At 72.2% G+C, this 114065-nt stretch carries 99 protein-coding genes (2 of these 99 only partly in view); 60 read left to right on the top strand and 39 right to left on the bottom strand.

Annotated features, from left to right (window positions below; genetic code table 11):
- From CFK38_RS16615 to CFK38_RS16600, 4 genes are all read left to right on the top strand, one after another.
- On the top strand, positions 1 to 280 hold the 3' portion of the coding sequence (locus CFK38_RS16615) for an aliphatic sulfonate ABC transporter substrate-binding protein (protein ID WP_096804071.1). Its footprint begins 713 nt before the window's first position; 280 of the gene's 993 nt are visible here — the last part of the coding sequence; its start codon lies beyond the left edge, outside the window; the stop codon is at positions 278 to 280.
- Complete coding sequence (locus CFK38_RS16610; RefSeq protein WP_245851148.1) at positions 277 to 1884, top strand: sulfatase family protein; 1608 nt, start codon at positions 277 to 279, stop codon at positions 1882 to 1884. Before CFK38_RS16615 ends, CFK38_RS16610 begins: the two co-directional genes overlap by 4 nt.
- Before the next feature lie 5 nt (positions 1885 to 1889).
- A complete protein-coding gene (locus CFK38_RS16605; protein ID WP_338025011.1) occupies positions 1890 to 3392 on the top strand; it encodes a sulfatase family protein in 1503 nt (500 codons plus the stop codon).
- Positions 3393 to 3481: 89 nt separating this feature from the next.
- Positions 3482 to 4564, top strand: a complete 1083-nt coding sequence (locus tag CFK38_RS16600) for a PQQ-dependent sugar dehydrogenase (RefSeq protein WP_096804068.1) — start codon at positions 3482 to 3484, stop codon at positions 4562 to 4564.
- Between the two features lie 249 nt (positions 4565 to 4813).
- On the opposite strand, the gene CFK38_RS16595 is transcribed toward CFK38_RS16600, so the two are convergent.
- From CFK38_RS16595 to CFK38_RS16555, 9 genes are all read right to left on the bottom strand, one after another.
- Entirely contained in the window at positions 4814 to 5458 is a 645-nt protein-coding gene (locus tag CFK38_RS16595) for a dihydrofolate reductase family protein (protein ID WP_096804067.1), read from the bottom strand.
- Positions 5459 to 5633: 175 nt separating this feature from the next.
- A complete protein-coding gene (locus CFK38_RS16590; RefSeq protein WP_096804066.1) occupies positions 5634 to 5852 on the bottom strand; it encodes a CsbD family protein in 219 nt (72 codons plus the stop codon).
- Positions 5853 to 5962: 110 nt separating this feature from the next.
- Positions 5963 to 6646, bottom strand: a complete 684-nt coding sequence (locus CFK38_RS16585) for an N-acetylmannosamine-6-phosphate 2-epimerase (protein WP_096804065.1) — start codon at positions 6644 to 6646, stop codon at positions 5963 to 5965.
- Entirely contained in the window at positions 6643 to 7533 is an 891-nt protein-coding gene (locus CFK38_RS16580; RefSeq protein WP_096804064.1) for a PRD domain-containing protein, read from the bottom strand. The genes CFK38_RS16585 and CFK38_RS16580 overlap by 4 nt, the downstream gene beginning before the upstream one ends.
- On the bottom strand, positions 7530 to 8015 hold the full coding sequence (locus CFK38_RS16575; RefSeq protein ID WP_096804063.1) for a PTS sugar transporter subunit IIA: 486 nt from the start codon (positions 8013 to 8015) through the stop codon (positions 7530 to 7532). Before CFK38_RS16575 ends, CFK38_RS16580 begins: the two co-directional genes overlap by 4 nt.
- Before the next feature lie 82 nt (positions 8016 to 8097).
- Positions 8098 to 9711, bottom strand: a complete 1614-nt coding sequence (locus CFK38_RS16570) for a PTS transporter subunit EIIC (protein ID WP_096804062.1) — start codon at positions 9709 to 9711, stop codon at positions 8098 to 8100.
- 139 nt (positions 9712 to 9850) lie between these two features.
- Positions 9851 to 11875, bottom strand: a complete 2025-nt coding sequence (locus CFK38_RS16565; protein ID WP_096804061.1) for a CocE/NonD family hydrolase — start codon at positions 11873 to 11875, stop codon at positions 9851 to 9853.
- Entirely contained in the window at positions 11872 to 13155 is a 1284-nt protein-coding gene (locus CFK38_RS16560) for an ATP-grasp domain-containing protein (protein WP_096804060.1), read from the bottom strand. The genes CFK38_RS16565 and CFK38_RS16560 overlap by 4 nt, the downstream gene beginning before the upstream one ends.
- Before the next feature lie 124 nt (positions 13156 to 13279).
- On the bottom strand, positions 13280 to 15223 hold the full coding sequence (locus CFK38_RS16555; protein ID WP_096804059.1) for an aconitate hydratase: 1944 nt from the start codon (positions 15221 to 15223) through the stop codon (positions 13280 to 13282).
- A 362-nt stretch (positions 15224 to 15585) separates the two neighbouring features.
- On the opposite strand from CFK38_RS16555, the gene CFK38_RS16550 reads away from it, so the two are divergent.
- Complete coding sequence (locus CFK38_RS16550) at positions 15586 to 16662, top strand: 3-deoxy-7-phosphoheptulonate synthase (RefSeq protein WP_096804058.1); 1077 nt, start codon at positions 15586 to 15588, stop codon at positions 16660 to 16662.
- A gap of 5 nt (positions 16663 to 16667) precedes the next feature.
- Here the strand turns inward: CFK38_RS16550 and CFK38_RS16545 are convergent, their stop codons facing one another.
- Positions 16668 to 17564 carry a phosphotransferase gene (locus CFK38_RS16545; RefSeq protein WP_096804057.1) on the bottom strand — a complete coding sequence of 299 codons (897 nt, stop codon included), beginning with the start codon at positions 17562 to 17564 and terminating at the stop codon, positions 16668 to 16670.
- A 71-nt stretch (positions 17565 to 17635) separates the two neighbouring features.
- On the opposite strand from CFK38_RS16545, the gene CFK38_RS16540 reads away from it, so the two are divergent.
- Entirely contained in the window at positions 17636 to 18481 is an 846-nt protein-coding gene (locus CFK38_RS16540) for a DUF6226 family protein (protein WP_096804056.1), read from the top strand.
- 113 nt (positions 18482 to 18594) lie between these two features.
- Positions 18595 to 20031 carry a sulfatase family protein gene (locus CFK38_RS16535; protein WP_096804055.1) on the top strand — a complete coding sequence of 479 codons (1437 nt, stop codon included), beginning with the start codon at positions 18595 to 18597 and terminating at the stop codon, positions 20029 to 20031.
- 15 nt (positions 20032 to 20046) lie between these two features.
- Here the strand turns inward: CFK38_RS16535 and CFK38_RS16530 are convergent, their stop codons facing one another.
- From CFK38_RS16530 to CFK38_RS16520, 3 genes are all read right to left on the bottom strand, one after another.
- Positions 20047 to 21555, bottom strand: a complete 1509-nt coding sequence (locus CFK38_RS16530; protein ID WP_096804054.1) for a DHA2 family efflux MFS transporter permease subunit — start codon at positions 21553 to 21555, stop codon at positions 20047 to 20049.
- 186 nt (positions 21556 to 21741) lie between these two features.
- Positions 21742 to 22443, bottom strand: coding sequence for a response regulator (locus CFK38_RS16525; protein ID WP_096804053.1), 702 nt, complete (start codon positions 22441 to 22443; stop codon positions 21742 to 21744).
- A complete protein-coding gene (locus CFK38_RS16520) occupies positions 22440 to 23693 on the bottom strand; it encodes a sensor histidine kinase (protein ID WP_096804052.1) in 1254 nt (417 codons plus the stop codon). Before CFK38_RS16520 ends, CFK38_RS16525 begins: the two co-directional genes overlap by 4 nt.
- A gap of 102 nt (positions 23694 to 23795) precedes the next feature.
- On the opposite strand from CFK38_RS16520, the gene CFK38_RS16515 reads away from it, so the two are divergent.
- From CFK38_RS16515 to CFK38_RS16505, 3 genes are all read left to right on the top strand, one after another.
- Positions 23796 to 24545, top strand: coding sequence for a GAP family protein (locus CFK38_RS16515; RefSeq protein ID WP_096804430.1), 750 nt, complete (start codon positions 23796 to 23798; stop codon positions 24543 to 24545).
- A gap of 103 nt (positions 24546 to 24648) precedes the next feature.
- The gene (locus CFK38_RS16510) at positions 24649 to 25725 is read left to right on the top strand and encodes a LacI family DNA-binding transcriptional regulator (protein WP_096804051.1); all 1077 of its coding nucleotides are present in this window, start codon (positions 24649 to 24651) and stop codon (positions 25723 to 25725) included.
- Positions 25722 to 27020 (top strand): alpha/beta fold hydrolase, encoded by a 1299-nt coding sequence (locus CFK38_RS16505; RefSeq protein WP_218192319.1) that lies wholly within the window; start codon positions 25722 to 25724, stop codon positions 27018 to 27020. The genes CFK38_RS16510 and CFK38_RS16505 overlap by 4 nt, the downstream gene beginning before the upstream one ends.
- Positions 27021 to 27024: 4 nt before the next feature.
- On the opposite strand, the gene CFK38_RS16500 is transcribed toward CFK38_RS16505, so the two are convergent.
- Positions 27025 to 27996 (bottom strand): formylglycine-generating enzyme family protein, encoded by a 972-nt coding sequence (locus CFK38_RS16500; protein ID WP_172895823.1) that lies wholly within the window; start codon positions 27994 to 27996, stop codon positions 27025 to 27027.
- A 196-nt stretch (positions 27997 to 28192) separates the two neighbouring features.
- On the opposite strand from CFK38_RS16500, the gene CFK38_RS16495 reads away from it, so the two are divergent.
- Both CFK38_RS16495 and CFK38_RS16490 read left to right on the top strand, forming a co-directional pair.
- A complete protein-coding gene (locus CFK38_RS16495; protein WP_096804050.1) occupies positions 28193 to 29572 on the top strand; it encodes an exo-beta-N-acetylmuramidase NamZ family protein in 1380 nt (459 codons plus the stop codon).
- Positions 29573 to 29585: 13 nt separating this feature from the next.
- Complete coding sequence (locus CFK38_RS16490; protein ID WP_096804049.1) at positions 29586 to 31358, top strand: glycoside hydrolase family 3 protein; 1773 nt, start codon at positions 29586 to 29588, stop codon at positions 31356 to 31358.
- 21 nt (positions 31359 to 31379) lie between these two features.
- Here the strand turns inward: CFK38_RS16490 and CFK38_RS16485 are convergent, their stop codons facing one another.
- Positions 31380 to 32639 carry an MFS transporter gene (locus tag CFK38_RS16485; RefSeq protein ID WP_096804048.1) on the bottom strand — a complete coding sequence of 420 codons (1260 nt, stop codon included), beginning with the start codon at positions 32637 to 32639 and terminating at the stop codon, positions 31380 to 31382.
- A gap of 159 nt (positions 32640 to 32798) precedes the next feature.
- Here CFK38_RS16485 and CFK38_RS16480 point away from each other — a divergent pair, with 159 nt between their 5' ends.
- The 4 genes from CFK38_RS16480 to CFK38_RS16465 all read left to right on the top strand — a co-directional run bounded on the left by CFK38_RS16480 (position 32799) and on the right by CFK38_RS16465 (position 34861).
- Positions 32799 to 33419: a helix-turn-helix domain-containing protein gene (locus CFK38_RS16480; protein WP_096804047.1), complete on the top strand. Its 621-nt coding sequence runs from the start codon at positions 32799 to 32801 to the stop codon at positions 33417 to 33419.
- Entirely contained in the window at positions 33412 to 33627 is a 216-nt protein-coding gene (locus tag CFK38_RS16475; RefSeq protein WP_096804046.1) for a hypervirulence associated TUDOR domain-containing protein, read from the top strand. Before CFK38_RS16480 ends, CFK38_RS16475 begins: the two co-directional genes overlap by 8 nt.
- A gap of 69 nt (positions 33628 to 33696) precedes the next feature.
- Positions 33697 to 34104, top strand: a complete 408-nt coding sequence (locus CFK38_RS16470; RefSeq protein ID WP_096804045.1) for a GNAT family N-acetyltransferase — start codon at positions 33697 to 33699, stop codon at positions 34102 to 34104.
- A 259-nt stretch (positions 34105 to 34363) separates the two neighbouring features.
- Complete coding sequence (locus CFK38_RS16465; RefSeq protein WP_096804044.1) at positions 34364 to 34861, top strand: FBP domain-containing protein; 498 nt, start codon at positions 34364 to 34366, stop codon at positions 34859 to 34861.
- Here the strand turns inward: CFK38_RS16465 and CFK38_RS16460 are convergent.
- The 7 genes from CFK38_RS16460 to CFK38_RS16430 all read right to left on the bottom strand — a co-directional run bounded on the left by CFK38_RS16460 (position 34848) and on the right by CFK38_RS16430 (position 46588).
- Entirely contained in the window at positions 34848 to 35507 is a 660-nt protein-coding gene (locus CFK38_RS16460; RefSeq protein WP_096804043.1) for a nucleoside/nucleotide kinase family protein, read from the bottom strand. The two genes, CFK38_RS16465 and CFK38_RS16460, sit on opposite strands and share 14 nt — an antisense overlap.
- Positions 35497 to 38769: a UvrD-helicase domain-containing protein gene (locus CFK38_RS16455; protein ID WP_096804042.1), complete on the bottom strand. Its 3273-nt coding sequence runs from the start codon at positions 38767 to 38769 to the stop codon at positions 35497 to 35499. The genes CFK38_RS16460 and CFK38_RS16455 overlap by 11 nt, the downstream gene beginning before the upstream one ends.
- A complete protein-coding gene (locus CFK38_RS16450; protein WP_096804041.1) occupies positions 38766 to 41525 on the bottom strand; it encodes a PD-(D/E)XK nuclease family protein in 2760 nt (919 codons plus the stop codon). Before CFK38_RS16450 ends, CFK38_RS16455 begins: the two co-directional genes overlap by 4 nt.
- A gap of 141 nt (positions 41526 to 41666) precedes the next feature.
- Entirely contained in the window at positions 41667 to 43154 is a 1488-nt protein-coding gene (locus tag CFK38_RS16445) for an arylsulfatase (protein ID WP_245851147.1), read from the bottom strand.
- Between the two features lie 8 nt (positions 43155 to 43162).
- On the bottom strand, positions 43163 to 44077 hold the full coding sequence (locus CFK38_RS16440; RefSeq protein ID WP_245851146.1) for a carbohydrate ABC transporter permease: 915 nt from the start codon (positions 44075 to 44077) through the stop codon (positions 43163 to 43165).
- Positions 44074 to 45048: a carbohydrate ABC transporter permease gene (locus tag CFK38_RS16435; protein WP_096804039.1), complete on the bottom strand. Its 975-nt coding sequence runs from the start codon at positions 45046 to 45048 to the stop codon at positions 44074 to 44076. The genes CFK38_RS16440 and CFK38_RS16435 overlap by 4 nt, the downstream gene beginning before the upstream one ends.
- A gap of 1 nt (position 45049) precedes the next feature.
- Positions 45050 to 46588 (bottom strand): ABC transporter substrate-binding protein, encoded by a 1539-nt coding sequence (locus tag CFK38_RS16430; protein ID WP_096804038.1) that lies wholly within the window; start codon positions 46586 to 46588, stop codon positions 45050 to 45052.
- 85 nt (positions 46589 to 46673) lie between these two features.
- On the opposite strand from CFK38_RS16430, the gene CFK38_RS16425 reads away from it, so the two are divergent.
- Positions 46674 to 47759, top strand: a complete 1086-nt coding sequence (locus CFK38_RS16425; protein WP_172895821.1) for a LacI family DNA-binding transcriptional regulator — start codon at positions 46674 to 46676, stop codon at positions 47757 to 47759.
- Between the two features lie 48 nt (positions 47760 to 47807).
- On the opposite strand, the gene CFK38_RS16420 is transcribed toward CFK38_RS16425, so the two are convergent.
- The 3 genes from CFK38_RS16420 to CFK38_RS16410 all read right to left on the bottom strand — a co-directional run bounded on the left by CFK38_RS16420 (position 47808) and on the right by CFK38_RS16410 (position 50493).
- Entirely contained in the window at positions 47808 to 48929 is a 1122-nt protein-coding gene (locus CFK38_RS16420) for an SPFH domain-containing protein (RefSeq protein WP_096804036.1), read from the bottom strand.
- 65 nt (positions 48930 to 48994) lie between these two features.
- Positions 48995 to 49483: a glutathione peroxidase gene (locus CFK38_RS16415; protein ID WP_096804426.1), complete on the bottom strand. Its 489-nt coding sequence runs from the start codon at positions 49481 to 49483 to the stop codon at positions 48995 to 48997.
- A 98-nt stretch (positions 49484 to 49581) separates the two neighbouring features.
- On the bottom strand, positions 49582 to 50493 hold the full coding sequence (locus tag CFK38_RS16410) for a PfkB family carbohydrate kinase (RefSeq protein ID WP_096804035.1): 912 nt from the start codon (positions 50491 to 50493) through the stop codon (positions 49582 to 49584).
- Between the two features lie 30 nt (positions 50494 to 50523).
- On the opposite strand from CFK38_RS16410, the gene CFK38_RS16405 reads away from it, so the two are divergent.
- Positions 50524 to 52416 carry a penicillin-binding transpeptidase domain-containing protein gene (locus CFK38_RS16405; protein ID WP_096804034.1) on the top strand — a complete coding sequence of 631 codons (1893 nt, stop codon included), beginning with the start codon at positions 50524 to 50526 and terminating at the stop codon, positions 52414 to 52416.
- A 17-nt stretch (positions 52417 to 52433) separates the two neighbouring features.
- Here the strand turns inward: CFK38_RS16405 and CFK38_RS16400 are convergent, their stop codons facing one another.
- The gene (locus CFK38_RS16400; RefSeq protein WP_096804033.1) at positions 52434 to 52910 is read right to left on the bottom strand and encodes a nucleoside deaminase; all 477 of its coding nucleotides are present in this window, start codon (positions 52908 to 52910) and stop codon (positions 52434 to 52436) included.
- A 48-nt stretch (positions 52911 to 52958) separates the two neighbouring features.
- Positions 52959 to 55022, bottom strand: a complete 2064-nt coding sequence (locus CFK38_RS16395) for an NADPH-dependent 2,4-dienoyl-CoA reductase (RefSeq protein ID WP_096804032.1) — start codon at positions 55020 to 55022, stop codon at positions 52959 to 52961.
- Positions 55023 to 55139: 117 nt separating this feature from the next.
- Between CFK38_RS16395 and CFK38_RS17835 the strand changes: the two genes are divergently transcribed.
- Positions 55140 to 55292 carry a cysteine hydrolase family protein gene (locus tag CFK38_RS17835; RefSeq protein ID WP_338025010.1) on the top strand — a complete coding sequence of 51 codons (153 nt, stop codon included), beginning with the start codon at positions 55140 to 55142 and terminating at the stop codon, positions 55290 to 55292.
- A gap of 42 nt (positions 55293 to 55334) precedes the next feature.
- Complete coding sequence (locus CFK38_RS16390) at positions 55335 to 55742, top strand: isochorismatase family protein (protein ID WP_338025009.1); 408 nt, start codon at positions 55335 to 55337, stop codon at positions 55740 to 55742.
- A gap of 45 nt (positions 55743 to 55787) precedes the next feature.
- Here CFK38_RS16390 and CFK38_RS16385 read toward each other — a convergent pair whose 3' ends face one another.
- A complete protein-coding gene (locus tag CFK38_RS16385; protein WP_245851145.1) occupies positions 55788 to 57452 on the bottom strand; it encodes an HNH endonuclease signature motif containing protein in 1665 nt (554 codons plus the stop codon).
- 499 nt (positions 57453 to 57951) lie between these two features.
- On the opposite strand from CFK38_RS16385, the gene CFK38_RS16380 reads away from it, so the two are divergent.
- Entirely contained in the window at positions 57952 to 59202 is a 1251-nt protein-coding gene (locus tag CFK38_RS16380; RefSeq protein WP_096804031.1) for an ATP-binding protein, read from the top strand.
- A gap of 44 nt (positions 59203 to 59246) precedes the next feature.
- Entirely contained in the window at positions 59247 to 59744 is a 498-nt protein-coding gene (locus CFK38_RS16375; RefSeq protein ID WP_245851144.1) for a DUF1648 domain-containing protein, read from the top strand.
- 20 nt (positions 59745 to 59764) lie between these two features.
- On the opposite strand, the gene CFK38_RS16370 is transcribed toward CFK38_RS16375, so the two are convergent.
- Positions 59765 to 60838 carry a MerR family transcriptional regulator gene (locus CFK38_RS16370; RefSeq protein ID WP_096804029.1) on the bottom strand — a complete coding sequence of 358 codons (1074 nt, stop codon included), beginning with the start codon at positions 60836 to 60838 and terminating at the stop codon, positions 59765 to 59767.
- A 148-nt stretch (positions 60839 to 60986) separates the two neighbouring features.
- On the opposite strand from CFK38_RS16370, the gene CFK38_RS16365 reads away from it, so the two are divergent.
- The 10 genes from CFK38_RS16365 to CFK38_RS16320 all read left to right on the top strand — a co-directional run bounded on the left by CFK38_RS16365 (position 60987) and on the right by CFK38_RS16320 (position 69732).
- A complete protein-coding gene (locus CFK38_RS16365) occupies positions 60987 to 62027 on the top strand; it encodes a GNAT family N-acetyltransferase (protein ID WP_096804028.1) in 1041 nt (346 codons plus the stop codon).
- A 77-nt stretch (positions 62028 to 62104) separates the two neighbouring features.
- Positions 62105 to 63322 (top strand): beta-propeller fold lactonase family protein, encoded by a 1218-nt coding sequence (locus tag CFK38_RS16360; RefSeq protein ID WP_096804027.1) that lies wholly within the window; start codon positions 62105 to 62107, stop codon positions 63320 to 63322.
- Complete coding sequence (locus CFK38_RS16355; protein WP_096804026.1) at positions 63319 to 63786, top strand: SRPBCC family protein; 468 nt, start codon at positions 63319 to 63321, stop codon at positions 63784 to 63786. Before CFK38_RS16360 ends, CFK38_RS16355 begins: the two co-directional genes overlap by 4 nt.
- Before the next feature lie 53 nt (positions 63787 to 63839).
- Positions 63840 to 64319: a DnaJ family domain-containing protein gene (locus CFK38_RS16350; protein ID WP_096804025.1), complete on the top strand. Its 480-nt coding sequence runs from the start codon at positions 63840 to 63842 to the stop codon at positions 64317 to 64319.
- Positions 64320 to 64424: 105 nt separating this feature from the next.
- Positions 64425 to 65156, top strand: a complete 732-nt coding sequence (locus tag CFK38_RS16345) for a VOC family protein (RefSeq protein WP_096804024.1) — start codon at positions 64425 to 64427, stop codon at positions 65154 to 65156.
- Positions 65153 to 65515 (top strand): DoxX family protein, encoded by a 363-nt coding sequence (locus CFK38_RS16340; protein ID WP_096804023.1) that lies wholly within the window; start codon positions 65153 to 65155, stop codon positions 65513 to 65515. The genes CFK38_RS16345 and CFK38_RS16340 overlap by 4 nt, the downstream gene beginning before the upstream one ends.
- Positions 65512 to 66756: an MFS transporter gene (locus CFK38_RS16335; RefSeq protein WP_096804022.1), complete on the top strand. Its 1245-nt coding sequence runs from the start codon at positions 65512 to 65514 to the stop codon at positions 66754 to 66756. Before CFK38_RS16340 ends, CFK38_RS16335 begins: the two co-directional genes overlap by 4 nt.
- A gap of 102 nt (positions 66757 to 66858) precedes the next feature.
- Positions 66859 to 67638, top strand: coding sequence for a DsbA family protein (locus CFK38_RS16330; protein WP_096804021.1), 780 nt, complete (start codon positions 66859 to 66861; stop codon positions 67636 to 67638).
- Between the two features lies 1 nt (position 67639).
- Complete coding sequence (locus CFK38_RS16325; protein ID WP_096804020.1) at positions 67640 to 68518, top strand: cytochrome c biogenesis CcdA family protein; 879 nt, start codon at positions 67640 to 67642, stop codon at positions 68516 to 68518.
- Positions 68515 to 69732, top strand: coding sequence for an outer membrane protein assembly factor BamB family protein (locus CFK38_RS16320; RefSeq protein ID WP_096804019.1), 1218 nt, complete (start codon positions 68515 to 68517; stop codon positions 69730 to 69732). Before CFK38_RS16325 ends, CFK38_RS16320 begins: the two co-directional genes overlap by 4 nt.
- 28 nt (positions 69733 to 69760) lie before the next feature.
- On the opposite strand, the gene CFK38_RS16315 is transcribed toward CFK38_RS16320, so the two are convergent.
- The 4 genes from CFK38_RS16315 to CFK38_RS16300 all read right to left on the bottom strand — a co-directional run bounded on the left by CFK38_RS16315 (position 69761) and on the right by CFK38_RS16300 (position 72946).
- Entirely contained in the window at positions 69761 to 70771 is a 1011-nt protein-coding gene (locus CFK38_RS16315) for a M56 family metallopeptidase (protein WP_096804018.1), read from the bottom strand.
- On the bottom strand, positions 70768 to 71181 hold the full coding sequence (locus tag CFK38_RS16310) for a BlaI/MecI/CopY family transcriptional regulator (protein WP_096804017.1): 414 nt from the start codon (positions 71179 to 71181) through the stop codon (positions 70768 to 70770). The genes CFK38_RS16315 and CFK38_RS16310 overlap by 4 nt, the downstream gene beginning before the upstream one ends.
- A complete protein-coding gene (locus tag CFK38_RS16305; RefSeq protein WP_096804016.1) occupies positions 71178 to 71357 on the bottom strand; it encodes a hypothetical protein in 180 nt (59 codons plus the stop codon). Before CFK38_RS16305 ends, CFK38_RS16310 begins: the two co-directional genes overlap by 4 nt.
- A 77-nt stretch (positions 71358 to 71434) precedes the next feature.
- Entirely contained in the window at positions 71435 to 72946 is a 1512-nt protein-coding gene (locus CFK38_RS16300) for an amidohydrolase (protein ID WP_096804015.1), read from the bottom strand.
- 113 nt (positions 72947 to 73059) lie between these two features.
- Between CFK38_RS16300 and CFK38_RS16295 the strand changes: the two genes are divergently transcribed.
- The 6 genes from CFK38_RS16295 (at position 73060) to CFK38_RS16270 (ending at position 79601) form a co-directional block, all read left to right on the top strand.
- The gene (locus tag CFK38_RS16295; RefSeq protein ID WP_096804014.1) at positions 73060 to 74031 is read left to right on the top strand and encodes an ABC transporter ATP-binding protein; all 972 of its coding nucleotides are present in this window, start codon (positions 73060 to 73062) and stop codon (positions 74029 to 74031) included.
- Complete coding sequence (locus CFK38_RS16290) at positions 74028 to 74894, top strand: ABC transporter permease (RefSeq protein WP_245851143.1); 867 nt, start codon at positions 74028 to 74030, stop codon at positions 74892 to 74894. The genes CFK38_RS16295 and CFK38_RS16290 overlap by 4 nt, the downstream gene beginning before the upstream one ends.
- A gap of 13 nt (positions 74895 to 74907) precedes the next feature.
- A complete protein-coding gene (locus CFK38_RS16285; RefSeq protein WP_245851141.1) occupies positions 74908 to 76059 on the top strand; it encodes a sensor histidine kinase in 1152 nt (383 codons plus the stop codon).
- A complete protein-coding gene (locus tag CFK38_RS16280) occupies positions 76056 to 76691 on the top strand; it encodes a response regulator transcription factor (protein WP_096804012.1) in 636 nt (211 codons plus the stop codon). Before CFK38_RS16285 ends, CFK38_RS16280 begins: the two co-directional genes overlap by 4 nt.
- A gap of 32 nt (positions 76692 to 76723) precedes the next feature.
- Positions 76724 to 77662: a bile acid:sodium symporter family protein gene (locus CFK38_RS16275; RefSeq protein WP_096804011.1), complete on the top strand. Its 939-nt coding sequence runs from the start codon at positions 76724 to 76726 to the stop codon at positions 77660 to 77662.
- A 61-nt stretch (positions 77663 to 77723) separates the two neighbouring features.
- Complete coding sequence (locus CFK38_RS16270; protein ID WP_096804010.1) at positions 77724 to 79601, top strand: ABC transporter ATP-binding protein; 1878 nt, start codon at positions 77724 to 77726, stop codon at positions 79599 to 79601.
- Here the strand turns inward: CFK38_RS16270 and CFK38_RS16265 are convergent.
- Positions 79591 to 80526: a bile acid:sodium symporter gene (locus CFK38_RS16265; protein WP_096804009.1), complete on the bottom strand. Its 936-nt coding sequence runs from the start codon at positions 80524 to 80526 to the stop codon at positions 79591 to 79593. The two genes, CFK38_RS16270 and CFK38_RS16265, sit on opposite strands and share 11 nt — an antisense overlap.
- 97 nt (positions 80527 to 80623) lie before the next feature.
- On the opposite strand from CFK38_RS16265, the gene CFK38_RS16260 reads away from it, so the two are divergent.
- From CFK38_RS16260 to CFK38_RS16210, 11 genes are all read left to right on the top strand, one after another.
- On the top strand, positions 80624 to 81835 hold the full coding sequence (locus CFK38_RS16260; protein WP_096804008.1) for an SPFH domain-containing protein: 1212 nt from the start codon (positions 80624 to 80626) through the stop codon (positions 81833 to 81835).
- 19 nt (positions 81836 to 81854) lie between these two features.
- Entirely contained in the window at positions 81855 to 83183 is a 1329-nt protein-coding gene (locus CFK38_RS16255) for a TFIIB-type zinc ribbon-containing protein (protein ID WP_245851139.1), read from the top strand.
- 46 nt (positions 83184 to 83229) lie between these two features.
- On the top strand, positions 83230 to 83550 hold the full coding sequence (locus tag CFK38_RS16250) for a hypothetical protein (RefSeq protein ID WP_096804007.1): 321 nt from the start codon (positions 83230 to 83232) through the stop codon (positions 83548 to 83550).
- Position 83551: 1 nt separating this feature from the next.
- The gene (locus CFK38_RS16245) at positions 83552 to 85291 is read left to right on the top strand and encodes an FAD-binding dehydrogenase (RefSeq protein WP_096804006.1); all 1740 of its coding nucleotides are present in this window, start codon (positions 83552 to 83554) and stop codon (positions 85289 to 85291) included.
- A 387-nt stretch (positions 85292 to 85678) separates the two neighbouring features.
- Positions 85679 to 87178: a xanthine dehydrogenase small subunit gene (locus CFK38_RS16240; RefSeq protein WP_096804005.1), complete on the top strand. Its 1500-nt coding sequence runs from the start codon at positions 85679 to 85681 to the stop codon at positions 87176 to 87178.
- Complete coding sequence (xdhB, locus tag CFK38_RS16235) at positions 87175 to 89655, top strand: xanthine dehydrogenase molybdopterin binding subunit (protein ID WP_096804004.1); 2481 nt, start codon at positions 87175 to 87177, stop codon at positions 89653 to 89655. Before CFK38_RS16240 ends, xdhB begins: the two co-directional genes overlap by 4 nt.
- 1 nt (position 89656) lies before the next feature.
- Positions 89657 to 90478: a xanthine dehydrogenase accessory protein XdhC gene (gene xdhC / locus CFK38_RS16230; RefSeq protein ID WP_096804003.1), complete on the top strand. Its 822-nt coding sequence runs from the start codon at positions 89657 to 89659 to the stop codon at positions 90476 to 90478.
- A gap of 103 nt (positions 90479 to 90581) precedes the next feature.
- On the top strand, positions 90582 to 91928 hold the full coding sequence (gene guaD / locus CFK38_RS16225) for a guanine deaminase (RefSeq protein WP_096804002.1): 1347 nt from the start codon (positions 90582 to 90584) through the stop codon (positions 91926 to 91928).
- Positions 91925 to 93367 carry an NCS2 family permease gene (locus CFK38_RS16220; RefSeq protein ID WP_096804001.1) on the top strand — a complete coding sequence of 481 codons (1443 nt, stop codon included), beginning with the start codon at positions 91925 to 91927 and terminating at the stop codon, positions 93365 to 93367. The genes guaD and CFK38_RS16220 overlap by 4 nt, the downstream gene beginning before the upstream one ends.
- A 59-nt stretch (positions 93368 to 93426) precedes the next feature.
- A complete protein-coding gene (locus tag CFK38_RS16215) occupies positions 93427 to 94665 on the top strand; it encodes an endonuclease/exonuclease/phosphatase family protein (RefSeq protein WP_157773518.1) in 1239 nt (412 codons plus the stop codon).
- 45 nt (positions 94666 to 94710) lie between these two features.
- The gene (locus CFK38_RS16210) at positions 94711 to 95577 is read left to right on the top strand and encodes a sulfurtransferase (protein WP_096804000.1); all 867 of its coding nucleotides are present in this window, start codon (positions 94711 to 94713) and stop codon (positions 95575 to 95577) included.
- Between the two features lie 3 nt (positions 95578 to 95580).
- Here CFK38_RS16210 and CFK38_RS16205 read toward each other — a convergent pair whose 3' ends face one another.
- Positions 95581 to 97374, bottom strand: coding sequence for an alpha/beta hydrolase (locus CFK38_RS16205; RefSeq protein WP_157773517.1), 1794 nt, complete (start codon positions 97372 to 97374; stop codon positions 95581 to 95583).
- A 133-nt stretch (positions 97375 to 97507) separates the two neighbouring features.
- Between CFK38_RS16205 and CFK38_RS16200 the strand changes: the two genes are divergently transcribed.
- Positions 97508 to 98449: an NAD(P)-dependent oxidoreductase gene (locus CFK38_RS16200; protein ID WP_096803999.1), complete on the top strand. Its 942-nt coding sequence runs from the start codon at positions 97508 to 97510 to the stop codon at positions 98447 to 98449.
- A 10-nt stretch (positions 98450 to 98459) separates the two neighbouring features.
- Here the strand turns inward: CFK38_RS16200 and mtnN are convergent, their stop codons facing one another.
- Positions 98460 to 99248: a 5'-methylthioadenosine/S-adenosylhomocysteine nucleosidase gene (gene mtnN, locus CFK38_RS16195; RefSeq protein WP_096803998.1), complete on the bottom strand. Its 789-nt coding sequence runs from the start codon at positions 99246 to 99248 to the stop codon at positions 98460 to 98462.
- A gap of 117 nt (positions 99249 to 99365) precedes the next feature.
- Here mtnN and CFK38_RS16190 point away from each other — a divergent pair, with 117 nt between their 5' ends.
- Positions 99366 to 100268: an alpha/beta hydrolase fold domain-containing protein gene (locus CFK38_RS16190; RefSeq protein ID WP_096803997.1), complete on the top strand. Its 903-nt coding sequence runs from the start codon at positions 99366 to 99368 to the stop codon at positions 100266 to 100268.
- Between the two features lie 3 nt (positions 100269 to 100271).
- On the opposite strand, the gene CFK38_RS16185 is transcribed toward CFK38_RS16190, so the two are convergent.
- On the bottom strand, positions 100272 to 100979 hold the full coding sequence (locus CFK38_RS16185; RefSeq protein WP_096803996.1) for a lysoplasmalogenase family protein: 708 nt from the start codon (positions 100977 to 100979) through the stop codon (positions 100272 to 100274).
- A gap of 173 nt (positions 100980 to 101152) precedes the next feature.
- Positions 101153 to 102928: an arginine--tRNA ligase gene (gene argS, locus CFK38_RS16180; protein WP_096803995.1), complete on the bottom strand. Its 1776-nt coding sequence runs from the start codon at positions 102926 to 102928 to the stop codon at positions 101153 to 101155.
- A gap of 187 nt (positions 102929 to 103115) precedes the next feature.
- On the opposite strand from argS, the gene CFK38_RS16175 reads away from it, so the two are divergent.
- The 8 genes from CFK38_RS16175 to CFK38_RS16140 all read left to right on the top strand — a co-directional run bounded on the left by CFK38_RS16175 (position 103116) and on the right by CFK38_RS16140 (position 112554).
- Positions 103116 to 103535, top strand: a complete 420-nt coding sequence (locus CFK38_RS16175; RefSeq protein WP_096803994.1) for a YccF domain-containing protein — start codon at positions 103116 to 103118, stop codon at positions 103533 to 103535.
- Positions 103536 to 103538: 3 nt separating this feature from the next.
- Positions 103539 to 104054 (top strand): flavin reductase family protein, encoded by a 516-nt coding sequence (locus CFK38_RS16170; RefSeq protein ID WP_096803993.1) that lies wholly within the window; start codon positions 103539 to 103541, stop codon positions 104052 to 104054.
- A gap of 70 nt (positions 104055 to 104124) precedes the next feature.
- Positions 104125 to 105075 (top strand): alpha/beta hydrolase, encoded by a 951-nt coding sequence (locus CFK38_RS16165; protein ID WP_096803992.1) that lies wholly within the window; start codon positions 104125 to 104127, stop codon positions 105073 to 105075.
- On the top strand, positions 105072 to 106550 hold the full coding sequence (locus CFK38_RS16160; protein ID WP_096803991.1) for an alcohol acetyltransferase: 1479 nt from the start codon (positions 105072 to 105074) through the stop codon (positions 106548 to 106550). Before CFK38_RS16165 ends, CFK38_RS16160 begins: the two co-directional genes overlap by 4 nt.
- Positions 106547 to 107227 (top strand): DUF6320 domain-containing protein, encoded by a 681-nt coding sequence (locus CFK38_RS16155; RefSeq protein ID WP_096803990.1) that lies wholly within the window; start codon positions 106547 to 106549, stop codon positions 107225 to 107227. The genes CFK38_RS16160 and CFK38_RS16155 overlap by 4 nt, the downstream gene beginning before the upstream one ends.
- Before the next feature lie 145 nt (positions 107228 to 107372).
- Complete coding sequence (locus CFK38_RS16150) at positions 107373 to 109157, top strand: DUF7937 domain-containing protein (protein WP_096803989.1); 1785 nt, start codon at positions 107373 to 107375, stop codon at positions 109155 to 109157.
- Positions 109158 to 109252: 95 nt separating this feature from the next.
- Complete coding sequence (locus CFK38_RS16145; RefSeq protein ID WP_096803988.1) at positions 109253 to 110554, top strand: uracil-xanthine permease family protein; 1302 nt, start codon at positions 109253 to 109255, stop codon at positions 110552 to 110554.
- A 104-nt stretch (positions 110555 to 110658) separates the two neighbouring features.
- Complete coding sequence (locus CFK38_RS16140) at positions 110659 to 112554, top strand: BCCT family transporter (protein WP_096803987.1); 1896 nt, start codon at positions 110659 to 110661, stop codon at positions 112552 to 112554.
- 29 nt (positions 112555 to 112583) lie between these two features.
- Here the strand turns inward: CFK38_RS16140 and CFK38_RS16135 are convergent, their stop codons facing one another.
- Positions 112584 to 113612, bottom strand: a complete 1029-nt coding sequence (locus tag CFK38_RS16135) for an ornithine cyclodeaminase (RefSeq protein WP_096804421.1) — start codon at positions 113610 to 113612, stop codon at positions 112584 to 112586.
- 201 nt (positions 113613 to 113813) lie between these two features.
- Here CFK38_RS16135 and CFK38_RS16130 point away from each other — a divergent pair, with 201 nt between their 5' ends.
- Positions 113814 to 114065 carry the 5' portion of an ABC transporter ATP-binding protein gene (locus CFK38_RS16130; RefSeq protein WP_096803986.1) on the top strand. 591 nt of this gene lie beyond the right edge of the window, so 252 of the gene's 843 nt are visible here — the first part of the coding sequence; it begins with the start codon at positions 113814 to 113816; its stop codon lies off the right edge, out of view.

Genomic DNA, 114065 nt, shown 5'->3' with positions numbered 1-114065 from the left:
GCTGCGTGCGGCGATGGACTTCCGCGTCGAGAACCTTGACAAGACCATCGAGCTGACCGCGGCGATGACCGAGGCAGATCCCGAGGCGGCCGCGGTCGACGCCTCGAACGCGGAGTACTACACCGCCGCGGATCTGGACGCCCTGATCGAGAAGGGCACCATCGAGACCTGGCTGACCGCCATGAACGACTACTACAAGGAGAACGACAAGATCGAGGGCGAGCCCGTCGCACCGGCGGACTACTACCTCTTCGATCTGTTCACCAAGGCGGGGGAGTGACCCGACCCGATCCCGTGCAGGAGGCTGCGCGGCCCGGCACCACCGGGCCGCGCAACGTCCTGTTCCTGCTGACCGACCAGCACCGGGCCGACACCCTGGGCTGCTACGGCAACCCGCTGGCTCGCACCCCGCACCTGGATGCCCTGGCCGCCTCCGGCACCCGCTTCGAGCGCTGGTACACGCCGACGGCGATCTGCACCCCCGCCCGCGCCAGCGTGCTCACCGGCGCCGCGCCGTTCCGGCACCGCGTGCTGGCCAACTTCGAGCGCAACGTCGGCTACCAGGAGGACCTGCCCGAGGGCAGCTTCACCTTCTCCCGCGCCCTGCGCGAGGCCGGCTACCGGTGCGCGCTGCTGGGCAAATGGCATGCCGGCACCGAGAAGCTGCGGGCCGACTACGGTTTCGACGGCGCCGAGCTGCCGGGTTGGCACAACCCCGTCGACCACCCCGACTACCTCGCCTACCTCGAAGAGCGCGGCCTGCCGCCCTACGAGATCTCCGACCAGATGCGCGGCACCCTGCCCAACGGCGGGCCCGGCAACCTGCTCGCGGCGCGGCTGCATCAACCCCTCGAGGCGACCTTCGAGCACTACCTCGCCGACCGCGCGATCGAGCAGCTGCGCACCTATGCCTCGACGCAATCGGCCGACGGGACACCGTTCTACCTCGCCCTGCACTTCTTCGGCCCGCACCTGCCGTACGTCGTCCCCGACGAGTACTTCGACCTGGTCGACCCGGAGCAGATCGAGCTGCCCGCCTCGATCCAGGAGACCTTCGCCGGCAAACCGCCGGTGCAGGCGAACTACTCCGCGCACTGGACCTTCGACACCATGAGCGAGGCCGCCTCCCGCAAGCTCATCGCCGTCTACCAGGGGTACGTGACCCTGATCGACGAGCAGATCGGCCGGGTCCTCGCGGAGATGGAGGCGCTGGGCCTCACCGACTCCACGGCCGTCATGTTCAGCTCCGACCACGGCGAGTTCACCGGCTCCCACCGCCTGCACGACAAGGGCCCGGCGATGTACGAGGACATCTACCGCACCGCCGGGATCATCCGGGTGCCCGGCGCCCCTGCCGGGCAGGTGCGCAGCGAGTTCGTGAGCCTGCTGGACACCACCGCGACCGTGCTCGACTGGTGCGGGCTGGACCCCGCGCCCGCGGTGGATTCCCGCTCCCTGCTGCCGCTGGTGCGCGGCGAGGAGGTGGCCTGGGACGAGGCGATCGTGTGCGAGTTCCACGGCCACCACTTCCCCCACCCGCAGCGGATGCTGCGCACCGAGCGGTACAAGCTGGTGGTCAACCCCGAATCGGTCAACGAGCTCTACGACCTCGAGCTCGATCCCCACGAGCTGCACAACCGCTATGAGCACCCCGAGATGCGTGCCGTTCGCGAGCGGATGCTCCGCGACCTCTACCACCGCCTGCGGGACCGGGGCGACAACTTCTTCCACTGGATGACCTCGATGTACGACATCGGGCGGGTCGACTACGACCCCTCGATGAGCGGCCTGGACGAGGGCACGCATCGGGCGAGCGGCACCGACGCGGATCCAGCAGCACAGCCGCCGAGCCGGGGCCGCGCAGCCGACCCCGGGAAGGGATGACCGCCATGCGCCCCCATATCGTCTTCGTCCTCGCCGACGACCACGCCGCCCAGGCGATCTCCGCCTACGGCAGCTGCGTGAACTCCACCCCGCACCTGGACCGCGTCGCGGCCGAAGGGGCGCGGCTGGACTCCCTGTACTGCACGAACTCGATCTGCACCCCGTCCCGGGCCAGCATCCTCACCGGCACCTTTAGCCACGTCAACGGCGCCGCGACGATCTACACCGAGTTCGACCACCGGGTGCCCACCGTCCCCGAGGCGCTGCAGCAGGCCGGGTACCGCACCGGCCTGTTCGGCAAATGGCACCTGGGCGAGAGCGAGGCGGCGCTGCCCCGCGGCCTGGACGACTGGCGGATCTACCCCGGCCAGGGCACCTACTGGGATGCGGAGATGACCGGGCCGGACGGCAGCGCCGTGGTCCCCGGCTACGCGACCGACACGGTCACCGACCTGGCGCTCGACTGGCTCGAGGACCAGCGCTCCGAGCATCCCGAGCAGCCGCTGTGCCTGCTGCTGCACCACAAGGCCCCGCACCGGCCCTGGGTGCCGCATCCCCGGCACGCGGACCTGTACCCGCTGGGCTCGATCCCGGAACCGGACACCCTGCTGGAGGACCACTCCACCCGCTCCCGCGCGATCCAGGGGGTGCGCATGTCCATCGCGGACGATCTGACGACCGACGACCTCAAGGAGGAGCTGCCCCCACAGCTGCGCGGCCCGGAGCGACGGGACGAGCGCGCGCGCTGGAACTACCAGCGCTACATGCGTGACTACCTGCAGACGGTCCAGGCGATCGACGACAGCATGGGGCGGGTGCTCGAGCACCTCGAGACCCTCGGCATCGCTGAGGACACGATCGTGGTCTACACCTCCGATCAGGGGTTCTTCCTCGGCGATCACGGCTGGTTCGACAAGCGCCTGATGTATGACCAGTCCCTGCAGATGCCGATGATGGTGCGCTGGCCGCAGCAGATCCCGGCCGGTTCGCAGGTCAGCGAGATGCTCACCAACGTCGACATCGCCGCGACGCTGCTGGAGGCCGCCGGCCTCGACCCCGACCAGGCGCTGCCGGACCAGCAGGGCCGCAGCTTCCTGCCGCTGCTGCGCGGCGAGCAGGTCGAGGACTGGCCCCAGGCCGTCTACTACCGCTACTGGGAGCACGACGACCCCGAGCACCACGCCCCCGCCCACTACGGGATCCGCACCCCGCGGTGGAAGTACATCGACTACTACGGCGACGGGCTCGGCGCCCCGGGCGCCTCCGCGCGGATCTTCGAGCGCGAGTACGAGCTCTACGATCTGCAGGCCGACCCCGCCGAGCTGCACAACCTCGCCGGCGATCCCGCCCATGCGACGGTGCTCGAGGAACTGCGCGCCCAGCTCGCCGAGCTCCAGGCCCAGGTGGGGGATGCGCCGTACACCGGCCCCGACAGCCCGCGCCCCGCCTGGAACCTCGACGCCTTCCAGCAGCACTCCGGCCGGCAGGCGGAGCCCGCCGGCGGCTGAACCAGCTGCCCCGCTCGGGGCGCCGCCCTTCCGGGGTCCGTTCTCACCTGGAAGGATGGCAGCACCGCGCCGCCGACGGAGGGAGGGCCATGGCCACGTCTCGCCGTCTTCTCCTGAGCAGTGTCCCGCTCGTGGCCGTGGGGCTGCTGAGCGCCTGCACCGGCTCCTCGCGGTCCGCGCCGTCGGACCGCCCCGAGCCGGGTGCCGAGGCGGCACCCGCCGACACCGAGACCCTCACCTCCGGCCTGCAGGCCCCCTGGTCGATCGCCTTCCACGGGCAGACGTCGCTGCTCAGCGAGCGTGACACCGCCCGGGTCCTCGAGCTCACTACCGACGGCGCCACTCGTGAGGTCGGCGTGATCGACGGTGTCACCCCCGGCGGGGAGGGTGGCCTGCTGGGTCTGGCCGCGCACGAGGGGATGCTGTTCTCCTACGCCACCACCGACAGCGGCAACCGCATCGAGCGCCGCGCCCTCGCCGGGGCGCCCGGGCAGCTGGCGCTCGGTGCGCCCGAGGTGCTGCTCGACGGCATCCCGTCGGCCGCGAATCACAACGGCGGGCGTCTGAAGATCGGTCCGGGCGGGATGCTCTTCGCGACCACGGGCGATGCGGGGGACCGGCGCGCCGCCCAGGACCCCGACTCCCTCGCCGGCAAGATCCTGCGACTCACGCCCGACGGCGCCGTGCCCGAGGACAACCCCTTCCCCGGCTCGCCGGTGTTCAGCTACGGCCACCGCAACCCGCAGGGCCTCGCCTGGACCGCGGACGGGCAGCTGGTGGCCAGCGAATTCGGGCAGAACACCTGGGACGAGCTGAACCTCATCGAACCTGGTGCGAACTACGGCTGGCCCGACGTCGAGGGCATCGGCGGCCAGGAGGGGCTGACCGATCCGCTCCTGCAGTGGTCGCCGGCGGAGGCGAGCCCCAGCGGCATCGCGATCCAGGACGGCACCGTCTTCATCGCCTGCCTGCGCGGGCAGCGGCTGCGCGCAGTGCCGCTCGCGGATCCGCAGGCGCAGACCGAGCTGCTGGTGGAGGAGGTGGGACGCCTGCGCGACGCGGTGATCGCGCCCGACGGATCGCTGTGCGTGCTCACCAACACCACCGACGGCCGGGGCGACCCCGCGCCGAACGGGGACCGGGTGCTGCGGGTGGAGGTGACGGGCGGCTGACCCCGTGCCGCTCCGGCCACAGGGGCGCCACCGGGAATCTGACGAATACGAGCGTCCAAACGGCTGTGGAGCGTTCGACCCTCACCCGGGGCGGGATTCTGGTGGCGCGGGCCGGGTATCCGGCGGCGCAGGGGTGTCCGGTGACGCAGGGCGGGGTATCCGGCGGCGCAGGGCGGGGCGCTCGGTGACGCGCGCGGAGGGGCACCGGGGGAGTGGGGCGCCGCGGTCAGGCCGGGGCCGCCGCCGTCCTCACCGTCGCCAGAAGAAGCAGTGCTCGACGCCGCTCGGCGCGGTGATCCGCTCGAGGTGGAAGCGGTCCTCGAGCTCCTCGGGACGCTCCCACAGCCGCAGCCCGGTCCCGTACTCGAGCGGCGCGATCGCCACGTGCATCTCGTCGATGAGATCCGCCTCGAGGAACTCGCGCAGCGTGGTGACGCCGCCGCCGATGCGCACGTCCTTCCCGTCGGCGGCTGCCTTCGCCAGCGCCAGTGCCTCGGCCAGAGCGGCGTCCACGAAATGGAAGGTGGTCTCCCCGACGGTCAGCGGGGGCCGCGGGTGGTGGGTGAGCACGAACACCGGGGTGTGGAACGGCGGCTCCTCGCCCCACCAGCCCGTCCAGCCGTCATCCGGCCAGGGGCCGCGCTGCGGGCCGAACTTGTGCCGACCCATGATCTCGGCACCGATGCCCTGGGCGAAGTCACGGGTCAGCCGGTCCTCCACCCCTCGGCTGCCGCCCGGAGCCGTGCGACCGGGGAAGTGCGCGGTCTCGAAGGCCCAGGCCATCAGCTCTCCGGGGTCGACATGACCGAAGGGCCGCTGCCGGGTCTGCTCCTGGCCGGCGCCGATGCCGTCGCGGGAGACGCCGAAGCTCTGGACGCGCACGCGCTGCGTCATGACGGGATCCTCTCGCTGGTCCGGCCCCCATCGTGCTCCTCGCGGGCGGGGCTGTCACCCTGTCGCTGTCACGTCCTCGTGCCGCGCTCGGCCCCATCGGTACTCCGACGCACATGAGGGTGGGACGCCCATACGGCGCTCCACCCTCACATGCGGCAGGAATCTGGTGGCCGGGTCAGCCCCGCTTGTCCTTGTCCTTGTCGCCGAACATCCCCTCGGCCGCGCCCTTGACGGTGTCACGGGCGTCCTGGAGCTTGTCCTTGGCCTCGGCCTTGCCCTGCTGGGCCTGGCCCTCGGTCTCGGTCTCCTTGTCGCCGGAGACCTTGCCGAAGCCTTCCTTGGCCTGGCCGCCCAGCTTGTCCTTCGCGTTCTCGAACTTCTCGTCAGCGCTCATCGCCAACCTCCTGTATCGAGGGTGCGCGCCGGTGGCGCGCGGTGGTCCCGAGTGTAGGTCGGCAGCGTCCGATGCGCCTGACCTGCCGGTCGGAGCGGGGCCCAGCGTCCCTATGCTCCGGCGACAGCGTCCCGGAACCAGGTGGTGATCGTGCTGGGGTGCGTGATCGCGGTGCCGACGACCACGGCGAACGCGCCGGTCGACTTCGCCGCCGCAGCCTGGGCGGGGCTGTGCACGCGCCCCTCGGCGACCAGCACGCTGGTGGCCGGCAGCGTCCCGGCGAGCTCCGCCAGCAGCTCCAGGTCCGGACCGTCGGTCTTCTCCCGCGCCCCGGTGTACCCCGCGAGGGTGGTCCCGATGATCTCGACGCCCAGCTCCGCAGCGGCGAGCGCCGATTCCGCGCTGTCGCAGTCGGCCATCAGCGGACCGTCGAAGACCTCGCGCACACCTGCGACGGTCTCGGCGAGGCTGCGCCCGTCGGGACGGGGCCGCAGGGTGCCGTCCACGGCGAGGATGTCCGCCCCCGCCTCGATCACGGCGAGGCAGTGCTCGAGGGTGGGGGTGATGAACACGCCCTCGGCGCCGTCCTTCCAGATCCCGATGACCGGCACGTCCACTGCCGCCTTCACGGCGCGGATGTCCTCGAGGCCCTGGGCGCGCACCGCGGAGGCCCCTCCGGTCTGCACGGCGGAGGCGACCTGGGCCATGGTGCGCGGATCGCGCATCGCCTCACCGGGATAGGCCTGGCAGGAGACGATCAGGGAGCCTTCAAGGGCGGTGACCAGCGGGTTCATGCAGATGATCCTTCCGGGGACTGCGCATCGCCGGTCTCCGCGAGCAGACGATGGACGTGCAGGGCGATATAGGCGGTCTCGCTCGAGCTGAGCGGGTGTCCCCAGGACTCCTCGAGCTGGGCGGAGATCGCTCGGGCGAGGGTCATCGCCTCCGGCAGACCGTCCTCCAGGGCGTCGCGCAGCAGCTGCGGGGCATCGGCGACCTCACGGCCCTCGGCCAGCCGGGTGAAGAGGTAGCGCAGATGGGCGACGAAGCGGGCGGCTGCCGCGCCCTGCTGATCCAGCGGCTCGCCGCGGGAGGCGTCCACCAGGCCGAAGATGTCCGTCAGCGACTGCGTCATCAGCACCGTGCGGTCGATGGTCTGGTGGGAGAAGCTCACGCTCACGAAGTGCAGCGCGAAGGCGGTGGCCTCCTCCGGCGGCAGCTGCACCCCGAGCCGGTCGGTGACCAGAGCGAGCGTCTCCTGGCCGAGCCGGGTCTCGCGCGGGTAGAGGTTGCGCACCTCCCACACCAGCGGCATCTCGATCTCCACGCCCTGTGCGGCGCGGCGCAGCGCCTGGTGGAGGTGATCGGCCACCGGCACCAGCAGCGCATCCGAGCGAGGCCGCTCCATCGCCCGGTCGAAGGCGAGGACGATGGCGCGCGCCGTCTCCAGCACCTCGGCAGGGATCGCGGCCAGGGTGTCCGCGGCGACCTGCGCCCGTGCCGCGTTCTCCGGCACGTACACGTTCTCGACCTTCGCGGGATCCAGCACCCTGCCGCGGGCCATCCCGAAGCCGACGCCCGGTCCGGTGATCACGACCGAGCGCTCCCGGCCGTCCAGCGCGAGCACCACGTTGTTGTTGTGCACGCGCTGGACGACGAAGCGGCCGGTGCCCTCGCTCATGGCGCGGAGATCCTCAGGACCGTCTGCCCGAACACGGCGGACAGATCCGCCTCGGAGACCACCAGATCGCCGGCGTTGGTGACGATCACCGGAGTGACCAGCGAGGGGACCCGATCCCGGATCGCCTCGAGATCGACCTCGAGGAGCACGGCGCCGGCCTCGACGGAGTCGCCCTCGGCGCACCGGGCGGTGAAGCCCTCGCCCTTCAGGGTCACGGTGTCCACCCCGACATGGATCAGCAGCTCGGCACCGCCCGGGGTGCGCAGCCCGACGGCGTGCCGGGTGTCGGGGACGGTGACGATCGTGCCCGCCACCGGGGCCACGATCGTCCCGTCGGCCGGGTCCACGGCGAAGCCGGGGCCCAGCAGCCCGCCGGAGAACGCCGGATCGGGGACCTTCTCCATCGGCAGCAGGGTGCCGCGCACCGGCGCGGTGATCTGCTCCGCCGACGGGGCCTTCTTCTTGCGGTTCAGTCCGAACATGGGGCGGTTCCTCTCTCGATCAGACTCTGCATTTCTGGCTGGTCTCCTGCCGGCTCGTTCCTGGCCAGCACGTCGCCCAGCATCAGTCGTCGTGACCGATGATCTCGTTGATGTGGCTCTTGTAGATGACGGCCCTGCCGCCGTAGATGGCCTGGACGCCGCCGGCGACCTCGAGCACGTCGACCGCGCCGAGGTGCTTGAGCGCCTGCTTGTCGACCTTGTCCGGGTCGTGCACGGAGACGCGCAGACGGGTGATGCAGGCATCGACGTCCTCGAGGTTCTCCTGCCCCCCGAGCGCCTCGATGATCTGCAGCGAGGTGGCCCGGGCGGTGGCCTGCTTGTCGCCCGCCGGAGCGGCGGCTGCCGGGGCGGCGGTGCCGGAAGCGGCCCCGTCGGCCGCGGCCTCCGCGACCTCCTCATCCGTACGGCCCGGGGTCTTGAGGTTGAACTTGGTGATGAAGAAGCGGAACGAGACGTAGTACAGCCCGAACCAGATCAGACCCACCGGGATCACGTACAGCCAGTGCGTGCGGGCCTCGCCCTGGAACACACCGAACAGCAGGAAGTCGATCGCGCCGCCGGAGAAGGTGTTGCCGATGCGGATCTGCAGCAGGTCCGCGATGAGGAACGAGAAGCCGTCCAGGACCGCGTGGAACACGTACAGCAGCGGCGCCACGAACAGGAACATGTACTCGATCGGCTCGGTGATGCCGGTGATGAACGAGGTCAGGGCCACGCCGAGGAACAGACCCATGAGCTTCGCACGGCGTCCCTTGGGCACGCAGTGATACATCGCCAGGCAGGCGCCGGGCAGGCCGAACATCATCGTCGCGAAGCGGCCGGCGAAGTACTTCGTGCCCTCGGTGTACAGACCCGTGTGGCTCGGATCGGCGAGCTGGGCGAAGAAGATGTTCTGCGCCCCGGAGATGGTGGTGCCGGCGACGGTCTCGGTGCCTCCCAGAGGGGTGTACCAGAACATCGGGTAGATCATGTGGTGCAGGCCCACGGCCCCGGAGAGGCGCAGCAGGAAGCCGTAGAGGAAGGTGCCGAAGGGACCCAGTCCGGCGATGCCCTGACCAGCGCTGACCAGGGCCTCCTGCACCGGCGGCCAGATCAGGAAGAACAGCGCGCCCACGGGGATCGCGACCAGCGACACGATGATCGGGACGAAGCGGGAGCCGCCGAAGAAGCCCAGCACCTGGGGGAGCTGGATGTTGTGGTAGCGGTTGTGCAGCCACACGGCGAGGGCGCCGATCACCAGGGCGCCGACGATGCCGGTGTCGATCGCCGGCCCCTCGGGGTCGAAGATCTTCAACAGCGAGGCGGTGGAGCCGGTCATCACGAGATAGCCGACGATACCGGCCAGGGCGGCGGTGCCCTTGTCCCGCTTCGCCAGGCCGATGCACAGGCCGATCGAGAGCAGCAGGGCGAGGTTGCCGAAGACGACGGTGCCGGCGTCGGCCATGACGGTGAAGACGGCCTGCAGGATCGTGTGGTCGAGGATCGGGTAGGTGGCGACCGTGGTCGGGTTCGACAGGGCACCGCCCACGCCGAGCAGGAGACCGGCGGCGGGAAGGATGGCGATCGGCAGCATGAAGGCCTTGCCGACCTTCTGGGCCTGCTTGAAGGGGGAGCCGAGCCGGTCGCGCAGCGTGCGCGGAGCGTCGGCGGGGGCAGGAGGAGCAGTGGTGGACATGAGAAACCCCAGGGAAATGAGGGGTGGTCAGGTCTTGCCTCTGTAGAGTCACAATCCTGCGGTACCGGGAGTTTAGGACCGAGGCCAGGGGTCGGTCAATGGGGGCATCGAGCTCGCGGTTGTCATCCGGTTCAGTGACTCACACGTGGTCACGAGGGATCGAGGTGCTCCAGGTCTGCGAGTGCACGCGCTCGGTGCCCTCCCAGGCGTCCAGCTCGGCGTAGACGTGGAAATCGGTCGCCGTGGAGGTCAGCACGGTGCGGGTGGTGGCGTGCGCGGACCAGTCCCCCCGCGCGAAGCCCACCTCCCACAGCGTCTCCCCGCGCATGGAATGGACGTCCCGGGCGATGAAGCTGTAGGTCTCGCGGGCGCGGCGCCGCACCTCCAGGTCGATGTCCTCGAAGCGGACGGTCCCGAGATCCTTGACCACCTCGAGCCGGCCCGAGAGATCCACCATATTGCGGCTGACCTGCCAGTCCTGCGCGCCCATGGCCAGCTGCGTGGCGCGCAGCGGTGCCGCGCCCTCGGCCTCCTCGAACTCCGGGATGATCTCCTCGTCCGGGCGCTGACGCACCGGGAGCACCAGGGCGCTGCTCAGCGGATGGATGGTCATCCGCACGGGCTGCGGCGGGGGCCACACCACCGGCCAGTAGGAGGTCGAGACGGACAGCCGCAGCTGGTGACCGGGCGGGAACGACTGCGCCATGCCGTTCAGGGGCAGGCGGGCGACGTGGCGCTGTCCGGGGACCAGGTCCTCGGGGGCGTCCGAGCCGCGATGGTGCGTGAGGTTCAGGACGCCGTAACTGATGCGGGTGGCTTCTCCGTCCGGGCCGATATCCGACAGACGGACGATGAGCTGCGCGCAGGGCTGGTCGACCGACAGGTCCAGTTCGACCTCCGCGGCGCCCAGCAGCTCGAGGGTCTCGGTGAGCGGGCGGCTGGTGAACACGAGCGAGCCGCCGTCCTCCTCGCGCTGGTCGTAGGGCATGTCCGGGGGAGCGTTGTAGGAGCACCATTTGCCGGCGAACTGGCCCACCGACAGCGGGGAGCGGACCGAGCGCGGATCGCTGTGGCGCACCTCCTCGCCAGGAGCGTGGAGGGAGTAGAAGCCCAGCGGGAACCGCGTGGGCACGACGTTCTCGCTGGGCCAGGTCGGTTCCCCCACCCAGCGGCCGGGGCGCTGCTCGTAGGTGGTCGCGGGGGGAGCGGAGTCCTGCATCCAGATCGTCAGGGCCGGGCCGTCCATCGCCCCGTTGCGCCGATCGCCCTTGAGCCAGTGGTCCCACCAGCGGACCGCCTCCTGCAGGAACCCGATGGCGGGACCGGGCTCACCCAGGTGGGGGTATTTGTGGCTCCACGGGCCGATCAGCCCGCGCACGGGCGCGGAGAGGTTCTCCAGCAGGCGGAACACGGAGTTGGAGTACCCGTCGGCCCAGCCGCTGACGGCCATCACCGGCACCTCGATCGCGGAGTAGTCCTCGTTGACCGAGCCGTGCTTCCAGTAGTCGTCGCGACGCTGATGGCGCAGCCAGGTCTCCAGCCACAGTCCGCTGCCCTCGAGCCGGTCGCGCCACATCCCGCGCCACGCCTCGCCCACGATCGCGGGATCCGGGGGGCAGGCGTTGTAGGCGAACATCGTCGAGGCCCAGGAGAGGTTGTCGGTGAGCAGGCAGCCGCCCATGTAGTGCACGTCATCGGTGTACCGGTCGTCGGTGGAGCTGCAGCTGATGACCGCTCCCAGGCTCGGGGGCCGACGGGCCGCGACCTGCAGTGCGTTGAACCCGCCCCAGGAGATGCCCATCATCCCGGTGCGGCCGGAGCACCAGGGCTGGGCGGCCAGCCAGGCGAGGATCTCCTCGGCGTCGGTCAGCTCCTGGTCGAGATACTCGTCGGTCAGCACGCCCTCGGAGTTGCCGCTGCCGCGCAGGTCCACACGCAGACAGGCATAGCCGTGTCCCGCCAGGTACGGGTGATGGATCGAATCGCGCTGGGCCGTGAGATCCCGCTGCCGGTAGGGGATCAGCTCCAGCACCCCCGGGACCGGATCGGCATCGGAGGAGAACGGCCGCCACAGCCGCGCGGCGAGCCGGGTCCCGTCGGTCATCGGGATCCACAGGTGCTGGGTCTCCTGGACCGCGTGCGGGAAGGTCTCGAGCGTCCTCATGGGGTCCTCACCTCGTCGATCTCGAACGCCAGGGTCCCGACGCAGTGCTGGAAGGCCTGCGTGATCTGCTCCTCGGCGGCCCCGCCGGTGTGGATGGTGGCCAGGACGCTGCTGTAGCCGTCCTCGTACAGCCGCTCCGACAGCCGCTCGCCGGGGACGGCCGTGATCTCGACGCGGGTGCCCGGCAGCGTCCGCTCGAGCTCGGCGACCTGTTCGGCGGTGGGCACCGAGCGGACGATCCCGTCGCCGAAGCGGCGCAGGTACCACTTGGCGGCCACCGCGTGGTCACCGGCCCGATGGGACAGCTGCGGGGTGCGGCCGAAGGCGATGTCGATCATCACCTGGTGGTTGGAGACGCCGTCGACCATCTCGAACATCAGCGCATGGGACTGCGAGTGGCGGGCGTTGACCTCGAGCAGGTGCACCGCTCCGGTGGCCGGGTCCCAGAAGAACTCGATGTTGAAGGTGGATCGGGTCAGGCCCGCGGCCGCGATGACGCGGCGGGAGAGGTCGGCCAGGCGCTCCTGCACGGGCCACGGCACGCGCGAGGGGTACTGGTAGCGCAGGAAGCTCGAGCTGCCGGGGTAGTCGAAGGAGTCGACGGCGCCGTAGATCACCACCACCCCGTCGTGGCTGAAACCCTCGACGGTCATCTGGTGACCCGTCACGGCCTCCTCGACCAGGCACACCCGTTCACCGAGGCCCGCGATCTCCGCGGGGAGCTCCGCCATCTCCATCACCTCCTGGAACGGCCGGCCCAGGCGGTCGATCACGGCACGCACCTCGGGCAGGCGCCGGTGCAGGTCGCCGTCATCCGTGAGCAGGTACGCCCCCTCGGAGGAGGCGGAGTTGATGGGTTTGATCCACACCGGGTACCGCATCCCCTCCGGCAGCACCGGCCCGGGGACGTCGGGATCCAGCAGCCCGAAGGCGGGGACCTCGTCGATCGCACCGCGCTGGATGAGGCGGGACCAGTACTTGTGCTCGCAGCGCAGCACGGACTCCAGGGTGGGGGCGGGCAGACCCCGGCGCGCGCAGAGGATCGGCACCATGGTCACCATGGGGAAGTCCCAGAAGCTCACGATGGCGTCCACGGAGCCGTCGAAGGCGTCGAGCTCCGTCTCCGCCCGGTACAGCAGCTCCGGCACATCGATCACAGCGCCCTGCAGCTGCCGGCGGGGCAGCAGACCGTGGAAGGTGAGGTCGACGGCGCCGGGAAGACGGCGCAGGATCTCGAGGTTGTGCTGATCGAGTCCGAGGACGAAGACGTTGCGAGGCATGGAACGATCTCCTTCGACCGTCGGCGTGCCCACGGGACCGGACGGGCAGGACCCATCCTCCGCTCCTTCACGTGCCCCGTAAAGAGTCGTGACCGACCGGCCGGCTCGGTCCGACCCCCGCCCCTCACATCGCCTGCGCCGCCAGCGGGATCCGCCCTCCGGCGAGCACCATGTCCACCTGGCGCGGGGAGAGCCGGTGGGTCAGCGCCACCTCGCGCCCGCCGATCGTCCCGTGCAGCGCACCGCCCTCGCGCAGCGCCTCATGGATGCCCTCGAGCACCACCTCGTCGCCGGCGGAGGCCGCCTCGAGGTCGGCGGGGTCCTCGAACTCCAGCGGGATGATCCCGAAGTTGGCGAGGTTCTGCCAGTGGATCCGTGCGAAGCTCACCGCGATCACGGCGCGCAGCCCCAGGTAGCGCGGGGCGATCACCGCATGCTCGCGGGAGGAGCCCTGCCCGTAGTTCTTCCCGGCGAGCACCACGTGCCCGGTGCCTGCCTCGCGGGCCCGCTCGGGGTAGGTCTCGTCGATCCGGGTGAAGGAGAACTCGGCGATCTTGGGGATGTTGGAGCGGAAGGGCAGCACCCGGGAACCGGCCGGCATGATCTCGTCGGTGGAGACGTCATCACCCATCACCAGCAGGGCCGGCATCCGCAGATCGTCCTCGACGGGGGAGAAGTCCGGCAGGGTGGAGATGTTCGGCCCCTTGACCAGCTCCACCTCCGCGGCCTCCTCCGGCGGCAGCGGCGCCATCAGCATGCCGTCCACCGTCGAGTAGGACGCGGGCATCGCGGGGCGCGGACAGGCGAGGTCGTGGCTGTCCTCGAGGGTGCGCGGATCGGTGATCTTCCCGGTCAGGGCCGCGGCGGCGGCGGTCTCGGGGGAGCACAGCCAGACGGCGTCCTCCTCGGTGCCGGAGCGGCCGGGGAAGTTCCGCGGCATGGTGCGCAGGGAGTTGCGGCCGCTGGCGGGAGCCTGCCCCATCCCGATGCAGCCCATGCAGCCGGACTGGTGGATGCGGGCGCCCGCGCCGACCAGCGACCCCAGCCAGCCGCCGGAGATCAGGTCCGCGAGCACCTCCCGGGTGGTGGGGTTGATGTCCAGGGAGAGGCCGTGGGCGATCTGTCGTCCCCCGAGGATCTCGGCGACCACCGCGAAGTCCCGCAGCCCCGGGTTCGCCGAGGAGCCGACCACCACCTGGGAGACGTCCTCCCCGGCCACGGAGGCGACGGTGACCACGTTGCCGGGGGAGGAGGGCATCGCGATCAGCGGTTCCAGCCCGGAGAGGTCGATGTGCTCGGTGTGGTCGTACTCCGCGCCCTCGTCGGCCTCCCAGCGCTCGAACTGGTCGCCGCGGCCCACGGCCTCGAGATAGGAGCGGGCGGCGTCGTCGGCCGGGAAGACGGTCGCGGTCGCCCCCAGCTCGGCACCCATGTTGGCGATGACGTGGCGGTCCATCGCGGTGAGCTGTGCGAGGCCCTCGCCGTGGTACTCGATGATGCGGCCCACGCCGCCGCTGACCCCGTGGCGGCGCAGCATCTCCAGCACCACGTCCTTCGCGCTGACCCAGTCCGGCAGGGTGCCCGTCAGCTCCACGCCCCAGACCTCGGGCATGCTCACGTACAGCGGCTGCCCGGCCATCGCCATCGCGATCTCGAGCCCGCCCACGCCGATCGCCAGCATGCCCAGGGCCCCGGCGGCGCAGGTGTGGGAGTCCGAACCGATCAGCAGCGCGCCGGGCCGGCCGAAGTGCGCCTGGTGGACGGGATGGGAGACGCCGTTGCCGGCCTTCGAGAACCACAGCCCGAAGCGCTCCGCCGCGGACTGCAGGAACAGGTGGTCGTCGGGGTTCTTCTCATCCGTCTGCAGCAGGTTGTGGTCGACGTACTGCACCGACAGCTCGGTGCGGATCCGATCCAGGCCCATCGCCTCCAGCTCGAGCATCACCATGGTGCCGGTGGCGTCCTGGGTGAGGGTCTGGTCCACCCGCAGCCCGATCTCGGCGCCGGGCTCGGGCGTCCCCTCCACGAGATGAGCGGTGATGAGCTTCTGGGCGACGGTGCTGGGCATGACGCGATCCTCCTCGACGAGCGACCGCCGGCGGGGCTCGTCGGCGGACCTCCTCCCACCGTAGGCCCGTCCACCCGCGAAAGCCATGGGCCGACGCTCCGCCTGAGCAGGCACGGCGGGCGCCCGCTGCCCGCCACCCGGACCGCGCTTGCGTCCCGCGGGTCAGCGTGTACTGTCTCCGCCATGCAGAATCGTCGGTTCATCTATGCGAGGTCGGCTCCGGAGGGGCCGGCGACCGTATAGCGTCACCGACCCTCCAGAGCCGACCAGGGCAGAGCAGATGCTCTGCCCTTCGCCATTCCCCGGCGGGCTCTGCGCAGGTTCCGAGCATCGGGTCCGCCCCTCACCACAGGACAGGACCCATGACCGCTCTCGCCACCGCCCCCGCCGCTGACCGTCACATCGCGAGCTTCACCCCGCTGCCCACCCCGGCCGAGCTGCTCGCCGAGCTGCCGCTGGCCCCCGCCGCCGCCGCGCAGATCGCCCAGCATCGTGCACGGGTGCGCGAGGTGCTCGAGGGCACCGACGACCGCCTGCTCGTCGTCGTCGGCCCCTGCTCGATCCACGACCCCGAGGCCGGTCTGGACTACGCCCGCCGCCTCGCCGCGCTCCAGGCCGAGCTGGGGGAGGAGCTGCTGCTGGTGATGCGCACCTACTTCGAGAAGCCCCGCACCACCGTGGGCTGGAAGGGCCTGATCAACGACCCGCACCTGAACGGCAGCCACGACATCGCCACCGGACTGCGCCGCGCTCGCACCTTCCTGCACGACGTCACCGCGCTCGGCCTGCCCACCGCGACCGAGTTCCTCGAGCCGATCAGCCCGCAGTACATCGCGGACCTCATCAGCTGGGGTGCGATCGGCGCCCGCACCACCGAGTCCCAGATCCACCGCCAGCTCGCCTCCGGGCTGTCCATGCCGATCGGGTTCAAGAACGGCACCGACGGCGGGATCCAGAGCGCACTGGACGCGATCGCCGCGGCCTCCGCCCCGCAGTCCTTCCTCGGCATCGGGGCCGACGGGCTGGCGAATCTCGTCTCCACCACCGGGAACCCCGATGCCCACCTCATCCTGCGCGGCGGGGCCGACGGGCCGAACTGGGGCCCGGGCCCGGTGCGCACCGCGACCGAGCGCCTTGCGGCCAGCGACCTCCCGCAGCGCCTGCTCATCGACGCCAGCCATGGCAACTCCGGCAAGGACCACGTGCGCCAGGCCGAGGTCGCCACCCTGCTCGCCGCTCAGATCGCGGTCGACGGCGCGGCCGTGGCCGGGGTGATGCTCGAGAGCAACCTGGTCGCCGGTGCGCAGCGCCTCGACGTCGACGCGGGCCCCGCCGGCCTGGTGCGCGGGCAGTCCGTGACCGACAAGTGCATGGACTGGGAGCGCACCGAGGACGTGCTGCGCGCGCTCGCCGCAGGAGCGCATCGCCGCCGCGCCTGACGGCCTCAGCCGGCGCGCCGCAGGGTGGCTACGATCGTCTCGCGGACCCGGTCGGCCATCCCGGGGCCGTCGACGGGAGCGCGGCCGAGGACCTGGAACGGGATGAACTCGCGCCAGTGCGGGCCGAAGTTCAGCAGCCGCTCCATGTCGGAGGCCGGATCGATCCGCACCCCGGCGAGCTCCTCGTAGTCGGCGAGGAACCCCATCGCGGCCTCGGCGGAGAACAGCACGGCGAGGTTGAGCCGGCAATGGCCCACGTCCACGCCGCGGTCCGCGAGACCGACGGTGGGCCAGTCCACCACCGCCGAGATCTCCTCGTCGCGCCAGAGCACGTTGAAGTGCTGATAGTCGCCGTGGCTGAGCACTGCACGGTCGGGATCGGCGGGGCCGGCGGCGAGCTCGCGGGCGGCTCGGGCCAGTCCCGGGTCGCCGTCCTGCGCCAGCCAGGACAGCTCGGCGGGGTTCGCGGGCTCGCACGCGGCGAGCGCCGGCGGCGGCACCGCATGGATCTGTGCCAGCATCGCGGCGAGTCGGTGCACCCAGGCGCGCCGGTCCACAGGGGCGAGCTCCACCCTGCCGGGCAGGAAGCGCGTGAGCGTCGTCGGCCGGCCGGTGGCAGTGCCCTCGGGGTCGGCGGCCAGCAGCGTGGGGACCGGCAGGCCGACGTCGGCCAGGGCCTCCAGCCCGGCGACCTCGCGGCGCACCATCGCCTGGTCGCTGCCGCGTTCCCCCGGCCAGCGCCGCACGACGAGGTCGCCCTGAGCGTCGGCGCGCCGCAGCTGCAGCATCTGTCCCGTGATGCCGCCGGTCAGGGTCTGCACCAGTGAGACCTCGCCGACCACGGGGGAGAGCCAGGCGCGCAGCGCGGGGTCGAGGGCCGCCGCCTCGGGCGTCGCAGTCATGGGGGAGAGCCTGTCAGAGGCGCCGGACGTCTTCAATCACCGCCCGCACCGGACCCGGATACAGTCGGTCCATGGTCACGACGCCCGCTCCGACCTGGTGGGAGCAGCAGCATGCCCTGCTGTGCGAGCTCGCCCAGGACGGATCCGAGGCATGGGCCGATGCCGGCCCGCCGTTCTCCGACGCCCTCCTGCAGCTGCTCACCGAGGTGGAGGACGCCTTCGCGCAGACCGGCACCGACACCCCCGCCTGGGAGGACCCGCACCTGAGCGCCGGCGGCGAGCTGCGCGACAGCCGCGAGGAGGAGTACAGCCGCTGCCTGGACCCCGGCAAGTACCGGATCTTCTGGACCCGGGCCGAGGCCTGGACACGCGTGCTCACCGCCCGCGGCTGGGCCGACGTCGACGTCGACGACGGCGCCGGGATCGTCTGGGCCGTCAAGCCGTACGTCGACCGGTACCGCACCACCGTGCTGCGCCCCCGTCGGCCCGGCGCGCAGCCCCTGGTCCTCGCCCGCACCTCACCGGACGAAGCGACCGGCAGCGGCGACCTCACCGGCCCGGATGCCCTGATCATGGGCCTGGTCGTCGGCGTCGGCGAGCCGCCGGTCCCGGTGAGCACCACCCCGGACTGCGGCTGCGATGCCTGCGACTCGGGCTCCCGCGACCTGCTCGAGGAGCTGGACTGCTTGATCCTCTCGATCGTCGACGGCTCCTTCGAGGCCGTGCTGGCCCCCGGCTGGTCCAGCCACCGCACCTCCTTCTGCGCGGGCGGCGGCAGCGGTGACGAGGACGCCCACCTCGACGTGACGGTCACGGCGCAGCCCTGGGCCGAGGGCTGGACGCCTCGCCCGCTCTGCCCGGCGATCGACCCGGACGATTCCGCGCCCCCTGCACGCCGAGAGAGGGGATCTCTGTAGGCGCGATGTGCGATCCGCCGACGATTCCGGCCGTCGATCTGGACAGGACCGAATAATCATCGGGTGTTTCATCTAGAGTGGGTCGGACCTCACCGACCGGAAGAAGCAGCCCCATGAACGATGCCCCGAACATCCTGTTCATCCTGACCGACGACCAGGGACCCTGGGCACTGGGACGGGAGACCCCCGAGCTCCTCACCCCGACCCTGGACCGGCTCGCCGCCGAGGGCACCTACCTGGAGCGGTTCTTCTGCGCGTCCCCGGTGTGCTCCCCGGCCCGCGCCTCCCTGCTGACCGGCCGGATGCCGTCGGCCCACGGCGTGCATGACTGGCTGCGCCCGGAAGGGGTCGAGACCCCGGGACCGCAGAGTGCCTACATCGACGGCCTCCCCACTCTTCCCCAGGCGCTGGCGGCGGGTGGCTACCACTGCGGCCTGGCCGGGAAATGGCATGTGGGCAGCTCCCACGAACCCGCCGCCGGCTACGAGTACTGGTACCCGCACCGGCTCGGCGGCAGCTCCTACTACGACGCCCCGATCTGGGAGTTCGACGAGGAGACCGGCCGCACCACCGCCGAGCCGCGCGAGGCCGAGGAGCCGCGCTACTTCACGGACGCGGTCGGGGACCACGGGGTGGACTTCCTGCGCCGCCATGCCGCCGAGGGAGAGGGGAGACCGTTCTTCCTGCAGCTGGCCACCACGGCCCCGCACGCACCGTGGACGAACGGCAACCACCCCGACGAGCTCGTGGACCTGTACGCCGACACCGATTTCCCCTCGGTCCCGGCGCCTGCGCCGCATCCGTGGTCCAACGGCCGCGTCGTCGCGGATCCGGTCGAGCACCGCCACCGGAATCTGGCCGGCTACGCCGCCGCGGTCACCGGCATCGATCGGATGCTGGCCCGGGTCCTCGCCGAGGCGGAGGAGCAGGGGCTGCTGGAGAACACGATCGTGCTGTTCACCTCCGACAACGGCTTCTCCTGCGGGCACCATGGCATCTGGGGCAAGGGGAACGGCACCTTCCCCCTGAACTTCTGGGAGAACTCGATCCGGGTCCCGTTCATCGCCTGGGGGCCGGGTCGGATCGCGGCCGGGCGGGTGAGCGATCACCTGGTCAGCGCCACCAGCGTGTTCGAGACGGTGCTGGAGCTCGCCGGCGTCACCGCGCCGCCGGATCCGCTGCGCCTCGGGCGCAGCATCGCCGCTCTGCTCACCCCCGGCGAGCAGCCCGTCGAGCCCCTGCCGTCGGAGATCCTGGTCCTGGACGAGTACGGCGGCAACCGCATGCTCCGCACCGAGCGGTGGAAGTACGTCTCGCGCCACGAGGGGCCCGAGGAGCTGTACGACCTCGAGACCGATCCCGAGGAGGAGCACGACCTCTCCTCGGACCCGGCGGTCGCCGCGGTGCGGGACGATCTGGCCGCGCGCCTGCGCGAGCGGTTCGCCCGGTGCGGCGAACCCGAGCTGGACGGCTGGGAGCTGCCGGTCACCGGCAGGGGGCAGAACAGACCGCTGGGCAGCGAGGATCGACAGGGGTCCTTCGAGCAGTAGCGCTGCGCCGCCCGCTCAGGCGGCCGGCTCGTCCTCTGCCGCTGTGTTCCTGAGCGTCAGGGCGAGCACCGTCGCGGCAGTGGTCAGCACCCCGCCGAAGGCGAAGGCCCAGCCGGCGCCGCCGGCCTGGGCGGCGCTCGCGGAGGCCCCGGCCTCTGCCGCGACGGCGGAGCCGAGGGTGAGCAGCGCGATGAACACGGCCGTGCCCAGCGCCGCGGCGAGCTGCTGCAGGGTGTTGAGGATGGCGGAGCCGTGACCGTACAGCGACCGCGGCAGCGCCCCGAGGGACAGCGCCATCAGCGGGGTCATGACCATGGCCATGCCGATGCCGAGCGGGATGTTCAGCGCGATGATCAGGCCCTGGGTGGAGTCGCCGTCCAGCAGCAGCACCTCGAGCCAGCACGCCAGGGCCATCAGCGCGGCGCCGGGGACCACGAGCGGGCGCGGACCCACCCGGTCGAAGGCGGCGCCGACCAGCGGGCCCAGCACGCCGGAGGCGGCCGCGCCGGGGAGCATGGTCAGGCCCACCGTGAACGTGGACATGCCCAGCGCACCGGTCATGTACAGCGGCAGCGCCACGACGGTGCCGAGCATGGTGGCGAAGCTCAGCAGGATCACCAGCACCGACACCGAGAAGGTGCGGACCTTCAGCGGTCGCAGGTCCAGCAGCGGCTCCTGGCCGCGGGCCCGCCGGCGCACCTGGCGGGAGGTGAACAGCGCCAGCGACAGCGCGCCCACCGTGAGCACGATCAGGGGCATCACGCGGTTGCTGCCGTCGACGACGGCGCTGATCGAGGCCAGCGCGTAGATCATGCCGCCGAAGCCGATCGCGGACAGGACCACCGAGACGACGTCCAGTCCCACCTTCTCGGGATCGGTGTAGTTGCGCATGAACAGCAGGCCGATGACCAGGGCGACCACGATGATCGGCAGCATCATCACGAACAGGCGGTGCCAGGACCAGTGCTCGAGGATGAACCCGGAGATCGACGGGCCGAGCGCCGGCGCGGCGGAGATGACCACGCCCACCAGCCCCATCACCAGGCCGCGGGCGCGCAGCGGCACCAGCGCGAGGATCGTGGTCATCAGCAGCGGCAGCACCATCGCGGTGCCCGCGGCCTGCACCACGCGTGCGCCCAGCAGCACCGTGAAGGTGGGGGCCGCCGCGGCGACGAGGGTGCCGACCAGGAACAGCAGCATCGCGGTGGTGAACACGGTGCGGGTGGACAGCCGCTTCATGAGGAAGCCGGTGGTCGGGATGACCACCGCCATCGTCAGCATGAATCCGGTGGAGAGCCACTGCGCGGTGACCGCGGTGATCGTGAGGTCCGCCATCAGCACCGGCAGTGCGACCGACAGCATCGTCTCGTTGAGGATCATCACGAAGGCGGAGACCACCAGCACCGCGATGATCGGGGTGACGGTGACGCTCGCGGGCTCGTGGGCGTCGGCTCCCGAGGCGCGGGCGCCGGAGGATTCGAGGGCGGGGAACTCTCCAGTGGGGGTGGGCGTGTGCGTCGTCATGAGGGCAGACGTGCTTTCTTCATCGAGGTACCAGAGGGCCGGAACCCGCCCTGTCCGCGCGCGTCCGAGAGGGGGCGGAGCAGTCGGGTCACCATCCGGTGGGCCGACGGACACCGTCCGCGGCCACCGTGATCCTGTCACGGCGACCCACTTCTCGTCACCGTGATATGAGACGCGCCGCCGGGCTCACCTCCGGTGCTGCTGCCACCACAGCGCCGCCTGCACCCGGGACTCCAGCTGCAGCTTCACCAGCGCATGGGAGAGGTGCGACTTCACCGTGGTGACCTCGACGAACAGCTCGCTGGCGATCTGCTGGTTCGTCCTGCCCTGCGCGACCAGGGCGAGCACATCCTCCTCCCGGCGGGTGAAGCGGGGAGCGGGTCCGGGCGGGGCGGGCGGCTCCGCGGCCGAGGGCGCGTCCGTCTCCCGTCCCTGCAGCGCCTCGAGCACGGCTCGGGTCGCTCTCGCGGAGAGCACCGCATCACCGCGGTGCACGTCCCGCACCGCGGCGAGGATCCGCTGCGGGTCCTCGGTCTTCACCAGATACCCGTCGGCTCCGGCCCGGAGCGCGCCGAGCACGTAGTCGTCCAGGTCGAATCCGGAGATCACCAGCACGTTCGCGCCGGTCTCGCGCAGCTGCGGGGTGATCTCGATGCCGGTGGCTCCCGGCATGCGCACGTCGGTGAGGACCACGTCCGGCCGGTGCTCACGGGTGGCGGCCACCGCGGCGTCGCCGTCGGCCGCCTCGGCGACCACGGTGATGTCCGCGACGGAGCCCAGCAGCGCCACCAGGCCGGAGCGCACGGCCGGATGGTCCTCGGCCACCACCACCCGGATCGGCGGGGCCGGTGCCGCAGCGGCGCTGTCGTCGCGGGGCGGGCAGGTCATGGGCGGGGCTCCTCGGCGACACGGTCGGGATCAGGGCGGATGACGTCGCCATCGACCCGCAGCGGCAGCCGGGCGAGCACCTGCCAGGTGTCGGCCCCTGCGCCGTCGGTCGGCGTCGGGGTCGAGCTCGCGCTGCCACCCACCGCCGCGGCCCGGTGCGCGATCGCTCCGCGCCCCATCCCGGTGCCGGTCGTGCTCGGTGACGCTCGTCGATTGCGCAGCGAGAATCGCACCCCCGCCGGCTCCACCCGCGCCTCCATCGAGAGCGGTGCCCGGCCGTGGCGCACCGCGTTGGTGACGGCCTCGGCCCCGATCCTCAGCAGCGCGGCCGCCACCGCGGGCTCCACCTCCGCGGCATCGCTGAGGGCCGGGTCGATGCTGACCTGCGCCTCCGGGTCCCGGCCCCGCAGCCGTGAGGCGAGCGAGGACCAGTCGAGGGTCGCCGACGGCAGGGAGCCCTCCTCCTCGGTGGAGAGCACCCCGATCATCGAGCGCAGGTCGCGCAGCGCCGCATGCGCCGACTCCCGCGCGGTTCTCAGGGAGCCGTCTCGCGCGGCCGGGTCCTCGAGGGACGAGGCCAGGCTGGTGTGCAGGGACACGGCGCTGAGATGCCCGGCGATCACGTCGTGCAGGTCATGGGCGATGCTGCGCCGCTCGGCCTCCACCGCGCCGGCCGCCCGGGTGGCGGCGAGCTCGTGCTCGAGCCCGGCGAGATGCTCGGCGACCCGTCGGGCCTCGCGGTGGTGGCGCACCTCCCAGCCCCACAGCAGCGGGGTCGAGATCAGCAGCGCGGCCACCAGCAGGATCAGGAACACGACCTCGCCGGGCGCCCGGACGAGCAGCCCGGCCAGCACCGCGAGCACACCGACCGCGGACGCGAGCCAGGTGGTCACCCGGGCCAGGTGCCGGCTGCCGTGCATGACCGGGACGAACAGCGCCTCGAACAGCAGGAAGTACGCCGAGAGCTGCCCACCCGCGAGGATCTCGACGAGGCTGAGCGGACCGGCCACCGCGAGGGTGACCACCGGGCGCCGGCGCCGCCAGAGCAGGCTCAGGCAGGCGGCGAGCATCAGTGCCACCGAGACCTCGCGCGGCCAGGCGCCGCCCTGGAGCAGGACGCCGGAGTTCGCGACGCCGGAGACCGCGAGCACCAGCACCAGCAGCATGTACATGCCCACCACGAGCAGGTCCCGTCCCGCCGCGGGCGGGGTCGCCGGGCCGGGGCCAGGGGGAGCCGGTGCGCGGGACATGCTCCGAGCGTACGGCGGGAACGCCCTGCCGGCCCGGGGCGGCGCACACCTCCTCCCAAGGGAGGAGGCCCCGGTGGCCCGGCCGACGGGAGCATGGAGGACATGGAATCGTTGATGGACGCCGCCGGCCCGCTCGGCCTGGTCCTGCTCGCCCTGGTGGACTCCACCTCGATCGGCACCCTGGTGATCCCCGTGATCCTGCTCGTGGTGGGCCGGGGCGGGGCGCTGCGGGTGGCCGGCCGCACCCTGCTGTACCTGGCGGTGATCGGGGTGTTCTACCTGCTGCTGGGCATCGTGCTGCTGGCCGGGCTGCTGCCGCTGCTGGGCTCCGTCGCGCATCTGCTGGCCGCCCCGCAGGTGATGCTGGTGCTCGCCGTGGCCGGCGTGCTGCTGGTCATCTGGTCCTTCCGCCTGGATCCCAAGGCCATCGCCCGGCGAGGCGGCGACCCCGAGGCCGCGGCGCGCCGCTGGACCTCCCGTGCCCGCCGCGCCTCCGGCAGGCCCTCCCTCCTGATCGGCCTGGCCCTCACGGCGGGCGTCATCGAGGCGGCCTCGATGATCCCGTACCTCGCGGCGATGGGCATCCTCGCCGACATGGAGGTGGGCCTCGCCTCCGGCTCCCTGCTCCTGCTGGGCTACTGCGTCGTGATGGTGCTGCCCGCCGCGCTGCTGTGCGGGGTGCGGGCCCTGCTCGGCGGCCGGGCCGATGCCCTCCTCGACCGTGTCCACGAGTGGGCGGTGAAGAACGCCGCCGGCTCCCTCTCCTGGGTGGTGGGCATCATCGGGGTGCTCATCGCGCTGAACACCGTGGGGCCGGCGCTGGCCTGGCTCACCGGCGGCGCCTCGTCCTGACCGTCGGGGCGCTGGATCGAGCGCGGAGACCGGCCGGTAGACTCGGTCCCGTCGACCATTCGCCGTGCGACGCCGTGCGGCAGTTCTCGAGGGGGTTTCCACGATGCCGCGCACGGACCACGATCCCGGGCCCGCCGCTCCGGCGCCCTCGTCTCGTGGGACGGCGACCCTCGCCGACGTCGCCCGCGCCGCCGGGGTCTCCCTCGCCACCGCCTCCTTCGTGCTCTCCGGCCGCGGCGCCTCCCGCTCGGCGGGATCGGCCGCCACCAAGGAGAAGGTGCGCGCGGCCGCGGCCGAGCTGGGCTACGTCCCCAACCGTCACGCGCAGGCGATGCGCACGGGGCGGGGCGGCGGCATCGTGATGGCCCTGGGCACGCTGGACGACCCCTGGGGCGTGCAGCTCACCGCGAAGGTGCGCGACGTCGCGCTGCGCCACGACCTCTCCACGCTGGTCCTCGCCGATGAGCGCTGGTTCGAATACCTGGTGGGAGCCTCGGCGGACGCAGCCTTCATCACCAGCATCGACTTCGTCGAGCAGGGCCCGCAGCGGGTGCGGCGCCTCGCCGCCTCGACCCAGACCGGGATCGTCGCCTTCAGCGCCGAGATGGAGCCCGAGGACTTCGACGTGGTCGCCTCCACCCCGATCTCGGCGATCGGTCGTGCCTATGCCCAGCTCCGCGCGCGCCACGACCGGGTGCACTTGCTCGCACCGGACCTCTCGCGGCGGGTCGGCGGCACCTTGGCGCATCCGCGCACCCGCGCCTTCCTCGACGCGGCGCGCGGGCACGGTGATGGCCCCGCCGAGCAGCTGGTGCACATCGTCCCCGATGGCAGTCATGAGACCTTCGTCGCCGGGCTCGCATGGCTCTCCGGGCCGGACCGGCCCGAGGCCGTCCTCTGCTTTACCGGCTATCAGGCCGTCGCGCTGCAGGTCGCGGCCGAGCGGGTCGGGCTGCGGGTCCCGGACGATCTGGAGTTCCTCTCGATCGGTGACATCCCCGCGTCCACCGAGTTCTTCGGCCCCATCAGCTACTACGGCGTCGACGACGTGTTCGCCCGGCTCTCGGCGATCATCGTGGACCGGGCCGTGGACCGGGAGAGCCGGCCCGGCGCCCTGCACACCTTCGACTGGGAGTTCTTCCCCGGCACCACCACTCGCGAGACCGACGGAGAACGATGACGGCCACCCCGATGATCCAGCGCTGGACCCTGCCCGGACTGCAGCTGAGCGATGTCACCCTGCCGGTGCCGCTCGACCATGCGGCTCCCACGGGTGCGCAGCTCGAGCTGTTCGCCCGGGTCGTCACGGCCGACGGCGGCGAGGACCGCCCGTATCTCGTCTTCATGCAGGGCGGTCCCGGCTCCGAGGCCCCGCGCCCGCTCGAGGCGTCGTCGCCCGGGTGGCTCGCCCGTGCGCTGCGCGAGCACCGGGTGGTGATGCTCGACCAGCGCGGCACCGGCCGCTCCACCCCCGTCGGCCCCGACACCGCGCTGCCCGGGGGCGCGATCCCGGGCGCCGCGACCCTGCGCGAGGCGACCGCCTCGCAGCAGGCGCAGTACCTCACACACTTCCGGGCCGACGCGATCGTGCACGACGCTGAACTGCTGCGCGAGCACCTCGAGGTCGAGACCTGGTCGCTGCTGGGGCAGTCCTTCGGCGGCTTCACGGCCCTGCGCTACCTCAGCGCCGCCGCCGGGAGCGTGGAGAAGGCGCTGTTCACCGGCGGCCTGCCCACGGTCGGGCCCGGCATGGACGAGGTCTACCAGGCCACCTGGCAGGGCATGATCGGCCGCAGCGAGCGCTACTGGGCCCGCTTCCCGGGGGACCGCGACCGCTTCCGCCGCCTCGCCGACGCCGCGGACGCCGGTCGGCTGCGACTCCCGGAGGGTCAGCGGGTCGGGGTGGAGCGGCTGCGCCGCCTGGGCCACCTGCTGGGCGCCTCCCAGGGCGCCGAGCGTCTCCACTTCCTGCTGGACCTCGACCCCGCCGCGCCCGCCTTCGCCCATGACCTCGCCGCGGCGCTGCCCTTCGGCGGGCGCAATCCGCTGTACGCGGTGATCCACGAGAGCTGCTGGGCCGACGGCATCGCCACCCGCTGGGCGGGCGACCGCGCCCAGCCGGCCGCGGTGACGGAGGACCCGACGCTGCTGGCCGGGGAGCACATCCACCGCAGCCTCTTCGCCGAGGACCCGGAGCTGGAGGTCTGGGCCGAGGCCGCGGATCTGCTCGCCGCGCACGAATGGCCGGCGCTGTACGACGCCGAGGCGCTGCGTCGCTGCACCGTCCCCGGCGCCGCCGCGGTCTACTACGACGACGCCTACGTGCCGCGCGAGCATTCGATGGCCACCGCCGCGCTGCTGCCACGGATGCGTCCCTGGGTCACCAGCGAGTACGAGCACAACGGCCTGCGCGCCGGGGGACAGGGCGTCCTGGACCACCTCCTCGACCTCGCCGCCGGCCGCCGCGCCGCCTGAGCGTTCAGGCCTCGACCGCGAGGCGGAACCCCTTGTTCCCGCTGGCGTCCTCGGCGGCGGTGGAGGAGCGCGCCGCGACCCGGTAGCGGTTGCAGTACGAGTCATGGCACAGGTACGAGCCGCCGCGCATCACCCGCACATCTCCGGTGAGCGACTCCGAAGGCCCCGTGGTCCAGACGTCGCTGCACCACTCCCACACGTTGCCCGCCACCTCGTACAGCCCCAACGCGTTGGGCGGGAACGAGCGCACCGGCGCGGTGCCGAGGTGGCCGTCCTCGAGGGTGTTGCGCACCGGGAAGGCGCCCTGCCAGATGTTGCAGCGGTGCTCGCCGCCCGGGGTGAGCTCCTGGCCCCACGCGTAGCGGGCCTGGTCCAGGCCGCCACGGGCGGCCTTCTCCCACTCCGCCTCCCGCGGCAGCCGCATCCCGCACCAGTGCGCGAACGCCTCCGCATCCCGCAGCGACACGTGCACCACCGGATGCCCGCCGCGCCCGGCGAGGTCCGTTCCCGGACCCTCGGGCGCATCCCAGCGTGCTCCCTCGACGGCCCGCCACCAGGGCGTGCCCGGCGGTTTGCGGCTCGCCCGGCGCAGCTCCTTCTCCAGCAGGGCACCGAACACGAAAGACCAGCCGAACTCCTCGGCCTCGGTGACGTAGCCGGTCTCGGTCACGAACGCCGCGAACTCGGCGCCCGTCACGCAGGCGGCGTCGATCCGGAAGGCAGGCACCTCGACCGTGCGCACGGGGGACTCGCCGTCCCCGGGGTTGCGGTCCGCGTCCTCGGTGCCCATCCGGAAGGGTCCGGCCTCGATGAGCACGGTCCGCTGGGCACGGGATCGGACCTCGGCGACCGGAGCGGCGATGGTGGGGAGCGAGGGGTCCGCCGGGGCGTTCCGAGCGCTGCGGGCCTCCCCGTCGACGTCCGCCGGCTCCATGCCGGCCCGCCCGGCCGCGCAGCAGCTGCCCGTCTCTGCCATCAGCAGTCCTTCCTCGCGATGAGCGCGGGCGGCGGCGCCGCGCAGACCACACGGTAGCCCGGTTCGCCCCGGTTGCCGAAGGAGAGTCTCGGAACCGCCCGTGACGCAGAGCACATCCCGGTACGGTCGGTGATCGTGTGCTGTCCCGGAGCGCCCCTGCTCAGTGCACGAACCGACGACAACGACGGAGATCCCCATGAACCAGCCCGCATCCCGACCGACCGCCCGCCAGGACGACGGGGCCGCCCGCCCCGGACGCCGACGGCTCCTCGCCTCCCTCGGCGCCCTCCCGGCCGGCGCCGTCCTCGCCTCCGCCGGCGCCGCCACCGCCGCTCCTGGCGGCAACGGCAACGGCAAGGGCAAGGGCAGGGGCAAGGGCAGCACCACCCACGGCGACTTCCGCCTCGGTGTCGAGAACCTGCTGGAGCCGGAGACGCTCGAGACCCTGCGTGATGCGCGCGTCGGTCTGATCACCAACCCCACCGGCACCGACCGCGAGCTGCGCTCCACGATCGACCTGCTCGTCCAGGCGCAGGACACCGGCGGCTTCACGATGGTCGCCCTGTTCGGCCCCGAGCACGGGGTGCGCGGTGCGGAGCCGGCCGGCGGCTCCGTCGGCGACTACATCGACGAGAGGACCGGCCTGCCGGTCCGCTCCCTCTACGGCGACACCCAGAAGCCCACCCCGGAGATGATCGCGGACGTGGACGTGCTGGTCTTCGACATCCAGGACATCGGCACCCGCTTCTTTACCTACATCTGGACCATGTACTACGCGATGGAGGCCGCCGGCGAGAACGGGAAGCGGTTCCTCGTGCTGGACCGCCCGAACCCGCTGGGCGCCGACATCGAGGGATTCGTGCTCGAGCCGGAGCTGTCGAGCTTCGTGGGGCTGCGCGAGATCCCCCAGACCCACGGCCTCACCGTCGGCGAGCTCGCCCAGCTGTTCAACGGCGAATTCCTCGACGGCGCCGTCACCCTCGAGGTGATCGCGATGAGCGGCTACGACGCCGACGACCCCGCAGCGGCCGACCTGCCGTGGGTGCTGCCCTCCCCGAACATCCCCACCGCCGACACCGCCGTGGTCTACGCGGGCACGGGCCTGATCGAATCGCTGAACATCTCCGAGGGCCGCGGCACCACCACGCCCTTCCTCTGGTTCGGGGCGCCGTTCCTCACCGAGTCGCACGTCGCCGCGATCATCGCGGAGCTGCAGGCCGCGGAGCTGCCGGGCGTGCTGTACCGGCCCATGTCCGCCACCCCCGTCTCCTCCAAGCACGCCGGCGAGTTCTGCGGCGGCCTGCAGCTGCACGTCACCGATCCGATGGACTACGAGCCCGTGCGCACCGGCATCCACGTGCTCTCCGCGCTGCTGCGGACCGTCGAGGAGGTCGACTGGCGCGAGGGCGAGGACTGCCGCACCGAGGAGGACGTCTGCTGGATCGACAAGCTCTCCGGCACCAAGCGCACCCGCGCGATGCTCGAAGCCGGGGACAGCCCGGAAGCGATCGTCGCCGCCTGGGAACGCGAAGCTCAGCGCTTCTTCGCCACCACCCAGAGCTACCGCCTCTACTGAGCAGGAGCAGATCATGGCCCCTCGGCATCCCTCTCGCCGCCCCCTCTCCCGCCGTGCTCTCGGTGCGGCCGCCCTCACCGGAGCCGGCGCCGCCGTGGCGCTGCCCTCCGCCGCCCACGCCGACCCCGGCACCCCCGTCCACCCCGCGCGCATCGACGAGATCCTCGCCGACATGAGCATCGAGCAGAAGATCGGCCAGCTGTTCGTCGCCGTCGGCTACGGCTCCACGGCCGACGCACCGCACCCCTCGAACACCGCCACCACCGGGGTGGACACCATCGCCGACATCGTCCGCACCCACCACGTGGGCGGGTTGATCTACTTCGTGTGGAGCGACAACCTGCAGGACATCGAGCAGATCGCGACCCTCTCGAACGACATCCAGGACGCCGCCCTCGCGAGCGGCGGGATCCCGCTCGTGATCAGCGCAGACGAGGAGCGGGGCCTGGTCCACCGCCTGCCGGCCCCGGCGACCCCGCTGCCGGGCCAGATGGCCCTCGGCGCCACCGGCTCCTGGGCCCACGCCCGCAAGACGGGGGACCTCGTCGGCTCCGAGGTGCGGGCCGTCGGCCTCCACCAGACCTTCTCCCCGGTGGTGGACGTCAACGTCGAGGCGCGCAACCCGGTGATCGGGGTGCGCTCGCTGGGGGCGGACCCGCAGGCGGTCGCACTCCTGGCCGCCGCACAGATCCGCGGCATCCAGGGGGCGAACTGCTCGGCCGCGGCAAAGCACTTCCCCGGGCACGGCGACACCGCGACCGACTCCCACGTGGGGCTGCCCGTCATCGACCACACCCGCGAGGAGCTCGACGCCCTCGATCTGCCGCCCTTCATCGGCGCGATCGAGGAGGGCGTGGACACCATCATGACCGCGCACATCATGGTCCCGGCACTGGACGACTCCGGGGTGCCCGCCACCCTCTCGCACCCGATCCTCACCGGTCTGCTGCGCGAGGAGCTCGGTTTCGAGGGTGTGATCGTCACCGATTCCCTGCAGATGGAGGGCGTGCGCACCCTGTTCGGCGACGACCGTGTCCCGGTCGAGGCGATCCTCGCCGGCGCCGACCAGATGCTCATGCCGCCGGACCTCGTGGTCGCGATCGGCGGTGTGCGCGACGCGGTCGCCAGCGGCGAGATCACCGAGGAGCGGCTGGATCAGTCGGTGCGGCGCCTCCTCGCCCAGAAGATGCGCCGGGGTCTGTTCGATGCGGTGCACGTGGATCCCGCGACGGCGGCCGACGCGCTCGGCACCGATCGCTCGCTGCGCACCGCCCAGAAGATCGCCGACGACTCGATCACCCTGATCGCCGACGACGCGGACGTCGTGCCCCTGCCGGCAGGCACCTCGGTGCTGGTCACCGGCGACGGCTCCGCGGGCATGATGGACGTGGTCGCCGGGGCGCTCGCGGCGCACGGGCTGGAGGCGATCGTCCTCGCGGACGCGAGCCCGGAGCAGGCCGTCGCCGCGGCGGCCGCTGCGGACGTCTCGCTGGTGCTCACCCGGTCCTCCCGGTTCGAGACCTCCGCCGCCGAGGTCGCGATGGTCCGGGCGCTCGCCGCGACCGACACCCCTGTGGTCCACACCGCGCTGCGCAATCCCTACGACATCGTGCACGTGGGCCCGGTCGCAGCGTCGCTCGCCACCTACAGCACCACGGACTGCAGTCTCGAGGCGCTCGCCGGGGTGCTCGCCGGGGACGTGACCCTGCAGGGCACGCTGCCGGTCCCGATCCCCACGGCCGACGGGACGGGGGAGGCGTACCCGATGGGGCACGGTCTGCGCTGAAGCGGAGGCGCCGAGGACTCCTCAGGCGTGCGGCGCGGGCACGGAGATGGAGGCCTCGCGCGCCCGCCGCTCGGCCGCCTCCCGGGCGAGGCGCTGCCGCCGGGCCTTCACCCAGGCCGCGGTGAAGACCACCCCGGCCACCAGCAGCACCGCCGTCATCAGCGTCAGCACCACCAGATACGTCACCTGCAGGCTGGCCAGCGACAGCAGTGCGCTGGAGGTGATGATGCCCAGGGCGTTCGCGGTGCGCAGCTGGGCGAAGACCTCCGCGCGATGCTCGGGCGCGACCAGCGTGTCCAGCACCAGCGAGTAGAAGGTGGACAGCGGCGCCAGCACGGCACCGACCAGCAGGGCGCCGATCACGGTGGCGGTCACGGAGTGGCCGAAACCCACCGCCGCCACGCCGAGCGCGGTCACCGCGAGCCAGGCCAGCACGGTGCGGCGGCGCGGCATCCGGTTGTGGACGCTCACCCAGACCCCGCCGAGGATCGAGGTCACGCAGAGCGCGACGGGGAACAGCACACCCCAGGTGGCCGGCAGGCCGAAGCCCACAGCGAGGGAGACGGCACCGATCTCGATGGCGGCGATCGAGCCGGCGCTCGCCCCGCCGCACACCAGCCACAGCAGGATCATCGGGGTCAGCCGCAGGTGGCTGCGGCGCTGCGCCGGGCCCGGTGCGGTGGCGGTCGCGATCCGTGGCAGCAGCAGCATCGGGCCCATCCCCAGCACCGCCATCGCCCAGGCCGCGGCCTGCGGCGAGAGGCTGCCCAGCGCCGCGGCGAGCACGGGGGCGCTGACGAAGATGACCTCGTTGACCGTGGCGGCGACCCCGAGGGCCCGCGGCAGTCGCGCCGCGGCCACCAAGTGGTTCAGCACCGCGCGCAGGGTCCCGTAGGCGGCGCCGTTGACCAGCCCCGCGAGCGCGGCGCCGGCCACCACCAGCGGGAAGGGGGCGCCGAGGCCGGCGAGCACGGCGATCCCCACCAGTGCGAGCGTGCGCAGGCCGATCAGCACCCGCAGGAAGGGGACCGGCGAGAAGCGGCGCCCGAAGCGCGTGATCGGCACCGCACCGAGCACCTGCGCGATCGTCATCGCGAGCATCATCGCCGCACCGCTCGCGGCATCACCGGTCAGCGGCAGCGCGATCAGCGAGAACGCGATCGGCGCGGCGGCCTGCGGGAACGCGAAGGAGCCGTAGGAGGCGAACCAGCGCAGCAGAGGTCCGCCGGGCCGACGCACCGAGGTGTGCGCGGCGGGGGCGAGAGCGGTGTGTCCGGCCATGGGGGACCTCCTTCTATGGGTGGGGAGCAGGGACGATGCCACCACTGCGCAACATAGTGCGCAGGCGATGCCGTGCGCAATATAGTTCCCGTCACTCGCGCTAGGCTTCGGGGGACGGTCGGCAGCGAGGTGAGCGGCGAGGCGGGCAGGAGGTCCGGGATGAGCGGTGGGATGCGGCCCGCGGTGGTCGAGCAGCTCGGCGAGCGGATCCGCTCCGCCCGTCAGGAGCTGGACCTCAGCGTCGGCGCGCTCGCCGAGCTCAGCGAGGTCTCCCGCCGCATGCTCACCCAGATCGAGCTCGGTCAGGCGAACCCGTCGGTCGCGATCCTGGACCGCATCGCCGCGGGTCTGGGCACCACCTTCGCCGCCCTGATGGGGGTGGGGGCGGGGGATGCCCCCGAGGGCGTCGAGATCTGGTCCACCAGCACCGGGAGCTGGGCAGTGCTGCTGGACGCCGTGGACACCGAGACGCTCTCCGTGGAGACCTGGAAGTGGAAGCTGCTGGGGGAGGACGTCTACGAGGGCGGCGGGGGCATCCCGCTCCCGGGCCTCATGCATCACGTGGTCGAAGGGGCGCTCGAGATCGAGACCGCCGAGGCCGTGGAGGTCATCGAGGCCGGCGGCTCCGGACGGGTGACCACCGGCGGGTCCTATCGCTGCCGTGCACATCAGGGACAGGCGGCGGTGTACTTCAGCGTGGCCATGCTCGCCCGGCCGGCTCGGGATGGAGCCGGCGCTACGGTGGGGAGCACGACGATCGAGGAGGCACGTCATGAGTGAGAGGTTCTCCGTCGGCGACCATGTCGGCTGGAACTCCGAGGCCGGGCAGGTCTCCGGCACCATCACCGAGGTCCACACGACGGACTTCGAGTACAAGGGCCATACCCGCCGTGCGAGCGAGGACGAGCCCCAGTACGAGATCGCCAGCGACAAGACCGACCACATCGCCGCCCACAAGGGCTCAGCGCTCCACCTGCTCCGCAGCTAGGGGCACGGAGGTGCACCGATTCCCCGGAATCGCGGACGGGACAGGGCCGTTGCCTGCACACTTGGGCCCATGACGTCGAAGCCTGAGCACAGCACCGTGTGGCGCGGAGCGGTCACCGACCAGGAGGTCTCGGGCCTGCACGCCGCAGCCTTCGACCACGCCGAGGAGCTCGAGCCCTGGAGGGAGCGGCTCGAGCGCTACTCCCTCGGGTGGGTCACGGTGCGGCGCGGCGAGCTGCTGGTCGGCTTCTGCAACGTCATCACCGACGGCGGGCACCATGCCTTCCTGCTCGACGTCATCGTCCACCCCGACCACCAGGGCACCGGCGTCGGCAAGGAGCTCGTCCACCGCACGATCGAGGAATGCCGCACCTCCTCGGTCGACTGGCTCCACGTCGACTTCGAGGCCGATCTGGGACCCTTCGCCATGACCGAGGGACTGTTCCGCCGCAGCAGCGCCGGGATCCTGCGGGTCTGAACTGCACCAGATCGTCATCCGTGCATCGGCAGAATCCGCTGGCGCACTCCAGGTGGCAGGCGTACCGTGGCCTGCTCCATGACGGGAGAGGGAGACAGCATGCGCATCACGCCTGCAGGAAGCGGGGCGGCCCACGTGGCCTGCTCGGTGTGAGCCCGGCGTGCCCGGCACGCCGTCACGACCGATGCCAGAACTCTCTCCCGCGCGCAGCGTGCCGGTCCCCGGTGGGTCGCTGCTGTGCGCCCCTCGTGAGGACCCCATGATCCCCTTGACCCAGTCCCAGATCCGCCACTCCTTCGTCAACGCCAGCAAGGGCGATGCGGGACGCGCCCAGCTGCCGGACCTCGACGCCATCGCCTGGGAGCGCCTGGACCTGCTGGGCTGGCAGGACGCCAGACGCCCGAAGCTCCACTACGTGAGCCTCGAGCTCGACGACGAGATCGCCACCATCATGCTGCGCGGCACCGAGCGGCCACCGGTGAAGAAGCTGCTGTGCTCCTGGTGCCAGGACATCGTCGACGGCATCCGGGCGGCGAGCTTCGTGGCGCCGCTCGGTGGTGACTCCGGCCGACGGGGCAACACCATCGGCACCGCGATCTGCGCCGACCTGCGCTGCTCGCGCAATGTGCGCCGGGCGCCGTCGTCCTTCGAGCTGCGCTCCGAGGACCCGGCGCTGCTGGCCCACCATCGCGAGCAGAAGATCGCCGGTCTGCGCGAGCGGTCGGCGCGCTTCGTCCGTGCCGTCAGAGCAGGCTGAGCGGTTCGTCCGGCGCGAGATGCACGACGACGTCCGCCCGGTCGCGGGTCTGTGCGACCAGGCGGGCGTTGTCCTCATCGGTGCCCAGCGCCCAGTCCCGGGCCGCCTGCGGTGACTTCCCGAAGCGTTCGTGCCGCTCGATCAGCCGCCGGTGGCGCAGCTCCTCGGGCACCTCGACGAACCAGCTCGCATCCAGCAGCGCGCCGAGGTGCGCCCAGGGCCCCTGCTCGCACAGCAGATAGTTCCCCTCGGTGATGACCAGCGGCACCTCGGCGGGCACCTCGATCGCCCCGGCGAGGGGCTGTTCGAGGTCCCGCTCGAACTGCGGGGCCCACACCGGCGGATCCTGCGGCCCCGCCGAGCGCAGACGCTGCAGCAGCGCCACATAGCCCGCGGCGTCGAAGGTGTCCGGCGCGCCCTTGCGCTGCGCACGGCCCAGCCGCTGCAGCGCCGCGTCCGCGAGGTGGAAGCCGTCCATCGGCACCACCGCGCAGGAGCCCTCGGGCAGGCGCGCGGCCAGCAGCGCGGTGAGCGTCGACTTCCCGGCCCCGGGCGCGCCCGTGATCCCCAGCAGCCGCCGCCCGCCGCTGCGCCGCGCCTGGTCCAGCAGGGTCAGCGCGGCGGTGACCGCCTGCTCAGCGTGCATGCTCAGGCAGCTCCACCTCGACCACCTCACCGCGCAGCGGCAGGTGCAGCAGGATCCGCTCGGGGGCCCGCCCCGCCGCCGCCAGCGCGCGGGAGTAGGTCGCCATCTGCCCCAAGTACTCCTTCCGCACCTGCCCGACCGGATCGTCGCCCGGATACGACTTGTGGTCCACCAGCACGATCTGCCCCTCGGGCAGCCGCAGCAGGGTGTCGACCCAGCCCTCCATCACCTGGTCGTCCTCGTTCCACCAGGTGATCGGCTGCTCGGTGAGCTCCTCGGCGCCGGGGAAGGCGGCATCGACATGGTCCAGCCAGGCCTGTCCCGCTCCGATCAGCGCCTCGGCGCCGAGCGCCCGCTCCACGCTCCACCGCTGCACCAGTCGCCGTGCGGCCCGCTCCCGCTGCTCCGCGTCGAGGGCGCGCAGGGGCAGGGCGAGGTAGCCGTGCACGGCCTCGCCCACCCGCTCCCAGCCCTGACCGCCCGCCGGAACCAGCCGTGGCCCGATCCGCACCGGCTCCTGAACGGTGCCGAGCTCCTCCCGGGAACCGGCCCCCGAGGCCTGGAACCGAGCGGACGCGCCCCGCACGGTGGCGGGACGCTGCGGCGACAGATCGGTCGCGGCCAGCGGGCTGCGACCGGAGCGGTATCCGGGGGAGTCCTCGTCCACCTCGGTCGCCGTCGCCCGGACCACTGCGGGCAGCGACACGGCTCCGACCTGCAGCGCCTCGGTGCCGACCTCCCAGCCCACCAGGGGATCCGCTCCCGGCTCCGGCAGCAGCGCGTCCAGCACCGGTGCGGAGCCGTGGCCGCTGAGCACCGTCACATCCTTCGCCCGGGTGAGCGCGACGTACTGCAGGCGTCCGGCCTCGTCCCGCTCCGTCCCGGCACTGCGCAGCGCATGCGCGGACTCCGCGAGCCGCTCCTGCAGCGGGGCGAAGCGGGGAAGCACCGTCGGCCAGTAGCGCAGGGAGCGGCCGGCCAGCGGCTGCATCACGTCCAGCTCCGCGGCCGGGACCACGAACACCCCGCTGGTGGCGGAATGCTCCTTGACGTCCTGCTGCATGACCACCACCTGGGGCCACTCCAGGCCTTTCGCACCGTGGATCGTGCCCACCCAGACGGTGCCCGGGGTGCCGGTCAGGTCCGGTCCGCGATCGGTGTCCTCGAGCACCGCCCGCAGCCCGGTCAGCGTGATCGGGGCGGAGGCGGAGCGGGCCTGGTCGGCGTACTCCGCAGCGACCTTGCGCAGGGCATCCAGGGTGCGCAATCGCTGGTCCGGGGTGGACCAGGAGCGGATCAGCTCGGGCAGGTCGAGGGCGTCGGCCAGCGCAGTGATCATCTCGACGGGGGTGAGGGAGATGCACTCCTCGCGCAGACTCCGCAGCCCGGCGAGCACATCGGCCTGCCACCAGGAGCGGAAGACCTGCTGGCGGGCCTCGGCATCCGGTGCGGCGGTGAGCTGGGCGAACCAGCGGCCGTGCGCGGGATGGACGGTCAGCAGGTCCACCAGCTCGGTGAGGGCGAGGGTGTCGCTGCCGTCGAGGGTGACGGCGAGGGCGGCGCGCAGGATCCGACCCTCCCGGGAGGCGAGCAGGGGCACGCCCTCGCCGGAGGCGGGGATCCCCCGGGCGGTGAGCGCCTCGACCACCCCTGCGCCCTGGGCGTTGGAGCGGACCAGCACCGCGACGTCCTCGGGACCCACCCCGTCCTCGCCGAGCAGCGCGAGCACCCCGTCGGCGATGCCGCGGGCGTGCGCGGCCTGGGACCGGCGGCCGCTGTACTGCGGGGTCCAGGCCTCGAGCCGGCCCTGCGGGTGGCCGCGCTCGGCCCGACCGCGCGCCGCTGCGGGCGCCGCGGTCAGCACCACCTGTTCGCGGGGAAGCGTCGGAAAGATCCGGGGGAACACCTGGTTGACCAGTTCGAGCACCTGGTCCTGGGAGCGCCAGGAGTGTTCGAGATCGTCCACGGTGCCCGCGCCGAGCGCGGAGGAGCCGGAGCGGATCTCCTCCAGCACCCCGAGCATGAGGTCCGGATCCGCGTCGCGGAAGCTGTAGATCGCCTGCTTGGGATCGCCCACCCAGATCAGGTCCTCGACCAGTTCGCCGAGAGCCAGGAACAGGGCGAGCTGGATGGGGGAGGTGTCCTGGAACTCGTCGACCGCGAGCAGCCGGAACCGGGAACGGACGGCGGTGCGGGCCCGCTCGCTGTGGTGCAGCACCTCCAGGGCGAGGACCTCCTGATCGATGAAGTCCATCAGCCCCAGCTCGTCCTTGTACCGCGCGTAGGCGTCCAGGGAGGTGGCCGCGGTGGTCATGACGAGGGTGATCAGTGCCCGCACATCGGCCTGGAGCTGCGGGTTCGCCGGCAGCTCGGCCTCGATCTGCTGCGCGAGCCCCACCAGTGCGGTGTCGGTGTCCTTGCCGTAGACGTACCCCTTCTCGCCGCCGGCGGCCTTGGACGCGGTGACGGCGGCGAGCTTCGCCCACTGGGACCAGGGGGCCCGGTCGCGACGCTCCAGGGTGCGGCGCAGGGACTCCAGGGCGTCGATCCCCTTCCTCACCGCGTTCAGCGAGCCCTTGGCGATCGGCGGCTTCCCCGCTCCGGGGGCGGGATCCTCCGAGGCGGCGAGGTCCTCCTGCAGGCCACGGATCGCCGTGTCCAGGCCGCTGAGCCAGGCGGCCCGCCGGTCCGGTCCCTCCACCAGCTCCGCCGCCTCGCGGTACTCCTGCCAGGCGGCATCGGCCGCGTCCCGCAGCTGCTGGGCGCCGATGCCGTTGGTGCGGGCCTTCTCGGCGAGAGCGCGCACATGGGCCCGCCAGGACGGAGAACTGCCATAGGTGAAGGTGGGATCCTCCTCGCCGTCGTGCTCGGTGCGGGCCAGCAGATCGCTGGCGCGGGATCCCGCCTCGGCGGCGGCCTCGTCGATCGCGGAGGAGAACGCGGCCTTCTGCCGGGCCTCGTCGAGCTCCTGCACGTCGGGGGAGATCCCGAGATCCAGGGCGAACTCGCGCACCAGGCGCCCCGCCACCGAGTTGACGGTGCCGATCAGGGCGCTGCCGACGCCCTGGGCATCGTCGAAGCGGTGCTGCTCCAGCAGCGTGCGGTGCACGCGGTCCACCAGCTCGGAGGCCGCCTTGCGGGTGAAGGTGGTCGCGATCAGCTGCGAGGGGTGCAGGCCCTCCCCGATGCGGTCGGCGATCTCGTGGGTGAGCCGGTGGGTCTTGCCGGACCCCGCCGAGGCGTTGATCAGGGTGAAGCTCATCGTCCGTCTCCGATCAGCCCGCACAGCTGGGCGTAGTCTCCGATGCCGCAGTGGTCCTCGACCAGCACTCGTCCCCGCCCGCGGGCGGCCTCGCGCGCCTTCCCGATCGCGGTGCGGCGCTTGGCATAGGTCGCATCGGCCTCCAGGCCGGCCTGGTCGAGCAGGCTCCGGCAGCCGAGCCGCACCTGCCCCGCGGCGATCTCGTCGAGCGCCTCGGAGGCGCTGGCGAGCATCCGCTGCCAGGCGTCGTCGACGTCCATCGGCGGGCGGCGGTGCGGATCCAGGGCCGGATCCGCGGCGACGAACTCCCCGCTGCGCAGCAGGAAGTAGCCCACCCCAGCAGGCTCAGCAGGTTCAGCCGGTCCCGCCTCCTCCTGGGCGAGGGACCACGCGTAGGTGGCGAGCTGGATCGCGTCCCCGCTGTCGAAGAGATCCGCGTAGCGGCGCAGGCTGCTGGTCCATTTCAGGTCCAGGATCAGCGGTCTCCCGGCGGCGTCGAGAGCATCGACGTCCCGCGAGCCGGCGAGGAGGACCGGATGCGGCCCGGTGGCCAGCGGCAGCTCCAGCGGCAGCTCGAAGCGGGTCTCGGTGCCGGTGATCTGCAGGCCCGCCGCGGCGGTGCGCCCGAACAGCTCGGTGAGGGAGCGGCGGGCCCGGCTGCGGATCTCGGCGCGCTCGGCGGCGCGACCGGGGAGGTCCAGCTCGGAGGCGAGCTGCGGGACGAGCTGGTCGAAGACCTCGCCGATGCGCTCGGCCGACGGCGGCGTCAGCGATCGGCCGCGCTCCTGCACCAGAGTCTCCACGACCGCGTGCACCAGGGTGCCGATCATCCGCGGCCCGGTGGGCAGGGCGGCGACGGAGGCCGGGCGGATCCCCAGCGCGTACTGCAGCACCCAGTGGTGCGGGCAGGCGATGAGCGTGTCGAGCTGGCTGTACGAGACGCGGCTGGGCAGCAGGTGCGTGAGGTTCCCCGTCGTGCGCGACGCGGAGGTGTCGGGGGAGGGATGCTCCTCGGCGGGCCTGCGCACCTCCAGGCTGCGGCCGGCGAGGGACCAGCGGTCGCCGTCCAGCAGCGACTCCGGGGTGAGCCGGTCCTGCTCCGAGCGCCCGGCATCGGTCTCGAGGCGGGCGAGCAGGCTGCTGGGCCGTGCGGCATCCTCGAGCCGCCGCCCCGGCAGCACCGCGATCACGGTCTCCGCCCCGGCCAGCCCTGCGATCCCGGCCTCGACCCGCAGGGAGGCGAGGATCTCGGGCTCCAGCAGGTGGGCTCCGCCCGCGGTCAGCGCCGCCGCCTCGCCCCGGTCCCAGTCCATGGGAGGTGAGACCTCATCGGCCTCCGGACCCCACCACAGCACGGTGCCGCCGGTCGCGGACAGCTGGGCGGGGCGCGTGGTCACGGTCCATCCCGCGACCTCCGCGCGCGCGAGGGCCGAGCCGCCTTCGCCGCCGCAGGCGTCGATGACCTGCTGCAGCGTGCGGCGGCTGAGCGGGGTCGTGGGGTCGAGCATCCCGAGCACCTGGCGCAGCGTCTGCACCTGGGTGAGGCTCGCCCGCAGGTCGCCGTCGCGGTGGCCGACGGCGCGCAGCCGGTCCGCGAGCCAGCCCAGGCGGGTGGACAGCGCCTCCGGGACCAGGGCATCGGCCGGGAGCGGGTCGGTCACCAGGCGATCGATCTCGCGGGCGGAGACCATCACCCTCGCCGCGTCCTCACGCTCCTCGAGCCGGGTGAGGGCCTGGCGCCAGGCCGGTCCGCCCACCCCGGGCTCGCTCGCCAGGGCGCGCAGCAGGGCCCTGCGCACCGGGGCGGGGACCAGCCCGACCGGATCCCCCTCCGGCTCGAACGCGGGCAGCACCCGCAGATCCAGCAGCGCGGCGAGCTGGTGCACGTCCACCGGGGCGGTCGCGACATCGAGATACAGCCCCAGCACCTGGTGGGAGGCGCGATCGGTGGATCCTTGCACAGCACCCACGGCGGGCAGGCCCCGGCGGTGCAGGGCGGCGTCGAGCACGGCGGTGTCCGTGGTGGCCAGCAGGTGCAGCCCCTCGGGGGGCCCCGCGGAGAGGTAGCGGGTGGCGACATCCGCCGCGGTCCACTCATCACGGCACTGGACCACGACCACCTCTGGCCGAGCTCCGTCCCGGTCCTCCGCCCGCGTGACCACGACCCCGGCCTCGCCCAGCAGCGTCAGCAGGCGCGGCCACAGCCCGGGCAGGCTCGCCGGATCCTCCGCCGCGACCAGGCGGTCGATCCCGAGCGGCCAGCCGGTCTCCTCGCGCTCGAGCTCGGCGACCACCTCGGCGAGGTCGTCCGCCGCCCCCGGAGTGAGCGTCGCGGGATTCCCGTCGGCGTCGACCGTGCCGAGCATCCCCACCACCGCGCCGCGCTCCACCGCGGCCAGAGCGGCGAGCCGTGGCGGCAGGTCTGCACCCTCCGCACCCGCCTCCGCGCCCGCACCCGGGCGCCAGCCGGCCTCCACCGCGGCGTCGCGCCAGCGGAGCAGCTGCCGGGCGGTGCTCCACGGATCGAGCGCGAAGGATCGTGCGGGCCAGAACCCGTCCTCGCCGCACTGCTCGATGAGCCGCAGGTACTGGGCGACGCGGAGAGCCGGATCCACGGCCGGCCGGGTCAGCCCCAGCCGGGTCTGCAGCAGACCGAGGAGCCCGCGCGGGCCCATCCGCACCTGCCCGGCCGCCCCGCCGGAGGCGGCGTCGGCCCAGGAGGCGCCGTCGAGGGACCAGCCGAACTCGATCCGCATGCAGGTGCTCCTCCGTCGCAGGTCGCGGGCCCTGGCGAGGACCGCGGTCCCACCCTAGGGGAGACGGCCGACGTCCGTGCTCCGTGACGCAGTCGCCGCGAGCACGGAGATCAGGAGACCGCCGATGCGGGTCCGGTCCGGTCAGAGCCGCGCGAACTCCCGCACCCACGCCGCCTCGGACTGCACCGGCCGTCCCGATACCAGCGCGCCGTCGGCCACGAAGCCCTCCTCGCGCCCCGTCAGCGCCTCGACGAGCAGCGCGCGATGACGTGCCAGCTCCTCCGCATGCTCCGCCGAGTCGGCCAGGTCCCGCTCCTCGCACGGATCGGTCTCGAGATCGAAGAGCTGCTCGTGCCCGTCACCGGAGAACCACACGTACTTGAAGCGCTCGGACCGGATCCACTGCATCGAGTGCCGCCCCAGCGAGCCGATCAGATGCTCACCGTGCAGATGGTCGCGCACCGTGCCGCCGGCTGTGGCCGCGCGCAGATCGCTGCCGTCCAGACCGTTCGGCACCTCGACGCCGGCCAGCCCCAGCATCGTCGGCATCAGGTCCCGCAGCTCGGCGATCCCGGCGACCTCTCCCGGTGCTCCCCAGCCCTCGCGCCAGCGCGGCGGGACATGCATCACCAGCGGCACCCGGGAGGAGCCCTCGTAGCCCACGGACTTCCGGTACATGTCGTGGTCGCCCATCATGTCGCCGTGATCGGAGACGAACACGATCACGGTGTCCTCGAGCAGGCCCTGATCCGAGAGCGTCTCCTTCAGCCGGTTCAGCTGCAGGTCGATGAATTCGATCGAGCCGTAGTAGCCGGCCCGCACCTGCTGGTGGGTGCTCTCCTTCTGCGCCCCGAACTCGGACTCGGAGCCGAAATCTCGGCGATGCTCATCGAAGCGGGAGACCCACTCACCGACAGGACGAGGCGGGAACTGCCGGCCGCGGTACTTGTCCCAGAGCCACTGCGGGGGATCGAACGGCGCATGCGGCCGATGGAAGGACATGTAGAGGAAGAACGGCCGGGTGGGATCGCGCCGCTCGAGGAAGCGGAAGGACTCATCGGCCACCCAGCGGGTGGGATGCAGCCGCTCCTGACGCTCCCAGGGTCGGGCCGTCATCGCATTGCACCCGATCCCGGTCTCCTGGTAATCGGCACGCGGATCACCGCTCTCGCGACGCAGGAACTCCACGTAGTCGTCGATCCGGGCCGACGGGCCGCGGCTGAGCCGCCGTGAGGTGTGCAGGAACCCGTCGTGCAGCAGCACCTCGTCGAAGCCGCACCGCGCCCGGTCGGGGAACACATGCATCTTCCCCACGCCGAAGGTCTGGTAGCCGGCCTCCCCCAGCGTGGACTGCAGCGTCACCGGATACGCGTCGGGGAAGGAGATCCCCTCCCGGTAGCCGTAGCGGCCGTGCAGGGCGGGGGACCTCCCGGTGAACATCGCGACGCGCGCGGGCACGCATGTGGGGGTGGCGGAATAGGCCCGCGTGAACCGGTACCCGCCCCGCGCCATGTCGTCGAGGTTCGGGGTGTCGATGTGGTCGTTGCCGGCGACGCCCATCGCATCGGCGCGCATCTCGTCGACGCAGACCAGGATGATGTGGGGCCGTTCGGGGGAGGGGGTGGTCACGGCAGGGGTCAACCTTTCACTGCGCCGGAGAAGGACTCGATGAAATACTTCTGGAGGACGATGAACACGATGATGATCGGCAGCAGGGCGATCGTCGACGCGGCCGACATCATGCCCCAGTCGCTGAAGTACTGGTTCTGGAGGCTGTAGATGCCCACCGCGAGCGTACGCAGATCCGGCTGGGAGAGCGTGAGCACCAGGGGGAGCAGGAAGTCGTTCCAGGCGTGCATGAACTGCAGGATGACCGCCGTGGCGAGGACGGGCTTCGCCAGCGGGAGATAGACCTGCGCGAAGATGCGGAGGAACCCCGCCCCGTCCATGGTCGCCGCCTCCTCGAGCTCCTTGGGGAGCTGCGCGAAGTAGCCGGCGAAGAGGAGCACGACGATCACGCTCACGCCGCCTGCCTCGGCGAGCGTGATGCCCCAGAGGCTGCCCGAGAGTCCCAGGCTGTCGATCAGGTCGAAGATCGGGATCACGGTGTATCCCTGCGGGAGGAACACGACCAGTGCGAGCAGCCCGTAGATGACCTTCTTCCCCGGGAAGGTGTAGCGGCCCAGGACATATCCGAGCAGGGCGTTCACCGTCACGGAGATCACGATCGACATCCCGGTCACGAAGATCGTGTTCAGGAGGTAGCGGCCCATGTCGGCCTCGCGCCAGGCGCGGACGTAGTTGTCCAGGTGGAGGGTCGAGGTGAACGGGTTCAAGGACCCGAAGATCTCCGAGTTCGACTTCAACGAGCTGGAGAACACCCAGATGAAGGGGTAGACCCAGACCAGCGCGATCGGCAGCAGGATGAACACGCCGACGATCAGCGCGAGCCGTTCGGAGCGCTTGAGGCGCCGTCGGCGGGGCGGGGGCTGCGGCGACTCCTCGATCGTGGCGACTGTCGCGTCCGGCATCGCGGTGGTGTTCAGGCTCATCGGTCGAGCCTCGCTCTCTGATCGGCGACGAGTTTCAGCGCCCAGGCCTGCAGCAGGGCGATCAGCAGGGTGGCGAGTCCGAAGAAGCAGCCTGCTGCCGAGGCATAGCCGAGGCGGGGCACTCCTCCGGCGGCGTCCGGCGCGAAGGCGGTGCGGAAGATGTACACCTCCACGACCTCCGAGGAGTAGTACGGACCGCCACCGGTCAGCGCCTGGATCAGTGCGAAGGCGTGCAGGTTCTCGTTCGCGGTGAGGATCACGATGATCACCGCGAAGGGGATCAGGATCGGCAGGGTGATCTTGATGAGCTGCTGGACGGCTCCCGCTCCGTCGACCTCGGCCGCCTCGTAGTACTCCGACGGCACGGTCTGCAGCGCGGCGAGCCAGTAGATGAGCGTCATCCCGAAGTTCTTCCAGGTATGGAGCAGCAGTGCGCTCCACAGCGCCAGCTGCGGATCCGAGAGGAACTCGACCGGGGCATCGGTGAGCCCCGTGGACTCGAGGAAGACGGCGATCGGGCCGTTGCTGGGGGAGAGGACGAAGGTGAGCACGACGCCGATGACCGAGGCGGCCGCCATCACCGGCAGGAAGAACACCGTGCGGAAGAAGGTCGAGAGCCGGCCGCGGATGATGTTGTTCAGGACGATCGCGAGGACCAGTGCGAGCGCGACGCGCAGCGGGACGCCGATGAGCACGAAGACCATCGAGCGGCCGAAGGAACCCCAGAACATCCCGTCGCCGAGGAGCTCGCGGTAGTTGGCCAGGCCCACGAAGCTCTTGGCATCGCTGAACCCGTTCCACTGCGTGAGGGAGAAGTACCAGGAGGCCCCCATGGGGTAGAAGACGAACATCGCGGTCAGCACCATGCCGGGGACGATGAAGAGATAGATCCAGAACAGATCACCGCGGCGCGCGCGCACCCGCCGGGCGGGCGCGCGCCGGCGAGGCGGCGAGATATCGGTCGCGGTCATCTCAGCCTTCGAGCTCGGCGTAGTCCTGTGCCGTGTAGTCGCGGCTCGGGTCCCAGTTCGGGAACTGCAGCTGGGAGATGTCGACCTCCGCGCCCTCGGCCTGCGCGGCGTCGAAGGCCTTCTCCATCGCTTCGTCGAGACGCGCATCCAGGTCGGACAGCGCGGCCTCCGCATCGCTGATCTGACCCGTCAGGATCCCCTCGATGGTCCCCGAGATGCCGGGGTCGGTGGCCTGGAGATTGAGCTTGACGACGCCGGCGTGCTCGCTGCGGATCTCGAACTGCGGGCAGGCGCGCATGGAGGCCGCCGCGAGATCCGCGACCAGCTTGGCCCTCGGGTTGAGCGCGGAGGTGTCCGCGGAGGAGTTCGCCTCCTCGATCGTGGACAGGAAGAAGCCCTCGGTGAGCTCCACCATCGCCCGCTGTCCCTCGAGCGACCCCATGAACTTGATGACGGCGGCGGCAGCATCCACGTTCGTGCTGTCGGCGTACAGCCAGGACATGTTCGCGCCAGTCTCCCGGAACGGGATGGTGTACTCGCCCCCGTCGGGGGAGGGCAGCGGGAGGATCGTGTACTCGAAGTCGGGGTAGTCCTTCGCCCACTGCGAGATGTCCCAGGGCCCGTTGAGGGAGATCCCCGCCAGGCCGGAGGGGAACTGGGCACGGGCATCCGCGTCCTTCAGCGTGAGGTAGCCGGGGACGAAGGAGCCGTCGTCGATCATCGAGCGCACGAAGTCCAGGGCCTCGAGGAACTCCGGTGCGGAGTACTCGTACTTCCCGGTGCGCATGTTCATGCCCTCGGAGTTGCCCAGCCAGCCGGCGGTGTTCGCGAGGTTCGCGATCACGATGTTCAGGTGATCGGAGGTCGAGAGGATCCCCGGGGTGCCCGCGGCGGTGATCTCCTTGGCCAGGGAGCGGAGGTCGTCCCAGGTGGACACCGACTCGACGGGGGTCGACACGCCGGCGGCCTCGGCCGCCTCGTGGGAGATGTACTGGGTGATGTCCAGGCGCCGGGTCGAGTTCATCGGCCAGCTGAAGACCTTGCCGTCGAAGACGTGCACGCCGTTGATCAGGGCGGTGTCGGGGAATCCCGCCTTCCACTCCGCGAAGCCGGGGATCACGTCGTCGAGCGGCTGGACCCAGCCCTCGCTGATCGCCGACTCGGCCGGGACGTTCTGCGGCAGCGCGAAGACGTCCGGCGCCGAGCCGTTCCTGATCCCCAGCGGCACCACCTGGTTGACCTGGTCCCATCCCGAGCCGTCGTACTGGACCTGGATCTTGGGGAACTGCTCGCCGAAGCTGGTGATCACCGGGTCGATGAACAGCGCCTTGAGGTCGCCGGAGTCCATCCAGCTCAGCGCCGTGGACTGCGAGGCGTCCGGGTCGAAGTCGAAGGTGAAGCTCTCGGATCGGGCGGCGGCGGACTCCTCGGCCCCGCTGCCGGATCCGGTCTCGACGGAGCACGCGCTCAGACCGGCCGCGAGCGCTGCTGCGCCGCCGATCAGGGAGCGGCGGCGGAATCGGGGGGTGGTGACGGTCATGGATGCCTCCTTGCATCGCCGTGCGGCCCGAGCCGGTCACGGACGTCCGTGGTATTTCGATTAACCATGACCTACGATGTGTGACGTGGACGACTCTGTCAAGACCGTTTCGAGCGGCACTCAGAAAGGTTCGGCCCGACGGCCGACCCAGGCGGACGTCGCGCGCCTGGCCGGGGTGTCCACCGCGACCGTCTCCCACGTGCTGAGCGGCCGCGCCGATCGCACGGGGGCGGGGAACGCGCAGACGCGGGCCAGGGTCGAGCGGGCGATGAAGCAGCTGGACTACCGCCCGAACTGGGCAGGGCGCGCACTGCGCCGGCAGCGCACCGGCCTCGTCGGCGCGCTCGTCTCAGCGGGCGGCAACCCATGGCGGGACAGCTTGATCACCGTGGCGAAGCGGGAGCTCGCGAAGCGGTCTCTCGACCTCGTCGTCTTCCCCGACGTCGGGGCCGACGAAGCGGCCGACAGGCTCGCGGACCTCCTGGACCGCGGCGCGGTGGACGCCTGCTTCATGGTGCATCTGGAGGAGACGGGTGACGTGGCGGAGCGCCTGGCGCGCAGTCCGATCCCGAGCGTGGCCTTCGCCGAAGGGGACGCCGCCGGCCTCCCGACCGTGCGGCACGGCTATGCGGAGGCCGCGGCGGAGGCCGCCGCTCGACTGCGCGAGCGAGGAGTGCGGCGATTCATGATCGCCACCGAGTCGATGGGGCCGGGGCACAGTCTCTGGCGCGACGTCGTCGACCCTATCCGCACGGCTCTCGCCGAGGGTGCTGCCGACGGCGTGAGTGCCGAGCACATCGAGATCGACTACCGGATCAGCGCCGACCTCGGCCCTCTGGACTGGGCGTCCCTCGAGGCCGCCGGACCGGAGGACCCGATCGTGCTGCTGTGCTCGAGCGACCGGTTGGCGATCCAGATCGCGGCCGAATGCGAACGGCGGTCGATCGACGTCGGACGGGCCGTCGGGGTGGTGGGCCGCGGCGATATCGCCGAGGCCGCGGAGCGACGCCTCCCGCTGAGCACGCTGGGCACGTCGGCGACCCGGTACGAGGACGTCTTCGCCGCTCTCGCAGCCTCGGCCGAGAGCGGCGAGAAGCTCGACGCGGGCTGGGAGTTCCCCTGGCACGTGATCGAGCGGGCGTCCACTGCCGCGATCGGGCGGCGGACATGAGCGAGGGCCCGACGCATCCGCTGCGTCGGGCCCTCGATCGGGACGGGATCAGAACTGGTCGGCAGATCCCGGGTGCGCCCACGGCGGCTGCTGCGACGACTGAGCCTGCTGCCGTGCCTCGCGGGCCTGCTGCTCGGCCTGCTGCCGGGCCTGGTCGGCCCGATCCTGAGCCTGCTCGCGCTGCTGATCCGCGGACGCGCGACGACGGTCCTCGGCGGCGTCGGCATCGCCGTCCTTGCTCGCCTCGGCCGCGGCCTGCGCCTGCAGCATCGCGGTGCGGATCTCGTCGCCCATGGAGGCGACGGCGCCCGGGTTCGAGGGCAGGTACAGCACGTTGGAGCGGGAGTTCCGGGCCACGTCCTGCATGGTGTCGAAGTACTGCGTCATCAGCAGCAGCTGCTCGGCGGAGTTCTCGATGCCGACCTTGCGCAGCATCTCGTACTGCTCGGCGATGCCCAGTGCGATCGCCTTCCGCTGCGCGGCGACGCCCTCACCCTGGAGGCGCTTGGACTCGGCCTCGGCCTCGGCCTGGGTGACGCGCTTGATCTTGTCCGCCTCGGCGAGCGACTGGGCCGCGACCCGGTCGCGCTGGGCGGCGTTGATGGAGTTCATCGAGTCGCGCACCCGCTGGTCCGGGGAGATGTCCTGGACCAAGGTGTTGATGATGTAGAAGCCGAACTCCTGCATGCGCTCCGAGAGCGTCGTCTCGACGCTGCGGGCGATGTCGTCCTTCGACTCGAAGGCCTGGTCCAGCTCGAGGCCGGACAGCGCCGAGCGCACGGTGTCGAACACGTAGGAGCGGATCTGCGCCTCGGGGTTCGACAGCTTGTAGTACGCGTCCACGACCTGCTCGTCGCGGATCTTGTACTGGACCGCGACCGGCACGTTGACGAACACGTTGTCCTTGGTCTTGGACTCGATGTTCACCTCGAGCTGCTGCACGCGCAGCGAGACCGGGCGGGTGGTGTTGTCGATGAACGGGGTCTTGAAGTTCAGCCCGGCCTGCGCGACCCGCTTGAACTTGCCGAACCTCTCGACGATGATCGCTTCCTGGGTGTGCACCGTGAACATCAGCGAGGTGCGCAGCCCGCCGAACAGCAGCGCCGCGACGATCGCGACGACTACCAGGATGGCCACGACCACGACCAGGACGATGATGACGCCTTCCATGTGTTCCCCCTCTTTCTCTAGTGGTGAAGTCTGTGACCCACGCTACCAACCGCGGTGGGTTCCGGTCACCGCAGATCGAGCTCGCTCTCGATCCGTCGGGCGATCCGTACGGGCGGGACCAGGGGGGCGTACCGCCGCAGCACCTTCCCCTCCCCGTCGATGAGGAACTTGGTGAAGTTCCAGGCGATGCGCCCCCCGATCACCCCGGCCTTCTGCGCGCACATCCACCTCCACAGCGGATGCGCGGTGGGCCCGTTGACGTCGATCTGCGAGAACAGCGGGAATCGGACGTCGTAGGTGGAGTTGCAGATCTCGTGCGTCTCCTCGTCGGTGCCGGGGTCCTGATGGAACTGGTCCGAGGGGAAGCCGAGCACCGTGAAGCCGTGCTCGGCGTAGCGGTCCGTCAGCTCCTGCAGGCTCGTCAGCTGCGGGGTGAAGGCGCACTCGGTGGCGATGTTGACGACGAGGACCAGACGCCCGCGGTACTCACTCATCTCCTGGCGCGCACCGTCGATGGTGAGCGCGGAGAAGTCGTGGAAGGTCGGCTCGGCCATGATCTCCTGACTCGGAACGAAGGTGACGTGCGCCTCCATCGTAGGGCTCGGTCCTGGACGCGAGCCGGGACCGCCGCTCGTCCCTCGCAGCTCGTCGCTCAGGAGAGGAACGCGTCGACCTCGGCGCGGGTGGGGGCGCTCTCGGTCCCGCGCCGGGTCACCACGATCGCCGCCGCAGCGTTCGCCCGGGTGGCGGCGGATTCCCAGTCCGCACCGAGCGCCCGCTCGGCCAGCAGCACCCCGGTGTGGGTGTCGCCGGCGCCGTTGGTGTCCACGGGCGTCATCGGGAACGCGGGGATCTCGGTGCCGCGACCGTGATGGAACACCAGGCAGCCGCGGTCGCCGTCGCGCACGATCACGACCGCCCCGGGACGCAGGCGGCGACGGAGCGCCTCCGGGGTGTCCTGGAGCGCATCGAGGTCGGTGAGCGCCCGCGCCTCGTCGGCGTTCGATGTCCACACCGTGGTGCGGGCCAGCACCCGCTCCTGGACCTCGCGCGGGAAGTCCGCGAAGGGGTCACCGGGATCGAGCACCACGTCCACGCCCGCGGGCAGCGCCTCGAGGAACTCCAGCAGCGGCTCCCGGGTGGGCTCGAACAGGCTGTACCCGGAGACGCACACCAGGTCCCCGACCTGCGGGTCGAGGCTCGCGAGCGAGGCGGCGGTGATCTGCCGCTCCGCCCCGTACACGGTGAGGAAGGTCCGTTCGGCCGACGGCTCCAGCAGCACCGTGCAGTACCCGGTGTCGGCGTCGGGCCGGGGCGCGTCGGAGAGGGCCACCCCGTCCCGGGCCAGCGCCTCCCGGATCAGGTCGCCGTACGGGCCGGTGCCGTGCGCCCCGCCGTGCACCGCCACCGCTCCCGTGCGCGCGGCGGCGAGCAGTGTGGTGACGGCGCCGCCGGCGTACTTCTGCTCGCGGCGCACGTTGGCATTGCCACCGCGCGGCGGGAGGTCATCGATCTCGAGGATGACGTCGACGAGCGCCTGGGCGGTGTGGAGCACGCGGGACATGCGCCCGAGTCTAGGTGGGAGCATGGGGCGATGACCCCCGCCTCCGCCGCGCCGCGCCGCCGCGGCGCACTCCTCGCACTGCTCGCCCTGCTCGCGATCGCGGCCCTCGTGGTCGGGTCGCTGCTGTGGCGCGACCGCTTCGGCTCCGGTGAGCAGGAGGCCGCGGAGCTGGCCGCCGCGCTCTCGACGGGCGAGGCCCCGGACCAGGCTGAGCACGACCGGATCCTCGGCCCGCTGCTCGAGGCCGGCGCCACGGCGCAGGTGGCCCTCGCCGATCCCGGCAGCGCCCAGGACGGCACCCGCACCGCCACCCTCGCCTGGACCTGGACCCTCCCGGACGAGGCCGGGACCTGGGAATACACCACGGACGCGACTCTGCGCCGCGGCGAGGACGGTTGGACGGCCGATCTCGACCCCGCGGCCTACGCCCCCGCTCTCACCGCGAGCGAGCACCTCGCGCTCACCACCCTCGACCCTGAGCTCGGCAGCATCACCGACCGTGAGGGCACAGTGCTGTTCAGCGAGCTGCCGGTGATCACACTGGGCCTGGACAAGACCCAGCTGGCCGCGGGCGAGCTGGACTCCGCCGCACGGGACCTCGCCGCACTGCTGGGCATCGACGCCGACCGTTACGCGCAGAGCGTCACGGACCACGGCCCGGAGGCCTTCGTCGCGGCGCTGACCATCCGCGAGGAGACCGCCGGTGACTACCCGCTGGACGAGGCCGCGCAGGTCACCGGGTACCTCGCCGTGGACGGGACCCGGCCCCTGGCCGTCGAGCGCGGTTACGCGCCGGGTGTGCTCGGCTCCCTGCGGGAGGCCAGTGCCGAGGACATCGAGGACTCCGACGGAGAGCTCGAGGCCGGGGACCTGGTCCCCAGCGGAGGTGTGATCGCCGCGGCCCGCGACGAGGTCCTCGGCACCCCCGGCCTCGAGGTCCGCGCGGTCGACGAGGACACCGGCACCTCCCGTTCCCTGCACCGGATCGAACCGGTCGGCGGCACCGCGGTGCGCACCACGCTGGACGACGACGTGCAGCGCCTGGCCACCGCCGCGATCGCCGACGAGGACTCGCCGTCGGCCGTGATCGTGCTGCAGCCCTCGACCGGGGACGTGCTCGCCTCGGCGCTCGGGCCGACCGGCCAGTCCTATCCGGTGGGGCTCGTCGGCCGGTACGCCCCGGGCTCGACCTTCAAGGCCGTCACCGCGCTGTCCCTGCTGCGCGCGGGACTCACCCCGGACACCGAGGTCCAGTGCCCCGAGACCGCGGTCGTCGCCGGGCGCAGCTTCAAGAACGCCGACTCGATGGACCCCTCCCTGTTCGGGTCGATGCCGCTGCGCTCCGCGATCGCCCACTCCTGCAACACCGCGATGCTGCTGCAGCACGAGACGGTGGACCAGCGCGCCCTCGCCGGTGCCGCGACCACGCTGGGCATCGGCCAGGAGCCGCCGGCGGGCCTCGAGGCCTTCATGGGCTCCGTGGACCCGGAGGACACCGGGGCCGAGCATGCCGCGGCGATGATGGGCCAGGGCCGCGTGCTCACCTCACCGCTGTCGATGGCGGTGGTGCTCGCGAGCGTCCAGCACGGGGAGACCGTCGCGCCGCGGATCCTCGCCGACCGGCAGCCGAGCACCCCCGAGGTGCCCACCCCGCTCACCGATCAGGAGGCCGCGCAGATGCAGGAGATGCTGCGCGGCGTGGTCACCGACGGCAGCCTCGACGAGTTCGCGGACCTGCCCGGCGAGCCCGTGATCGGCAAGACCGGCACCGCCGAGTGGGTGGACGAGGACGGAGAGCTGGCGCTCCACTCCTGGGTGATCGTGGCCCAGGGCGACCTGGTGGTGGTGGCGTTCGTCGAGGACGGCAGCTACGGCTCGGTCACCGCCGGGCCGATCGCCCGCGAGGTGCTCGAGGGGATCTGACCCGGAGCAGGACGGGCTCAGTACTCCATGCGGCCCTCGTACGCCCGCCACGCCTCGAACGGCGCGATCGCCTCCACATGACGGTGCTGCGCCGTGGGCAGCCTCCCGCGGTGGATCGGAGATTCGAAGAACTCGTAGATCATCGCGTCGTCGAAGCCCGCCCGTGTCGCATCGTCCCGCCCGGCGGCGAACACCACTCGCTCGATGCGCGCCCACAGCGCGGCGGCCAGGCACATCGGGCACGGCTCGCAGCTGGCATAGAGCACCGCGCCGCGCAGCTCATGGCCGCCGAGCTGCCGACAGGCCTCACGGATCGCCGCGACCTCGGCGTGCGCGGTCGGGTCGTGGTGCGCGGTGACCCGGTTGACGCCCTCGAACCGCCGGCCACCGGCCATGACGATGACCGCACCGAACGGGCCGCCCCCGGCATCGACGTTGGCGGTCGCCAGGTCGACGGCGTGCTGGAGCAGATCGGACTCGGCGGAGGAGCTCATGCCCCGTGATCCTTCCCCTCCGCCGGCGTCCTGTCCAGGGCGCGGGCCCTACAGCCCCGCCGCCACCTCGACCGCCTGACGGATCGCCCGCTCGGCGTCCAGCTCCGCGGCGACGTCGGCCCCGCCGATCACGTGCACCCGCGGGGTGCGGCCCTTGCGGGCGGCGCTCACCTGGTGGGCCAGCTCGTCCACGCTCACCTGCCCGGCGCAGACCACGATGGTGTCCACCGCGAGCACCGTCTCCTGCGCGTCCTCGGTGAGGTGCAGGCCGTGCTCGTCGACGTGGCGGTAGGTCACGCCGCGGTGCTGGATCACGCCGGCGTGGCGCAGCTCCGCCCGATGCACCCACCCGGTGGTGCGGCCGAGCCCCGCACCGATCCGGGTCTCCTTGCGCTGCAGCAGGTGGACCTCGCGCCGCGGCTCCTCGAGCGGACGCGAGGTGACGCCGCCGCGGTGCTCCGCATCGGCCGCGACGACGCCCCAGTGCTGCTTCCAGGCGGCGACGTCCAGGCTGGGGGAGGGGCGCGGGGCGCTGAGGAACTCGGCCACGTCCACCCCGATCCCGCCCGCGCCGATGATCGCCACCCGCGGCCCGGCCTCGGCCCGGCCCTCGAGCAGATCGGCGTAGCTGATCACCTGCGGCCCGCCGTCGGCCGGCAGCGTGATCTCGCGCGGGGTGACCCCGGTGGCGACGATGACGTCGTGGAAGCCGGCCAGGTCACCGGGCGTGGGCCGGGTCTCCAGGCGGATCCCGACGCCCGCGGCCGCCAGCCGCATCCGCCAGGACTGCAGCGCCTGGGCGTAGTCCTCCTTGCCGGGGATGCGGGCGGCCAGCCGCAGCTGCCCGCCGAGCTCGGCGGTGGCCTCGAAGAGGGTGACGATGTGGCCGCGCTCAGCGGCGGCGAGGGCCGCCTCGAGCCCGGCGGGTCCCGCACCGACGACGGCGACCTTGCGGGCCCGCCGCTCGATCACGGGCTTCAGCACCAGCTCCGTCTCGTACCCGGCGCGGGGGTTGACCAGGCAGCTGGCCCGCTTCCCGACGAACACCTTGTCCAGGCAGGCCTGGTTGCAGGAGATGCAGGCGACGACCTGCGCGGCACGGTCCTCGGCGAGCTTGCGGGGCAGGTGGGGGTCCGCGAGCAGCGGGCGGGCCATGGAGACCAGATCCGCCTGACCGCCGGCGAGGACCTCCTCGGCGACTGCGGGATCGTGGATCCGGTTCGAGGCGATGACCGGCACATCGACCAGTTCGCGCAGCGCCGCTGCGTTCTCGGCGAAGGCGGCGCGCGGCACGGAGGTGACGATCGTGGGGACCCGTGCCTCGTGCCAGCCGATGCCGGAGGAGAGCACATCCACACCGCGCTCGGTGAGGCCGTGCGCGAGAGCGGTGGTCTCCTCCCAGGTCTGACCGCCCGGGACCAGGTCCAGCAGGGAGATGCGGTAGCTGAGCAGGGCGTCCTCGCCGATCGCCTCGCGCACCGCGGCGGCCACGGCCAGCGGCAGCGCCCGCCGGCCCTCGGCCCCGCGCCCCCAGCGGTCCCGGCGCCGATTCGTGGCCGGGGCGAGGAACTGGTTGAGCAGATAGCCCTCGGAGCCCATGATCTCGACGCCGTCGTACCCGGCCTCGACCGCGAGGCGGGCCGCGTCGGCGAAGTGCCCGATGGTGCGGCCCACGCCGCGGCGGGTCATCCGTCGCGCGCGGAACGGAGAGAGCTTGGACTTCCCCGCGGCCGACGAGGCGGCCAGCGGATGGAAGGCATAGCGGCCCGCGTGCAGCAGCTGCAGCAGGATCCGACCGTCGGCCTCGTGGACCTCGCGGGTGATCACCCGGTGGCCGCGCAGGGTGCGAGCCTCGGCCTGGGCACCGCGCGGGGTGAGGCGACCGGTGCGGTCGGGGGAGAAGCCGCCGGTGACGATCAGCCCGACGCCGCCGCGGGCGCGCTCGCCGAGATAGGCGGCGAGCTTCTTCGTATCGGCCGGGCGGTCCTCGAGGCCCACGTGCATCGAGCCCATCACGATCCGGTTGCGCACCTCGAACCGTCCCAGGTCCAGCGGGGAGAGCAGCCGGGTGAAGGAGCGGCGCGCGGTCGGGTGGGGAAGCGGCACTGACATGCGGCCGATTCTGCCAGCAACCGCTGACGGAACTGCGGGAAGGCTCCGCGCGGGCGGGTCTCTCGGGCACTGCGTACCCTGGTGCGGAACCCCTGTCACCGGAGCGAGGAGCCCCCGTTGTCGTCGCGCATGCTGATCATCGTCGATGTCCAGAACGACTTCTGCGAGGGCGGCGCGCTCGGTGTCGAGGGCGGGGCCGGGGTCGCAGCCCGGATCGCCGCTCTCGTGCGAGCGCAGGGGGAGCGGTACGACCGCATCCTGGCCAGTTAGGACTGGCATCGCGGGGACACGGACAACGGCGGGCACTTCGCGGTGCCGCCCGCTGCACCGGACTTCGTCGACACCTGGCCGGTGCACTGCGTGGCGGAGACGCCCGGCGCGGCGCTGCACCCTGAGATGGCGGCGCTCGCCGAGGAGCTGGGGGAGCGGGTCGAGATCGTGCGGAAGGGCTATGGCATCCCGTCCTACAGCGTTCTCGAGGGCACGGTCGTCGCCACCGGTGAATCGGTGCAGGACCTCCTCGCCGCCGGCGACTGGGAACGGGTCGACGTGGTGGGTCTCGCCTATGACTTCTGTGTGCGGGCGACGGCGCTCGGCGCGGTGGCGGCCGGTGCACCGGTGCGCGTGCTCAGCGATCTGACCGCCGCCGTGCATGCGGCGGGGATCCCCGCGCTCGAGCAGGAGCTGGCGGTCGCGGGCGTGGAGGTCACCGCCTCCTGAGGCCGGCGTGCGGTGTGCGCTGCTGCACCGTCGTCCGTCGCCGGATCAGAAGGGAGGGTCGGTCTCCTCCGGGGTGGGCCCGGGAGGGATGATCCGGCGGGAGCGCCGGCTGGGGTAGGCGCGTCGGTAGGCGTCGGCGCGCTGCTCCGCGGCCCGGTCCTCGTGGGGTCGGGCCTTCTCCTCGGCGTGGAGACGCATTGCGTCCGCGTGGGCGCGTTGATGGACTCGCCAGGCACGTTCGAGTGCTTCGACGGTGTGTGGAGTGAGGAGATCCGTGTTCTCTCTGGTGCGGGTCCGGATCTCTCCGTCGAGGGTCCAGCTCGTCTCCCATGGCCCTGCGGTGGTGGAGCCGTCCCCGCTGCGGGGGTCGTCCTCCGGGTCGCGGGTGGGGTCGATCAGTCCGGCGGTCTTCAGCTTGTGGTGCAGCCAGCAGAGCCGGTGGAGGTTCCACAGGCTGGTCTGGCCGCCTCTGCCGGGGTGGTCATGGTCGTATTCGATGATGTGGTCATCCTCCGCCGCGATCACCGTGGCCCGAGTGCAGCCGGGCACGGCGCAGACGGGGTGGCGCAGCCGCAGCTGGAGCCGCATCTGCGTGGTCGGGTGGTAGGTGTCCGCGGTCACGGGGAGGTGGGCGCCGGTGAGGGGGTCGGTGAGGATCCGCTGCCAGGTCGACTCCCCAGCCGCGAGCTGCCTCGCCTGCTCCGCGGGAATCGGCGTCATCCCCTCCAGCATCGCGGGTGCATCCTCCACTCCCAGCAGGGTGGTCGCGGGGACGGTGACCAGGATCTTGTACGGGCTCGAGGTCTCCTGGACGGGGTCGATATCCAGGACCGAGTGGACCAGGATCGCGTACCGCAGCGTCCGCAATGAGAGGGCCCTGCCGCGGTCGTGGAGGTTCTCGTCGATGTCGAAGGGCAGTGGGCCCTCGGCTCCGTCCTCCAGGCCGGCACGTTGGGCCTTCTGCACGGTGCGGGAGGCGATGTCGAGCCGGTGGGCGAGGGCCTGGATCTCGGGGATCGGACCCGTCACGTACAGCGAGGCGGTGCCGGTCTCGGTGTTGACGTCCACGATCTCCACGTCCCGGGACTCCGAAGGCGGCGTCGGGACCGTGCCCGCCAAGGCGAGGGCGACGGCGAGGGTGACCTGCTTGTCGAAGGTCGCCTTCGACACCGACGGCAGCTCCACACCGGCCATATGGGCGTCGACCTGCCGGACCTGGTCCTCGGACAGGCGGCGGACGTGGCGGATCAGGGAGTGATGCCAGGCCTCCGGCAGATCTCCTGCCCGCAGGTGCTCGAACGTCAGCGGCATCCACTCCACGGCGGTGTGGGCGTCGGTGACCTGCGCCCGAGCATGGAAGTAGCTGCACCGCAGTCCGGTCGCGACCTTCAACGCCGTCACGTCCGCGTCATCCAGCAGCCCCTGCACGGCGGGGTCCTCACGGAAGAAGGTGGAGAGCTGACGGAGCTGATGGGCGTACAGCCGAGCCCTGGTCTTCATCGTCTGATGCATCGACAGCACCCGTGCCGCCTCGAGGCTGCCCGCCTCGACCTCCTCCAGGATGTACTCCTCGGACAGTACACGCCGCGCCCGCACCCGCCACGACGGCACCTCACCAGAGGCGTCGGCAGCGGGGCCGGCACCGACACGCCGGGAGGTCGCATCGGTCGCCCCCTTGCGACCGAACTCCTCGTCCTCGAACTCACCCATCACCTCCACCCCCTTCCCAGCGTCAGAACATTCCGCGAACTCCGCGAACATGGTGCGTCAACCCTATTCCGCACACCCCTGGCTACTGAAGGGTCAGCAGCAAATGGGGACGAATCTGTGGATAACCACTCTGTGTGGAGGAATGGTTCTGTGGACAACCCGTCTGTGTGGAGGAACCGTCGATGCTGACGCCTCATGGGGAGGAGTGTGGGCAGGTCGTAGGTGCCGTCCTCCGTGGAAGCGCATATCGTCTGTGCGGCCTGCCGCAACAGCGGTGGCCGCAGGGAATGCCCGACGTGCTGGGCGGCGAGAAAGGGGTTGCTCCATAACTCTTCAATGATTGCCGGGAGCGGGCTATGAATTGCAGATAAGGCACTTTGTGGAGGAAGAGAACCTCGGCTCCCTCGCGCGTCGACGCCCTGTCGCGCCGTCGCCCTTCCGCGGCAGCGCCCGCCCGCGCGGTCTGTACATACACCGACATACAGCGCACCATGGTTCCATGGCGACCTCTTCCTCGCACCGCACGCCCTCGAACCGCACGTCCTCGCACCGCACGCCCTCCGGCACCACCCGCGAAGCCAATCCCTTCACCCCCGGCTTCGGCCTCACCCCGATGATCCTCGCCGGGCGGGACGTGGCGATCGACGAGTTCACCGCGGCGCTGGCCGGGGACGTCCCCGAGGCGCGGGCGATCCTCATCTCCGGTGCTCGCGGCTCCGGCAAGACCGTGCTGCTGACCGAGTTCCGGGAGCTCGCCCTCGAGGCGGGCTGGACCGATCTGCGGATGCACACCTCCTCCACCTCGCTCACCGAGGAGCTGCGCAGCCAGGCCATCGCCCGCCTGCGGGAGATGGATCCGGAGGCCGAGACCTCCCGCCTCACCTCCGCACGGGCGTTCAACGTCAGTGCCTCCCGGGACATCGTCCAGCGCTACGAAGGGGAGGGGGAGGTGCTCACCACGGTGCTGGACCGCCTCGCCCAGCTCAGCGACGAGGACGGCGGCGGCCTGCTGATCACCCTCGACGAGCTGCAGTCGGTGGACCGCGACCAGCTGCACGCCCTCACGCAGCACGTGCAGGACCTCATCGGCTCCGGCCATGCGGTCGCGTTCGTCGCTGCCGGGGTGCGTCCCGGGGTCGACGCCCTGCTGGACCACGAGCGCACCACCTTCCTGCGCCGGGCGCACCGGATCGAGGTGGGCAGCGTGGACGTCGGCACCGCGGCGGAGGCGATCCGGATGACCATCGCCGACACCGCGCGGACGATCACCCCGGAGGCGGCGGTGCTGGCCGGAGAGATCTCGCGGGGCTATCCCTACCTGATCCAGCTCATCGGGTCGAAGGCCTGGCAGAACAGCGGAGACGCGGAGACCATCGAGATCGAGGACGTGCGCGGCGGGCGGGACGCCGTGATCGCCGCGATGCTCAAGAACGTCCATGGCCCGGCGCTGCGCGGGCTGAGCCCCCGCAAGCGCGAGTACCTCCACGCGATGCTCGAGGACGAGGGCCCCTCCGCCGTCGGCGACATCGCGCGCCGGATGGGCATCGACCCCCGCAACCAGTCCACCTACCGCGAGCGGCTCATCGAGGAGGAGCTGATCCGCCCGGCCGGGCGCGGCTTCGTCGAGTTCGCCCTGCCCTACCTCGGCGACGCGCTGCGGCACGAGGCACGGGAGGGGGTGGGGGCCGATGTCGAGCCCGACCAGGGGCTGCGCAGGTCCCACCGTGGGCGACGCAGTCCTCGACGATAGGAGGAACCGGGTGCGGCGCACGGATCAGTAGCGTGGTCGGCATCATGAGCACGATCCTCAGCAAGGCCCAGCGTCCCGCCCGCACGTACGCCACTGGCCCGATCACCCGGGGTCTGAGGTGGCTCTCCGTGCTCGCCTCGCTGGGGACCTCGGCATGGATCCTCGTGCGCTACCCGTCCCTGCCGGACACCGTCGCGACCCATTTCGCTGCGGGCGGGCAGGCCGACGACTGGGGCCCGAGATGGTCGGTCCTCGTGCTCGGCGCGATCATGCTGCTGCTCTCGCTCCTGCTCGCGGCGATGTCCACCCGCCCGCGCGGCTTCAACTACCCGGCCGAGGTTACCGAGGACAACGCCCAGGCCATCTACCGCGAAGGGGAGCGGATGCTGGTCTGGACGCTGCTCGGGATGCAGCCGATCTATCTCGGGATCGCGTGGGCGACGCTCGAGACCGGCGGCGCCCCGCTGCTCGCCGTCGGCCTCGTGGGACTGATCGGCGCCACGATCGTCGGGATCGCCCGCACGGTCCGCGCCGCGCGCTGATCCCGATGACCTGCGCGCTCTCAGGCGCGCGCGAGGGCGAGGGCGAGGTTGTCCGGGCCGCCGGCAGTCAGCGCCAGCTCCACGAGCGACCCCGCCAGGGTCTCGAGATCCTCCGTCCCGCCGGTCAGCGCCTCCGCGAGCACCGCGGGCTCCACCACGGCATGCAGCCCGTCGCTCGCCACCAGCACCAGATCCCCCGGGTCGAGGCGGCGCACCAGCAGATCCGGGGCGGTCGGGGCGCCGGCGGCCAGTGCGCGGTTCAGCACGGCGCGGTCCGGATGCGCGGCGACCTCCTCGGGGGAGAGCCGGCCCGCCTCGACCAGGGTGCGCAGGTGCGTATGGTCCTGGGTGACGTGCTCGATCTGCGCGCCGTGCACCCGCACCACACGGGTGTCCCCGAGGTGCGCGACGTGCAGCCGATCTCCGTCGAGCACCGCGGCGGTGAGGGTGGAGCCGGCGTCGCCGTCGGTCGGGACCAGCGCCTCGACCGCCGCCCAGGCGGTCTCCAGCGCGGTGAGCGGCGTGGCCGACGGGTCGGCTGCGAGCGTGTGCTCGAGCGCCGTCGCCAGCGCCGACAGGATCTGTGGTGCCAGCTCGTCCGCGCTGCCGAAACCGTCTGCGACGGCGAGCAGGGTGCGCCCGCCGGGAAGCTCGCGGATCAGCACGGCGTCCTGCTGGGCGGCGCGTTCGAGGCCGGGGTGCAGCGCCGAGGCGGTGCGGGGCGTGGTGGCGGATGCGGTCATGATGCCCTCCGAAGGGAGTTCCCCGAGGTCACGGGCGAGGGCGGTGACGGCGGCGGCGCGGGAGAGGGCGTCGGCCTCCTCCTGCCGCCACCAGGAGCGCAGCTCCGCGGCGGCGGCGCCGGCCTCCAGATCGCAGAGCACGCCGATGCGGGCCAGGCCCATCCCCACGCCGCGCAGTGCGGCGATGAGTCGGGCCCGCTGCACCTGGTCCGTCCCGTAGGAGCGGTAGCCGGTGAACGGGTCGACCCGGCGCGGTACCAGCAGCCCCGAGTCGGCGTAGAGGCGCAGCGCCTTCGGGCTCAGCCCGCTCGCGGCGGCCAGCTCCCCGATGCTCAGCAGCGTCTCGTCCATGCGATCCTCCGTCGTGCCTCGCCCGGTCTGTCGGGCACCGGGTCCGTCCCGGCGATGCCCACGCTCCGGGCTGCCCCGGGGGGAGAGTCGAGCGGCGCTCCAGAATAATCCGTCGACCTGCACCGAACCGTCGTGATCCACTGACCCCATGCACGTGACGATCCGTCCCCTGGACCCCACCTCCGAGAGTGAGCTCGACCAGTACCTCGCGCTCGAGACCGCCCTCGACGAGCACACCTACGGCGGCAGCGAGGCCCTGACCCGCGAGCAGCTGCGCGCGCAGCTCGCCGACTCGCCGTACTGGCAGGTGCAGCGCTGGGTCGCGCTCGTCGAGCCCATGGAGGGCGGACAGAGCCTCGTCGGCCGCGCGAGCACGTTCGTGCCGCTGCAGGAGAACCTCGAGACGATCTCCGTCGGCGTCTCCATCCATCCCGCCTTCCGCGGCCGCGGCCTCGGGACCGCGATGGTCCAGGAGGCGCTGATCCCCGCGATCCGCGACTCCGGCCGCACCCTGGTCGAGGCCTACGGCGAGATCCCGGCCGACGGCGATGCTGAGTCCCCCGAGCTGCCGGTGAACCGACTGGCCCGCCGACTCGGGATCACCCGCAAGAACCTCGCCGTCTGCCGCGCGCTGCCGCTGCCGCTGGAGGAGACGCTGCTGGAGGCGCTGCAGGCCGAGGCCGCTCAGGAGCTCGGCGAGTACCGCGTCGAGCTGTGGGACGGGGAGATCCCCGAGGAGCACCTGAGCGCCTACGGCCTGCTGCTGCGCCAGCTCGAGCTCGACGAGCCCGATGAGGACGTCGAGCACGAGGCCCCCGAGTACACGCCGGAGCGGATCCGTGAGAGCGAGCGGCGGATGCGCGAGGAGGGGACGGTGCGGATCCTCGCGGTCGCCGTCGCGCCCGACGGCAGCTTCGTCGGGAACTCCGAGGTCCACCTCCACACCGCACCGCAGAGCACTCTCGGCTGGCAGGAGAACACCCTGGTCATGCCCGAGCATCGCGGGCACCGGCTGGGCCTGGCGCTGAAGGTCGCCACCCATCGCCGGCTGCGCGAGCGGGCCCCGCAGCTGCGCTCCCTGGTCACCTGGAACTCGCACGTGAATCCGTGGATGATCGAGATCAACGAGAAGCTCGGGTACCAGATCCTCTACCGGGAGCTGGTGCTGCAGGGCCGTCCCTCGCTCTGAGTCCCCGACACGCCGCCCCGCCTCCCGTTCCCTGCCGCCCGTCGGGCTAGGTTCGGCGGCACGGGAAGGGGCTGTCGATGAGCGTGCAGGCGAAGCACCGCAGGAAGTCGCGGCGAGGGCGACCGCATGAGCAGTTCACCATCGCCATCGCGATCCTCTCGCTGGTGATGGCCGGAGGCATGGTCGCGGGCCTCGCGACCAGCGCGATCGGCCCCGACAGCGGGCAGACCACCGTCGGCGCGGTGCCGGGGATGCCGCCGGGGGAGCCCTCGAACCTCACCCGCCTGGTGCATCTGGACCGCATCACCGGGGACATCACCCCGAAGTCCGTGGTCGCGAGCCCCACCGGCACCGTCATCGCCAACAACATGATGTACAGCCACTCCTCGACGCTGTACGACGCCGAGACCCTCGAGCTCACCGACACCGTGGTGGACGAAGTGGATCTGTCCGAGCACGGGTACCCGGAGCGCGCCGGGATCACCCAGGGCGCCCCCGTCGAGGCGGTCTTCTCGCCCGACGGGAAGTACGCCTACGTCTCCCAGTACCGCCTCCAGGGTCCCGGCGCGGGCGAGGTCGCGCACGACGACTGCCGGGGTGGCGAGGAGGTGGGGCCCTCCGCCGTGTTCCGCCTGGACATCGCCGCCGGCCAGTGGGACCAGGTGATCGAGGTGGGTCGGGTCCCGAAGTTCCTCTCCCTCTCCGCGGACGGGACGCGCGCCCTGGTCTCGAACTGGTGCGACGAGACCGTCTCCGTGCTCGACCTCGAGGCCGGTCAGGCGATCCGGGAGATCCCGGTGGACGCCGCGCCCCGCGGCAGCGTGATCCTGCCGGACAACCGCACCGCCTACGTCACCGCGATGTACGCCGACGAGCTGTTCCGCCTCGACCTCGTCACCGGCGAGAGCGAGCAGGTGCTCGAGACCGGGGACAAACCCCGCCACCTGGTGCTCTCGCCCGACGCCAGCCGTCTGTACCTGACCGTCTCCGGCAGCGACCGGCTGGTCGAGCTCGACGCCGCCACCGGCGAGGTGCTGCGCACCGCCGAGACCGGCCGCGAGCCGCGCACCATGGCGATCTCCCCGGACGGTCTGGCGCTGTACATCGTGAACTACTACGCGAACACGGTCTCCAAGTTCGACACCGTGACCATGGAGGAGATCCAGACGGTCGAGGTGGGCAGGAACCCCATCGGCGTCACCTACGAGCCCACCCAGCGCCGGGTCTGGGTCGCGAACTACGCCGGCTCGATCGACGTCTTCGACGACACCGCCAGTGGCACCATGGAGCCATGAACCAGACCATCGACGGCATCGTCACCGCCTCCCGGGAGATCGCCGCCCCGGCGGAGGCTCTCTTCGCACTGATCGCCGACCCTGCGCAGCAGCCCCGCTGGGACGGCAATGACAACCTCGCCGAGGCCGCACCCGGCCAGCGGGTGCGCGCCCTGGGCGACGTGTTCGTGATGACGAACCGGAACGGCGGGGTGCGCGACAACCACATCGTCGCCTTCACCGAGGGGCGCGAGATCGCGTGGCGCACCGCACCGCACGGTGAGCAGCCGCCCGGCCATCAGTGGGGCTGGCTGCTCGAGCCGCTCGCGGACGGCCGCACCCGCGTCACCCACACCTACGATTTCACCGCGCTGCCCGCCGAGCAGGAGAAGCGCCTGGCCAAGGCGCGGGCGATGACCCCGGAGAAGCTGCTGGCCTCGATCGACCGCCTGGCGGCCCTCGCCGAGGAGGGCGGGGACTCCTGAGCTCGCCGGAGGAACCGCCGGAACCGCCCGTCGACCCCAGGAGCCGCGGGCCGATGATGGACCCCGCCGTGGCCCGGATCGAATCGACGATCGAGCAGGCGGTGCGCCGCGGCGACTTCGACGACCTGCCCGGTGCCGGGAGGCCGCTGGACCTGCCCGCCTCCCACGACCCGGACTGGTGGATCAACCAGCGACTGGCCAGCGGCGACATCGATCGCGAGGCGCTGCTGCCGGTGGTGGTGCTGCTGCGCAAGGAGTACCAGCGGCGCGAGCAGACCCTCGCCGCGCTGCCGCACGAGAGCGCCGCGCGCGAGTACGCCGCGGACTTCACCGAGCGGGTCCACCAGGATCGCCGCGCGCACCCCTTCCAGAGCATGCTCGCCCCGGCCTGGGATCCGGACGACGCCGCGCAGCGATGGCGGGAGGTGCGGGCCCGCGGACAGCGGGAGCCCGCGCCCGAGCCGACGGAGCCGCAGCCCCCGGCCGCACCGTCCCCGCGGCGGCGCTGGTGGCGCTTCGGCAGGCGGACCTGATCAGCGGGCCTCCCCACCGCGCCGACAGGCGGCGGGGTGCGAGGGAATTACCGGGGCCCGGGGGAGCAGTGGCCCGGAGGCCGTGCGCTGCGGGAGACTGTCCCCATGTTTCTCGAGAACCTCGGCGTCGACGCCATGGACCCGCTCCGCCTCGGCCGCTTCTGGGAGGCGGCACTGGGCACGATCTCGCTCACGGTGGAGCCCGACATCCTCGAGACGCGGCTGGACCTGGACGGGACCGCCTATCTCGACCTGTGCTTCGTGCAGGTGCCCGCATCGAACGAGGCGCCGCTGCGCCTGCACCTCGCGCTGCGCGGCGGGGCGCAGCAGGCCGAGGTGATCGAGCGCCTGCGCGGACTCGGCGCGAGCGACCTCGACAGCGACCAGGACGAGCAGCCCGGGATCGTGCTCGCCGACGTCGAGGGCAGGGCCTTCCGCGTGCTGGAGGAGCGGGTGGAGCCCGCCGGCACCGGGCCCCTCGCGGCGCTGCTGCTGGACTCCGCCGCTCCGGAGCGGGACGCGGAGTTCTGGGCCTGGCTGAGCGGCTGGGTGCCGGCGCCCGGAGTCCCGGCACATACCCTGCGTCACCCGTCTCGGCGGGGGCCGCGGCTCGAGCTGGTCCCGGAGCGCGAGCCCAAGCGGCCCGATGCCAAGAACCCGATCCACCTCGACGTGCGCCTCGAGCCGGGCGACGATCCCGACGAGATCGCCGCCGAGATCGAGCGGCGCGGCGGCCGCGAGATGCACCCCGACTGGGGCGAGCTGCCCTGGCGGGTGCATCAGGACCCCTCCGGGAACGAGTTCTGCGTGCTGCCCGCACCGGCGGTCGCGCCGTGAGCGACGGGCGGCGGACCGCCGCGTTCCTGTCCGTGCTGCTGGGGGCGGCCGGGGTCCTGCACCTCACCCGGCCCGCACCCTTCGACAGCATCGTCCCGCCCGGCCTGCCCGGGCCGGCGCGGGTCTATACCTGTGCCTCCGGCGCGGCGGAGCTCGTCGTCGCGGGACTGCTCGTGCCTCCGCGCACCCGCCGGCTCGGCGGTCTCGCCGCGTGCGCACTGCTGGTCGCCGTGTTCCCCGCGAATGTGCAGATGGCGTACGACTGGCGCCATGCCCGTCCCCGGAAGCGGGTGATCGCGCTGGCACGCCTGCCGCTGCAGGGCGTGCTCATCGCGCAGGCACGGCACGTGACGCGATGACGGCACCCCTGATCCTCCCCGTCGACGACCTCGAGCGGCATCGGGTCCAGCGACGCACCGTGGTCGTGCTGATCGCGGGCCAGATCGTCTCCGGCCTCGGGATCGGTGCGGCGGTGAGCATGGGCGCGCTGCTGGTCGCCGCGGTGACCGGCAGCGAGGCATGGTCCGGGATGGCCGCGACGATGAACACCCTCGGCGCGGCGCTGTTCGCGATCCCGCTGGCGCTGCTCGCCCGTCGCCGGGGCCGGCGGATCTCCCTGACCACCGGCGCCGTGACGGCGGCGCTCGGCGCCCTCGCGGTGGTCGTCTCCGCGGTCCTCGACAATCCGTTCCTGCTCCTGCTCAGCATGGCGGTGCTGGGCATCGGCTCCGCCCTGAACTTCCAGTCACGCTTCGCCGCCACGGATCTGGCGACCGACTCCACCCGCGGCCGGGACCTGTCCCTGGTGGTGTGGTCCACGACGATCGGCGCCGTCATCGGCCCGAACCTCGCCGAGCCCAGCGATGTCCTCGGCCGCTCCCTGGGCCTGCCGGAGCTCACCGGAGGATTCGTGATCGCCGCGGCCGCCCAGCTGCTGGGCGCCCTGCTCTATGCGCTCGCGCTGCGCCCGGACCCGCTGCTGCTCGCCCTGGGACCGCACCGTGCGGTGCCCGCCGGGCCGGAGCGTCGGGCGGCGCGGGGTCTGGTGATCCTGCACCGGAACCTCACCGCTCGCCGCGCGGTGCTGGCCACCAGCCTCAGCCACGCGGTGATGGTGGCGCTGATGGGGATGACGCCCATCCACCTGATGGGCCACGGTGCGGACCTCACGGTGGTCGGGATCACCATCAGCCTGCACATCGCCGGGATGTTCGGGATCTCCCCGGTGTTCGGCCTGCTCACCGACCGGGTCGGGGGCCGGGGCGTGATCCTGCTCGGCCAGGCGCTGCTCACGGCGGCGCTGCTGATCGCGGCGCTGGGATCCCACAGCAACCAGCTGGTCGCGATCGCCCTGGTGCTGCTGGGTCTGGGCTGGTCGGCCTCCAACGTCGCCGGGTCCACGATGCTCAGCGGCGCCGTCCCCGTCGAGCAGCGGCCCGCCACCCAGGGCACCTCGGACCTGCTGATGAATCTCGCCGGCGCGGGCGGCGGAGCGCTCGCCGGGCTGATCCTGGCCGGGGTCGGCTTCTCCGGCCTCGCCCTCTGCCTCCTGGTGCCGGTCGCCGTGGTGAGCCTCGACCAGCTGGCGCGGCGCCGCTGAGCCGGGCGAGCACTGACGACTGCCCCACACCATTACTATCGTCCATAGTAACTATGTGGGAGGGTGGCGCCGGACGCCTCACCCGACCCGACCGGAGGACCCATGGCTCGCGCCCCTCGATCCGACACCACGCCTGCGTCGCGGGACGGCGTCCTGCGCCGCTGGGGGATCCCGGTGGGGATCGGGGTCGCCACGGCCGCGCTGATCGCCGGGGTGTTCTGGGTCCAGCAGGAGCCGGCGACCACGCCCGTGCAGGGCGGCGGCGGGAGCGCGACGAGCTCCGGGCAGCCGGCGGCGATCGAGCATCCCCGGTCGGTGGCCGCTCCTGACCTCAGCTCCCAGGAGGGGCGGGATCCCGATGACCTGCTCGCCGAGGGGCCCGTCGACGCCCCGGTCGTGCTGATCGTGTTCTCGGACTACCAGTGCCCCTTCTGTGCGAAATGGTCCCACGAGACCCTGCCGGCGATGCGCGAGTACGTCGAGCGCGGTGAGCTGCGCATCGAGTACCGCGACGTGAACATCTACGGCGAGGATTCCGAGCGCGCGGCGCGGGCGAGCCTCGCGGCCGCGATGCAGGGCCATCATGCGCAGTACCACGCACTGCTGTTCGAGGACGGCGAGATCCGCTCCGGCCAGGAGCTCAGCGAGGAGTCGCTGGTCGAGCTGGCCGGGCAGCTCGGCCTGGACACGGAGCAGTTCGCGGCCGATATGAACTCGGAGCAGGTCGCCCAGACGATCGCGGAGAACGCCCAGCAGGGCATCGATCTCGGGGCGATGTCGACCCCGGCCTTCATCATCGGCGGCACCCCGACCGCCGGCGCGCAGCCCACCGAGGTGTTCACCGAGCGGGTGGACCAGGCCCTGGCCGAGAGCGAGGGCTGAGATGGAGGTCGGACTCCTCACCGCCTTCCTCGGCGGGGCGCTCGCACTGCTCAGCCCGTGCGGGGCGCTCCTGCTGCCCGGCTTCTTCGCCTCCACCGTGACCTCCCGGGCCGCCCTGTTCCCGCACGCCGTGGCGTTCTACCTCGGTCTGGTGGTGACGCTGGTCCCGCTCGGCGTCGGCGCCGGGGCGCTCGGGGCCCTGATGATCGGTCACCGCATGCTGCTGATCGGCCTCACCTCGCTGGTGCTGGTGCTGCTCGGCGCCCTGCACGCCCTGGGCCTCGGCTTCGATCTCAGCAGGCTCCTCCCGGGCTTCGACCGCCTCCAGCAGCGCTCGACCCGGGGCTCCGGCCTCGCCCGCAGCGTCGTGCTCGGCGCCGTCGGCGGGATCGCCGGCTTCTGCGCGGGACCGATCCTCGGCGCCGTGCTGACCCTGGCCATGGGGCAGGGGAGCATGCTCCTGGCCGGGATCCTGCTCGCCGTCTACGGTGCCGGGATGGTGGTGCCGCTGCTCGTCCTGGCAGCGGTCTGGAACCGCCTGGGCAGCCGGGGCAGGAACCTGCTGCGCGGCCGCGAGTTCACGCTGCTGGGACGGCGCCTGCACACCACGACCTTCCTCACCGGGGTGGTGATCATCGCCCTCGGCATCGTGTTCTGGACGACCAACGGCCTGGTCACCCTGCCCTCCCTGGTCCCCACCAGCACCCTCGCCCGCTGGCAGGCGGGCAGCGCCGGGCTCAACGATCCCGTCGTGCAGATCGCCGTGATCCTCGCGCTCGGGGTCCTGGCCCTGCTGCTGTGGTGGCGGCGGGATCGGCGTCGACGCCGGGAGCAGGACTCCCCGACCACCATCACCCTGACCCCCGGGAGGCGGCCATGAGGCGCCGCTGCGTCCTGGCCGCGCTGCCGCTGGGCCTGCTCGGCCTCAGCGCCTGCGGTCCGGAGGGCGGCGGCGAGCCCGCCGGCCCGGCGCCGGCGCCCCCGGTCGACCATCCGGAGCCCGTGCAGCTCGGCGAGCTCGCCGAGGTGGTGGAGCACACCGAGGTGCGGCTGCCGCTGGAGATGACCCCGATGGTCGTGGTCGATCCCGGCTGGAGCGCCGCCCCCGTCCAGCTGGACGACATCTTCCTCGGCTATCGCGAGGAGGAGACCCATCTGCGGTTCCTCGCCGTCGACCAGGACGGCACCGTGCTGTGGCGGGCGGACCGCCCCCTGACCTGCACCGGGTACGTGCTGACCCGCGGCGCGCAGAAGGCACCGATCGCGGTGCTCGCCGATCTGGCCGCGCCCGAGCAGGACGGGCCCTGGGCGATGACCCTGACGGCCTATCATCTGCGCACCGCCGAGCTCCTGTGGGGCCCGGTCGCAGCACCCGGCCCCCAGGCCGCCGTCGGCCTGGTCTATGCGCCGCCCACCGCTCAGGCGATGGGGGAGAGGGGCCCGCGCACGGCGCTGTCCGGCGTCACCGGGGAGGTCCTCCTGGACGAGGAGCAGCTCGCCGGCGGCCGCATCCTCGGCGAGCACCTGGGCGCGCTGGTGCGCACCGAGGGCTCCGAGCTGCTGGCCAGCGGCGCCGACGGCGAGGTGCTCTGGCGCAGCCCGCTGCCGGCCGGGATCGAGGCGGGCCGTGCGCGTCTGCTCGGCACCGTCGATCCGACCACCTCCTTCGCCGTGATCGGCGACCAGGACTCGCCCGGCGCGGTGATCGACCTCGCCGACGGCCGGGTGCTCGCCGAGGAGGCGAACGCCGTCGCCCGGGATCATGTCCTGGAGATCACCGTGGTCGTCTCGGGCACGACCGTGCGCGGGCTGGAGGACGACGGCACCGAGAAGTGGACGCATGAGGACCCCGAGCCGCTCCAGCTGCTCTGCGCCGGGGAGCGCCTGGCCTATGCCGTCCGCCCCGAGGAGGGCACGCTCGTGGTGCTGGATACGAACCATGGGCTGATGGTCCAGCCCTACGACGTCGATAGGACCGGACCGCTCGCCGTCCCTCAGGTGTTCTCCGCGGACACCGCCGCCGCCGTGCGCATCGAGGAGCAGTACTTCCTGGTCACCACCGAGTTCGACGAGAACTTCGGCCGGCGGGAGTGACCGGTCGCGTGCAGCGGCCCGGCTGTGCTCACCGCAGCAGCGGGCAGCCGTTCCACAGCAGCACGGCATAGGGCACGACGACGGCCGCCGCGACGCCGAGGAGCGTCACCAGCAGGGTGGACAGCGTCAGGACCGGCACCAGCGCCGAGCGCGCGGCGGCGGGGGAGACCAGGTGCCCGATCCGGTCGGGCACGACGCCCGCTGACCCCGTCATGTGCAGCAGGGTGCCCGGCACGGCCGCCGGAGCGGCCGAGGTCCCGGGTGCCCCGGCCTCACCGAGGGTGAGCAACGCGCTGGCCAGGGCCGGCGTGCCGCTGCGGTGCCGGGAGGCGTCGTCCGCGGCGATCTCCAGCAGATGCGGCACCGCGGTGGCGACCGCGTCGAACAGCGGGATCACGCGCAGGGGGCCGACCATCGCCTCCAGCACCGCGAGCAGCGTGTGATGGTGCTGGGAGAGATGGGCCGCCTCGTGCTCGAGGACGGCGGAGAGCTCGTCGGGACCCAGGGACTCCAGCAGGCCGTGGGAGACGACGATGCCTCCGCGGCGGCGCGGCAGCGCGAACGCCCGCGGTGTCGGGTCCGGGAACAGCAGCACCGGATGCCCGGCCAGGACCGTGCGCACCGCCGTCGCCCGCACCTCGGCGAGGACGGCCCGGGTGGCACGGGACCGACGGCGCAGCCCCCGGACGGCGGCCGCACCCATCAGCGCGGTGCCCGCCAGCGGCAGCAGGACGAGCGCGGCCATCGGCACCGGCAGCTCCACCGGGGCGGCGGAGAAGGGGCTGGCCGCGGCGAGGCAGCGCTGGCAGACGTCCGCGGCGGAGCCCGCGAGCAGCCGAGGACCGCTGGGCAGACCGGCCAGGGCCACGCCGAGGACCACCGCGGCCGTCGACCACACGGCCAGGGCCCCGAGCAGCAGCCCGGAGGCGAGGCGCGGGGCGCGCATCAGCAGCGGGGTGCTCCAGCGCACCAGGCGGGGACCGGTCAGTGCGAGGAGGACGAGCGCGAGGGCGAGCAGCGCGAACAGGGTGAGCGTCACGTCGGATCCGATCCGGTCTCCGGGGTGCCGGTGGCATCCCGGCCGTCGAGGAACTCGCGCAGCAGCGTCGCCTCCCGCTCGTCCATGCCCTCCACGAAGCGCAGGATCGAGGCGCTGCGGTCGTTGCTGCTCGACAGCGCCTGCTCCATCAGCCGGGCCGCGTGCTCCGAGCGCGGATGGCGCGGTCGATAGCTCACCGAGCGACCCACCCGGTGAGGGGTGACCAGGTCCTTGCGCCCGAGATTCGTGAGCACGGTGGCGATCGTGGTGTAGGCGTGGTGGTCGCCCAGGCCGGAGATCATCTCGCGGATCGTCAGCTCGTCATGCTCCCACAGCAGCTCCATCACCTGCTGCTCCAAGGTCCCCAGGTGCACGTGCCGGAAGGGGCGGGAGGCTCCCGACCCGCTCATGGGGTCGCCGCCGACGAGGTGGGGATCAGCACGGTCGCGAGGCCCATGACGACGGCGATCCCGGTCGCGGCGACGACGGCGGTGAGCACCTGCCGGGGCCCCCATCCCCGCAGCGCCGAGACGGACAGGCGGAGAGTCTCCCCGACGAAGCGGGGCCAGCGCGCGATCTGTGGCATGGCCTCCACTATGCCCCATTCATTACTATCGCGGATAGTCGTCGCGCGGAGTTCGTCGGCCGCGACGCTGCGACCGCTCAGAGCCGGGACTCGAGCCGCCCTGCGACCACGGTCGCCTGCACCCAGGTCTCCCGCAGCCGCTCCGCGGCCTCGCGGGCCGCGGTCTCGACCAGGAGCCCGTCGGCCTCCCGCGGCACCTCCGCGAAGGGGTTCTCCTCCAGCAGCACCACATCGCCGATCCCGCCGAGGCGCAGGGAGGTGATCCCGTCGGTCGAGGCGGCGAGGGCCTCGCGGGGCTGCAGCTGCTGCTCGGGATGCCAGCTCGGTCGCTCATCGGCGCTGCGGTGCACGGACGCGGCCATCGCCAGCCATGGATCCAGCGGCGCGACCGGGGCGTCGGAGCCCAGTGCGAGCGGCACCCCGGCGTCCCGCAGATCCCGCAGCCGGAACGCCTGGGCGCCGTGGCCGGGCCAGACGGCTTCGGTGGCGTCGCGGTCATCCAGCAGGTGCGCGGGCTGCACGGAGGCCGTGACACCGAGCGCGGCCATCGCCTCGATGTCGTCGTCGGTGAGCATCTGCGCGTGCTCGATGCTCGCCGCGATGCCGACCTCCCGGATCGCCGCGAGTGCGATCTGCGCGGCGGCGTCGCCGATCGCGTGCACCGCGGCGTCCAGGCCCTGCGCCTTCGCCTGCGCGAGGGCGTCCCGCAGTGCCTCCGGTCCCACGCTGAGCACCCCGCGCCCGGCATAGCCGTGACCGTCGGTGTAGATGGTGCGGGTGTGCGCCGAATGGGAGCCGAGCGCGCCGTCGACGATCACCTTCAGCGGCCCCATCGTCACCAGGCCCCGCGCGTCCAGCGCCATGCCCGTGGGGCCGGGGGCGGCCGCGAGCTCCTCGGGATAGACGGCGGTGCGGATCCGCATCCGCGGCGCGCGCTGCGGCCAGTCCTCCCAGGGCCGTCCCCACTCCATGTCCACCAGTCCCACCACCCCGCGCTGCAGGGCCTGGCGCTGCATCATCGCCGCCCCGGTCGCGACGGCGTCGGCCACGCCGGGCAGCACCGGCAGCCGGGGGACCACCGCGAACCACTCCTCCTCGGCCACGATCCCGTCCCGCAGGGGCAGCTCCAGCCGGTCCAGCGCCGCCGAGTTCAGCCAGGCGTGGTGGGCGTCCCCGCCGATCAGCACCGTCGGCACCGAGCCGGTCGCCTCATCGAGCGCCGGGACCGTCGGCGGCACGGCGAAGTCCACCAGGCGGTGCCCGAAGCCGATCAGCGCCTGGTCCGTCATGCCCGCGTCGCGGCGGGCGGCCAGCTCGGCCCGCACCAGCTCGAGGATCACGCCCACGCTGCCCGCGCCGCCGGTGTCCAGACGGGCATGGGCCTGGGCGAGCTGTCCGGTGTGCACGTGCCGATCCCACAGCCCGGGGATCGCGAGGGCTCCCTCGCCGTCCAGGACCTCCTCCCCGGGCGCGGGACGGAGGCCCGCAGCGATCTCGGAGATCACGCCGCCGCGGATCCGCAGGTCCAGCAGCGCCGCAGCGGTCTCGCCCGTGGCGGCGTCGAACGGCCGCACCTGTCTGATCAGCACCGATCCAGAGTAACCGCGCCGAGCAGCCCGCCGGAGCAGGCATGACGACTGTCATGGGCGGGAGGTGATGGCGGGGACTGGGGCGCAGCGCCCGGGGCCGGGAGTCTGGAGCCATGACGACGACCTCAGCTCCCGCTCCTGCCACCACGACCTCCCTCGACGCCGCGATCAGCCTCCGCGGGGTGCACAAGCGGTACGGCGCCGTCCGCGCCCTGGACGGGCTCGACCTCGAGATCCGCCCCGGCGAGATCGTCGCGCTGCTGGGCCCCAACGGCGCCGGAAAATCCACCGCGATGGAGATGATGGTGGGCCTGGCGACCCCCGACGCCGGCCAGGTGCGCATCCGCGGCGCTGATCCGGCCACCGCCACCCGCACCGGACTGATCGGGACCATGCTCCAGGCCGGTGCCCTGCTGCCCGACCAGACCGTCCGTTCGATGCTGCGGATGCTCCGCTCCCTGCAGGCCCACCCCATGCCGCTGGAGGAGGTGATCGCCCAGGCCGACGTCGAGGACCTGATGCGACGGAAGCTGGGGGCGCTCTCCGGCGGGCAGGCCCAGCGGGTCCGCTTCGCCATCGCGCTGCTCGGCGATCCGCAGGTGCTGCTGCTGGACGAGCCGACCGTCGGCATGGACATCGCCGCCCGCCGCGCCTTCTGGAGCCAGATGCGCGGGGTCGCCGCGACCGGCCGCACCGTCGTGTTCGCCACCCATCACCTCGAGGAGGCCGAGCACGAGGCCGCCCGGGTGATCGTCATGGACCGCGGCCGCGTGGTCGCCGACGGCACCGGCCCCGAGATCAGCGCCGTCGTCGCCGGGCGCGTGATCACCCTGCGCGGCGCCGCCCCCGCGCACATCGCGGCCCTTCCCGGGGTCGAGAGCGCGGAGGCCGACGAGACCGACCCGCGCCGCGTGCGCGCCCTCTGCGCGGACTCCGACGCCGCGCTGGCCGCTCTGTTCACCGGTCCCCTCGCGGCCGACGTCCACGAGGTCCTGGTCTCCGCACCCGGCCTCGAGGAGGCGTTCCTGCGCATCACCGATCACGACGCCTACCACGACACCGACCACGAAGGAGGCCGGCGATGAGCCGCCCCGCCGCCACCGCTGCAGGAACCACCACCGACCATCGGAGCCCCATCATGACGTCACCGCCCGAGAGCATCATGCTCACCTCCACAGCGCCCGTCCCCCGCACCGGCGCCGCCCCCACGGAGGCGTCCCGCACCGTGCGCTACGCGCTGCACACCACCCGGATGACCGTCACCGACATCATGTTCATGGTCTTCACCATCGCCATGCCGGTGGGGATGTACCTGCTGTTCGGGATGATGTTCGGCGACCAGGGCGGGGGAGAGGCCCGGGGGATGATCATGGTGAACATGGCCGCCTACGGCGGTCTCGGCGCGGCCGTCACCGCCGGCACCCAGATCCAGGAGGACCAGCGCACCGGCTTCCTGCGCCAGCTGATCGTCGCCGGACTCTCCCCGCGCTCCTTCCTGGCCGGCTCGGTGATGGCCGCCAGCGCCGTCATCGTCCCGGCGCTGATCGCGGTGGGCGTGGTGGGGATCGCGACCGGCGTCGAGGTCGGTCCGGCGGCGTTCGGGCTCACCATCGTGGTGCTCTGGCTGGGGCTGCTGCCCACGATCCTCATCGGCATCGTGCTGGGCATGGTGCTCAAGGGCGGCACCGCGATGGCCGGCGGCGTCGTCACCATGATGGCGATGGCGATCTTCGGCGGGCTCTGGATGCCGCTGGAGATGTTCCCGGACTGGATGCAGCAGATCGGCCACGCGATCCCCACCTACTGGATCTCCCAGCTGGGGCAGTGGTCGATGTACGGCGGCGAGCTGCCGGTGACCGGACTGCTCGTGATCGGTGCCTGGACCCTCGTGCTCGGCGTGCTGTGCGCGCTCAGCCTGCGCGGCGCCGTGGGCCTGAAGCGCCGCTGACACAATGTGCACCATGGAGACACGTGAGGCGACCGAGCGGGAGACCTGGGTGCGCGGCACCGAGGCGGAGGCCGCGGCCCGCCCCCTCACCCCGCGCGGGATCCTCCGGGCGGCGCGGGAGTCCGGCGGACTCGCCTTTGCGATCCCTCCGGTGCTGTTCATCCTGATCCCCGTCGTGTTCGCGTGGATCGGCGCGCCGGTCCCCGCGGCGCTACTGGTGACGGTGATGCTCGGGCTCTACGCGGTGCTGTTCATCGCCACCCCCGGCATCGGCCTCTACCCGCTGCGGATACGGCTGCTCTGGTTCGCGGCGTGCACCCTGCTGCTGCTGGCCATGATCCCGGTGCTCGGGCCGAACCTGCTGTTCATGGTGATGTTCCAGGCCATGACACATGTGCTGCTGCTGCCCTGGCGCTGGGCGGTGCCCTCGATGCTGCTGATGAGCCTGACCGTCGTGGTGCTCGCCGTCGTCCTCGCGGTGCCGATCGCCGCCGGCCTGGCGGTGATGGGAACCGTGATGGCCTGGGGCATCGGCTACGGGGTGCGCCAGCAGATGCTCCAGGAGCAGCTCGAGGCCGCCCAGCAGCGCAATGCCGTGCTCGCCGTCGCCGCCGAGCGCGAGCGGATCGGCCGCGACCTCCACGACCTGGTCGGCCACTCCCTGACCTCGCTGACCATCTCCGCGCAGCTCGCCCGCCGCCTGCTGGACTCGGACCCCGAGGCGGCCCGCGTCCAGCTCGAGCACATCGAGGCCACGGTGCGCCAGGCGCTCGCGGACGTCCGCGCGACGGCCAGCGGCATGCAGCACGTGCGCGCCGCCACCGAGATCGCCTCGGCCCGCACCGTGCTGGGCACCGTCGGCATCCAGGCGGAGGTCCCCACCGCCCTGCCCCCGCTGCACGACGACCTCGCCGAGCTGTTCGGCTATGTCATCCGCGAGGGGGTCACCAACATCGTGCGCCACTCCCGCGCCACCCGCGCCGAGATCAGCGTCGAGGCGGAGTCCGTGCGCATCGAGGATGACGGCGTCGGCATCCCCCAGGGCGCGGAGCGCTCCGGGCTGCGCGGCCTCGAGGCGCGGGTGGCGCTCGCCGGCGGCCGGCTCGAGGTGGCCTCGAGCGAGACCGGCACCCGCCTCACCGCCGTGATGGGAGCGGCCTCGTGATCCGCCTGGTGGTCGCCGACGACCAGGCGATCCTGCGCTCCGGCCTGGTCGCGCTGCTGAGCCTGGAATCCGATGTCGAGGTGGTGGGCGAGGCGGTCGACGGGGCGGGCACCCTCGCCGCCGTCGCCGAGCACCGCCCCGATGTGCTGCTGCTGGACGTGCAGATGCCCGCCGGCACCACGGCCGACGGCGAGTCCGGACCGCGGGACGGCATCGCCGTCGCCGAGACGCTGCGAGGGACCGAGCGGGCTCCGCGGATCATCGTGCTGACCACCTTCGGCAGGGCCGGCTACCTGCGCCGCACCATGGAGGCCGGGGCGGCCGGGTTCATGGTCAAGGACACCCCGGTCGAGCGGCTGGTCGACGCGATCCGCCGGGTCCACCAGGGACTGCGGGTGGTGGATCCGGAGCTGGCCGCCCAGTCCCTCTCCGTCGGCGCGAGCCCGCTGACGCTCAAGGAGACCGAGGTGCTGCAGGTCGCCGCCGCCGGTGGCGCCACCGCCCACATCGCACGGACCCTGTTCCTCTCCGAGGGCACCGTGCGCAACCACATCTCCTCCGCCATCGGGAAGCTCGGGGTCACCAGCCGCGCCGAAGCCGTGATGTCCGCCTCCGAGAACGGATGGATCTGACGCCGTCCGGCCCGGCCGCGTAGCCTGCCGAGGTGCACACGATCGAATCCCTGCTCGGCCTGCTGATCAACGTCAGCGTCCCGGCCTTCGCGATCGCGTCCATGCTCTCGATGGGGCTGCGCACCCCGCTGCGCGCCTTCCGCAACCAGCTGCGCGACCGCCGCACCGTCTTCGCCGTGCTCGGCGCGAACTTCGTGGTGGTCCCGGCCGTGGGCACCCTGCTGGTCTGGCTGCTGAATGGGATGCTCCCGCATGAGACCGGCGAGGGCTTCGTCATCGCCCTGTGCGCCGCCGGCGCCCCCTTCGTCCTGCAGCTCGGGGCGATGGCCCGGATCCCCTACGGCGAGACCGCCGGACCGATGGCGGTGCTGCTGCTCGGCTCGATCCTGTTCATGCCGCTGGTGGTGCCGTTCCTGCTGCAGGACGTCTCCGTCCACGGCTGGTCGGTGGCGCAGCTGCTGCTGGGCACCATGCTCTCGCCGATGATCGCGGGCATCGTCATCGCCGCCGTCTGGCCGGGGCGGGCCGACCGGTTCGCCCGCATCGCGGGCAGCGTCGCCGCGGTCTCGGCGGTGCTGATGTTCCTCTCCGGCTTCGGGGCGAACACCGGCCTGGTGCTGAGCCTGGTGCTCTCCCCGGTGCTGCTGGTGGCCGCGGGCCTGGTGGCGCTGGCCTTCGTCGCCGGGCGCTTCGCCGGCGACCTGGCGGGGGACACCCTCACCGTCCCGGACGGCCCCGCGATCCTCACCAGCCAGCGCAACATCGCCGCCGCCCTGCTGGTGGCCCGCACCGGGACCGGCGGCGCGGACGGCGACGGCTCGATCGTGATCGCGATCCTGCTGCTCAGCGCCGTCGGCTTCGTGATGCTGGTGCCCTACGCCCTGGGCAGCGGCCTGCTGCGGCGCCGGCGGGCGGGGGAGAAGATCTCCCTCGGGGTGCTGCTGGGGGTCGTCGGTCCGAAGTCGGATTGAGCGGGCGCGAGGAGAGCGGTCCCACGTGGGCAGGGGTGAGGCGGACGCCTAGGCTTGAGCGGTGTCCTCCCTGCTGCGCATCATCCGCTTCACCCGTGCCCTCGCCCCGCTGTACACCGCGATCATCACCTGCTCGGTGCTCACCGCGGCCGCGGGCCTCGCGGTCCCCTTCCTGATCGGCAGCGCGACCGACACCGTCGCCGGTGCCGTGAACGGGGAGACCGCGACCGGCACCGCCGTGCGCACCGTGGTGCTCCTCGCCGCTGCGGTGCTGGCGGCGGAGCTGGCGGTCACCGTGATCTCGAACGTCGGCGGCTGGTTCGGCGACGTGATGAGCAACCGGATGCGCACGATCCTCTCGGTGCGCTACTACGACAAGCTGCTCCACCTGCCGCAGCGCTGGTTCGACGGCGAGATCACCGGCACCATCGTGGCGAGGCTGAACCGCTCGATCACCGAGATCACGAACTTCACCAAGATGATGTCGAACTCCTTCGCCTCGATGCTGATCACCACCGCCGCGGTGCTCGCCATCAGCGCCTGGTACGCCTGGCCGCTCACGGTGCTGCTGCTGATCGTGTTCCCCGTCTACGTCTGGCTGACGTCGCTGACCTCGGTGAAGTGGCAGCGTCTGGAGGGGGAGAAGAACCAGCAGATCGACATCGCCTCGGGCCGGTTCGCCGAGGTGGTCGGCCAGATCCGGGTGGTGAAGTCCTTCGTGCGCGAGCGCGGGGAGCTCGCGGACTTCTCCCGCCGCTTCCGCTCCACCGACGCCACCACCCGTGAGCAGTCCACGCACTGGCACCGTATGGACGTGATCCGTCGGGCGTTCCTGAACCTCGTCTTCTTCGGGATCTACGCGCTGATCTTCGTGCGCACCGTGCAGGGGCAGTTCACCCTCGGCGAGATGGTGCTGCTGGTGCAGCTGATGAGCATGGCCAAGGCTCCGGTGGAGTCGATGAGCTTCGTGATCGACTCCGCCCAGCGTGCGATCGCGGGTTCAAAGGACTACTTCCGGGTGATGGAGACCCCGGTCGACGCCCGCACCGCCGCGGTGATGGCCGCGCGGCCCGAGGACGCTCGCGACGCCGGGCACGCGGACGGCACCGGCGGCGAGCTGCCGGCCGCGGTCACGACCGCTGTCGCCGACTCCGTGCTCGCTCCCGTGCCCGGCGCTCCCGTGTTCGCCTTCCGCGAGGTGGACTTCGCCTACGAGGACGGCGAGGACGTGCTGCACGGGATCGACTTCCAGGTGGACCGCGGCGAGAAGATCGCCCTGGTGGGGGAGTCCGGCGGCGGCAAGTCCACCATCGTGAACCTGCTGCTGGGCCTGTACGAACCGCGCCGCGGCAGCGTCGAGGTGGTGGGGCATCCCAGCGCTGACCTGCCGCTGGACCAGCTGCGCGCTCGCATCGGGGTGGTCTTCCAGGACGCCTCGCTGTTCTCCGGCAGCATCCGGGAGAACATCGCGTACGGCCATCCCGAGGCGAGCGAGGAGGAGGTGGTCGACGCGGCCCGCCGCGCCAACGCGGACACCTTCATCCGCCGCTTCCCGGGCGGCTACGAGCAGGTGATCGGGGAGCGCGGGCTCAAGCTCTCCGGAGGGCAGCGCCAACGGATCGCCGTCGCCCGCGCGATGCTCAAGGACGCCCCCGTGCTGGTGCTCGACGAGGCCACCTCCGCGCTGGACACCAAGGCCGAGATCCAGGTGCAGAGGGGGCTGGACGAGCTGATGGCGGGCCGCACCTCGCTGATCATCGCCCACCGTCTCTCCACCATCGCCGGGGTGGATCGGATCATCACCCTGAGCGACGGCCGCATCGACGAGATCGGCGCACCGGCCGAGCTCGCGCGCTCCGGCGGCATCTACGCCCAGCTGCTGGACCTGCAGAGCTCCGGGAACACGAAGAAGCTCGCGAGGTTCGACATCACCGGCTGACCAGCCGCGGCAGCATGCGCACCAGCACCACCATCCCGAGCAGTTCGACGAGCGTCTGGGTGACCACCGCGGCGGCGATCAGCGGCGAGGGCATCGCGAGCGCGAGCGGCAGCACCACCAGGGAGTTGCGCGTCGCACCGGAGAAGGTCAGGGCACGGGACTCCGCCGCCCCGAGGCGCGCCAGACGAGCGGTGAGGAGGCCGGCGGCCGTGGCCAGCACCAGGAAGGCCACGTACACCGGAACCAGCACCAGCAGCGCGGAGCCGGCGCCGAGCACCCGCGGAGTCTGCGAGGCCACCACCGTCGCCAGCACCAGGACCATCAGCGGCACCATCGCGGCCGAGAGGTCGAGGCGCGGGGCGAGGCGCTGCAGCAGGGCCGCGGCCACGAGCGGCAGGACGATCAGCAGCAGGAGGGTCCGGACGAACGGGCCCGGTGCAATCATCCCCGGCGCCTCCCCGCCGCTCAGCAGCGGCACCAGCACCGGCAGGGCCAGCAGCTGGGCGAGCATCAGCAGCGGGGTCGCGGCCAGCAGCCGCTCGTGCGCCCCGCCCGCGAGAGCGGTGAACACGATGACGTAGTCGATGCAGGGGGCCAGCAGCACCAGCAGCGCACCGAGCAGCAGCTCGGGGGAGTCGGTGAGGGGCCGGGTGAGCAGCAGGACGATCAGCGGGACCACCAGGAAGTTCATCGCGAGCAGGGTCAGCAGGAAGCGCCCGTCCCGCAGCGCCGCAGCGGCCCCGCGCAGCGGGATCCCGTGGAAGGTCACCAGCAGCAGCGCGGCGATCGCGGGCTCCACCGCCACCTCGAGCGGGGGAGCCGTGCCCGGTGCCAGCGCGCCGAGGGCGAGCCCCGCGGCGATGGCCAGCAGGTAGAGCGCGACCTGGTGGCGCTCCGCGCGCTCCCGCCATCGATTCCGCTCCATGTCTCGTGACGGTAGCGGCCCGGATCCAGGCGACGTTCGGCAGGCTCGGGATAGCATGGCTGTGATCACACACTTCGGGGGCGACGAAGGAGCTCACATGGGATTCATCCAGGCATTCAAGGGCGCTGTCGGCGGGATGCTCGCCGACCAGTGGAAGGACTTCCTCACCGTCCCGCAGGGACTGCCGCAGACGGCGGCCCTGTTCCCGGCGGTGCCGCAGGGCACGAACGCGGGCCGCGGCTCGAACACCCGCGGGTCCGAGAACATCATCTCCAACGGCTCCAAGATCCTGGTGCCGCAGGGCTACGGCCTGATCACCGTGGTCGACGGCCGGGCGACGGGCCTGATCACCGAGGCCGGCGGCTACGAGTTCAACGACCAGTCGCCGGATGCCCGTTCCGTCTTCGCCGGTGACGAGCTGCTGGCCTCGACCGTCGGCACCTCCTGGGAGCGCTTCAAGTTCGGCGGCCGTCCCTCCTCGCAGCAGCTCGCCTTCTACGTGAGCCTCAAGGAGATCCCGAACAACCGCTTCGGCACCCAGTCGGAGATCTACTGGGACGACGCCTACCTCAACACCCAGGTGGGTGCGGTCTGCCGCGGCTCCTACACCCTGCGGATCATCGACCCGCTGCTGTTCGTGCACAACTTCGTGCCGGCCACCTTCATCTCCGCGAACGCTCCGGTGTTCGACTTCGGCGACGTCGACAACGCGGCCGGATCGCAGCTCTTCCGCGAGGTCGTCGGCTCCCTCGCGCAGGCCTTCTCCCGGTACACCAACGATCCCGACAAGGGCAACCGCATCTCCCGCATCCAGGGGGACTCGGTGGGCTTCGCCCAGTCGCTGTCCGCGGCCGTCGAGGAGGGGTACCGCTGGTCCAGCGATCGCGGCCTCGCGATCGTGAAGACCGCGATCGTCTCCATCGAGTACGACAAGAACACCCGCGAGCTGCTGAAGGACGTGCAGAAGGCCGATGCCCTCTCCGGTGCCCGCTCGCAGTCCTTCATGAACCAGGCCGCCGCACGCGGCGTGCAGGCCGCCGGGGAGACCGGCGGCGGTGCGGGCCTGGCCATGTTCGGTGCGGGCATGGGAGCGGCCGGCGGCATGGTGGGCCCGGCCCAGCCCTGGGCCCCGCCGGGTCAGCAGGCACCCCAGCAGGCGGCACCGCAGCAGCAGGCCCCGCAGCAGGAGGCGGCTCCCGCCCCCGCCGATCCGGTGGCCAAGCTCGGCCAGTACAAGCAGATGCTCGACCAGGGTCTGATCACGGAAGCGGACTATGAGGCGGCGAAGAAGGCCGCGCTCGGTCTCTGAGCCGGCACGGAGCATTGCGATGAGCGTCCCTCCCGAGGTCCCGGACCGGGCCCATCCGGACCGACCCGCCGGGCCCCCGCGGCCCGGCGGTTCGGTCCCGCCCCCGCCGAGCGGGCAGCAGCCCGAGGCGGTCGCCGAGGCCGCGGAGGCCGCCCGGCGGGACGCCGCGAACCGGATCATCGATACCAGCTCGGGTCAGGACGACGGGCTGAACAAGTGCCCCAGCTGCGGCAGTTCGGAGATCCGGTACTCGCTCACCGAGAAGGCGCTGGTCTGCTCCTACTGCCGTCACACCTGGAACGAGGAGAACGCCGAGGAGGCCTTCGGGCTGGATTCCTCGATCGCGGATCTGCGGGGCCACACCATGGCCTCCGGGACCGCGGATGTCCGCGAGGACCTCACCACCGTGACCCTGAAGTGCCAGGGCTGCGGTGCCGAGGTGGTCATCAACGTCGACCAGGACCTGCAGGCCCGCTGCCACTGGTGCCGCCAGACCCTGTCGATCAACTCCCAGATCCCCAATGGTGCGATCCCGGACGCTGTCCTCCCCTTCCAGCTGACGCGCGAGGAGGCGATCGAGCGCATCGATGCCTTCACCGCGAAGCGTCGGGCCTTCGCCCACCATCGCTTCAAGGAGGAGTACGTCCCGGACAACGTGATGGGCGTGTACATCCCGTACCTGGTGGTGGACGGCAACATGCACGCGGTGCTGCAGGGCACCGGCGAGGTCACCACCCGTCAGTACACCGTGACCCGCGGCAGCGGTGACAACAAGCGCACCGAGACCTATTACGACGCCGACGTCTACGGCGTCCAACGGGCCTTCGACCTGCTGGTGGACGATCTGACGATCGAATCCGCCGAGCGGTTCAACGCACAGGACAACGCGCAGGCCACGAACAACATCCTCAATGCCGTGCAGCCGTACGACACCGAGAACGCCGTCATCTACAACTCGAACTACCTCAAGAACTTCACCTCCGAACGGCGTGATCTCAACGTGCGCGACGTGGATGACGATGTGGAGGATCATTTCCTGGCGATCGCCCGGGCCAAGGCCGTCCCCACCATCAACCGCTACGACCGCGGCGTGCGCTGGGAGCGGGAGGGCGTGGCCGTGCGCGGCACGCGCTGGGTCTCCGTGTACGTGCCGGTGTGGCTGTACAGCTACGCGGACTCCGCCACCGGGGACTCGCTGACCCACTACATCGCGGTCAACGGCCGCACCGGCACCACCATGGGCTCGGTCCCGGTCTCCCACCCGAAGATCTTCGCCGTGTCCTGCGCCGCCGGCACCGTCGCGGCCGTGGTCGGCGCGATCGTCGGCCTGAGCCAGTTCCTGTTCTGAGGAGGGGCAATGACCACTGACCATCCGCACCCCCGAGGAGGACGCCATGCTGCCGCTGCTCGCTGAGCTCTCCGCCGATCCGGCGACCATGACGCTGCTGGCCGGTTCCGACTCCGGGGCAGGCGGCATCGCCATCCCCTTCATCGCAGGGCCCGCCGTGTTCGCCGCGGTGTACGGCGGCATCTACCGCTACTACCGCAACACCGACAAGCGTCACCACTTCGAGCGGGAGACGGAGGTGTCGGTCGGCAACCTCCGCTCCGGTGACCGCAAGGTGGGCGAGAACAACCGCCAGCAGGACCGTGCGATGCGCGGACGCAACAGCACCGACCACCTCCAGCGCGTGCACCGCATCGCGGTCGACTGACATGGGTGTCCCGGGGGCAGGAGCCGACGGCGCCGCGTCCGATACCGCCGACGTGATCGTGGTCGGCGCGGGTCTGGCCGGCCTGGTCGCGGCCACCGAGATCGCCGACGGCGGCCGGCGCGTGCTGCTGCTGGAGCGCGAGGGCGAGCAGGACCTGGGAGGTCAGGCCTGGTGGAGCTTCGGCGGGCTGTTCCTCATCGACTCCCCGGAGCAGCGCCGGCTGGGGATCCGCGACAGCCTGGACCTGGCCCGGCAGGACTGGCTGGGCTCCGCCGCCTTCGACAGCCCCGAGGACCACTGGCCGCGCCGCTGGGCGGAGGCGTACCTGCAGTTCGCGGCGGGGGAGAAGCGCCACTGGCTGCGGTCGCTGGGAGTGCGGCTGTTCCCGGTGGTGGGCTGGGCCGAGCGCGGTGACGGCCGCGCGGAGGGGCACGGCAACTCGGTGCCGCGCTTCCACATCACCTGGGGCACGGGGCCCGGGATCGTCGACCCCTTCGCCGCCAGGCTCGCCGCGCACCGCGCGACGGGCCGCATCGTGCTGCGCACCCGCCGCGCCGTCCGCGAGCTGCTGGTCGAGGGTGATCGCGTCACCGGGGTGCGCGGGGACGTGCTGGTCGCCGACGCCACCGAGCGCGGCATCGGCTCGAGCCGGGAGGTCACCGGTGAGTTCACCCACCGGGCCGCGGCCGTGCTCCTCGCCACCGGCGGCATCGGCGGCAACGAGGAGCTGGTGCGGCGGCTGTGGCCCGCGGACCTGGGCACCATGCCCGAGCAGTTCGTGCACGGGGTCCCGGCGAGCGTCGACGGCACCGGGATGCTGGCTGCGGAGCGGGCCGGCGCGCGCTGGATCCACCGCGACCGGATGTGGCACTACACCGAGGGGATCCGCAACTGGGACCCGGTGTGGCGCGGGCACGGGATCCGCATCCTGCCCGGGCCCTCCTCGCTCTGGATCGACGCCCGCGGCCGGCGCCTGCCGGCCCCCGCCTATCCCGGCTTCGACACCACCTCGACCCTGCGCCACCTGCGCACCACCGGGCACGACCACTCCTGGTTCGTGCTCACCCGGAAGATCATCGAGAAGGAGTTCGCCCTCTCCGGGAGCGAGCAGAACCCGGACCTCACCGGCCGCGACTGGCGGCAGGTGGCGGCACGGGTGAAGCCCGGCGCTCCCGGCCCGGTGCAGGCCTTCCTGGACCACGGGGAGGACTTCCTCCGCTCCCGCAGCGTCGAGGGCCTGGTGGCGCAGATGAATGCGCTGACCGGTGAGGACCTCATCGACGCCCGCGAGCTCGAGCAGGTGATCCGCGCCCGTGACGCCCAGCTGCGCAACGCCTTCTCGAAGGACACCCAGATCACGGCCCTGCACGGGGCCCGGAAGTACGTCGGCGACCGCCTGATCCGCACCGCCGCCCCGCACGCCCTGCTGGATCCGCAGGCGGGGCCGCTGATCGCGGTGCGCCTGCACGTGCTGCTGCGCAAGACCCTCGGCGGCCTGGAGACGGACCTGGGCGGGCGGGTGCAGCGCACCGCGAGCGTGGGCGCGGACGAGGGCGCGGACGAGGGAGCGGTCGCCGGTCACGGCACGGCGGCTCTGCCCGGCCTCTACGCGGCCGGCGAGGCCAGCGGCTTCGGCGGCGGCGGGATGCACGGACACAGCGCCCTGGAGGGCACCTTCCTCGGCGGCTGCCTGTTCTCGGGGCGCCAGGCCGCGCACGGGATTCTCCGCGATCTGCGCTGACCCGCGGCGACAGCCCGATCGGCGACAGCCCGATCTCGCTTCGCACCGGCTGCGACCTGCGACGCCTCTCCGGACGAGAATGAGGTGCCGTCCGCAGCACTCGAGGCCGGCTGCACCGCCGACTGTTGCGCGCGGCTCCCCTGAACGCCCGGATGAGGTGCTGCCGGCAGCACTCGATCACGGTGCATGTTTTCGCATCGTGAAAAAGTGATTTCGCAGACGTGTTGCGTTCGGGGTGTCGCAGAGTTACTGTTCTCACACGACATCGGCGCCGTTGTTCTGGCATGGATAACCATCGGGCCGGTCGGACGGACCCTGACCGCAACCGTGCCCTCGTGAAGGACCAGCGTCGGCGCTCGCCGCTCGCAGGTCGAGGAGCACGCGGCGATGGAGCCCACACAGATCACCGTCAACGGACGACCCCTCTCCACGGCGGGAGCGGCGCCCCACACCAACCTGCTGACCTGGCTGCGTGACCAGGGGCTGACCGGTGCCAAGGAAGGCTGTGCGGAAGGGGAGTGCGGCGCCTGCGCCGTGCTCGTCGCCCGCCCCGACGGCGAGGGCGGGACCCGCTGGACCTCGCTGAACTCCTGCCTGCCGCCGGCACTGGCCTTCGCCGACCAGGAGATCGTCACCGCCGAGGGCCTCGGCAGCGCACCCCGGATCGGCGAGGATGCCGAGCTGCACCCCGTCCAGCGTGAGATGGCCGAGCGCGGCGGCTCCCAGTGCGGCTTCTGCACCCCCGGCTTCGTCTGCTCGATGGCCGCGGAGTACTACCGCCCCGAGCGCCACGCGGCGGCGAAGGCGCCCAGCGGTGCGCCGGCCGACGAGGGCGGGGATCACGACCACGAGTGCGGCGCCAACGGCTTCGACCTCCACGCCCTCAGCGGCAACCTCTGCCGCTGCACCGGCTACCGGCCGATCCGCGACGCCGCCTACGCCCTCGGCGACCCCGCGCAGGACGACCCCCTGGCCCAGCGGCGCGAGCACCCCGCCCCCCGCGCCCCCTCGGTGACCGTCGCCAGCGGCGAGGCCGAGTTCCACCGCCCGGCGGACCTCGCCGAGCTGCTGCGGCGCTGTGCCTCCGCGGAGGAGGTGACGCTCGTCGCGGGTGCGACCGACGTCGGCGTGGAGACCAACATCCTGCATCGACGGCCCCCGCTGCAGCTGGCGATCGACCACCTGAGCGAGCTGCGCACCCTGACCGAGACCCCGGAGCAGCTCGAGATCGGCGCGGCGCTGACCCTGTCCGAGATCGAGCGCGACCTCGACGGCCGCGTCCCGCTGCTGGCCCAGCTCTTCCCCCAGTTCGCCTCGCGGCTGATCCGCAACAGCGCCACCCTGGGCGGCAACATCGGCACCGGTTCCCCGATCGGGGACTCCGCCCCCGCGCTGCTGGCCCTGGACGCCCGGATCGTCCTGGCCTCCGTCGACGGCGAGCGGGAGGTGCCGATCAGCGAGTTCTTCACCGGCTATCGGCAGACCGTCCGCACCCCGCAGGAGATCATCCGGGCGCTGCGCATCCCGCTCCCGGTGCTGCCCACCAGCGACTTCGTGAAGATCGCCAAGCGTCGCTTCGACGACATCTCCTCCGTCGCGGTCGCGATCGCCGTGCAGATCGAGGACGGGCGGGTCCGCCGGGCCCGGATCGGCCTCGGCGGCGTGGCCGCCACCCCGCTGCGCGGCGAAGCGGCCGAGGAGATCCTGACCGGAGCCCCGTGGACCGCCCCCACCGTCCGTGCGGCGGCCGCAGAGCTCGCCGCCACCGGCACCCCGATGGATGACCACCGAGCCAGCTCCCGCTACCGCCGGGCGATGCTCGAGCAGTCCCTGCTGCGCTTCTTCGCCCGCAGCCGACCGACCGCACCGATGGAGGTCCCGCGATGAGCACCCACTCCGCCCTCTCCCAGCGCCCGGAGCCGAGCGACGGCTCCGTCGGCCGGAGCACCCCTCACGAGAGCGCCGCCGAGCACGTCACCGGTGCCGCGATGTACACCGATGACCTGATCGGCCGCACCGCGGGCGTCCTGCACGCCTGGCCCGTCCAGGCGCCCCACGCCCACGCCCGGATCCTCCGGATGCGCACCGCCGCGGCGCTCGAGGTCCCCGGCGTGGTCCGGGTGCTCACCGCCGAGGACGTCCCGGGCCTGAACGACTCGGGCATCAAGGGCGACGAGCCGCTGTTCCCCACCGAGGTCATGTTCCACGGCCAGGCCGTGTGCTGGGTCCTCGGCGAGACCCTCGAGGCGGCCCGCCGCGGCGGCGAGCAGGTCGAGGTCCAGTACGAGCAGCTCGACTCGCTGATCACACTGCGCGAGGCGATCGCGGCCGGCAGCTTCCAGGGCCGGCAGCCGGTGGTCTCCTCGGGGGATCCGCGCACCGCGCTGGAGGGCGCCGCCCACCGCTTCCGCGGCGAGTTCAGCCTCGGCGGCCAGGAGCATTTCTACCTCGAGACCCAGGTCTCCCTCGCCCACGTCGACGAGTCCGGGCAGCTGTTCATCCAGTCCTCCACCCAGCACCCCAGCGAGACGCAGGAGATCGTCGCCCACGTGCTGGGGATCTCTGCGCACGAGATCACCGTGCAGTCCCTGCGCATGGGCGGCGCCTTCGGCGGCAAGGAGATGCAGTCCCACGGTCTGGCCGCGATCGCCGCGCTGGGCACCCTGGCCACCGGGCGACCGGTCCGGGTGCGGCTGAGCCGCACCCAGGACATCACCATGACCGGCAAGCGCCACCCCTTCCACGCCGAGTGGGAGGTGGGCTTCGACCCCGAGGGCCGCCTGCTGGCCCTGCTGGGCACGATCACCGCCGACGGCGGCTGGTCGCTGGACATGTCCGAGGCGGTGCTGTCGCGGGCACTGTGCCACGTGGACAACTCCTACCTGATCCCGCACATCGAGGTGCAGGGCCGCATCGCGCGCACCCACAAGACCTCGCAGACCGCCTTCCGCGGCTTCGGCGGCCCGCAGGGCATGCTGGTGATCGAGGACATCCTGGGCCGCTGCGCCCCTGCGCTGGGGCTGGATCCCGCCGAGCTGCGCCGACGGAACCTCTACCGACCCGGGGACAGCACCCCCTTCGGGCAGGAGGTCCGGCACGCGGAGCGCCTCGGCCAGATCTGGGAGGAGCTGGAGGACCGCGCCGACGTGGCCGCCCGCCGGGAGCAGATCGCCCGCTTCAACGCGAGCCATCGCGATACCAAGCGGGCACTGGCGATGACCCCCGTGAAGTTCGGCATCTCCTTCAACCTCACCGCCTTCAATCAGGCCGGGGCGCTGGTGCACGTCTATAAGGACGGCTCGGTGCTGATCAACCACGGCGGCACCGAGATGGGCCAGGGCCTGCACACCAAGATGCGCCAGGTCGCCTCCAGCGCCCTCGGCGTCCCGCTGGCGAGAGTGCGACTGGCCCCCACGCGCACCGACAAGGTCCCCAACACCTCCGCCACCGCGGCCAGCTCCGGCACGGACCTCAACGGCGGCGCGGTCAAGAACGCCTGCGAGCAGATCCGCGAACGACTCGAACAGGTCGCCTCGCGCCTGCTCGGGGTCCACCCCGAGGACGTGCGCATCGCCGACGGCATGGTCCGCGGGCCCTGGAGTCTGCCCGGCGCCGAGGACAGCACCCTGCGCTTCGAGGAGGTCGTCGCAGAGGCCTACCTGCAGCGGGTCCAGCTCTTCGCCGCCGGCTACTACCGCACCGCCGGGATCCACTGGGACGCGGCCCGCATGCAGGGCGACCCCTTCAAGTACTTCGCCTACGGCGCCGCCGCCAGCGAGGTCGAGGTGGATGGCTTCACCGGCGCCTATCGCCTGCTGCGCACCGACATCGTCCACGACGTCGGCGACACCCTCAGCCCGCTGATCGACCTCGGCCAGATCGAGGGCGGCTTCGTGCAGGGCACCGGCTGGCTGACGCTGGAGGAGATGCGCTGGGACGAGAGCGACGGGCCGCGGCGCGGCCGCCTCGCCACCCAGGGCGCGAGCACCTACAAGCTGCCCAGCTTCTCCGAGATGCCGCCCGAGCTGAACGTGCACCTGCTCGAGCGCGCCACGGAGACCGGCGTGGTCTACGGCTCCAAGGCCGTGGGTGAGCCGCCGTTCATGCTGGCCTTCTCGGTGCGGGAGGCGCTGCGCCAGGCCGCGGCGGCTTTCGGCCCGGCGGGCCGTGCGCTCGAGCTGGCCAGCCCCGCCACGCCCGAGGCCGTGTTCTGGGCACTCGAAGAGGCACGAGCGGCGCGAGACGCACGAGCGGCAGGGACGGCGCGAGAAGAAGCGCGCGCGGCCGCCGCGGCGCCCGACGCCGCTGCCGCCAGCCCCGCACGCGAGTCGGCCCCGCCCCTGACCCCCGTCGTCCCCCGCTGACATGGACTGGCTCAGCGCCCTCACCGCCCTGCGAGCGGAGGGAAGACCCGCAGTGCTGGTCACCGTCACCCGCACCCGCGGCCACGCCCCCCGCGACGCCGGGGCGAAGATGCTGGTCACCGAGCAGGACTCCGTGGACACCATCGGCGGCGGCAATCTGGAGGCGACCGTGATCGAGCGGGCCCGCGAGATGCTCCGCCACGGTGACCGCCGGCCGGAGCTGATGGAGATGAAGCTCAACCCCCACGCCCCCGCGCGCCACGGCCGCCAGTGCTGCGGGGGAGAGGCCGAGGTGCTGCTGGAGCCGCAGCTGGTGGCGCCGTGTGTCGCGATCTTCGGCATCGGCCATGTGGGCTTCGAGCTCGCCCACCTGCTGCGGCGGCATCGGGTCGCGCTGCATCTGGTGGACAGCCGCGCCGACCAGGTCGCCGCCGACCGGCTCGGCGCTCTCCCCGACGGGCCGGCGCGGGTGCAGGGCCACCACGCCCCCGCCCCGGAGACCGTGCTGCGCGACCTGCCGGTGGGCGCGCACGTGCTGATCATGACCCATGACCACGCCGAGGACCTGGTGCTGTGCGAGGCCGCGCTGCAACGGGGCGGCGAGCTCGGCTCCGTCGGCGTCATCGGCTCGGACGCCAAATGGTCCCGCTTCCGCGTCCAGCTGCGCGAGGCCGGGCACGAGGAAGCGGCGATCGACCGCATCGACTGCCCGCTCGGACTGGCCGGGGTCGGCGGGAAGGAGCCTGCCGTGATCGCACTCAGCGCCGCCGCCGCGCTCATGGCGAGCCTCCAGCACGCCGAGGAGGCGGCCCCCGCGGGCTGACCCGCGCCCACCCAGAACCCAGCGCCGGACCGCCCTCGCGGCCCTGCGCCCATGAACCGTACCCATTCGGCGGCCCCGCCCGCCGGAACGGACAGGAGAGACCGTGACCATCTACCTCGCCACCGTGCTGGACACCCCCGGCGATCTCGGGGAGGACGACGGCCTGCGGGTCGGCACCGACCTCGCCCTGGTCGTCCGCGACGGCGTCATCGTGGCCCGCACCGACATCGATTCCGCCCGACGAGCCCACCCCGCCGACGCCCTCGTGGACCTGCGCGACGGCATCCTGCTGCCGGGCTTCGTCGATGCCCACGTCCACTTCCCGCAGGTCCGCGTGATCGGTGGTCTGGGCCGGCCCCTGCTGGACTGGCTGGCCGAGCGCGCGCTGCCCGAGGAGGCCCGCCTGGCGGACGTCGAGTACGCCCGCGGCGTCGCCGCCGATTTCCTGTCCGGACTCACCCAGGCCGGCACCACCACCGCACTGGTGTTCGGCTCGCACTTCCCCCGCGCCGTCGACGCCCTGTTCGAGCAGGCCGAGCAGAGCGGCCATCGGATCACCACCGGACTGGTGCTCAGCGACCGCCTGCTGCGCGAGGACCTGCTGCAGACCCCCGCGGCCGCTCTCGAGGCCAGTGGCGAGCTGGCCCGGCGCTGGCACGGCCGGGGCCGGCTGCGCTACGCGATCACCCCGCGCTTCTCCCTGTCCACCACCGACGAGATGCTGGCCGCGGCCGGATCCCTGCTGGCCGGGGACGAGCCGGGCACTCCCGGGGACCTGTGGCTGACCAGCCACCTCAACGAGAACGAGGAGGAGATCGCCCAGGTGCGAGAGCTCTTCCCCGCCGCGCGCGGATACCTCGACACCTACGCGCGCCACGGCCTGGTCACCGAGCGCTCCGTGTTCGCCCACAACGTCCATCCCGAGCCCGAGGAGCTCGCCGTGCTCGCCGCGGCCGGCGCCGCGGTGGCCCACTGCCCCAGCTCGAACGGCGCCCTGGGCAGCGGGATGTTCCCGCTGCAGGAGCACCTCGACGCCGGGGTCCGGATCGCCCTGGGCACCGACGTCGGCGCCGGCACCGGGTTCAGCCTGCTCAAGGAGGGCCTGCAGGCCTACCTGGTCCAGCAGCTGCGCGGCCGGGACGGGGTGACCCTGACGGCGGCGGACCTGCTGCACCTGGCGACCCGCTCCGGTGCCCTCGCCCTCGGACTCGCCGACCAGGTCGGTGACCTGTCCGTGGGCAAGCAGTTCGACGCCGTGCGCATCCGGCCGCCGCAGGGGAGCACCCTCGACGTCGCCCTGCGTCACGCCGAGACCGCGAGCGATGCGCTCGCCACCCTCTTCGCCCAGGGCACCCCCGCCGATATCCATGAGGTGTGGTTGGCCGGGCAGGAGATCACGCACGAGCCGTCGATGACGACGGCTCCCGCCGATGAGGAGAACGCAGCATGAGCACCGACAGCAGAGCCGGCACCGACGCCGGCCACGAGGGCACCACGGCCGCACCGACCCCGCCCCCCGCAGGCGGCCTCAAGGGACGGATCGACCGCTACTTCGGGATCACCGGCTCCGGATCGAGCTTCGCGCGCGAGGGCCGAGCCGGGGTGGTCACGTTCCTGACCATGAGCTATATCCTGTTCGTCAACCCGATCGTGCTGGGTGCGGCGATCACGGACGTGCCCGATGTGGGCGTGCAGCTGCTGATGGTCACGGCGATCGCCTCCTGCGTGGGCTGCCTGCTGATGGGCCTGATCGCCCGCTATCCCTTCGCCCTGGCGCCCAGCATGGGGTTGAACGCCTTCTTCTCCTACACCGTGGTGCTGGGGATGGGGGTGGAGTGGCGCACCGCCCTGGGTGCCGTGTTCATCTCCGGCATCCTGTTCGTGGTCCTCAGCGTGATCGGACTGCGCAAGGCGATCGTCATGTCGATCCCGCACGGTCTGAAGCTCGCCATCATGGCCGGCATCGGCTGCTTCCTGGCCCTGCTCGGGTTCCGCAGCGGGGGGCTCGTGGTCACCGACGAGGCGACCCTGGTGACGCTGGGCGACCTCACCTCGCCCGTGGCCTGGGTGGCGATGTTCGGCCTGCTGGCCACCGCGGTGCTGCTGCAGCTGAAGGTCAAGGGCGCTCTCCTGTGGGGCCTCGGCGCGACCTCCCTGTTCGCCGTGATCACCCGGGCGAAGGTCTACGGCGGCGGGCCCGACGGCGCCCTGCAGGCGTTCCCCGGCTTCACGGACGGGCTGGTCGCCCTGCCGGTGTGGCCCGGTGACCTGGTGGGCGAGCTGGACATCGCCGGCGCCTTCGGCATCGGCCTGTTCTCCGTCGTGTTCACCTTCTTCTTCGTCGACTTCTTCGACGCCACCGGCACCATGACCGGCCTCGCCCAGAAGGCGGGCTACCTCGAGGAGGGCCAGGACATGCCGCGCGGCAGGCGCACCTTCTCCATGGACGGCATCGCCACGATGTTCGGCGCTCTCATGGGCACCTCCACCACCGGCGCCTACGTGGAGAGCGCCTCCGGCATCCAGGACGGCGGTCGCACCGGTGCGACGGTCACCGTCACCGGGATGCTCTTCCTCGGCGCCCTGTTCTTCTGGCCCCTCGCCTCCGTGATCCCCGGCGCCGCCACCGCCCCGGTGCTGATCCTGGTGGGCGCCATGATGATGGACGGCATCCGCGGCATCGACTGGCACGAGATCTGCGAGGGGGTCCCGTCCTTCCTGGCCATCCTGGTGATGCCGCTGACCTTCTCGATCGCCAACGGTGTCAGCGCGGGGATCATCAGCTACTGCGCGATCAAGGTCTTCACCGGCCGCGGCAGGGAGATCAGCCCCATCCTCTACATCGTCGCGGCGCTGCTGGTGGCCCGCTACATCATCGTGGACGTCTAGCCGTGCCCGCCGTCCACACCGCGTTGTCGCACGTGCTGGAGAACGTGCACAATGGGTGCATGACTCCTCGTGTGACCCGCCGTCGAGCGCTCGCCGCGGCCGCTGCCGCCGGGCTCGGCCTGCCCGCCGCGGCCGAGGCCGCACCGCAGCCCTCCCGCCCTCGGGGACGCTTCGTGAACCTGCGGGTCGCCACCTTCAACGCCTCGCTGAACCGCGCGGCCGAGGGGCAGCTGCTCGAGGACCTCGCCGCCGACCCGGACTCCGGGACGGGGGAGGATGCGCAGATCCGGGCCGTCGCGGAGATCATCCAGATCAACAATCCCGACATCCTGCTGCTCAACGAGTTCGATCACGACGAGGACGGCACCGGGGTCGATCTCTTCCGGAAGAACTACCTCGAGGTCTCCCAGAACGGGAAGAGCCCGGTCAGGTACCGGTACTCCTTCACCGCGCCGGTCAACACCGGGGTGCCCAGCGGCCACGACCTGAATCGCGACGGCACCGTCGGCGGCCCGGACGACGCCTGGGGCTTCGGCGAGTTCCCGGGCCAGTACGGGATGGTGATCCTCTCGAGGTACCCGATCCTCACCGAGCAGGTGCGCACCTTCCAGAAGCTGCGCTGGGCGGACATGCCCAGCAACCTGCTGCCCACCGAGTACTACGGCCCTCAGATCGCGAGCGAGCTGCGGCTGAGCTCGAAGTCCCATTGGGACGTGCCGGTGCGGGTCGGCTCGGGCACCGTGCACGTGCTCGCCTCGCACCCCACCCCGCCCAGCTTCGACGGCCCCGAGAAGCGCAACCAGCGCCGCAACCACGACGAGATCCGGCTGTGGGCCGACTATCTCAGCCCCGGGCAGCGCTCGCGCTGGATCGTGGACGATGCCGGCACCCGCGGGGGGCTCGCCCCCAGCGAGCAGTTCGTGATCCTCGGCGACCTGAACTCCGATCCCCACGACGGCGACTCCTGGCCCGGCGCGATCGACCAGCTGCTGACGCATCCCTGGATCCAGGACCCGGAACCCCGCAGCGAGGGCGCCGTCGAAGCCTCCGAGGTGCAGGGCGGGGCGAACCTCCAGCACACCGGCGATCCCCGCTTCGACACCGCGGACTTCACCGATGATCCCGCGCCGGGAAACCTGCGGGTGGACTACGTGCTGCCCTCCCGGCCGCTCCAGGTGGTCTTCTCCGCGGTGTACTGGCCGCACACGGACGCTCCCGGCAGCGAGCTGACCGGCGCCCACCCGTTCCCCGCCTCGGACCATCGCCTGGTGCGCGTGGACCTCCAGGTCAAGGACTGAGCCTGCGGCGGGCATAGGGTCCCGCCGCGGGCATAGGCTTCGGGCATGACCGCTACCGACCGTCCGTCCCCGGCTCCGCTGCCCCCGCTCCTCGACGTCGCCGCCCTGCACGCCCTCCTCGAGGGGGCCGACGGCACCCGTCCGGTCCAGCTGCTGGACGTGCGCTGGGCGCTGGACGGCTCGAAGGGGCACGGCACCTACCTCGCGGGGCATCTGCCGGGGGCCGTGTACATCGACCTCGACACCGAGCTCGCCGCACCTGCCCGCCCCGAGGCCGGCCGCCACCCCCTGCCCGAGCCCGAGGCCTTCGCGATCACGCTGCGCCGGGCCGGGATCGCCGAGGACTCCCTCGTCGTCGCCTACGACGACAGCAACGGCGCCCCCGCCGGGCGCCTGGTGTGGATGCTGCGCGCGCTGGGGCACGACGCCGCGGTGCTCAGCGGCGGACTGGCCGCCTGGGACGGCGAGCTGGAGACCACGGACGTGCGCCCCCGGCCCGGGGACGTCACCGCGCGCGCCTGGCCCGCGTCTCGCATCGCGACGGCGGACGAGGTCGCCGCCGGTGGCGCGCTGGTCGTCGACGCCCGCGCCCCCGAGCGCTATCGCGGTGAGGTGGAGCCGATCGACCCCCGCGCCGGGCACGTCCCGGGAGCGGTGAACCTGCCCTTCGCCGGGAACCTCGACGAGGACGGCCGCTTCCTGGCTCCCGAGGAGCTGCGCCGTCGGTTCACGGCCGCCGGAGCGCGCGAGGACCGCGAGACGATCGTGTACTGCGGCTCCGGAGTCACCGCCACCCACGACCTGCTGGCGCTGGAGAGCGCGGGCTTCACCCGGATACGGCTGTTCCCGGGCTCGTGGTCCCAGTGGAGCGCGGAGGCGGCGCGCCCCGTCGCCGTCGGTCCGAACCCCTGAGGCTCAGCCCTGCGGGTGGATCGCCCGGATCGCCCGGACGATGGCGCGGTGCTGCGCGGCCTGGGCGCGCTGCTCGCCCTCGTCCGCGTCCTGCCCCAGCACCGCGGCCCAGATCGGGACCATCTCCTCGTGGTACGAGTGGCCGTGCCCGCCGGTGACGGCGATGGACAGCGGCATATCGGCCGCGATCTGCCAGAAGGTGATCCAGGGGAACCAGCGCATCGCCGGGGTGACGTCGTGGCCGACCCGCTCCTGCAGCCAGGCCGGCTCCCGCCACAGCAGGGGCAGGTCCATCCAGACCACCGGGTCCGAGGCGTGCTGGGCATAGACCACTCGCGGATGCTGCCACTGCTCGTAGAGCCCGCCCCAGTAGTTGCGATGCAGGTCCCGCGGCCGGGTGACCACGCGGATGTGACGGCCGGCGTCGATGATCGGCGCCACCGCAGGGGACCCGGGCCGAGAGCGAGCCGTCAGCTGCTGCCACAGCGGCGTGAAGCTGGGGGTGCCGGTCCACACCGCACCGTCGACCGTGGAGAGCATCTCGGGCACGTCGCGGAAGGCGGCCTGGCCCCCGAAGGAGCCCAGTGATTCCCCGGCCACGTACAGGGCGGGCCGACGGTCCGCGGGGAGCCGGGCCATTCGCCGCCGGACCGCCTCGAGCAGCAGCCGACCCGCCCGCTCGGGGGAGCGCCGGTCGATGATGTAGGCCAGGCCGCTGGGGTAGAACGAGTACTGGATCGATGCGGTCGCACAGTCCCCGGCGGTGAGGAACTCGATCGCGGACAGCGACCACTCCTGCAACCAGCCGGTGCCGGTCCCGGTGAACAGCACCAGCACCTCGCGGTCCCAGGCCGCGGTGCGGTCCAGCTCCGCCACCACCGCGGCCACGGTGTCCTCGAGCGTGCGGGTCCCGGACGTCGCGGCGTAGACGCGGATCGGCTCGAGCGCCTCGCGCCCGATCGTCTCGGAGATCAGCAGCCGGTCCGCCCCACCGGAGACGATCCTGCGGCCGGGGGCACCGAGGGACTGCCAGGTCTCCAGCGACTGCGGTCCGCCCGAGCGCACCGAGGAGGTGGGCTGCGGGACATCCGGGGAGATCAGCCGGTTCGTGGCATCCGCCCGCTCGATCAGGGTCTCCAGCATCCGGCCCCGGAGCAGTCGGTCGGCGAGCACGGCGACGGTCGCGACGGTCAGCAGCAGGGACACCACCGTCACCAGGCGGCGGGGGAGATAGGGCCGCAGCAGCGCCCGGTACAGACGGGTGGTCTCGATCGTCGAGCGGGCCAGGCCCAGCGCGAGCAGGGAGGCGCCGAGCCCGGCCGCGGTGCCCACCACGTGGGTGGCGAGGTTCTTGGGCTCCTCGTGCACCAGGTGGCTGATCTCCCGCTGACGCAGGGCGCCGCGCACCCAGGAGTAGGCCGAGATGCCCACCAGCGCACCGGCCCCGGCCCAGCGCGCTCGGCGGCGATGATCGGGAGCGATCCGGACCTGCAGGCCGATCTCCCGGCCCAGGCGCCGCACCACGCGGCCCGCGAGCACCCCGCTGGCGTACCCGTACACCTCGGACAGCCCGATGTTCACCGCCCACATCCACCAGGTGCGGGGCAGCAGGCTCGGGGACGTCGAGATCCAGGCCGCCGCCGAGGCACCGAGGAAACCGGCGGTGTCCAGCGGAGCGACGATCGCGGAGCGCCGGGCTCGTCGGCCGCTGCCGCGGGTCACGGCGCGCACCGCGGCGGCGGCCCCCCGCAGCCAGCTCGTCGGGCCGGAGGGAGAGGGGGCGGAGCCTGAACGCATGCGGGCAGGCTATCGGACCCGTCCCGCAGGTCGACAGAGGATACCGGCGCGCGCCGGGGGAGGTCCGAGCGGCGGGAGCACGCCCGGGACGTGCATGTCCTCCGCCCCCTCGCCTTCTCCGTACCCTGGGGGCATGAAGATCCTGCTGCCCGACACCGTTCCGCTGAATCCCGTGCTGCCGAAGGGATGGGAGGCGGTGACGATCGACGCCCGCGCCGAGATCCCCGCCGAGCACCACGATGCCGCGGTGCTGGTGGTGTGGGGAGCGTCCCGCCGCCACCTGGTCTCCGCCGCCGAGCACCTGGACTCCCTGCAGCTGGTGCAGTCGCTGGCCGCCGGGATCGACGGCATCCTCGCCGCCGGGTTCGATCCGGACGTGGTGGTCGCCGCCGGCGCCGGACTGCACTCGCTGACCGTGAGCGAGCACTCCCTCGCCCTGCTGCTGAGCCTGCTGCGCCGGCTGCCCGAGAGCCGCGAGGCGCAGCAGCGCCACGAGTGGTCCACCGAGCTGGGCGGACTGCAGCCGCTGCATCCCGCGGGCCGGCTCACCACCCTGATCGGGGCCCGGGTGCTGATCTGGGGCTTCGGCCAGATCGGGCAGACCCTCGCCCCGACCCTGCAGGCGCTCGGTGCCGAGGTGCGCGGTGCGGCCCGCAGCGCGGGCACCCGCGCCGGCTTCGAGGTCATCGCCGAGCGGGAGGTGCCGGCCGCGCTGCCCGAGGTCGACGTGCTGATCAACATCCTGCCCGCGACGGAGCAGACCGCGGGCGCGGTGGGCCGGGAGGTGCTGGCCGCGCTGCCGGACCACGCGCTCCTGCTCAACGTCGGCCGGGGGACGACCGTGGACCAGGTGGCGCTGCGGGAGGCCCTCGAGGCGGGCACGCTCGGCGGTGCCGGGATCGACGTCACCGATCCGGAGCCGCTCCCGCAGGACGACCCGCTGTGGGACGCGCCGCGCCTGCTGCTCACCCCGCATGCGGCGGGAGGCCGCCCCGTCGGGGCGGACGAGCGGATCACCGCGAACCTCCGAGCGCTCGTCGACGGTCAGGAGATCCTGCACGTGGCGACGCGCTGAGAGGCGCGGGTCAGCGGAGCAGCCCCGCGGCCAGCTGCTGGACGGCGCGGGCCGAGATCTCTGCGACCACGTCCAGCTCGAGATGGAACTGCTGCCCGGCCGCCGGGCCGCACAGGTCCGAGACCGCGCGCACGGCGACGAAGGGGACCCCGAGCGCCTCGGCGGTGCGGGCGCTCGCGGTGGTCTCCATGTCCGCGCTCAGCGCGGTGGGGAACCGCTCCCGCATCGGGGCGGCGATCTGGGCGGTGACGAAGGCATCGCCGGAGAGCATCAGTCCGCGGCGCACGCCCCGGCCCTCATCCTGCCCGTCGGCCCGCAGCGCCGCCTGCTCGGCGGCGTCCACCCAGCGGGGCACCGCCTCGAAGCGCACGGGCCCGCCGGGCACCTGGCCGGGGGCGTAGCCGAAGGCGGTCGCGTCGGCGATCGAGTAGGTGAAGGTCTCGCCGACGATCAGCGTGCCCACCTCGACGTCGGCCGCGAGCCCACCGCAGGACCCGGCGGCGAGGACCAGCCCGGGCGCCGTGGCGAGGATCCCCCAGGTCGCCGCCGCGGCGGCGGCGGCGATGCCGATGCCGGTGGTGAGAACCACCGTGTCCAGGCCCGCCAGGAGCCCGCGGCGGGCGGCGACACCGGTGCCGAAGGGGGGCTGCAGATCCTCGGCACCCACCAGCCGCGCGAGCAGCGGAGCCGCCTCCTCGGGCATCGCGACGAGGACCAGCAGGGGGCCCGTCAGCGGCGCGGGCTCGGCAGCGGGCTCAGCAGCGACGGAGGCGGAGGGGGGCGTGGCGGAGGCGGGCATGGTCGCAGGGTACCGGGACCATCGCTGACGTCCTGGACGTCACACCCAGCGGTGTTCGTTAGGCTGGTCGCATCCGCCAGCGAGGCGGCCCGCAGGGGTCGTGGACAGGAGGCAGTGATGGGCCGGATCCGAGACGCCGTGGTGACGGGGGCGCGCGCCGTGCGGCGCATCCCGATCCCTTCGACAGTGACCCATCAGGCGCTGCGGGAGGCCCGCAGCCCCTTGCCTCCCGGGCACGTGCTGAAGACGCACGCGATCGAGCACGAGATGATCGGCCGCACCCGCACCGTCTGGCTCGACGAGCACCGGTCCGAGAACGGTCTCATCGTCTTCCTCCACGGCGGCGCCTACGTCTCCGGCCCGTTCTCCAGCGACTGGGCATGGCTCTCCCGTCAGGTCGATGCGCTGGGCTGCGCCGGGCTGATGATCGACTACCGCAACGCCCCCGACCACCAGCACCCGGTGGGTCGGGACGACGTCGAGGCGGCGCTCGGAGCGCTCGCGGCCGACGGTCGCCTCGACGGTCGGCCCTGGGCGCTGGCCGGTCAGCACTCCGGCGGCGGTCTGGCCTTCGTCATCGCCCGCCGGCTGCGCGAGCAGGGCGACATCCCCGCCCCGTCGGCGCTGATCGCCATGTCGCCCTGGCTCGACCTCGAGCTCTCCAACGCGGGGATCACCGAGACCGATCAGGCCGATCCGGTCCACGAACGGCGCCTGCTGCGTGATGCGGCCCGTCGCTACGCCGGCCGCACGCCGCTGGAGGACCCCGATCTCTCCCCGCTCAACGCGAGCCTGGAGGGCCTGCCGCCCGTCCACCTCAGCGTGGGGATGCGGGACCTGTTCCTCTCCGAGGTGCGGGTGGCGAAGCTGCAGCTCGAGGAGAACGATGCGGATCTGCACTACCGCGAGATCAGCGGCCGGCTCGGCCTGCAGCTGATCCCCCGCAGGGGCGAGGACATCGAACGACTCCACCGGGAGCAGGCGGAGCTGCTGACCAGCGCGCTCGGGACGACGGCCTGAGCCTCAGCTCTCGACGATCACCAGCGCGGCGCCGGGCGCGCAGGCGGTCCAGCGGCGGCGCGGCATCAGGCGGATCATCCCGGCGATGAGCAGGGCGTGGCCGACGGTGTAGGTGAGCATCACCAGTTCGGTGCTGAAGGCGATCGACGCGCCGGGCAGGAACCAGTCCATCGCCAGCAGCGAGCTGGACAGCAGGAACAGCGTCCCGCCGGACCACGTCAGGCCGTTCCCGCCGGCGGAGAGGAAGGCCATCACCGCCAATGCCACCGCATAGGCGGCGACCACGACGAGCAGCGGACCGGCACCGTCCGCGCAGGCCACGAACAGCCCGATCACCACGGCGCCGTAGGGGATGGCGAGCGCGATGCGCATCGCATCACGGGTGCGGGCCCACAGCGGAGCCAGCGCGGCCGCGTAGAAGATCAGCGCGCCCAGGAAGCCGGCCGCGGTCACCAGCTGGGCGGACTGCGGCAGCAGCTGCCCGAGGCTGTCGCCCGCCCAGGCGCACAGCAGACCGCCGATCAGCAGCGTGGTGGTGCGTGAGCGGTGCGGGGCCGCGGTCAGCAGCACCGCCAGCAGCAGCGGGGCGAACAGCGGCTGCGAGAGACGCCGGGCCATCTCGGCGTCCGCCATCACGGCTCCGATGTTCACCATCGCCGCGAGGGCATACGCCGCCCAGAGCGCGACGTGGACGGAGCGGATCGGTGGCACTGCTCAAGAGTAGGAAGCGCCCCCGGCCCGGACCAGGCCGATGACCACCGATGACGGGCACGGTTGGGTAACGTCGAGGCACGTTTCGGTCACGGAGGGTGACGACTGTGCGGAATCACCGGTGAACTGTCCGTTTCGTGCAGTTCGCCCGGTGCTCTGCGCCGCCCGCGCTGTCACATCTGCTGCGGAGCGTGCACCCCGAGCGCGTCGAGCCCCTCGACCAGGACCCGCTCGGTGAGCTCTGCGAGGGCCAGCCTGCCGGCCTGCACCTCCGCGTCGGCGTCCTGGAGGATCGGGGAGGCCTCGTAGAACGAGGTGAAGGCCTGGGCGAGCGAGAACAGGTAGGCGCACAGCCGATGCGGCTCGTACTCGGCACCCACGCTCACCAGCGTCGGCCCGAACTCCAGCAGCGCCAGCGCCAGCGCGCGCTCGGCGTCGTTGTCCACCCGCGGTGCCGCAGCGGCGGTGAGGCCGCGGGCCGCGGCCTTCCGGCTGATCGAGCGGATCCGCGCCACCGCGTACTGCAGATAGGGGGCGGTGTTCCCCGTCAGCGCCAGCATCCGGTCGAGGTCGAAGGTGTAGTCCGAGTCGTGGGCGGTGGAGAGGTCGGCGTACTTCACGCCGCCGATGCCGATGTCGTGCGCGATCTGCTCCCGCTCGGCCTCCGGCAGGTCGGGGCGCAGTTCGTCGATGACGGTGCGGGCGGTGCCCACGGCCTCCTCCAGCAGCGCCATCAGCCGCAGCGAGGAGCCGGAGCGGGTGCGCAGGATCTTGCCGTCCTCGCCGAGGACCGAACCGATCTTCACATGCTCGGCCTCGACCTGGGCGGGCAGCCAGCCGGCCTCCCGTGCGGCGGTGAACACCATCTGGAAGTGCAGGCCCTGCGCCGCCCCGACCACGTACCCGATGCGGTCCGCGCCCAGGGTGCCCACCCGGTGGCGGACCGCGGCGAGATCCGTGGTGGCGTAGCCGTAGCCGCCGTCGGACTTGCGGATGATCAGCGGCAGCGGCTGCTCGTCGCGGCCGGTGAAACCCTCCGGGAACACGCACAGCGCCCCGTCGGAGATCCGTGCGATGCCGGCGGTCTCGAGGTCGTCGCAGACGGCCTCGAGCAGGTCGTTGTAGGTGGACTCCCCGGCCAGGTGCTCATCGGTGAGGGTCACGTCGAGCATGTCGTAGATGCGGTGGAAGTACTGCTTGGACAGGTCCACCAGGTGCGTCCAGATCCGCAGCGAGGCGGCGTCGCCGGACTGCAGCGTCGCCACGCGCCGGCGGGCGCGGGAGGCGAAGTCCTCGCCCTCGAGAGCGGAGCCGGCGACCCCCGCCGACTCGGCGGCATCGAACTTCGCCCGCGCCGCCTGGTAGAAGGCGTTCGGGTCGGTGCGCACCAGATCCGCCTCGGCGCTGTCCTCGCCCACCTCCAGCAGGTGCTCGATGAGCATGCCGAAGGGTGTGCCCCAGTCACCGATGTGGTTCTGGCGGACCACGGTGTGGCCGAGCTTCTCCAGGGTGCGCACGATGGAATCGCCCACCACGGTGGTGCGCAGGTGGCCGACGTGCATCTCCTTGGCGACGTTCGGCGCCGAGTAGTCGATCACCACGGTCTGCGCCCGCTCGGGGGCCGGCACGCCCAGGGCGGCCGAGGGGTCCACCAGCTCGGCGGTCTGTGCCGCGATCCAGTCCGTGCGCAGGCGGATGTTCAGGAAGCCGGGACCGGCGATCTCCGGGGCCTCGGCGATATCCGCGAGATCCACCGCCTCGACGATCTCCGCGGCGATGTCACGGGGTGCGCGTCCCAGGCGCTTGGCCAGGCCCATCGCGGCGTTGCACTGGAAGTCCGCGAACTGCGAGGGGCGGATGATCGGGTCCGCCTCGGCGTACTCGGGTCCGAAGGCGGCGACGAAGGCGGTCTGGAAGCGCTGGGTCAGCGCGATCTCGGGAGCAGGCATGGCCCCAGGGTAATCGCGACGCGCGGTCGGTTCCCGTCCGGGCCCGCCCGGACGCAGCGAGTGCGACCGACGGCACGTGAACTGCGGAAGCAGGCGTGCGGCAGGTCGCAGTCGGGGCGGCGAACCACCGCGCACGACGGGGGACATCCCCCTCCCCGGACCCGGGCATCCTGCTTAGGCTGGAGCCATGCGCTCCCTGCTCTCGCTGATCCTGAACCTCATCTGGCTGCTCACGGCCGGCTGGGCCCTCTTCCTGGGCTATCTGCTGGCCGGCGTGATCGCCTGCCTCCTCATCGTCACGATCCCCTTCGGCATCGCCTCCTTCCGGATCGCCGGCTTCGTGATCTGGCCCTTCGGCCGCGAGGTGGTGGACACCGGCCGCGGCGGCGCGGGCAGCGCGCTGGGCAACGTGATCTGGTTCGTGATCGCCGGCTGGTGGCTGGCGCTGGGCCATGTGGGCACCGCCCTCGCCCAGGCGATCACCATCATCGGCATCCCGCTGGCCTGGGCGAACCTCAAGCTGATCCCGGTGACCTGCTTCCCCTTCGGGAAGGAGGTCATGGACTCGGACTCGGCCCGGTCCCGGATGCTCCCGACGGTCCGCTGATCCGTGGCCCCGCCCGATCCGACCGCCGCCCTCGACCCCGTCGACCAGGACGAGTACCGCCGTCTCAGCGATCTGCTGGCGGTGGGCATGGCCGTGGCCAGCACCCGGCAGGGGCCCCATGACCTCCTCGTCACCGTCGACTCCTACCTCGACCTCTCCTACGACCCGCCCACCATGCTCATCGCCCTGTACGGGATGTCCCGCGCGGCGGAGGCGGTGGAGGAGGCCGGGCACTTCTGCCTCACCCTGCTCACCGCCGAGCAGCAGGCGCTCGCCGACCGCTTCGGCACCCCGGGAGCACCCCTGCAGGGGATGCTCAGCGGCCTGGAGGTGACCCGCACCGGGGACGGGGACGCGATCCTGGCCGGCGGGCTCGCCCATTTCGCGATCCGGGTCGAGCAGGCGGTGGACGCCGCCACCCATCGGCTGCTCATCGGCCCGGTGGTTCAGATGGCTGAGGGGCCAGGCGGCGCGGAGCCCGCCGTGCGCTTCGCCGGGGAGAAGCGCACCCTGCGCTGACCGCGGGCCCAGGGGCGGCGACTATCCTCAGCAGCATGCTCCCGCTCCTCACCGTCGCGGACCGGCAGCGGTGAACCCGCTGCTGCGCCTGGCGCTGCGCCTGGTCTCCGCCGCCCGCTTCGACGTGCGGGAGGACTATGCCAGGGTGCGCCGGATGCAGCGGCAGCTGGCCGCGCTGCCGACCGCCCGCTACCGGATGCCCACCTGGGACACCTTCTCGGACAGCGGGGACGGCAGGCGCGTGCCGGTGCGGGTGTTCACCCCGCGCGTGCAGCGGCGCGAGGAGCTGCTGCTGTTCTTCCACGGCGGCGGCTGGGTCACCGGCGACATCGAGAGCTACACCCCGGCCTGCGCCACCATGGCGGACCTCACCGGCTGCCGGGTGGCGTCGGTCGACTACCGGCTCGCCCCCGAGCATCCCTTCCCGGCCGGGCTCGAGGACTGCTACGGCACGGCGCGCCGGCTGCTCGAGGACCCGCGCCGTGCCGGCCTCACCGCGGCGGACCAGATCGTGCTGGTGGGCGACTCGGCCGGGGGCAACCTGGCCGCGGTCGTCTCCCTGCTGCTGCGCGAGCAGGGGCATCGCGTGCCCCGTCGGCAGATCCTGCTCTACCCCGTCACCCATTGGGACCATGACCCCGCGACCTCGCCCTTCGAGTCGGTGCGCCGCCACGGCGAGGACTTCCGGCTGACCAGCACCGAGATGCGCGACTACTTCGAGCTGTACGTCCCGGATCCGGAGCTGCGCCGCAGCCGTCTGGTCTCCCCGCTGATGGCCCCCGACCTCACCGGGCAGCCCGACACCCTGATGATCACCGCCGAGCTCGATCTGCTGTGCGACGAGGGGGAGGCCTACGCGCAGGCGCTGGCCGGGGCCGGGAACCGGGTGCAGCTGCGCCGCGTCGAGAATGCGCTGCACGGCTTCATCGCCCTGCCCCGCTTCGCCCGTCCGCTGAAGGACGCCTATGAGGTGATCGACGCCTTCCTCGACGGCGACCCGCCCGGGAGCGCCGTCTCGTGAAGCGTCGCCACTGGGTGCGTCTGGACAACGCCTCGAACATCTTCCCCGCCGCGCGCAGCGACGTGGACCCCAAGGTGTTCCGGCTCGGGGCCGAGCTCGACCACGAGGTCGACCCGGGGCTGCTGCAGGAGGCTCTCGAGGAGTCCTTCGAGCGCTTCCCGCTCTACCATGCGGTGCTGCGCCGCGGCGTGTTCTGGTACTACCTCCAGGACAGCGACCTGCAGCCGGAGGTGAGGGCCGAGGCCGAGCAGGTCTGCGCCCCGCTCTACCAGGCGGATCGGCGCACCCTGCTGTTCCGGGTGGTCCACCATCGGCGGCGCGTCTCGCTCGAGGTGTTCCACGCCCTCTCCGACGGCACCGGGGCGCTGTGGTTCCTCACCGACCTGCTGAGCGCCTACACCCGTCGGCGCTTCCCCGGCGAGGCCCCGGCCGGCGGCGGCGACGCCGAGCAGGTCCGTCCGGGAGCGAGCGAGCGACCCGACCCGCCACCGGCCCGGATCGGCACCCATCCCGGCGCGCAGGCCGCGGAGGAGGTGCACGAGCTGACCCAGGACTCCTTCGCCCACTACTTCCGGGGGCGGCGCCGACGCCGCGAGCCCTCCTCGCACGAGCAGGACTTCACGCGGGAGGCCGCCCCGGCGGTGCTCACCGTCGAGGAGGCCGAGGATCCCGAGGACGCGTGGCCCGAGGAGGGTGACCAGGACTCGCGGTCCTCACGCCCGCCTCGGCGACGGATCCATCGGGTGCGCGGCACCCGCACCCCCGACAACCGCACTCATGCCCTCGAGCTGAGCATGCCGGCCGCGCCCGTGCTGGCGCTGGCGAAGGCCGAGGGCGTGGCGCCGACCATGTTCCTCACCGCCCTGTTCTTCGAGGCGATCCGCCGCACCGACGAGAGCGCGCATGCCGGCGCCACCATGGCGGCCTCGGTGCCGGTGAACCTGCGACAGTTCTTCCCCTCGACCTCCGCGCGGAACTTCTTCGCGACCATCCGGGTCGAGCACACCTTCGGCCAGGGCGACGACGCGCCCGGGGCGGTCGCCCGACGCCTGCAGGAGGCGTTCAGCGCCGAGGCGACCCCCGAGGCGCTCGAGCGGCGGCTGCATCGCCTGATCCGGGTGGAGCGCTGGCCGCTGGCCCGGATCGTGCCCCGACCGGTCAAGGACCTCCTGCTGAGCCTGATCAACCAGGCGAACAACCGTTCGCTCACGGTCGCGATCTCCAACCTGGGCCGGGTCACGCTGCCCGCCCCGGCCCAGGCGCACGTGGGACGGATGCAGTTCCACGTCTCCGCGGTGCGCCCCCAGTTCTGCGCGATCACCCACGACGGGCAGCTCACCCTCGGCTTCACCTCCCCGTTCGTGGAGACCGCCCATGTGCGGGAGTACGCACGGCTGCTCACCGGCGCCGGGGTCGAGGTCTCCCTCGCCGCCGCCCGGACCACCGAGGAGGAGCTCGCGGGGGTGGACCCATGAGGACCTGCACCGACTGCGACCTCCGGGTCGAGGGCGACTGGGAGCGCTGCCCCCTGTGCGGCAGCGTCCTGCACGGCGCGGAGCCGGGCGGGCAGCCGGAGCCGAGCCCGTACCCCGCGGTGCCGCTGCGCTTCTCCCGCCGCCGGGTGCTGCGTGTGCTGACGCTCACCTCCCTGGGCGTGATCGCGCTGTCCTTCCTCGCGCAGCTGCTGTTCCGCCACGACGCGGAGAGCCTCGGGGCGCTGCGCACCGTGTGGCTGGGGGTGGTGGCGACCTGGCTGGTGGTGCTGATGGCGGTGAGCAAACGCCGGAACCTCGCGAAGTTCATCGTCTACCTGGTGCTGGCCGCGGGCGGTATGAGCGTGTACTGGGACTACCTCACGCAGTGGTCCGCCTGGTCGCTGACCTACATGGTGCCGATCCTCTGCGCCGCCTCGATCGTCGGCCTGCTGATCACGGTGCGGCTGATCCGGATGGAGCTGGCCGACTACGTCGTCTACAGCGGGTTGACGGTGCTGCTGGGACTGACCCCGATCGTGTTCCTGTCCCTGGGATGGGTGGGGGTGGCGCTGCCCTCGGTGATCTGCGGCGCCCTCAGCCTCGCCGTGGTGGTGCTGCTGCTGACGCTGCGCGGCGGCGCGGTGCGCCACGAGCTCGCCACGCGCCTGCACCTGTAGCCCGGGACCGGTGCATCCGCTCGTCGGTCCCCGGCGCGCCGACGGTTCCAGCGGACGCCACGTCCCTAAGATGCAAGAGGCACGTCCGCACGCGAGAGGCGGACCCGAGCGGCCCGTGAGCGCCCACCAGCAGGAGAGAAGGTCGATGGACAGGGAGCGGCACGAGGACGACCCCCAGGGCGCCGATTGGATCTTCGCCGCCGACGATCCTCACGATCTGCCCACCGATCGCCTGCCGGACCGGGCCGAGTTCGATCGCTACGCCACTCCGCTGCTCGCCCGGCGCGGTGCGGACCCGGCGCTGCCCCCGGGGGAGAACGAGACCGTCGACCTCAGCGGCCTGGATCTCGAGGCCCCCGCTGCCGAACCCGCCGCCGCGACCGGTGCGATCCCGATGCTCGGCCCCGACGGCGACCCCGTCCTCGCCACCGAGCGCGAGGATGCCGAAGAGCGCGAGGCCGAGGGCGGCCCCGTCGACGACGAGGCGCTGGTCGCGCCGCTCGCCCGGCCGGGAGCGGTCTCCTACGCCCGCTCCGGCACCACCCCGAACCGGGAGGACGGGGACGAGATCCCGTGGAACGGGTTCGTGCTCCCCGACCGCTTCCAGGAGCTCGGCGTCTTCGACACGCTGCGTGATGTGGCCGCCCTGATCTGCCTGGCCGCCGCCCTGACCACCACCTTCACCCTCGCCCTCAGCCCGCTGCTGGAGCTGCTGGGGAAGATCGCGATCGGCTGGGCGCTGCTCGCCCTGCTGCTCGTGCACGTGCTGCGCTGGGCCCCCCGGACGCCGGCGCTGCCCGCGGTGCGCGGGCTGCGGATCATCGGCATGCTGCCCGCCCTGGCCACCGCCGTCACCGTGGTCGTCGCCGACCTCGTGCTCTCGCTGCCCGAGCTGTTCGCGTCCCTGCCCGAGGGCCCGCCCCTGGGGATCGGGATCGGCGTCTCCCTGCTCCTGCTGGGGTCGATCCTCGGCATCGAGCCGCGCGCGCACGAGGGCTATGTCCCGCAGGCCCCGGCGCGTCGGGCGGCTCGCTCGCTGCTCATCGGGGTGGGGATCGCCGCCGCCGTGGCTCTGCTGATCGCCCTGGTGATGATCGTGGGCCGGATCTTCACGACCGGCTGGCCGTACTCCCTGATCGCGTTCGCGAACACCGTGATCTCCGCCCTGCTGCTGGGGATCGTGCTGGTCTCCGCGCTGCGCCGGGAACGCTCCTGGTACGTGCTGTCCACGGCGGTGGTGGCCGCCCTGGTGATCGCCGCACTCGCCGACAACACCCTCGAGCTCCAGTTCGCAGCACCTCTGAGCTTCGCCTCCGGCTTCGTCTACCTGCCGTTCCTGGTGGCGGCCTTCGGCCTGATGATCTCCCGCTCCTTCGTGCGCAGCATGCCGGTGTCCTTCCGCCGCACCGACTGGCTGGTCTACTGCGTGCGGGCCTTCGAGTTCAGCGCGCTCATGCACGCCGCAGCGGTGCTGTGGCACCTGCTGGCCGCGATCGCCGCCCTCGGCGGGCGGGCGCCCGGCAGTCCCGTCCTCCATCTCATCGATGCCGTGGTCTGCGTCTGCTTCGTGGTCGTCTCCCTGTTCGGCCGCACCTCGCTGCTGTCCCGCCCGGCCGTGAGCGCCCGGGCCAGCGGCGTGGTCGCCGGACTGATCCTGGTGGTCGTCGGTTTCCTCGACGTGATCGTGAACTCGCTGGCGATGGCCGCCGGAGCGGGACTGGTCACCGGGGGGACGGCCCTGGCGATCGGGCTCGCCGTGGCGCTGATGCTCACGGTGCCCGCCCCGGTGCGCGACGAGTTCGGCTCCCCGGACGTCACCCGGATGTTCGCCGATTTCCGTGCCCGGGACGGTGGCTCGCCCTCCCTGCTCGACCGCGTCCCCGACATCACCGCGGAGACCGCGCAGCGGAAGACCTTCCCCGGCCGCTGAGGTCCGGCCGCCGCTGACCCGCGGTGACCGCTGCCCCACGGCGACCGACCCCGCCCCCGGGCCGCCGCTCGCCGCTCCTCACCCCCTGGAGAACCATGTTCCGCTGGACCCTGCACGGCGACGGCCGCACCCTCGCCCCCGACGCCATCGTCCTGCCCGAGCAGCGACTGGCCTGGCCGCTGACCATCGGGATCGGTGCCCAGCACGTGGTCGCCATGTTCGGCGCCACCTTCCTGGTGCCGCTGCTGACCGGCTTCCCGCCCTCGACCACCCTGCTGTTCTCGGGCATCGGCACCCTGCTGTTCCTGACCATCACCCGGAACAGGGTGCCCAGCTACCTGGGCTCCTCCTTCGCCTTCATCGCCCCCATCACCGCGTCCACCGCAGCGGAGTCGATGGGCGCCGCGCTCGGCGGCGTGATGATCACCGGCGTCCTGCTGGCGCTGCTGGGGCTGCTGGTCGCGAGGATCGGCACCCGGTGGATCGGCGCGCTGATGCCACCGGTGGTGATGGGCTCGATCGTGGCCCTGATCGGCTTCAACCTCGCCCCGACGGCGTACGAGAACTTCCAGCAGTCCGCGGTCACCGCGACCATCACCCTGTGCGCGGTGGTGCTGTGCACGGCCCTGTTCAAGGGGCTGCTGGGCCGGGTCTCGGTGCTGCTGGGCGTGCTCGTCGGCTATATCGCCGCGGTGCTGCGCGGCGAGGTCGACTTCACCGCGGTGGCCGCGGCCGCCTGGGTGGGGCTGCCCGAGTTCCACCACCCCGAGTTCCACCTCGGGCTGCTGCCCATGTTCCTGCCCGTGGTGGTGGTGCTGCTGGCCGAGAACGTCGGCCACGTGACCAGCGTGGGACTGATGACCGGCCGCAACCTCGACCACATGGTGGGGCGCACCCTGGCCTCCGACGGTCTGGCCACCGCGCTCTCGGCCGGCTTCGGCGGCTCGCCGACCACCACCTACGGCGAGAACATCGGCGTCATGAGCGCCACCCGCGTCTACTCCACCGCCGCGTACTGGGTGGCGGGAGCCGTCGCGATCGGGCTGTCGCTCTCCCCGAAGGTCGGCGCCGCCATCTTCACCATCCCGCCGGGTGTGCTGGGCGGGGTCACCTTCGTCCTCTACGGCCTGATCGGCATCGTCGGCGTGCGCATGTGGGTGGACGGCCGCGTCGACTTCTCCCGCCCCAAGAACCAGTTCACCGCCGGGGTCGCACTGGTGGTCGGCATCGCGGACGTCACCTGGACGTTCGAGGGCATCACCCTGACCGGGATCGCCCTGGGCACCGTCTCCGCCCTGGTGATCTACCACGCGATGAACCTGCTGGGACATGCCTCGGGCACGGAGGTGAAGGCCCCGGAGCCGACGGAGCTCAGCGCCTCGGACGCGGAGCACTGAGGCACGGACCACCCGTGCGGGTCATCCGTTTGTCTGACATCCTGGTGCATGTAGACACTGTGGGACGACTGAGAGTCTCATCGACATCCGGAAGGAATCCCACTATGAGTTCCCCAGGAACGACCGAGGAGCGCGAGGGCGCCGGGGAAGAATCGCTCCCGGCAGCCTGGCCGGCCCACCTGCCGAGGACCGTGCACCTGCCGCGCGATCAGCAGATCTCCGACTCCGACACCGATGAGCAGATCACCGAGAAGCTCCGCCGACAGGGCGCCCGCATCAGCAAGGGCACCATCGCGCCGGCGGTGTTCTGGCCCGCGCTGATCATCATCCTGGTCTTCGCCGTGCTGACGATCATCTTCCCGCAGGTGGCCAGCGACGCGATGGGGGGCACCCAGGACTGGATCACCGCGAACCTGGGATGGTTCTACATGCTCGCGATCGGCCTCTTCGTCGTCTTCGCGATCGGCGTGGCGCTGTCCCCCTGGGGCTCCATCCGGCTGGGACGCGACACGGACGAGCCCGAGTTCGGGCTGCTGTCCTGGTTCGCGATGCTGTTCTCCGCGGGCATGGGCGTCGGCCTCGTGTTCTACGGCGTCGCCGAGCCGCTGGGCTACACCACCGGCAATGCGAAGCCCGGCTGGACCGGCGAGGGCGTGGAGCTGTCCGGCAAGGCCATGGCGCAGACCTTCGTCCACTGGGGCCTGCATCCCTGGGCCGCCTACGCGGTCATCGGCCTGGCCCTGGCCTACGCGGTGCACCGCCGGGGCCGCCCGGTCTCGATCCGCTGGGCTCTCGAGCCGCTCTTCGGCGAGCGGGTCAAGGGCACCCTCGGCGACGTCATCGACGTCCTCGCCATCTTCGGCACCGTCTTCGGCATCGCGACCTCCCTGGGCCTGGGCGCGCAGCAGATCGGGGCCGGGCTCGAGGTCATCGGCCTGGTCGGCTCCGCCTCCAACACGACCCTGATGATCATCATCGTCGTGATCACCTTCCTGGCCACCTTCTCCGTGGTCTCCGGCGTGGGCGTCGGGATCAAGTGGCTCTCCAACGGCAACCTCACCCTGGCAGGCCTGCTGGCCCTCACCGCCCTGGTGTTCGGGCCCACCGTGTTCCTGATGCAGAACTTCGTGCAGTCCCTGGGCGTCTACCTCGCGGACGTGTTCCAGATGACGCTGGACGTCGGCGCCTTCACCCGCTCCGAGGACGCGCAGTCCTGGTTCGCGGGGAACACCCTGTTCTACTGGGGCTGGTGGATCGCCTGGGCGCCCTTCGTGGGCGTGTTCATCGCCCGCATCTCCAAGGGGCGCACCGTGCGCCAGTTCGTCTCCGGCGTGCTGCTGGTCCCCACCCTCGTGGGCATGCTCTGGTTCTCGATCTGGGGCGGCAACGGCCTGTACCGCCAGTGGTTCGGAGCCGGCGACCTGGGCGACATCACCGCTGAGGAGTCGATGTTCCGCATCTTCGAGGGCTTCCCGGCCACCGGGCTGCTCTCGGTGCTGGGGATCATCCTGGTCGCGATCTTCTTCATCACCTCCTCGGACTCCGGCTCCCTGGTGGTGGACATGCTCGCCTCCGGCGGCCACCCGAACCCGCCGATCTGGTCCCGCGTGCTGTGGGCCCTGCTCGAGGGTCTGCTGGCCGCGGCGCTGCTGCTCTCCGGGGGACTGACCTCCTTGCAGGCCGGCTCCCTGATCACAGCGCTGCCGTTCAGCATCATCCTGCTGCTGATGGCCGTCGCGCTGGTCAAGGCGCTGAGCCTGGACCGGGCGGTGCTCCAGGAGCATGAGCGCCTCCGGCGCCTGCGGACGGTGACCGCGTACGTCTCCGACGAGTTCGGCCACGATCACCCCTCGACCGAGGAGGTCACCGTTCTGGTCGACGACCGGATCGACTACCGTCTCACGCGCACCCGCGGTCTCTTCAGCCGCCAGCAGCGGGAGGACGCCCAGGGCACCGAGGAACCGGGAGACGGCGAGGACACCACTGTGCCCAGGTCCTGAGGCCGGGGGCCGCGGGGCGCCCGCGCGGTTCAGCCCTGTGGCGGCGGGGAGGCGAGCAGCGAGAACAGGTCCTTGGGGTCATCCGGATCGGCGATCACATCGATCCAGCTCAGCAGCTCGGAGTCCTGCGTCGCCTCCTGGGCGCAGCGCAGCGCGGAGAAGTCCGACAGGGCGAAGCCGACGGAGTCGAAGACGGTGACCTCCGCATCGTCGGTGCGGCCGGCGGCCTCCCCGGTGATCACCTCCCACAGCTCGGTGACCTCGAAATCCGCGGGCAGCTGCTGGATCTCGCCCTCGAGCCGGGTCTGCGGGGCGTACTCCACCACCACCCGGGCCGCCTCGAGGATCGCCGGGTCCAGCTCGGTCTTGCCCGGGCAGTCACCACCGATCGCGTTCAGGTGCACGCCGGGCCGCACCTGGTCGCGGCGCAGCACTGCGGCACGGGTCTTGTCGGCGGTGCAGGTGGTGATCACGTCGGCCCCGGCGATCGCGTCATCGACGGACTCCGCCAGGTGCACCGCGAAGCCCAGCGGCTCGAGGTTGCGCCGCACCTTCTCCATCGTCGTCTCGTCCACGTCGAACACCCGCAGCTGATCGATCCCCAGCACGGCCCGGAACGCGAGGGCCTGGAACTCCGCCTGCGATCCGGCGCCCAGCAGGGCGTGGACCCGGGCGCCGGAACGGGCGAGCTCCCGGGCCGCGAGCGCGGACAGCGCCGCGGTGCGCAGCGCGGTCAGCAGGGTCATCTCCGCGAAGAAGATCGGGTAGCCGTTGTCCATGTCGGCGAGCACGCCGAAGGCGGTGACCGTCTGCAGCCCGCGGGCCGGGTTCAGCGGATGGCCGTTGACGTACTTGAACGCATACAGCTCCCCGTCGGTGATCGGCATCAGCTCGACCACCCCGTACGGGGTGTGGCTGGCCAGGCGGGGGAGCTTCTCGAAGGAGTCCCAGCGGCGCAGATCCTCCTCGAGGACCCGGACCAGGGAGGTCAGGACGTTCTCCGTGCCATCGCGCTGGATCCAGCGGCTCATACCGGGCACGTCGAGCAGGTGGGGCATCGTCGTCATCTCCTGTCGGTGGGCGCGTCATCGCGCAGGGGTCGAGGAGTGCTGTGTCGTGAAGAGCTCTGACCTCCAGGATAGGCCGGAACCGCGCGCGGGGGAGGAGTTGCGGCGAGGGGACGAGGCGGTGACCGCGCCCACAGGACCCGATATGCGCAAGCATGGACGAACCGAATTAGGTAAGGGTAGGCTTCCCTCGTGCCGATCGCCGACCCCGCCCCCCGCCCCGTCCTCATCGGTGACCAGCTCACCCTGAGCTACGGCGGCAGCCCCGTCGTCCACGAGGTCTCGATCGCCCTGCGGCCGGGGGCCGTCACCGCGCTGCTCGGCCCCAACGGCAGCGGGAAATCCACCGTCCTGCGCGCCCTGGCCCGGCTGCACCCGCTCCAGGCCGGACAGACGCGCCTGAGCGACGGGGAGGGGGAGCGCCGCACGGATCTGCTCGGGGCC

The organism is Brachybacterium vulturis, from assembly GCF_002407185.1.
Lineage (GTDB): Bacteria > Actinomycetota > Actinomycetes > Actinomycetales > Dermabacteraceae > Brachybacterium > Brachybacterium vulturis.
The sequence above is the reverse complement of the archived record's forward strand: the minus strand, read 5'-3'. Positions and strand labels throughout refer to the sequence as shown.

Excerpts from the sequence above, each read along its gene's own strand:
- CFK38_RS16605 (WP_338025011.1), top strand. The coding sequence starts at position 1,890 with ATGCGCCCCCATATCGTCTTCGTCCTCGCCGACGACCACGCCGCCCAG.
- CFK38_RS16600 (WP_096804068.1), top strand. The coding sequence starts at position 3,482 with ATGGCCACGTCTCGCCGTCTTCTCCTGAGCAGTGTCCCGCTCGTGGCC.
- CFK38_RS16595 (WP_096804067.1), bottom strand. The coding sequence starts at position 5,458 with ATGACGCAGCGCGTGCGCGTCCAGAGCTTCGGCGTCTCCCGCGACGGC.
- CFK38_RS16590 (WP_096804066.1), bottom strand. The coding sequence starts at position 5,852 with ATGAGCGCTGACGAGAAGTTCGAGAACGCGAAGGACAAGCTGGGCGGC.
- CFK38_RS16585 (WP_096804065.1), bottom strand. The coding sequence starts at position 6,646 with ATGAACCCGCTGGTCACCGCCCTTGAAGGCTCCCTGATCGTCTCCTGC.
- CFK38_RS16580 (WP_096804064.1), bottom strand. The coding sequence starts at position 7,533 with ATGAGCGAGGGCACCGGCCGCTTCGTCGTCCAGCGCGTGCACAACAAC.
- CFK38_RS16575 (WP_096804063.1), bottom strand. The coding sequence starts at position 8,015 with ATGTTCGGACTGAACCGCAAGAAGAAGGCCCCGTCGGCGGAGCAGATC.
- CFK38_RS16570 (WP_096804062.1), bottom strand. The coding sequence starts at position 9,711 with ATGTCCACCACTGCTCCTCCTGCCCCCGCCGACGCTCCGCGCACGCTG.
- CFK38_RS16565 (WP_096804061.1), bottom strand. The coding sequence starts at position 11,875 with ATGAGGACGCTCGAGACCTTCCCGCACGCGGTCCAGGAGACCCAGCAC.
- CFK38_RS16560 (WP_096804060.1), bottom strand. The coding sequence starts at position 13,155 with ATGCCTCGCAACGTCTTCGTCCTCGGACTCGATCAGCACAACCTCGAG.
- CFK38_RS16555 (WP_096804059.1), bottom strand. The coding sequence starts at position 15,223 with ATGCCCAGCACCGTCGCCCAGAAGCTCATCACCGCTCATCTCGTGGAG.
- CFK38_RS16550 (WP_096804058.1), top strand. The coding sequence starts at position 15,586 with ATGACCGCTCTCGCCACCGCCCCCGCCGCTGACCGTCACATCGCGAGC.
- CFK38_RS16545 (WP_096804057.1), bottom strand. The coding sequence starts at position 17,564 with ATGACTGCGACGCCCGAGGCGGCGGCCCTCGACCCCGCGCTGCGCGCC.
- CFK38_RS16540 (WP_096804056.1), top strand. The coding sequence starts at position 17,636 with ATGGTCACGACGCCCGCTCCGACCTGGTGGGAGCAGCAGCATGCCCTG.
- CFK38_RS16535 (WP_096804055.1), top strand. The coding sequence starts at position 18,595 with ATGAACGATGCCCCGAACATCCTGTTCATCCTGACCGACGACCAGGGA.
- CFK38_RS16530 (WP_096804054.1), bottom strand. The coding sequence starts at position 21,555 with ATGACGACGCACACGCCCACCCCCACTGGAGAGTTCCCCGCCCTCGAA.
- CFK38_RS16525 (WP_096804053.1), bottom strand. The coding sequence starts at position 22,443 with ATGACCTGCCCGCCCCGCGACGACAGCGCCGCTGCGGCACCGGCCCCG.
- CFK38_RS16520 (WP_096804052.1), bottom strand. The coding sequence starts at position 23,693 with ATGTCCCGCGCACCGGCTCCCCCTGGCCCCGGCCCGGCGACCCCGCCC.
- CFK38_RS16515 (WP_096804430.1), top strand. The coding sequence starts at position 23,796 with ATGGAATCGTTGATGGACGCCGCCGGCCCGCTCGGCCTGGTCCTGCTC.
- CFK38_RS16510 (WP_096804051.1), top strand. The coding sequence starts at position 24,649 with ATGCCGCGCACGGACCACGATCCCGGGCCCGCCGCTCCGGCGCCCTCG.
- CFK38_RS16505 (WP_218192319.1), top strand. The coding sequence starts at position 25,722 with ATGACGGCCACCCCGATGATCCAGCGCTGGACCCTGCCCGGACTGCAG.
- CFK38_RS16500 (WP_172895823.1), bottom strand. The coding sequence starts at position 27,996 with ATGGCAGAGACGGGCAGCTGCTGCGCGGCCGGGCGGGCCGGCATGGAG.
- CFK38_RS16495 (WP_096804050.1), top strand. The coding sequence starts at position 28,193 with ATGAACCAGCCCGCATCCCGACCGACCGCCCGCCAGGACGACGGGGCC.
- CFK38_RS16490 (WP_096804049.1), top strand. The coding sequence starts at position 29,586 with ATGGCCCCTCGGCATCCCTCTCGCCGCCCCCTCTCCCGCCGTGCTCTC.
- CFK38_RS16485 (WP_096804048.1), bottom strand. The coding sequence starts at position 32,639 with ATGGCCGGACACACCGCTCTCGCCCCCGCCGCGCACACCTCGGTGCGT.
- CFK38_RS16480 (WP_096804047.1), top strand. The coding sequence starts at position 32,799 with ATGAGCGGTGGGATGCGGCCCGCGGTGGTCGAGCAGCTCGGCGAGCGG.
- CFK38_RS16475 (WP_096804046.1), top strand. The coding sequence starts at position 33,412 with ATGAGTGAGAGGTTCTCCGTCGGCGACCATGTCGGCTGGAACTCCGAG.
- CFK38_RS16470 (WP_096804045.1), top strand. The coding sequence starts at position 33,697 with ATGACGTCGAAGCCTGAGCACAGCACCGTGTGGCGCGGAGCGGTCACC.
- CFK38_RS16465 (WP_096804044.1), top strand. The coding sequence starts at position 34,364 with ATGATCCCCTTGACCCAGTCCCAGATCCGCCACTCCTTCGTCAACGCC.
- CFK38_RS16460 (WP_096804043.1), bottom strand. The coding sequence starts at position 35,507 with ATGCACGCTGAGCAGGCGGTCACCGCCGCGCTGACCCTGCTGGACCAG.
- CFK38_RS16455 (WP_096804042.1), bottom strand. The coding sequence starts at position 38,769 with ATGAGCTTCACCCTGATCAACGCCTCGGCGGGGTCCGGCAAGACCCAC.
- CFK38_RS16450 (WP_096804041.1), bottom strand. The coding sequence starts at position 41,525 with ATGCGGATCGAGTTCGGCTGGTCCCTCGACGGCGCCTCCTGGGCCGAC.
- CFK38_RS16440 (WP_245851146.1), bottom strand. The coding sequence starts at position 44,077 with ATGAGCCTGAACACCACCGCGATGCCGGACGCGACAGTCGCCACGATC.
- CFK38_RS16435 (WP_096804039.1), bottom strand. The coding sequence starts at position 45,048 with ATGACCGCGACCGATATCTCGCCGCCTCGCCGGCGCGCGCCCGCCCGG.
- CFK38_RS16430 (WP_096804038.1), bottom strand. The coding sequence starts at position 46,588 with ATGACCGTCACCACCCCCCGATTCCGCCGCCGCTCCCTGATCGGCGGC.
- CFK38_RS16420 (WP_096804036.1), bottom strand. The coding sequence starts at position 48,929 with ATGGAAGGCGTCATCATCGTCCTGGTCGTGGTCGTGGCCATCCTGGTA.
- CFK38_RS16415 (WP_096804426.1), bottom strand. The coding sequence starts at position 49,483 with ATGGCCGAGCCGACCTTCCACGACTTCTCCGCGCTCACCATCGACGGT.
- CFK38_RS16410 (WP_096804035.1), bottom strand. The coding sequence starts at position 50,493 with ATGTCCCGCGTGCTCCACACCGCCCAGGCGCTCGTCGACGTCATCCTC.
- CFK38_RS16405 (WP_096804034.1), top strand. The coding sequence starts at position 50,524 with ATGACCCCCGCCTCCGCCGCGCCGCGCCGCCGCGGCGCACTCCTCGCA.
- CFK38_RS16400 (WP_096804033.1), bottom strand. The coding sequence starts at position 52,910 with ATGAGCTCCTCCGCCGAGTCCGATCTGCTCCAGCACGCCGTCGACCTG.
- CFK38_RS16395 (WP_096804032.1), bottom strand. The coding sequence starts at position 55,022 with ATGTCAGTGCCGCTTCCCCACCCGACCGCGCGCCGCTCCTTCACCCGG.
- CFK38_RS16385 (WP_245851145.1), bottom strand. The coding sequence starts at position 57,452 with ATGGGTGAGTTCGAGGACGAGGAGTTCGGTCGCAAGGGGGCGACCGAT.
- CFK38_RS16380 (WP_096804031.1), top strand. The coding sequence starts at position 57,952 with ATGGCGACCTCTTCCTCGCACCGCACGCCCTCGAACCGCACGTCCTCG.
- CFK38_RS16375 (WP_245851144.1), top strand. The coding sequence starts at position 59,247 with ATGAGCACGATCCTCAGCAAGGCCCAGCGTCCCGCCCGCACGTACGCC.
- CFK38_RS16370 (WP_096804029.1), bottom strand. The coding sequence starts at position 60,838 with ATGGACGAGACGCTGCTGAGCATCGGGGAGCTGGCCGCCGCGAGCGGG.
- CFK38_RS16365 (WP_096804028.1), top strand. The coding sequence starts at position 60,987 with ATGCACGTGACGATCCGTCCCCTGGACCCCACCTCCGAGAGTGAGCTC.
- CFK38_RS16360 (WP_096804027.1), top strand. The coding sequence starts at position 62,105 with ATGAGCGTGCAGGCGAAGCACCGCAGGAAGTCGCGGCGAGGGCGACCG.
- CFK38_RS16355 (WP_096804026.1), top strand. The coding sequence starts at position 63,319 with ATGAACCAGACCATCGACGGCATCGTCACCGCCTCCCGGGAGATCGCC.
- CFK38_RS16350 (WP_096804025.1), top strand. The coding sequence starts at position 63,840 with ATGATGGACCCCGCCGTGGCCCGGATCGAATCGACGATCGAGCAGGCG.
- CFK38_RS16345 (WP_096804024.1), top strand. The coding sequence starts at position 64,425 with ATGTTTCTCGAGAACCTCGGCGTCGACGCCATGGACCCGCTCCGCCTC.
- CFK38_RS16335 (WP_096804022.1), top strand. The coding sequence starts at position 65,512 with ATGACGGCACCCCTGATCCTCCCCGTCGACGACCTCGAGCGGCATCGG.
- CFK38_RS16330 (WP_096804021.1), top strand. The coding sequence starts at position 66,859 with ATGGCTCGCGCCCCTCGATCCGACACCACGCCTGCGTCGCGGGACGGC.
- CFK38_RS16325 (WP_096804020.1), top strand. The coding sequence starts at position 67,640 with ATGGAGGTCGGACTCCTCACCGCCTTCCTCGGCGGGGCGCTCGCACTG.
- CFK38_RS16320 (WP_096804019.1), top strand. The coding sequence starts at position 68,515 with ATGAGGCGCCGCTGCGTCCTGGCCGCGCTGCCGCTGGGCCTGCTCGGC.
- CFK38_RS16310 (WP_096804017.1), bottom strand. The coding sequence starts at position 71,181 with ATGAGCGGGTCGGGAGCCTCCCGCCCCTTCCGGCACGTGCACCTGGGG.
- CFK38_RS16305 (WP_096804016.1), bottom strand. The coding sequence starts at position 71,357 with ATGCCACAGATCGCGCGCTGGCCCCGCTTCGTCGGGGAGACTCTCCGC.
- CFK38_RS16295 (WP_096804014.1), top strand. The coding sequence starts at position 73,060 with ATGACGACGACCTCAGCTCCCGCTCCTGCCACCACGACCTCCCTCGAC.
- CFK38_RS16290 (WP_245851143.1), top strand. The coding sequence starts at position 74,028 with ATGAGCCGCCCCGCCGCCACCGCTGCAGGAACCACCACCGACCATCGG.
- CFK38_RS16285 (WP_245851141.1), top strand. The coding sequence starts at position 74,908 with ATGGAGACACGTGAGGCGACCGAGCGGGAGACCTGGGTGCGCGGCACC.
- CFK38_RS16265 (WP_096804009.1), bottom strand. The coding sequence starts at position 80,526 with ATGGAGCGGAATCGATGGCGGGAGCGCGCGGAGCGCCACCAGGTCGCG.
- CFK38_RS16260 (WP_096804008.1), top strand. The coding sequence starts at position 80,624 with ATGGGATTCATCCAGGCATTCAAGGGCGCTGTCGGCGGGATGCTCGCC.
- CFK38_RS16255 (WP_245851139.1), top strand. The coding sequence starts at position 81,855 with ATGAGCGTCCCTCCCGAGGTCCCGGACCGGGCCCATCCGGACCGACCC.
- CFK38_RS16250 (WP_096804007.1), top strand. The coding sequence starts at position 83,230 with ATGCTGCCGCTGCTCGCTGAGCTCTCCGCCGATCCGGCGACCATGACG.
- CFK38_RS16245 (WP_096804006.1), top strand. The coding sequence starts at position 83,552 with ATGGGTGTCCCGGGGGCAGGAGCCGACGGCGCCGCGTCCGATACCGCC.
- CFK38_RS16240 (WP_096804005.1), top strand. The coding sequence starts at position 85,679 with ATGGAGCCCACACAGATCACCGTCAACGGACGACCCCTCTCCACGGCG.
- xdhB (WP_096804004.1), top strand. The coding sequence starts at position 87,175 with ATGAGCACCCACTCCGCCCTCTCCCAGCGCCCGGAGCCGAGCGACGGC.
- xdhC (WP_096804003.1), top strand. The coding sequence starts at position 89,657 with ATGGACTGGCTCAGCGCCCTCACCGCCCTGCGAGCGGAGGGAAGACCC.
- CFK38_RS16220 (WP_096804001.1), top strand. The coding sequence starts at position 91,925 with ATGAGCACCGACAGCAGAGCCGGCACCGACGCCGGCCACGAGGGCACC.
- CFK38_RS16215 (WP_157773518.1), top strand. The coding sequence starts at position 93,427 with ATGACTCCTCGTGTGACCCGCCGTCGAGCGCTCGCCGCGGCCGCTGCC.
- CFK38_RS16210 (WP_096804000.1), top strand. The coding sequence starts at position 94,711 with ATGACCGCTACCGACCGTCCGTCCCCGGCTCCGCTGCCCCCGCTCCTC.
- CFK38_RS16205 (WP_157773517.1), bottom strand. The coding sequence starts at position 97,374 with ATGCGTTCAGGCTCCGCCCCCTCTCCCTCCGGCCCGACGAGCTGGCTG.
- CFK38_RS16200 (WP_096803999.1), top strand. The coding sequence starts at position 97,508 with ATGAAGATCCTGCTGCCCGACACCGTTCCGCTGAATCCCGTGCTGCCG.
- mtnN (WP_096803998.1), bottom strand. The coding sequence starts at position 99,248 with ATGCCCGCCTCCGCCACGCCCCCCTCCGCCTCCGTCGCTGCTGAGCCC.
- CFK38_RS16190 (WP_096803997.1), top strand. The coding sequence starts at position 99,366 with ATGGGCCGGATCCGAGACGCCGTGGTGACGGGGGCGCGCGCCGTGCGG.
- argS (WP_096803995.1), bottom strand. The coding sequence starts at position 102,928 with ATGCCTGCTCCCGAGATCGCGCTGACCCAGCGCTTCCAGACCGCCTTC.
- CFK38_RS16175 (WP_096803994.1), top strand. The coding sequence starts at position 103,116 with ATGCGCTCCCTGCTCTCGCTGATCCTGAACCTCATCTGGCTGCTCACG.
- CFK38_RS16155 (WP_096803990.1), top strand. The coding sequence starts at position 106,547 with ATGAGGACCTGCACCGACTGCGACCTCCGGGTCGAGGGCGACTGGGAG.
- CFK38_RS16150 (WP_096803989.1), top strand. The coding sequence starts at position 107,373 with ATGGACAGGGAGCGGCACGAGGACGACCCCCAGGGCGCCGATTGGATC.
- CFK38_RS16145 (WP_096803988.1), top strand. The coding sequence starts at position 109,253 with ATGTTCCGCTGGACCCTGCACGGCGACGGCCGCACCCTCGCCCCCGAC.
- CFK38_RS16140 (WP_096803987.1), top strand. The coding sequence starts at position 110,659 with ATGAGTTCCCCAGGAACGACCGAGGAGCGCGAGGGCGCCGGGGAAGAA.
- CFK38_RS16135 (WP_096804421.1), bottom strand. The coding sequence starts at position 113,612 with ATGCCCCACCTGCTCGACGTGCCCGGTATGAGCCGCTGGATCCAGCGC.